We start from the raw sequence: 110,244 nt of genomic DNA, 5'->3' as shown, positions 1-110,244 counted from the left end.
ATTGGTCCGCAAGGCGCGGATGCGCGCATTTTGTCGATTGGGGCTGCATATCATGCTTCTACAAGGTGGCCACAAAAACGACCGGCCTGACGGCAGCGCCGGGTAAGAGAGGAGAGACGTCATGGATAAGCAATTTGGCGTTCCGGAGATGGGGCCGGTAGATGTCGGAATGCTGCGCGAAGCCTTGCGGCGGGCGTGGCGTGATTTTCGCAAAGCACCGATTTACGGACTATTGATCGCTGGCTTTTTTGTCTTGTCCGGTTGGGCCATGGCCTGGGTGACGGTGCAGACCGGCACGACGTTTTGGCTGGTCCTTGCAGCCATCGGCTTTCCGCTGCTTGGGCCCTTCGCAGTTGTAGAGTTGTATGAGGTTTCTCACCGGTTGGAGCTTGGGGAGCCGCTTGGCCTCAGGTCAATTTTTGGGGTCATGGTGCAGCAAGGCCGCCGTCAGCTTCCCTCGATCTGTGCGATCATCGTGGTGATGTTTTTATTCTGGTTCTTTCTAGGGCACATGATCTTTGCCCTGTTCATGGGGCTGTCAACGATGACCAATGTGTCATCGTCTCTTGATGTATTTTTGACGGCGAACGGGTTGACGATGCTGGTCGTAGGTACAGCCGTAGGGGCAGTGTTTGCGACGGTCCTGTATATGATTACCGTTCTGTCGATCCCGATGTTGCTGGATCGCGAACTGGATTTCGTGACAGCCATGATCGCCAGTTTTGGCTATGTCAAAGAAAACCCGATGATCATGCTGGGGTGGGGCGCGTTTATCGCGGTCATAACCTTTGTGGCCATGATCCCGTGGTTTTTAGGACTGTTCATCGTATTACCGCTGCTGGGCCATGCCAGCTGGCATTTGTATCGGCTGATTACACAGGCCAGCGACCAGACCCAGGCATAGCATTACCCAACGGGCTGCGGTGCTGGGCGTTCCGAATGCCGGGCTGTGCGCGCGGCCGCAAGGACTGCGCCTGGGTCCTCGCCAAGATGGCGCAGAAGAATGCGCCGCATCGTTGTCGCACTGGCCGTTGTTTTGGACAGGCAGATGGCGACGCCACGCCAGCGATCAGCGTTTTCATCCGTCCCGCGTGTCACCAGGTAGATACGGCTGTTTTGTGAAGCTCGGCAGGACATCAGGATATAGATCTGCCGACCGGCACAGGCGGCGATGCCCTGTATTTCGCGCTCGGCGGGGGGAAGGCCGGGCATGACCGGGTGGGGTTCATATCCCCGAACGATCGTGCACTGCGGCAACCGGCGGGCCTGAAACAGCCTGTGTCTAGAGGGCTGAGGCTCGTCCAGCTCGGTTTCGGTGGCGTAATAGAATCCAGCCGGAAAAAGGTTTTCGGTCAGCGTGGTCGGGCCGGAGCCCAGAAAATCACTCAGAGCCGCAGCCGCCGGGTGCGCCGGGGCACGGTCGATCTCATCCAAAGGGCGCAGCAGAATGCGGGCGTCGACCTCGAAAAAACGGCAGATGCGATCCAGCACATCGGGCCGCGGAAAGCTCTCGCCGCCAAGATACCTGTTGAATTGAGTCCGATTGATCCCAAGCTGCCGGCAGAGTTCTGAAACTGACGAATACTGCTGTGCAAGACGCCTGAGATTGGCGCCGAACATCCTGCGGAGTTCAGCAGGGTTGCGGATGTCTCTAGTCATGTTCGTCCCAGGTTCTTGATACTCGTTTTTTATGAAAAACGCAGCAAAACCGACCGGAAGGCCGAGTATGCGTCAAAAATCGTACTGCTGACACTGACGGGCGCATCCCATCGCCTCGTCACACCCAAAGGCTAACGACCAGTGCAACAAAGGCAATAGGCTTTATCTTGTTTTGCGTGATCTTTTTCGGCTGAATTGTACAATAAGCACTCAAGGTGGGCAATTTCAGACGCTGTCCTGCGTAAGACAGGGCGTGTGTCCCCACCCTTGTTACAGGGTGGGGAGGTTCTTATTCACCGCGCAACAGGGCGGCAACACCGGTCCGGGCGATCTCGACCAGCCCCAGAGGGCGCATTAGGTCAGCAAAGGCGTCGATCTTGTCGGGCGCACCGGTGATTTCAAAGATGAATGAGTTCAGCGTGCTATCGACCACATTGGCGCGAAAGATGTCGGCCAGCCGCAGCGCTTCGACCCGCTTGTCGCCTTCGCCAACAACCTTGATGATCGCCAGTTCTCGCTCAACCGAGTCCCCTTCAACGGTTAGATCATGCACATCGCGCACTGATACGATCCGGCCCAGCTGCGCCTTGATCTGTTCGATCACCTGCGGGGTGCCGGTGGTAACTATGGTAATGCGGCTGAGGTGACCGGTATGGTCTACCTCGGCGACGGTCAGGCTTTCGATGTTATAGCCACGGCCCGAGAACAGACCGATGACACGGGCCAGAACACCCGGCTCGTTCTCGACCAGAACCGCGATTGTATGGCGTTCCTGCACGTCCGAGAATGTGGGGCGTAGGTTATAGGCCGAATGGCGGGTGGAGCCTTTTTTGATGTGTAGGGCAGACATTTATGTCCCTTTCGTCAACTTGAAGTGCCAGGCGCGTCAGCGCCCGACAAAATTCGTCGAATATTGTTAGACCAGAACCGATCCTTTAGAGTCGATCACGCCCTGCGTTTCGGCTTCGCCCAGCAACATCTCGTTATGCGCCTTACCTGACGGGATCATGGGGAAGCAGTTCTCGTGCTTTTCGACCAGGCAGTCAAAGATCACCGGACCGTCATAATTGATCATCTCCATGATCGCATCGTCCAGATCAGCCGGGTCGGAACACAGGATGCCCTTTGCGCCAAATGCCTCGGCGAGTTTGACGAAATCGGGCAGGGCCTCGGACCAGGAATGCGAATAGCGCTCGCCATGCAGCAGTTCCTGCCACTGGCGCACCATGCCCAGCCGTTCATTGTTCAGGATGAACTGTTTGACCGGCAAGCGATACTGCGCGGCGGTGCCCATTTCCTGCATGTTCATCAGCCACGAGGCCTCACCCGCCACATTGATCACCAGTGCGTCCGGGTGCGCCATCTGAACGCCGATGGAGGCCGGGAAACCATAGCCCATCGTGCCCAGCCCGCCGGACGTCATCCAGCGGTTCGGATCTTCGAAGTCAAGATACTGCGCGGCCCACATCTGGTGTTGCCCCACTTCAGTGCAGATATAGCGATCATGCTTTTTGGTGAGTTCCTCAAGCCGCTCCAGCGCGTATTGCGGTTTGATGGTCTTTTCGCTGTTGGTGTAGGCCAGGCAGTTCACCTTGCGCCATTCAGAAATTTGACCCTGCCACTGCTTGACGTTCGCCACGTCAGTCTTGCGTCCGCGCGCTTTCCAGACCTTCAGGATGTCTTCCAGCACATGGGCCACGTCGCCGACAATCGGGATGTCCACGCGGATCACCTTGTTGATCGAGGATGGGTCGATGTCGATATGGGCCTTTTTCGAATTGGGCGAGAAAGCATCGATCCGTCCAGTGATCCGGTCATCGAAACGCGCACCGATATTGATCATAAGGTCGCAATCATGCATCGCCAGATTGGCCTCATAAAGACCGTGCATGCCCAGCATACCCAACCAGTTCTCGCCCGATGCCGGATAGGCCCCAAGGCCCATCAGGGTCGAGGTGATGGGAAAGCCGGTCGCATCGACCAACTCGCGCAGCAATTGACTGGCAGCAGGTCCGGAATTGATGACGCCGCCACCCGTATAGAAGACAGGTTTCTTGGTGGTCTCAATCGCGGCAACCAATTCAGTGATTTCTTCCAGATCGCCTTTCAGCACCGGCTGATAATGCGAGGTCGATGGCTTGGGCGAAGTATATTCACCCGAGGCGAACTGCACGTCCTTGGGAATGTCGACCAGCACCGGACCAGGGCGGCCCGAAGTGGCGACATGAAAAGCCTCATGCATCGTTCCGGCCAGCGAATCCGTGTCCTTCACCAGCCAGTTATGCTTGGTGCAGGGGCGGGTGATGCCGACGGTATCGGCCTCTTGAAACGCGTCCGAGCCGATCATGAAGGTGGGCACCTGGCCGGTCAGAACCACAATCGGGATCGAATCCAACAGCGCATCTGTCAGGCCGGTCACCGCGTTGGTGGCACCAGGGCCCGAGGTCACAAGCGCCACACCAGGTTTGCCGGTCGAGCGGGCATAGCCTTCGGCGGCATGGACCGCGCCCTGTTCGTGACGCACCAGAATATGGCGAATGTCATTTTGCAGAAAGATCTCATCATAGATCGGTAGGACGGCGCCACCGGGGTATCCGAATACCGTGTCCACGCCCTGATCCTTGAGGGCCTGAACTACCATTTTTGCGCCGGTCATCTCACGTGTCATCTGCTTTGCTCCGTTCGCGACATGTGTCTTGCATTTCGCATAAAAAAAGCCCCCGAGATTTTCGGAGGCGCATGGGTTCGATTATGGTTTACCGTCACCGGCCCATGCGCGTGGTTCCTACGATTACGACTAGCGTTCTCATCGCCAGAGGCTCCTTTTTAGCTTGAAGGCGACATTATGGTCGGGAAAAGGGGGCGTCAACAGCCAATTGCACCAATTTTCTAACCTGAGGGATGAATTTTGCGACATTTTATTGCGCAGATTGACGCATGTTGGGAATTTCCGCGAATTTGATGGGGTTTTAGGCGCATCAGCTCCAGTTGCGGAGTGGTCCGAATGCGTCAGCGCAATGTCCAAAACTGACAAGAGAAGCATGTAGGCCTGAGTCACGCTGATCCTGAACGCACAGGTGACGGAGGTGGATTATGCTGACGGATTTGGTAGATCTGGGTCGCTATCCGATCGATCGACCGGGCTCGCGGGCTTATGGTCAGATGATTGCGGATGTGCGACGGGACCTGGATCAGGATGGGTGCGCGGTCTTGCAGGGTTTTGTGCATGAGGCCGGGTTAGAGGTTCTGGTGCGCGAGGCCGATGCTGTCGCACCGCGGGCGCACCGGTCGTTCAACCAAACAAACGCCTATTTCACCAAGGACGATCCCCGGTACGGGGTGGGTCATCCGATCCGCCGCTTCTATGACCGCTCTAATGCCTTTGTACCGGCGGATAACTTCCCAAAATCCAGCCCGTTGCGCCGTATCTATGAGTATGAGGGCTTTATGCCTTTTGTGCGCGCGGCCCTGAACGAGCCCGAGGATCGGTTCTTTCGATACGATGATCCGCTTGCCGATGTCATCATCAACGTGGTCGAAGAAGGGCAGGGGTTTCCATGGCACTTTGACACCAACAATTACACCGTAACGCTCGCCATTCAGAACGGAGAGGCGGGCGGTATGTTTGAATATGTGCCGAACCTGCGCAGCGCTGAGGATGAGAACTTCAATAACGTAGCCTCGGTTCTGGATGGCAACCGGGCCGGGGTGTGGGAACTGGAACTACAGCCGGGCGATCTGCAGATATTCAAAGGCAGGTATGCTCTGCATCGGGTGGCGCCGGTGGAAGGTCGGCGCAAACGCTATGTCGGCATATTCTCATTTGTTGAGGCCGAGGGGATGTGCGGCGGGGTTGAGCGCACACGTCAGCTTTATGGGCGGGTGTTGCCGCACCATCACGACCGCGAGGGGCTGAGAAAAGATCAACTGCTGGATTGAAATCTGCTAGGCTGAAGCGCGACGACACTTCTAAAAGCCGGAGGGTCCAGTGCCTCGTATTTTGCAGCTTACGCCTTTTGTTTTGTGTTCTTCCCTGCAGAAGCAGATTGAATTCTATTGCGACCGCCTGGGATTTTCCTGCGGCTTTACGCAGGACAATTACGCGTTCTTGTCAAAGGGCCCGGCGGCCATAAGGCTGCTGGAATGCCCGCCCCGAGATGACGGACGGCCCTTGGGGGACGACCAGTCATTCTACATAGATGTCGAGGGGCTCGACGATTTGTACGAGACTTTGCGGCCCGGTTTGGCCGATCTGCCCGAGGGCCGCGTGCGTCCGCCGTTTGATCAGCCCTATCAACAGCGCGAATTTCACCTCATCGACGAAGATGGTGCTTTGGTGTTCTTTGGCGAGGGTATCAGCCCGCGAGGATAGGTTCTCCCGCCCGGTGCCGATGCGCCTGCGGCGCAACTCCTCCGGTTGGGCCGGGCAGCGCTGCGCGCTGCGGATCGGGTTCAGAAGCTGTGTCCGGTGCCCTGTAGCACCCCGTGTTCCAACGCATAGCGAGTCAAGCCCGCCGTTGAGGAAATCCCCAGTTTGCGCTTGATGTTCTTGCGGTGGGTTTCCACCGTTCGGACCGAGATTTCGAGAGCCAGCGCGACCTCTTTGTTGGATTTTCCCTGTGCCAATTCCAGCAGGATCGTCTGTTCGCGCCCGGTCAGCGCTTCGCGCGTGTTGCCGCCTTTGGGCTGCAGAGACCCGCTGGCCCCGGTGCAGAGATATTGCTCACCCCGCATCACAGCGTCGATCGCTTGTCTGATCTCGTCGGTTTGGACGTCCTTGAGTACATATCCCTTGGCGCCGTGGCTTAGCGCGGTCGAGATGTATTCGGGGCTGTCATGCATGGACAGGATCAGCACGCGGGTGTCGGGCAGGCGTTCCAGAATGATCTCGGTCGCGCTGAGCCCGCCAAGGCCCGGCATGTTCAAATCCATCAGGATGACATCCGGGGACAGATTGGCCACCTGATCCACGGCGTCCTGCCCGCTGCTAAGCGTCCCGACAATTTCGATGTCGTCATAGCTTTCAAGGATCGATTGAATCCCTTCGGCCACCATCGGGTGGTCGTCTACGATAAGGACCCGGATCGTCTTCGCGCTCATGTTCCGGCCTTTCGGTTTGGCGTTGAATCTTCGTGTGGCGACAGCAAATGACTGAGAGGCAGGCTGGCCTCGATCACTGTGCCGCTGCGTGGGCCGCGTGATGACAGAATGCGCAGCGATCCGTCAAGTTGTTCGATGCGTTCTTCCATGTTGCGCAGTCCGATCCCGGTTGCGACCTGATCCGGACCGCTGGGCAGTCCCTGACCGTTGTCGGTGATACGCATGGTTGCACCTTTCTTGTGACCGCGCAGGTCAATTGTGACACGGGTCGCGCCGGAATGGCGTTCAATATTGGTCAGCGCCTCTTGTGCGATCCGGTAAAGGGCGATCTTGCTGTCTTGATCCAGCCGGTTGCGAAACACAACGGTCGAGAACTCGGTCTCTATCCCGGTGCGTTCCCGGAAATCGTCGGTCAGAGCCTTCAGAGCAGGGCCGAGGCCCAAATCGTCCAGCACACCAGGACGCAGGTCTCGGCTGATGCGACGCACCTCGGTGATGGCGGTAGCAAGGTGGTCGATCCCCTTGCCCAGCGGATCGCGTGCACCATCCTCCTCTCCACGTTCAAGTTTGCGTCGCGCATTGTCCAGCGCGTAGCGCACCCCGACAAGGATCTGGCTGATCCCATCATGCAGCTCACGCGCAACGCGACCGCGCTCTTCCTCTTGCGCGTCGAACACGCGCTGGGTCAGCTCCTTGAGCTTGGCATCCGCCAGCCTGCGCTCGCGAAAGTTCAGCAGCATTCCCGAGGCAAAGACGATCAGGACCGCCGCAAGAACAATGCCGCCGATATACATGAATGTGCGTTGCACGCGGGCTTCAACCTCGGCGCGGGCATTGGCGACGGTGGCCACGATATCGTCAATGAAGACGCCGGTGCCGACGGCCCATCTCCAGTCCTGAAGGCCCACGACATAGGCGATCATCTGTGCCTCTTCCCCGGTCGAGGGTTTTTGCCACATGAAGCTGTGCCAACCCGCCCCTTGCCGGGCAAGGGCGATGAATTCATCCACAATCGGCGTGCCGTCACTGTCGGTCAGACCTTCCCAGTTGCGGTTGATAAATTCGGTCTGACGCGGGCTGACCAGATTGTTACCGTCATAATCATAGACAAAAAAGAACCCATCTTTTCCGTAAATCATGGCCGACAGGATCTGGGTCACCAGGTTTTGGGCAACCTTATCATCCGGAGAGGCGCGCCCATAGATATAGGCAAACCCGTTCCGGGCCTGCGTGACGTAGTTGCGAAGTTCGTCTTTCTTGGCTTCGATCAACCGGCGTTCCAGCGCCTGAATCTCACGCTCGGCCGTGGCGCGGGATTGATAGGCCACCAGCAGTGCAATGGCAGCCACCGCAACAACCAGCGGAATCGCCGCAACCAGCGACAATTTCTGGCCGTAGGTCAGCGAAATCAGATTTCGGAATCCCCTCATGGTCGAATCGATACGCAAGCCCGCAGGAAATTGCAAAATTTTTGGACGTTTCGGACTGAATAGGGGCCGATGTTCATTGAAATTCCGGCATTTCCTTCTGTTTTTGCGCTTGGGGCCAGCAAAAAACGCGATCCACTACGCAGTAGTAGGTATTCACATTCAAGACCCGCTCTTTAAGGTGACGCGCACTGAAAGCGACTATGCCCGGTACCAAACCGGGTTTTGAATATGTAGGGGAGGAACACTCATATGGATCGTCGTTCATTTCTAAAAACATCTGCCCTGGGCGGCTCGGCAGCTGCTGCCACCACGCTGGCGGCACCAGCATACGCGCAGGGCAAGCGCACGCTGACCATGGTGACCTCGTGGGGTCGTGGTTTGGCGGGTGTTTTTGACAGCGCGCAGCGCTGCGCCGACAGCATCACCGCAATGTCGGATGGCAACCTGACGGTTGAAATCAAGGCCGCCGGTGAACTGGTTGGCGCGTTCGAAGTATTTGACGCGGTATCGTCCGGTCAGGCGGACATGTACCACGCGGCTGACTATTACTTCGTTGGTCAGCACCCGGGTTATGCCTTCTTTACGGCTGTTCCGTTCGGCATGACCGCACAGGAAATGGTCAACTGGTACTACCAGGATGGCGGCATGGAGCTGCATGACGAGCTGGGTTCGATCTTTGGCTTGAAATCATTCCTGGCCGGTAACACCGGTGCGCAGGCGGGTGGCTGGTACTCGAAAGAGATCAACAGCCCCGATGATTTCAACGGCCTTAAGTTCCGGATGCCGGGTCTGGGCGGCAAAGCTCTGGGTAAACTGGGCGCATCCGTACAGAACATTCCGGGTTCGGAAGTGTACCAGGCACTGTCCTCGGGTGCGATCGACGGCACCGAATGGATCGGTCCGTGGGCGGATGAAAAAGCCGGTTTCCAGGAAATCACCAAGGTCTACTACACCGCTGGTTTCCACGAGCCGAATGCCGGCCTGTCACTGGCAACCAACCGTGACGTGTTCGACAGCCTGACGCCTGCTCAGCAGAAGATCATCGAGATCGCTGCGGGCGAGTGCCACCAGTGGAACCTGTCGCAATTCCTCGCCAATAACGGTGCCGCACTGCAGCGTCTGCAGTCGGGTGGCGTCAAGGTCATGGAATTCCCGGACAGCGTTTGGGACGCGTTTGGCGCGGCCAGCCAGGAAGTGCTGGACGAGAACATGGGCGACGAACTGTTCAAGAAAATCCACGACAGCGCAATGGCATCGTCAGCGTCGTCCGCTGGTTGGTTGGACCTGTCGTCAGGCGTCTATACCACGCAGCGTAACCGCGTTCGCGGCTAAACGTTCAGACGAAAACAAAACGGTTTCCCCACCTTGCGTGGGGAAACCTCTCTCGTTGCACATATGCGGTTCGGACAAACCAGATATAATCTGCAGTGCAACTGACGCGACCTGGGGACAACATGCAGGACGAAAACGGTATCTCGTTCTTCGGCGCTTTGTGGAATGGACTGGTCTGGTTCATTCAGAACATTGCCGAAGCCTTCTATAATTTCGGATATGCCATCACGCATCCGCAGCTCTGGCTGGACTGGTCGGACAAAGAATCCATCATGCGGTTTGTCTACTATGGCGGATCGGTCGAGTTCTTCTTTGTCGTCTTCACCCTGTTTTTGGTTCTGACGGCGATCGGTCTGTACTATCGGAATTTTATGTGGGGGATTGTGCGCGGCCTGGAAGGGTTCGCCAACACCACAGGTCGGTTCTTTGCCTGGGCAGGTCTGTTGATGGTGGTCCAACAGATCATCATCGTCTTTATGCAACGTGTGTTTGCACGCCCCGATATGTCTTTTGGTCTGGGTATTCCGCTTCAGATGGATATCAGCTGGTATGCCGAGGAACTGAAACTCTACAACGCCATGGTCGTCTGCCTGTGCTGCACCTACACATTTGTGCAAGGTGGGCATGTGCGCGTTGACTTGATCTATGCGGGCATCAGCCACCGGGCGAAACGCGTCGTCGACATGCTGGGTGCGATGCTGTTCATGATGCCGTTGGCGGTGATCACATGGATGTATGGCTGGTACTTCATGTGGCGGCACTTGATCGTGCCGAAACCATCGGCCAGTGACACGCTGGACAAGCTGGTGCTGAAATCCCGTGCGCTGCGCTGGAATATCGAAACCATCGGGTTCAGCCCGAACGGGTTCAACGGCTATTTCCTGTTCAAGATTCTGCTGATCGGGTTTGCCGCCATGGTGTTCCTGCACGCCATCGCCTTCCTGTACCGCTCGTATCTGGAATATGTCGAAGGCCCCGAAAGCGTTGGAAAATACCTCGACAAGGACAGCCTTGGCGAGGGTGAAGAAGCCTATGAAGGCGCACATTAGGGACGGAGACCCAGACTATGTTATTCGGACTTGATGGCGTCGAGATAGGCCTCATTATCGTATTTTTCTGCCTGTTCGGAGGTATCCTGAGCGGCTTTCCCGTGGCCTTTGCCATTGGCGGAGCCGGGATCATCTCTTTCGGGATCATTGCCGCACTGGACAGTTCCGGGTTGTTGATCCATCAGGCAATTGACACCAGTTCACAGGCCTATAGGGACATTGTGAACACGGGGGTCAAACCCGATGTGATATCGGTGTTCCGATACCCGGAGTTACCCAGGATCGCCGAGCCGGTCTTTGTGCAGGGCTGGGAAACCGCGCTGGATCGCAACGTATCTTTCATCGTGAACCGTATGAATGAACGGGTTCTAGCGGGGCAATCCATTGAGACGCTGCTGGCGGTTCTGATGTTTGTTCTGATGGGCATCACGCTGGAACGGTCCAAGATCGCCAACGACCTGCTGACCACCATGGCCCGCGTTTTTGGCCCGCTGCCGGGCGGTCTGGCCGTGTCGATTGTGGTTGTGGGCGCGTTTCTGGCGGCCTCGACCGGGATTGTGGGTGCGACCGTTGTAACGATGGGCCTTTTGGCGCTGCCGACCATGTTGCGGAACAACTATTCGCCAGAATTGGCGACGGGTGTGATTGCGGCCTCGGGCACGCTTGGGCAGATCATTCCTCCCTCAATTGTGATCGTTCTGCTGGGAACGCTGGCCGGGGATCTGTATTCGACCGCGCAGGAAACCCGTGCGGTCGAGGCAGGCTGTACCGACGCGCTGACCTATCTGGGGGAACCTGCAGTGGTCTCTGTCGGCACGCTGTTCCAGGCGGCATTGCTGCCTGGGATCATGCTGGCGCTGCTCTATGCGCTCTATGCCTTTGGCTATGCCCTTCTGAATCCTGATAAAGCGCCAGCGGTCCCGATGTCGGGCGGCACAGGAGAGCCGATCACTCGGTCCGAAGGTCTGACCTGGTTGTTAGGCGCGCCTGTTGCGCTGATCGTCGGTGTTGTTCTTCTGGGTAATGTCGGTTTGATCGGTAGCCAGAACATCGCCGTTTCGGCGTTTTCCGATGTGGGTGCATCCGCATCACTTCGCACCAACGTATCCGAAGACTGCAAGCTGTCCATGATTGAGCTGCATGGTCAATCCGCATGGGACGAGGCCGTTTCCGAGCAGGAGGCGATTGATGCCGCCGGAGGTACCGCAGCTGCGCAGCGTCTGAGCGAAGAAGAACTAGCCGCCGCGTTGGAGGCCAAGATCGCCTCTGCTGCACCGATCGGAACCGGGGTTGCCGTGATCGTCGTTCTGCTGGGACTGACACTGGTTATGGGTCGGGGCATCGCGCCGTCGCGTCCAGCGCAGCCACTGATCGTAGGGGCAATAGGTCTGTTGCTGATGCTGTTGGTTGATGTGTTGTTCATCTCGCCAACAACGTCTCCTGGCTGGACCTTTGTAGGATTGGCGATCCCGTTTGCCCTTGCCATTTATGGCTGCAAAGAAGCCGCTGCGCGCTGCGCGACCAATGACCTGATCCGCGTGGTGTTTCCGCCACTGGTTTTGATCATCGCGGTATTGGGCTCGATCCTTGGGGGGGTAACCAACCCAACACCGGCGGCTGCGCTGGGCGCGGGTGGGGCAGTCATGCTGGCAGCTTATCGCAAGCTGAAGGATCAGGGACAGTCTGGAAACGTGATCATCTGGTCGACCTTTGCGGTTATCATCTGTTTGCTGCTGGGTGTGAACTTCGATTTGCGCATCAATCAGGGCGGGGCGTCGGTTGAGACATGGATCGCCTTTTTCTTCGCCTATGCCGCCTATATCTATGCGTTGTTCGGTCTGCTGTTTGGTTGCTGGGTGCTGTTTACCAGCGGCGTGCTGACACCAGTGGTGCGCGAGACGGCCAAGGTGACCTCGATGGTCTTTACCATCCTGATCGGGTCGCAACTGTTGAACCTTGTGGTGATCTCATTCGGAGGTGAGCATTACATCCAGCAATTCCTGAAGAGCTTTGACAATGAATTCACGGTCTTCCTGATCGTGATGCTGGTGCTGTTCATTCTTGGCTTTGTGCTGGATTTCCTCGAGATCATTTATATCGTGATCCCCATCGTGGGCCCGGTGATCTATGGCGGGTCGTTTGATCCGAAGTGGGTGACGATCATGGTGGCCGTGAACCTGCAGACCTCGTTTCTGACGCCGCCTTTTGGGTTCGCTTTGTTCTATCTGCGTGGGGTTGCACCAAAAGAGGTTACGACCGGCCATATCTATCGTGGGATCATTCCGTTTGTGCTGATCCAAGTGGTGGGGATTGGGATATTGTGGTTCTTCCCAACGATTGTGACCATCGTTCCGGATCTGATCCCAAACTGATGCATTCGTAGTATAATCAAATGGAAAAGGGGGCCTGCGGGCCCCCTTTGCTTTTGGGTATTGGCCAGGGGCCAGCCCCTCTTTGGCCCCTGGCCAAATTCACCCCGGGATATTTATTGCCAGATGAAGGGATGGATTAGGAGAATTCTATTAAGTCCCAGCGGTTCCCGAACGGGTCGCGCCAGACGGCGACGGTTCCGTAAGGCTCTTGGCGCGGTAATTCCTCAAATTCCACGCCAGCGGTTTGCATGGCTGCGTGATCACGTTTGAAATTGTCGGTTTGCAGAAAGAACCCCACGCGGCCGCCAGTTTGATTGCCGATGGCTGCGGTTTGGTCCGGACCGTTGGCTTTGGCCAGCAGCAGGGATCCGTCGCTTGATCCCGGAGGCGCCACCCGCACCCAGCGTTTGCCGCCACCCAGGTCGATATCCTGCAGCAAGGTGAAGTTTAGCGTTTGGGTGTAGAACGAGATCGCCTCGTCGTAGTCGGGCACCACAAGGGTGACCGCGTGCAAGCTTTGCCGCATGGACGATTAGCCCTTCTTGGTGGGGTGGCGGTCGGGCAGTTGGATGCTTGCGACCTGCTCGGCAATCGGGGCCGTTGACAGGGGGTGGTGCGTGGAATCGGTCAGGTCTGATGGATTGCCGACACGGGTCCAAGCGCCCTGAATGTAAGCCTCAAGCCCCGAAAACCGCGCTTTATAGCCCATCTTTGGGCTGCCGGGCACCCAATAGCCTAGGTAGACATAAGGCAATCCGGCTTCACGTGCGATGTCGATATGATCGAGGATCATATATGTCCCCAACGAGCTTTGTGGCAGTTCGGGATTAAAGAAGGAATACACCATGCTGAGCCCGTCATCCAGAACGTCGGTCAGGCTGACGGCAATCAGGGTATCCGTTTCCGGATCGGCATATTCCACAACCCGGCTGCGGATCGGCGTTTCCTCGATCATCGCAGCAAATTCAAACACGTCCATATCGGCCATCCCGCCATCGGCGTGGCGGGTGTCCAGATAGTGACGGAACAGGTCGTATTGCTCGTCCGTTGCCCAGGGCGAATTGGCGCGGCGCTTTAGATAGTCGTTTTTCCTGGCGGCGCGCTTTTGACTCTTGCTGGGACGAAAGGCTGACACGTCGATGCGCGCGGACAAGCAGGCGGCGCAATCGGTGCAAGAGGGGCGGTACAGTACGTTTTGTGATCGGCGGAACCCCTGTTGGGACAAGGAGTTGTTTAGTTGATCAGCCCCTTCACCCTGAAGGGCGGTAAACAGCTTACGCTCCATCCTGCCTTCAAGGTAAGGGCAGGGCTGTGGTGCCGTCACATAGAATTGTGGCGCGATTGGCAGCGTGTGTCGCATGAAGGTCCCGTGTTTCCTAAAGACCGATGATAACAACGGTTTCCTGAACCGCCAAGTGATTCACGTTGCTGTTTTTTCACGCCCGCTGGTTGATCATAACCGTCCCAAGGAAGGTGTCCGTCAGGCCCTGACACCGGGCGCTGGTCAACATCATGATGACCGAAATAATCTGCAGGACGGGAAAAGCCATGCTGACAAAGTACCCGGCCGTATGCGCCACCGCCTTGCCGGTATCCATGCGGGCTCCGAATGAGTCGCGCAGCTCGATCCCCATGAACCGCATGCCCAGCGTGGCCGACCCGTTTGAGATCGTAACCACGCGGTAGACAAAGCTGATCACCGCGTAAATCAAGGCCAGGATGAAAAAGCCCATGCCGAAGGTCAGCAGGATCGCCACGGTACACAGCAGTGAGACAAAGGCGATGTCAAAAAGCCAGGCAAAGAACCGTTTCATCGATACGGATTGATAGAATTCAGGCTGGTTTTCTGGATCGGGCAGATGGGTCATGTGGTGAAATCCGGGTATTGTGCAGGGGCACCCTGTCCCGACAGGCGGGACAGGGCAAGGCTGGATCAGGCGCGGTCGCTGTTTTCAGCTTCGTCGCGGTTCTCGCTGGCGCGTTCGTCCATGAACTGATCAAATTCGGCCTTGTCCTTAGCGTCGCGCAGGCGGCGCAGGAAGGATTCGAAATCCTGCTGCTCGCGCTCAAGCCGGGCCAGCGTGTCGGATTTATAGGCGTCAAAGGCACTGTTGCCCGAAGGCTTCATCGCACTCATGTGGCTTTGCCAGGATTTGCGGCGGCTGCAGGATTTGCTGAACATACGTTTGCTCCAGATCATATAAGCCAGAAGGGCCAGGCCGACGGGCCAGAAGAAGATGAAACCAAGAACCATTGCGGCAATCCAGGCCCCTTTGCCCTTGTCGTCAAGCCAGGATTCGGCGCGGTAAAGCCATCCCGGATTTGCGGGGACGGCGTGGTCGGATAGTGCGGTCATTTGGGTTCTCCGGGTTGATGTAAATTGCGTTCACATTGTCTAGATGGGGTGGTTTTGCCCGGTTGCAAGAGGTCAATGTGAAATTGATTTACATTTCTCATTTGGCAATGGTTGACCTTATCTCGGAACGGGCGCACTTTCCGACTTTGAAACATGGCTAAAATACCCGCCGCAATGGGCCGCTCAGTTGTTTCAATCAGGACACACGCCGCTGGAGGGTACATGACCGGGCCTCTCACCATAAACCGAATGCCACGGGCTTTTGATCCTTCACTGGGTGAGGATGCGCGGGAGATGGTTCCGGATATCCAAGCCGAGTTGGGCGAGTTGATCGCCGGTGCTGCAGGTTCCAGCCCATATCTAAAGAGCTTGGTTGAACGGGAAAAGGACTGGTTGCCGCAGGCTTTGAACGACCCGGATCAGGCGCTGGCCGAGGTGATGACCGCTGCACGGGGTTTGCCGCCGGATCAGTTGAAACCGGGGTTGCGGCAGGCCAAGCGGAGAATGGCGTTACTGACGGCTCTGGCTGATCTGGCCGGGGCATGGCCACTGGAAAAGGTCACCGGGGCACTGACGGATTTCGGTGCATTGGCAGCGGATGTCGCTGCCAAGACCGAGATCGCGGCGCTGATCCGACGGGGCAAGCTGCCGGGGATGGGGCCGGATGACGTGGACTCCGCTGCCGGGATGATCATTCTGGCCATGGGCAAAATGGGTGCGCATGAGCTGAATTACAGCTCGGATATCGACCTGATCGTGTTATTCGACGAGACCCGTTTCGATCCTGATGATTTTTACGACGCGCGTCAGGGGATGGTGCGGGCTACGCGCAATTTCTGTGCCACGCTCAGTGAAAAGACGGCCGATGGGTATGTGTTCCGTACTGACTTGCGGTTGCGCCCCGATCCTGCCGTCACCCCGGTTTGCATGGCGGCAGAAGCGGCGGAACGCTATTATGAAAGCCTTGGCCGCACATGGGAACGCGCGGCTTTTATCAAGGCGCGTGCCTGCGCTGGGGACATCACGGCTGGGCAAGGATTTCTGGACGCGTTGCGCCCCTTTGTCTGGCGCAGGCATCTGGATTTTGCAGCCATACAGGACGCCCATGACATGCGTCTGCGTATTCGTGAGAACAAAGGCACCGGCGGTGCGCTGACCATTCCGGGCCACGACATGAAGCTGGGGCAGGGCGGCATTCGTGAGATTGAGTTTTTCACCCAGACCCGCCAGTTGATCGCCGGGGGGCGCGATCCTGATTTACGGGTGCGCGGTACGGTGCCGGGGCTGGCAGCACTGGCTGAAAAAGGATGGGTCCCTCAGGATGTGACCGACAAGCTGGCCGACCATTACCGGGCCCACCGCGAGGTTGAGCACCGCATTCAAATGGTCCACGACGCGCAAACTCATAAGGTGCCCCAATCGCCTGACGGGATTGAACGGATCGCTTGCCTGATGGGGATCGACAGCGCCGAGCTGACCGCGGATCTGACCCGCCGACTGACCGAAGTGCACGAGCTGACCGAAGGGTTCTTTGCCCCAGGCTCCTCAACCCCAGCTCCGACCCAAGTGGCGCAATTCGACCAGAGCGTTCTGGCCCGATGGATGACCTATCCGGCACTGCGTTCTCAGCGGGGCGCGCGCATTTTCGAACGGCTCAAACCCGAGCTGCTGTCGCGTCTTGCCAAGACCGCGCAACCCGAGGAGGCGTTGCGCGCGCTGGACGGGTTCTTGTTAGGTCTGCCTGCGGGTGTTCAACTGTTTTCGTTGTTCGAAGCGAACCCGCATCTGATCGACCTGCTGGTTGACATTGTGGGCACCTCGCACGCATTGGCGGCGCATTTGTCGCGCAACGCCGTTGTGTTTGATGCGGTGATCGGCGGAAGCTTTTTCAACGACTGGCCAGGGCAGGCAGTTTTACAAGCGGAGCTTTCGGATGCCTTGTCTGAGGAAGGCGACTACGAGACGCAGCTCGATTTCGCCCGCCGCTGGTGCAAGGAATGGCATTTCCGCATTGGCGTACACCATTTGCGCGGGCTGATCGACGGGGCGGAGGCCGGTCAGCAATATGCCGAGCTGGCCAGCGCAGTGATTGCAGCGATCCTGCCCCGCGTGGCCGATCAGTTTGCGCAAAAGCACGGCCCTGCGCCTGGGCGCGGCGCGGCGGTGCTAGGCATGGGATCGCTGGGGGCGGGTCGGATAAACTCACAATCCGATCTCGACATGATCGTCATCTATGACCCGTTGGATCAGGATATGTCCGATGGCCCGCGCCCTTTGGCCACGCGTACCTATTACGCGCGGTTCACACAGGCATTGATCACGGCACTGTCGGTGCCGATGTCGCAGGGCCGGTTGTACGAGGTCGACATGCGTCTGCGCCCGTCGGGCAATCAGGGGCCGGTTGCAACCAGTTGGGCCAGTTTTAAAAGCTATCAGCAAAACGATGCCTGGGTGTGGGAGCATCTGGCCCTGACCCGCGCCCGTGTGGTTGCTGGAGAGGAAAAGCTTGCGAGAGATATTGAGACTTTTCGCGCGGATTTTCTTGGGCAACAAAAGGACATTGGTAAAGTGCTGGGCGAAGTTGCAGAGATGCGCGCCCGTCTGGCGGCGGTTAAAATTCCGGCGGGTATCTGGGATGCCAAGAACGGCCCTGGCCGGATGATGGATATTGAACTGGTCGCCGAAACCGGCGCGCTGCTATCCGGTGTGGCGCAGCGCGATGTTCATGCCGGGCTGGACGGCGCTGTCGCAGCTGGATTACTGGACGTCGCTCAGGCGCAGACCCTCAAGGACTGCTACGATCTATGTTGGTCCGTGCAATGTGCAGCGCGGTTGCTGTCCGGCAAAGTGATTGAGGCCGACAAAATCGGCGAGGGGGGGGCGGCATTCCTGTGCCGTGCCACCGGGTTCGAGCAGGTCGACCAGCTACAGGCTGCCCTGCAAGAGAGTTATGGCACTGCCGCCGATATCATCGGTTGCGTGATAAAGGAGGGGGAAAATGGCGCGCAGTGACGATCCAAACGATCACAAAGGCCTTATCCGCGAAGCTTATCGCATCGACGGCATCACTTTGCCCGAATGCCGTAGCATCTTTCTGGATTGGGCGCTCAGCCTGCCAGCGGACCGAGATCAGGCGCAAGCCCTGACCGATCTGCATCGCGCTTACGCAGCGGCAGACGCGGACCACCCTATGACACAGGTGCTGGCCGAAGGGTTGCAATCGGCGCAGGCCCCGAAACGGCGCGGTGGTTGGCGATCCCGGCCGCGCTAGGGCTTTCCCCCCGGCGTGATCGCCTTTATGAGGGCGGCATGACCCAAACCAATACCCGCCCCCGCATCCGACTAAAGCCCAAAGCCAATGCGCGCGGTATGCGCCATGGGTTCCCGTGGGTCTACGCCAATGACATCGTCGCTGACCGCCGCACCCGTAAGATCGAGGCGGGCGCGCTGGCTGTGCTCGAGGATGAAAACCGCGCGCCCATCGCGCTGGTTGCAGTCAACCCCGAGTCCAAAATCATGTGCCGGGTATTGGATCGCGACCTTGACGCACGGCTGGATGCCGCGTGGTTCGAATCCCGCATTCGCCGCGCGCTTGCGCTGCGAGAACGCCTGTTTAACACACCGTATTACCGGTTGATCCATGCCGAGGCTGACGGCTTTCCTGGCGTCGTCATTGACCGTTTTGGCGATGCCTGCGTGATTCAACCCAACGCCGCCTGGGCCGAAGCGCATCTGGAGACCCTGACCGAGGCTCTGGTCTCGGTCACAGGTGTCACGACAGTGCTGAAAAACGCATCTGGCCGGACGCGCGGGTTGGAGGGGCTGGACGACGTGAACTTCACCCTGCGTGGCACAGCACCTGACGCGCCGCTGCCGGTGCCGATGAATGGCGCGACCTATATGGCAGACCTGACCGGCGGTCAGAAAACCGGCCTGTTTTACGACCAACGACCCAACCACGCCTTTGCCGCCCAATTGGTTCAGCCCGGCGCGCAGGTGCTGGATGTGTTCAGCCATGTGGGCGGGTTCGGGCTGGCCATGCTGGCTGGTGGCGCGGGTCAGGCACTTGCCGTCGATGGCTCTGCCGCTGCGCTGGAGCTGGCCGCACAAGGGGCGCAGACATCTGGTAGCGCGGACAGATTCCAAACCCGACAGGGTGATGCCTTTGACGTCCTGACCCAACTGGCCGACGAGGGCGCGAAATTCGACGTGGTCATCTGCGACCCTCCTGCTTTTGCGCCGTCTAAACAGGCGCTGGACGCAGGCCTGCGCGCCTATGAACGCGTGGCCCGTCTATCTGCGTCACTGGTGAAACCGGACGGTTATCTCGGCTTGTGCTCCTGTTCGCACGCCGTTGATCTCGGACGGTTCCGCGATGCGTCCTCGCGCGGGATTGGCCGGGCCGGACGGCAGGCGCAACTGATCCACACAGGCTTTGCCGGACCCGATCACCCGCAACTGCCTCAATTGGCAGAAAGCGGCTACCTCAAAGCTGTGTTCTACCGGTTGTGAAGGCAGTTCTGGATACCTGCGTCATCTATCCAACGGTAATGCGCGAGATGCTGCTGAGCGCCGCCAGGCTCGGCCACTTCACCCCGCTCTGGTCGGCCCGCATCCTCGAAGAATGGGCCCGCGCCGCCCGCAAACTAGGCCCCGAAGGCGAAGTACAAGCCCGCGCAGAAATCGCGTTGGCGCAAGCCAACTGGCCCATGGCTGAACGCCCGGCGGCACCAGGTGAGGAACGACGCCTATGGCTGCCCGACAGCGCCGATATCCATGTACTGGCCACCGCCGTAACGGCTTCGGCGGATGTGATCGTCACTGTCAACGCCAAGGATTTCCCCAGAAACATCCTGTCCGAAGAGGGGCTGGAACGCCGCGACCCCGATGGGCTGTTACACAGCTTCTGGCAAGCAGACCCGGACGGGATAACCCAGACGGCTACCCGCGTTCTGGCCGAGGCCAACCGCCTGTCCGGCACCCAATGGACGCTGCGTGCGCTGATGAAAAAAGCCCGCCTGCCACGGCTGGGCAAAGCGCTCGCCGCTTAGTCCTGGATCCCTCTTCATCTGGCTAAAAATATCCCGGAGAGCGCGAGAGGCTGGCCTCTCGCTGCCCAAACCTAACCTCCCGCGCCCCACCGCTGTTCCAGCGCCTCTAGCGCCGCAATCCGTTCGTCGGTCTTGGGATGGCTCATCAGCCAGGCCGGGGTCACGCCCGCGCGTTGCTGGGTCAGGTCTTCAAGCTTGTGAAACAGCGACTTCTGCGGCCCGATCCCGATCCCCGCTTTTGTCAGCAGCGCGGCAGCATACTCGTCCGCCTCATACTCATCCCCTCGCGACAGACGCGAGGCCAGAAGGTGGGTCAACATATTTGCAATCCACGCTCCTATAAAGGGAATGAACCGGTTCAGCAGTATCATCAACGCAGCCCGCAGCGCGTTCTGGCCTGAGAAATCGATCATCCGCCGCCGCGCATGTCCCAGCGCCACGTGCCCCAGCTCATGGGCGATGACACTGGTCATTTCCTCAGCCGAAACCTCGCCATTGCGGAATTTGCGATAGAATCCGCGGGTGATGAAAATCCGCCCGTCCGCAGCGGCCAACCCATTCACTGGATCAATCTCATAGATGTAAACCGGCACTCGTTCGATCCCAAGCGCAGCCGCCAGCCGATCGGTCATGCGCTTAAGAGCAGGATCCGCCAGTTCGGTTGATTTCGCGTCCAATTCACGATGCGTGCGCCAGACGGAAATCCGGTACATCACGATGGCATAGGAAATGGCCAGAAGGATTGGGGTAAAACGAAGCATGTCTTAGATATGGGACCGGCGGACAACCGGGACAACCTAAAACCTGATCGCCATAACTCGAGCAGTTCACATTGACACCACGCCAATAGTCAGAAAGGTTTCCCAAAACGAAAGGGCCTGTTGATGACACTAGAGTTTTTGCTCACATCTCTGGTCGTTGTGATATTGCCGGGGACAGGTGTGATTTATACGCTTGCGGTCGGACTTGGACGTGGGTTCAGGGCCAGTATCGCAGCCGCGTTAGGTTGCACGCTTGGAATCGTCCCGGCGGCCGTCGCCAGTATCGTTGGTCTTGCGGCGCTTTTGCACACCAGTGCAGTGGCGTTTCAGGTTATTAAGTTTTTGGGCGTGCTCTACCTGTTCTACATGGCGTGGAGTATTCTCAAAGACCGCGGCGCTATGGAAGTGCGAGAAGAAAAGAGCGCAAAAAGCCTTGGAAAGATTGCTGTGACGGGAACATTGATTAATGTTCTTAACCCCAAGTTATCGCTATTCTTTCTTGCTTTTCTTCCGCAATTTGTGTCGACAGGATTGGCAAATGCTACCGCAGAACTGATCCAACTTGCCCTGATTTTCATGGGCATGACATTTGGAGTGTTCGTTGCGTATGGGGCCTTTGCTGCAGCGGCGCGTGACTATGTCATCAGGCGTCCTGTGACAATGCGCTGGATCAAAAGGACGTTTGCTGGTGTGTTTGGGGTCTTGGGTGCAAAACTGGCAGTCACGGACTAGGCTTTAGCGTTGCGGGTGACGCGGTTGGGGTTTACCGCGTCAGTTCCTTCATCCCCTGTTCCAACCCGGCCAGTGTCATGGGCACCATACGGTCCTCGAAAACCTCGCGGATCATGCTGATGGAGTGGGTGTATTCCCAGTATTTCTCGGGCACCGGGTTGATCCAAAGGTTGGATGCCCATTGGTCGCGTGCGCGTTGCAGCCAGACCTGGCCGGATTCTTTGTTCCAATGCTCGTTCGCACCGCCGGGATAGGCGATTTCATAAGGGCTCATCGAGGCGTCACCGACGAAGATACACTTGTAATCCGGGCCATAGGTACGCAGCACCTCATGGGTGGGGGTTTGCTGATCCCAGCGGCGGTGGTTGTCGCGCCACACGCCTTCATACAGGCAGTTGTGGAAGTAGTAATATTCCAGATGTTTGAATTCGCTTCGCGCGGCTGAAAACAACTCTTCGACCACTTTGATATGGGGGTCCATCGAACCGCCGACGTCCAGGAACAGCAGCACTTTGACCGCATTATGACGCTCGGGGCGAGTTTTGACGTCCAGATAGCCGTGCTCGGCCGTGGCTCGGATGGTTCCATCCAGATCCAGCTCTTCGGCGGCCCCCTCGCGCGCCCAGCGGCGCAGGCGCTTTAACGCCACCTTGACGTTGCGTGTGCCCAGCTCAACGGTGTCGTCCAGGTTCCTGAATTCACGCTTGTCCCAGACCTTGACCGCACGCTGATGGCGGCTTTCTTTCTGGCCGATACGCACGCCTTCGGGGTTATAGCCATAAGCCCCGAACGGAGAAGTCCCGGCAGTGCCGATCCATTTGTTACCACCTTGGTGGCGGCCTTGCTGGTCTTTCAGACGTTCGCGCAGGGTGTCCATCAGCTTGTCGAACCCGCCGAGCGCCTCGATCTCGGCCTTTTCTTCGGCGGACAAGTGTTTTTCGGCCATCTTGGCCAGCCATTCGGCAGGGATGTCCACGGCGTCCAGAACTTGAGCAAAGCTGATCTCGCCCAGCCCTTCAAAACTGGCAGCAAAGGCGCGGTCAAATTTGTCGATGTTGCGCTCGTCCTTCACCATCGACACGCGTGCGAGGAAATAGAACGCCTCGACATCATAGGTGGCCAGGCCCTTTTTCATCCCTTCCAGAAAAGTAAGATATTCGCGCAAGGATACGGGAATTCCAGCTTTGCGGAGGTTGTCAAAAAAGGGCAGGAACATACGCTTACACCACCAGACGTACAAGGATCAGGGACAGGATCAACCCGGCCAGAGCAAAGGCGATGCCGTAGCCTGCCGCGTATTGGGCCATATCAGCCGCGCTGCCATTGCGTTTGCGTGCTGTCAGCGCCCCAAGGATTGCCCCCAGTATCGCCATTCCCCAAACCACTACCATAGGTTAACCGCCTCTGTTTTTGGTGGACGGACCCTCTGCGACATCCTGCATCAGCGAGCGGACCACCATATCCGAGCCAAAGCCGTATCGCGCCCACCCCAGACTGTCCAGCCTGACGGAACGTGCCTGTTCATGCCGGCCCGCTTGATTGAGCGCTTCGGATTTCAGCAGCAATAACGTGGCCAGCTGCGAGGCGTTCTGCGCCCGGGTCATGACGCCGATTGCAGCGTCCAGTTCCGGCAGAATCTGCGGTCCTTGCCCCTGTGCCAGCGCATAGGCTGCGGTCTGGGTCGTCACATAGGCCTGATGCACCTCGGTGCCCGGTGTCGCCTGCAGATACTTAAGTGCGAGCTGATAGTTGCTTAGTGCGTCCTGTGGATTGTCGAACTGCTCCATCCGCCCCATGATGTAATAGGGATAGGCGCGGCGCTGATCGGTCCAGCCCTGTTCCTGCCCAATTCGGGCGGCTTGCTTCGCAGCACTCAGGCGCCGCTTTGTATTCCACTGGGGACGCAGGGATTTCTGTACTGCCTTGATCCAGTCGCGCGGTGTTTCAGAAACCGGTTGCGAGGGCAGGGTGTTTCCGCGCGGGTTCAAGCGGCTGAGCACACCGGGGATGACTTCCTGCACCTGTTCGCGGGTCATGCCGCTGTGCAGTTCGGCGGAATATGCGGCGCGTAGGATCAGCATGTCGAACCCGGTAAGGACCGTGTGAATATTGTCGTCGTTGAACACGGAATCTGGCAGGTGATAAAGGTCGTTCAGTGGCCCCAGCGCCTGCGCGATCTCTTCGTGCAGACAGTCGCGTTTTTCCTGCGGACTGGTGTCGTAGGGGATGAAGATACCCAGACGTTCGCGGCTGCGCAGCCGGGTCCAGCTGCTTTTCTGTTTGCGCCGGTCGCGGCTGTATTCCTCAAAGCTCGACGCGTTCGGAACTACGAAACACGCCGCCTGAGGCAGGATGTCCTGAATCTGTTCCTGCGTGACGGCTTCGATGGTGATGTTGGCCGATCCGTCCGGAATTTGGCGGATGTCGATCCCGGCCTCGTTGCGCAACCGGGTCAGCAACTGGGTCAGGTCCCGTTGCATTGACGGCGTCGGTGACCCGGTCAGCCGCACCGTGATCGGGGTTTCGAACCGGGTAAACAGGGGCAATTGCGCGCCACTTTCCAACGCGAAATGCAGCGAGACAAAATCCTCTTCGATATTCACATTCGAACGTGCCGGACGGGTCGGAGTTGCGCGTGTAAACGCTTTGGGTGGTGGCAGTGCCTTTTGGATGGCCTGAACCTTGGTGGGCACTTCAGGCGGCTTGACAGTTGCGCATCCGGTCAAGGCCAAGCTGGCACAGATTACGGCCCATCGCATCATGGGCGCTGATATCGGATAAAGGGCGTCTTTTTGCCGATGCGGTCATAAAGCTTGCGCGCTGTTTCGTTGAAATCCTGCGTCAGCCAGTACACACTGGCCGCGCCCTGCCGGTCGGCCTCGTTATAGACGGCCTGAATAAGCGCCCGCCCTATGCCGGTTCCGCGCGTCTGTGGCCGGGCATACAGGTCCTGCAAGTAGCACACGGGCTCAACCTTCCATGCGTGGCGGTGAAACAGGTAATGGGTCAGGCCCACCAGTTGCCCACCGCTTTCGGCGACAAAACACGAGAAATCATGTGGGTCATCCCCCAACAAACGCGCAAACGTGCTGTCATAGATGTCGTCCGCAACCGTTGTTTCATAGAAGGCCAGATAGTCGCGCCACATCTCAGCCCATTCCGGGCGGTCGTCGGGCCGCAAGATGCGGATCGTCAAAGTATCAGTCAAACAAGATGCCTCTTCTTTTCACGCCGGAAAGGACCCGCATGAGCGGGGCGACCGTCTGTCAATGCTGACATCCGGCCCCCATCAAGGCAAGCGGGGATCGCCGCGAGCTGAGTATTCTCAGCGTTTGCTGCGCGCCATAAAGGCCAGACGTTCGAACAGGTGCACATCCTGCTCGTTCTTCAACAGCGCACCGTGCAGCTTGGGCAAGGCATTGGCACCGTCGCGCTTGAGGTCCTCGGCCGTCAGATCCTCGGCCAGCAACAGCTTGAGCCAGTCCAGCACTTCCGAGGTAGAGGGCTTTTTCTTTAGCCCCTGAGTTTCGCGGATTTCGTAGAACTGAGTCAGCGCGGTGGTCAGCAGTGCGTCTTTGATCCCGGGGTGGTGGACCTCGACGATCCGGCGCATGGTCGCCTCATCCGGAAAGCGGATATAGTGGAAAAAGCAACGCCGCAGAAACGCGTCCGGCAGTTCCTTTTCGTTGTTCGAGGTAATGATCACGATAGGCCGGTTCGTGGCCCGGATGGTTTCGTTGGTCTCGTAGACGTGGAATTCCATCTTATCGAGTTCCTGCAGCAGGTCGTTGGGAAACTCGATATCGGCCTTGTCGATCTCGTCGATCAGCAAAACAACCTTTTCATCAGCTTCAAAGGCCTGCCACAATTTGCCCTTGCGAATGTAATTCGACACGTCATGCACGCGCTCTTCGCCCAGCTGGCTGTCGCGCAGGCGGCTGACGGCATCATATTCGTACAGACCCTGCTGCGCGCGCGTGGTGGATTTGACGTTCCACTCGATCATCCTCAGACCCAGCGCCCCGGCCACCTGTTTGGCCAGTTCGGTCTTACCAGTGCCGGGTTCACCCTTTACCAGCAGGGGACGTTCCAGCGTCACCGCGGCATTCACCGCAATGGTCAGATCGTCTGTGGCAACGTATTCTGCAGTACCTTGGAAACGTGCGGTCATAAGCCCCTCATGAAGTGTCGCGCGGCATGTTCCCACGGGGTTAGCGCGGGGCAGAAAATTTGACAAGCCGGGTCGCTGCGTCGCTGCGGCGCGAATTTGCCGAGCAACTACAATGCTCTTGGTTGATTCGGGCGCTAACACTGAGCGCGTTGCTTAAGGTTTTGCCCTGAAAAGGCCCGCTGAATTTCACAGAAAAACAAGGATTTTTTGTTTGAAGTCTCATAGTTAAACGCGGCACGCTGACTCGATGCCGGAGCGACGTTTGCATAGTGACATTCTACGCGCCGTCAGATAAACGCTCCGCAGAAGGGGATTGCCGCATGTCAGGTAATGAGAGAGTGACCGGCGTTGCAGGCCACACCGAGGGAGCAAAAATGAAGCAGGAAGTTTTTCTGCCAGAAGACTATCGTCCAGCCGAAGACGAACCTTTTATGAACGACAAGCAGCTAGAGTATTTTCGTCGCAAGCTGCAGGATTGGAAAACCGAACTTTTGGCAGGCAGCCGCGATACGATCGAAGGGCTGCAAGACAACACCCGTAACATTCCGGACGTTGCAGACCGTGCCAGCGAAGAGACTGATCGCGCGCTGGAACTGCGCACCCGTGACCGTCAGCGCAAGCTGGTGGCCAAGATCGACTCGGCCATGCGCCGGATTGACGAGGGTGAGTACGGATATTGCGAAATGACTGGCGACCCGATCTCGCTGAAACGTCTGGATGCGCGCCCGATCGCGACTATGACGCTTGAGGCGCAGGAACGCCACGAGCGTCGCGAGAAGGTCCACCGCGACGAGTAATCGCAGGAAAAACTGGAAAAAATTTGACGCCGGGGCCTGTTGCTCCGGCGTTTTTGCGTTAATCGGGTGTTATGAACATCAGCGGTCTGAAATTCGGCGTCATCGGCGGCGGCATCGGCGGTCTGGCGGCGGCGGTGGCTTTGCGTCAACGCGGTGCGCAGGTGACGGTGTTCGAACAGGCGGCGGAACTTGCAGAGGTCGGCGCAGGGCTGCAAATCAGCGCCAATGGCATGGTTGTATTGCGGGCCTTGGGAGTTGCCGGCGACACGCCCGTGGCTGGGCTTCAGTCCCACGGAACCGAGCTGAGGGATTACCGCGCGGGCCGTTTGATCAGCCAGATACCGCCCCCCGCTGCGGGGCCAACCTATTACTATCACCGTGCGGATCTGTTGGGGTTGCTTCACAAAGCTGCCATCCGTGACGGGGTCGAATTGCGGCTGGGCGCAGAGGTGGCAGAAATGCGCAAGCATCCATCCGAGGCCGAGATTGTCCTGACAGACGGCGCGCGGATCTGTGTCGATTGCGCGATTGCCGCCGATGGCGGCCGCAGCGCGATCCGACCCTTGTTAAACGGGGTCGAGGCCCCGGAGTTCACGCATCAGGTCGCCTGGCGGGCAACGATACCGTGGCAGCGCCGCGATGATTTTCCACGTGCGGTTTTGACCATGGGGCCGGGACGGCACGTGGTCACTTATCCTCTGCGTGACCACGCGTTGATGAACATCGTCGCCGTCGAAGAACGATCCGATTGGCATGAAGAAGGATGGCGACGTCGAGGTGACCCCGAAGACTTGCAGCGGCGCTTCGCCGATTTCGGCGGCGTGGTCGGAGGGATCCTCAATCAGGTGCAAGAGCCGCATCTCTGGGCTTTGTTCCTGCGTCCGGTGGCGGCAACCTGGCAAAATGGGCGCATGGCCCTGTTGGGGGACGCCGCCCATCCAACTTTGCCCTTCATGGCGCAAGGGGCTTGCCTGGCGCTGGAAGATACTTGGGCTCTGATCCGGTCGTTAGAAGAGCAATCCGGTCTTTCACAAGCCTTGGTCGAATATGAAGCGCGCCGTCGTCCGCGGGCAGAAAAGGTCGTCGCGGCGGCTGGGTCAAACGCCCGCAACTTCCATTTGCAAGGCCCCAAGCGCCTTGCCGCGCAATTGGCCCTGATGGCAGTCGGGCCAAGGTTGTCAAAAAAATACGACTGGATTTATAGCTACGACGTAACCGCTTGATCCGTCACAGATCCAAATCGACCCAGACCGGTACGTGGTCCGAGGGTTTCTCATGCCCGCGTATTTCAGCGTCTATCCGGCAATCCTTCATGAGGTCGGCAGCTTGCGGGGTCAGCAGGAAATGGTCGATGCGAATGCCGTCGTTTCGGTTCCACGCACCGGCCTGGTAATCCCAGAATGAGTAATGCCCTGGACCTTGGGCGCAAGCGCGAAACGCTTCGGTAAAGCCCAGATTCAGAATCTTGCGAAACGCTGTCCGGCTTTCTGGGCGAAAAAGAGCGTCCTCGCGCCAAGCATCGGGTCGGGCCGCGTCCTCGGCTTGTGGGATGATGTTGTAATCCCCGGCCATAAGCGCTGGTTCCTCTCGGGCCATCAGGTCGCGCGCGCGGTGATAAAGCCGCTCCATCCAGGCCAGCTTATAGTCGTATTTCGGTCCGGGCACCGGGTTTCCATTAGGCAGGTACAGCCCGCAAATCCGCAGAGCCTGCTTACCGATCACCGTGGCCTCGATCCAGCGGGCCTGTTCATCCTCATCATCGCCCGGAAGGCCGAGTGTGACATCCTCAAGAGGTAGTTTCGACAGGATCGCGACACCGTTGAAGCTCTTTTGTCCATGGGTTTCGACGTTGTATCCGCGTTCTTCGAACAGCTCGCGGGGGAAGTTTTCATCAACCGATTTGATTTCCTGCAAAAGAACAACATCAGGCTGTGCTTCGTCCAGCCATCGGGGCAGGGCCTCTGCCCGCGCCTTGATGCCGTTGATGTTAAACGTGGCGATTTTCATGCGCGATCCTCTGAAGCTTCTGGCAACCTATCGCTCAGAAACGCCCCAGCGGCAAGATGGTCGGCTGGATTGCGAGGCTCTGCCTCGCGCTCCGGGATATTTTTGGCCAGATGAAGAAACGGATTTTTAACCCAACTCTGGGAGCATCTATTTGCGGTACAGGCGGGGACGCCGATGACCGCGCCAGGTGAAGCTCTCTGGCTGTGACGTCAGAGAGCGGATCCCGGCTTCATCTGGCGAAAAAATATCCTGGGGGTGTGGGGGCAACGCCCCCGCCGGTAATTACATCGAGAAAGATGTGCCACAGCCGCAGGAAGAGGTGGCATTGGGGTTTTCGATCACAAACCGCGCCCCGATGAGTTCCTGCGTAAAATCAATCACGGCGTTTTCCAGAAACGGCAACGAGATTGAATCGACAATGACCTTCTGGCCTTTGCCTTCCAGGACAAGATCGTCCTCTTTTGGTTCATCCAGCTCGATTTCGTATTGAAAACCGGAACATCCGCCACCTTCAACCGCAACGCGCAGGGCCTGGCCCTGATTTGCGGCGCCAATCTCGGCCAGGCGATCAAAGGCGCGTTCTGTAACTGTGGGGGGCAGATTCATGCCGGTCTCCAAAGGTTTATTTCCTTTACGCCTTACAATATAGAAAGTGCAAGCACAGGCGACAAGGACATGACCTTTGGACAGAGCAGGTTTTGCCTCGGACCCGGGCCGCGCCAGAGGGCGGCTTGTACCTGAGGAAGAAAGCAGTTTCCGGTCATGCTTTCAGCGCGACCGGGACCGGATTATTCACGCCAGCGCGTTTCGGCGGCTTAAACACAAGACGCAGGTGTTTGTCGAACATGAGGGTGACAGCTATCGCACCCGGTTGACCCATTCCATCGAAGTGGCACAGGTGGCGCGAACCATTGCCGGAGCTTTGGGCCTGAACCCCGAACTGACCGAGGCCGTGGCCTTGGCGCATGATCTGGGACACACGCCGTTTGGGCATACGGGTGAGGATGCGCTGCATGCGTTGATGGGGCCATACGGTGGCTTTGATCACAACGCGCAGGCCATTCGGATCGTGACCAAGCTTGAACGGCACTATGCCGAGTTTGATGGCTGCAACCTGACATGGGAATGCCTTGAGGGGATTGCCAAACACAATGGTCCGGTTGTGGGCAACTTGCCGTGGGCATTGGCCGAGTGCAACGGTGCGTTCGATCTGGAACTGCACACCCATGCCAGCGCCGAGGCGCAGGTGGCGGCTTTGTCTGACGATATCGCCTATAACAACCACGATCTTCTCGACGGGCTCCGGGCCAATCTGTTCACGGATGAGGAAATCCGGCAGTTGCCCATTGTTGGCACCTGCTATGCGGATGTGGACAAAAAGTACCCGGATTTGGATCCGTACCGCCGCAGGCATGAGGCATTGCGGCGTGTTTTTGGTGTCATGGTGTCGGATGTGATCGACACCTCGCATGCAAGAATTGCCGCGTCAGATGCGCAATCGGTTGAGGATATCCGGCATCTTGGCCATCCAGTGATCCAGTTTTCCGACCAGCTTTGGGCGCAGCTCAAGGAAATCCGTTCTTTCCTGTTTACGCAAATGTACCGTGCGCCCAGTGTGATGCAGGTGCGTGCCGAAGTCTCAGCGGTGGTGCGGGACTTGTTTCCGATTTATCTGAATGATCCCAAGCAGATGCCCGCACATTGGCACAGCGATATCGAGGCGGCCAACACTGAAACGGCACTGGCGCGGATCGTGTCGGACTATATTGCCGGAATGACGGACCGGTTTGCCTTGCAAGATCACAAACGACTTGCGGGCGGTTAATCATTCGATCCCAATATAGGCCAGTGCCCAGACCTGCTGCCCGGATTGTTCCTGTGCCAGATCAGTATCATCGGTTGGGGGAAACACGATCATCGTCGGGCCGTAACCCCCAATCCCCATAGGGCTGCCATCCGCATGGGTGGCCACAATCGGTTGGTGCGCCTCAATACTGGTCCATGGGATTTCAGACTGGTAGCCATCCATCGCCATCGGTTTCGCGATCTTTCCTTCGGCCCCGACCATGGCCATCACGTCCGACAAGCGTGGGCCGGAAAAGGCGATGTCGCGTTTGTTGTCCTCAGGCCCGTAAGAGATGGTGATTGCAACCTGTTCCAAGCCATCCAACGTCGCGGCATCGAACCCGGCTGCCCCATTGTGCTGCACTTCCAGATACCCCAGCAGTCCGCCGTCATTCTCGCCCCGCGCCGGAAGGTTGGTTTCCGTAACCGCCCCGCCCAGCGTCACAAGAACATGGCCCTGCAGGGCGGGCATCTCGGCCCAGACCGGCGCAGAGGACATCAGAGCAAGGGCAAGGGGCAGGGCATAGCGCATGGGCTGGTCTCCGGTTGAAAATTTTCCCCGACACTAACCCGGTTTACGGCTAATCCAAGCCAAAACTGCTTGCTTCCATTGACCTTGCCGCTTTGCGTGGTAAACCGCCGGGCAAGCAAAAGGACATCCGAAATGAACCTGTTTTCCGAGATCCGCGGCCTTGTACTGGACGCGCTGGCACAGATGCAGTCCGAAGGTGCTCTGCCCGAGGGGCTGAGTTTTGACAACGTGGCGGTTGAGCCTCCTCGCGATGCGGCGCATGGCGACATGGCGACCAACGCGGCGATGGTGCTGGCGAAACCGGCAAAGATGAAGCCGCGCGATATTGCCGACGTGCTGGCCGGAAAGCTGGCAGAAGATGACCGTATCACCAGTGCCGAGGTCGCGGGTCCTGGATTTCTGAACCTGCGGTTGGCACCCTCTGTCTGGCAGGGTGTTCTGGCAGCGGTGCTGAAACAGGGCACCAACTTTGGCCGCTCATCCATGGGGCAGGGGCAGAAGGTCAACGTTGAGTATGTCTCGGCCAACCCAACCGGCCCGCTGCATGTGGGTCATACGCGGGGGGCAGTGTTCGGCGATGCTCTGGCAAGTCTGTTGGCCTATTCGGGCCATGAGGTAACCCGCGAATACTACATCAACGACGGTGGCGCACAGGTCGATGTGCTGGCGCGGTCGGCCTATGAACGCTATCGCGAAGCCAACGGTCTAAGCCCCGAGATTGCCGAAGGGCTCTATCCCGGTGACTATCTGATCCCGATCGGTGAGGCACTAAAAGAAAAATACGGCGGCAGCCTGATCGACAAGCCCGAAAGCGACTGGCTGGACGAACTGCGCGAGTTTTCTACCGATGCGATGATGAATCTGATCCGGGCCGACTTAAAGGCGCTGGGCGTCGAGATGGACGTGTTCTTCTCGGAAAAGTCGCTCTATGGTACGGGCCGGATCGAGGCTGCGCTGGACTCGCTGACAAGCAAAGGCCTGATCTACGAAGGTGTGCTTGAGCCGCCCAAGGGTAAAAAACCCGAGGATTGGGAGCCGCGCGAACAGACCCTGTTCAAGTCGACTGAACATGGTGATGACGTTGACCGTCCGGTCAAGAAGTCGGATGGCAGCTGGACTTACTTCGCGCCCGATATCGCCTATCACTATGACAAGGTGAGCCGTGGTTTTGACGCGCTGATCGACGTGTTCGGCGCCGATCACGGCGGCTATGTCAAACGGATGAAAGCGGCTGTGTCGGCCCTGTCTGACGGCCAGGTCTCGCTGGATATCAAGCTGACCCAGCTGGTGAAGCTGTGGAAGAACGGTGAGCCGTTTAAAATGTCCAAGCGGGCAGGGAACTTTGTCACTCTGCGCGATGTGGTTGATCAGGTTGGCCCCGATGTGACCCGTTTTGTGATGCTGACCCGCAAAAACGACGCCTCGTTGGATTTCGATTTCGACAAGGTGCTGGAACAAAGCCGTGAGAACCCTGTGTTCTACGTGCAATATGCCCATGCCCGGATCATGAGCGTGCTGCGCCGTGCGGCCGAAGCCGGGATCGACGCGCAGGACGCGACACTGAAAAGCGCAGATCTGGGCAAGATCGACCACGCCTCTGAGCTGAGTGTTGCCAAGAAACTGGCCGAATGGCCGCGGCTGGTGGAAATCGCTGCACGCACCAATGAACCGCACCGGGTTGCCTTCTATCTGTATGAACTTGCCGGGGATTTCCACGCGCTGTGGAACAAGGGCAACGAGGAAACTCAATTGCGGTTCATTCAGGATGGCGATGTTGCCACAAGCCAGTCAAAAATCGCACTGGCCCGGTCCGTTTCTGTTGTGATTTCAGCGGGCTTGGGTATTCTTGGCGTCACTCCGGCGCAGGAGATGCGGTGAACAACACCGTCCGAACCGCCGGTACGAGGTAGGCAAGAAATGACCCGCGCGCCTTGTTTTACGGCGCGAAACGGGCGGTGAGGCGGACATGGCAAGTTACGATTACTCGGGGCAGATGCGCCCCGAGCAGATGCATTACACGAATCAACCCCATTCTCAGGATGGGTATGATTATTCCGACGACATGCAGGAATATGATCAGGGCGCGCAGGCTGCGGGCCTGGGTCGTATTGTCAACGCGCTGGGTGCCGTTGCTTCTCTGGCGCTGGTCGCAGGGATTGGCGTCTGGGGTTACCAGCTGGTGATGCGCGATGTCAGCGGTGTGCCAGTTGTGCGTGCCATCGAAGGGCCGATGCGCATTCAACCTGAAAATCCCGGCGGAACACCCGCAGATCATCAGGGGCTGGCTGTCAACGCCGTGGCTGCTGTTGGTACGGCCGCACCGCCAGCGGATCGCCTGATCCTGGCGCCGCGCCCGGTATCGCTGACGGATGAGGACACGCCGGTTGAACCTTTGAAACCCACTCCGGCCGTACATTTGGTTGAAGAACAGATCTCGGAGCAGGAGGCTGCGCAGCTGCGTCAGGGCACTGTTGACGCACTGGTCGCTGAACTTGCGGGTGATACGGCAACGCTGGATGACCCCACCGCGCAGGGCGTGCAATTGGCCGCCTTGTCCACGCCCGAGGAAGAGCCTGCCATTGATCCCGCTGATCTGGCGGCGCAGTTGCCCGACCCGGAATTGGCTGCACTGCCAGGTGTCCGGCGCTCTCTGCGCCCTGCCACGCGTCCGGCCCGGGTCACGCGCAGCAGTGCTGGCACCAACAGCAGCACCGAAGACGCCATTAACGCTGCCGTCAAAGCGGCCGTTGGGGTCGATATCGATCCAAACACGTTGGCAAAAGGCACACGCATGGCGCAGCTTGGGGCTTATGAAAGTTCTGATGTGGCGCGCGCTGAATGGAGCCGTCTGAATGGCCGATTTGGTGAATATATGGATGGAAAACAGCGTGTTATCCAGAAAACCTCAAGCGGTGGCCGCACCTTCTATCGGTTGCGCGTTCTGGGGTTTGATAACGTAAGCGACTCGCGTCAGTTCTGTGCTGCATTGCAGGCGCAGGGTGCTGATTGTATCCCGGTTGCCGTTCGGTGACATTTGGCGCTGTCATCACCGATGCCGAAGGCTTGCGCCTGACGTCTGAGGAAAAGAACCTGTTCCGCCAGATGAACCCGTTTGGGTTCATTCTGTTTGCCCGCAACATCGACACTGCGGATCAGGTCCGCGCCCTGTGCGATGACTTCCGCGAGGCGGTGGGCCGCAACTGTCCCATCACGATCGATCAGGAGGGCGGGCGCGTTCAGCGCTTGCGCGCCCCACTGGCGCGCGAATGGATGCCGCCGATGGAGCATACAGGCCGGGCCGGAGATCAGGCGGAACGCGCCATGTACCTACGCTATCGCTTGATCGCAAACGAGCTGTTCGAGATGGGAATAGACAGCAATTGTGCCCCCATGGTCGATTTGGCGCGGGATGACACGCATGCGTTCCTAAGGAACCGCTGCTATGGCACTGATCCTAAAAGAGTTTCAAAGATCGGCAAGGCAGTGGCTAAGGGCCATCTGGACGGCGGTGTCCTGCCGGTAATCAAGCATATGCCGGGGCATGGCTTGTCTACTCTCGACAGCCACCATGATCTGCCGCACGTCGGTCTGACGCAAGAGGCGCTGGAACAGGCGGATTTTGCCCCGTTTCGCGCGTTGAACGATCTGCCGATGGGGATGACTGCCCATCTGGTGTATGACCGGATCGACCCGCAACCAGCCACGATTTCGCCCATGATGATCGGCTTGATCCGCAAAACCATCGGCTTTGACGGGCTGATCATGACCGACGATATCTCGATGAAGGCCCTCAGTGGCACGCCCGAAGAAATTGGCCGTCAGGCGCTGGCGGCCGGATGTGACGTTGTATTGCATTGCAACGGCACGTTTGAGGCCCGCGCAAAGGTTCTGGACGCTGCCGGAGAGATGACCGACCAAGCACAGTCCCGCGCAGAACGGGCATTGGCGATGCGGCAAAAGCCTGCGGAACTTGACATCCAAGCTGCCGAGGCGGAACTATCTCGCCTAATGGGCGGGCAGGTGTATGTCGGATAACCTTTTCAGCGAAGACCCGGTCTCGGTCGCGGATAGACTGGCGGCCGAGGCGTTAATTGTGGATGTCGACGGGTTTGAAGGCCCGTTGGACGTGTTGCTGACCTTGTCGCGCACGCAAAAGGTTGATTTGCGTAAAATCTCGGTTCTGGCGCTGGCGCAGCAATATCTGACCTTTGTCGAAAAAGCCCGCGCGCTGCGGATCGAACTGGCGGCCGACTATCTGGTGATGGCCGCCTGGCTGGCGTTTCTGAAATCCCGGCTGCTGTTGCCACCCGACCCCAATGACGAGGGTCCCTCGGGTGAGGAACTGGCCGCGCATCTGGCCTTCCAGCTTGAGCGTTTGCAGGCCATGCGTGACGCCGCTGCGCGTTTGATGGGCCGCGATCAACTGGGTCGTGACTTTTTCAAACGCGGGCAGGGTGAGGATATCACCCGTATCCGCACGGTGACCTATTCCGCCACGCTGCTGGACCTGATGCAGGGCTATGCGCGCATTCGCACCCGGGACGAGTTTCGCCCCTTTGTGATGGACCGCGATGCCGTGTTCACCATGGAACAGGCGTTGGAGCGGATGCGCCCCCTGATCGGATTCGCGGGAACCTGGACCGATATGGAGACCTATCTGCCCGAAGGGTGGGACGCCGATCCTGTTCGGCGGCGGTCGGCCACGGCGGCCACCTTTGCGGCCTCACTTGAGTTGGTGAAGGAAGGACATATGGAGATCCAGCAAAGCGAGACCTTTGCCCCGATCCATCTGCGAAAGAGGACTGAAAAACGTGACTGACGCCCCCCAGGACGATGGCACCGGCACTCTGTTCGAAGCGCCACCAATGGCCGAACAAGAACGCATGGTCGAGGCCGTGTTGTTTGCCAGCGCCGAGCCTGTGACGATTGCCGATCTTGAAGTGCGAATGCCCCATGGCAGCGACGCAGCACAAGCTGTTGAAATGCTTTGCAAACGGTATGAGGGTCGCGGCATACGTGTGCTCAAAATCGGTGAGGCCTGGGCCATTCGTACCGCCCCCGACCTGGGTTTTCTGATGCAGAAGGAAACGGTCGAGACGCGCAAGCTCAGCCGTGCTGCTATCGAAACCCTGGCCATCGTTGCCTATCATCAGCCCTGTACCCGTGCCGAAATCGAAGAAATCCGAGGTGTCTCGGTTTCACGCGGGACTATTGATCAATTGCTTGAGATGGAATGGATCAGGTTGGGCCGTCGCCGCATGACGCCGGGCCGTCCGGTGACATTTGTCGTCACGCCGCAATTTCTAGATCATTTCGGGCTGGAAAACGCCCGCGACTTGCCGGGACTCAAGGAACTGCGCGCGGCCGGGTTGCTTGAGAACAGGCCCCCCCCAGGCGCGATGCCGTTGGGCGAAGGGCAGGAAGACGGAGAAGACGAGGATCAGACCGAACTGTTCGAGGAAGAGTGATCACACGGCCCTTTTGTTGCCGCAGGAATCACCTATGTTGAGGTTCAGGAAACGGAGTTGAGCAATGAATGCCAATCGGATCATAGACATGATCGTACGTCAGGTCATGCGACGCCTGGTGACGAAAGGCGTAGACAAAGGCTTTGACGTCGCCAGCCGAATGGGTGGTAAGTCCGATGGGACTACGAACCCAGACGCTGGCCAGCCCGCCCCGCGCAATGCGCCACGCCCGTCCCAGAACCTGCGGCAAGCGCAAAAAGTGACCCGCCAGATGCGCAGGTTCATGAAGTTCTGATCAACCGACCGCTTTGAAATGTTTGGACAGCTTCAATCCCTGTCCCTGATAGTTCGATGCGATCCCCGCGCCATATAGCTGGGTGGGCATCTCGGACATCTTCTCATACACCAGCCGCCCCACGACCTGCCCGTGTTCCAGCACGAACGGAGCCTCGTGGCAGCGCACTTCCAACACCCCGCGCGAGCCTGCGCCTCCGGCGGCGACATGGCCGAAACCGGGGTCGAAAAAGCCCGCGTAGTGCACCCTGAACTCACCCACCATGGCCAGATATGGGGCCATTTCCGCTGCAAAGTGTGGCGGTATATGTACCGCCTCGCGGCTGACCAGAATGTAAAACGCGCCAGGGTCGAGGATTATACGCCCGTCATTTGTGCGCACCTCTTCCCAGTATTCCTGCGGGTCGTACTCGCCGATACGGTCCAGATCGATCACACCGGTATGGGGCTTGGCACGGTAACCCACCAAATCGGTTTCCGGCAGCTGCAGATCGACCGAAAAGCCCAGCCCGTCCTGAATCACTGCCGGTCCGTCAACCAGAGGAGATTCTGCGTGCAGTGCTGCCAGTTCCGTATCGCTTAGAACTGCCTGACCCTGCCGGAAGCGGATCTGGTTCAACCGCATCCCCGGGCGAACAAGCACCGAAAAGGAGCGGGGGCAAATCTCGGCATACAAAGGTCCGGTGTAAGCCGCCGGGACCCGGTCGAACTCTGCGCCGCCATCGGTGATGGTGCGGGTCAGTAGATCCAGCCGTCCGGTCGAACTTTTGGCGTTGGCCACCGCGGTGGTGTCTTGCGGCAGGGCCAGCGATTCCATCAGCGGCACCAGATAGACGCAGCCCTTTTCCAGAACTGCCCCGTCCGAGATGTCGATACGGTGCATCTCAAACTCGGCCAGACGGTCCGCGACGGACCGGCCTTCGCCGGCAAGGAAGGACGCGCGAACGCGGTAAGCCACTGTTCCCAGGCGTAAATCAAGGCTGGCGGGTTGGATTTGCGCAGGCAGGACATCGGGGCTGGCGGTGATCTCACCGCGGGCAATCATCGCCTCGATCTGCTGGTTTGGGCATACGCCTGTCATTGCAATCCCCCCTGGTGCCAGAGCGGGATCTGGCCTGTGTGCCATAAACGTCGGTGTGATTTGGTCGGGCTAGCAGGACTCGAACCTGCGACCTTCCGTCCCCCAGACGGACGCGCTACCAGGCTGCGCCATAGCCCGACGTTGAGGTGTTCATAAAGACTTTCCCGGCGGGGGCAAGAGGAAATCATCGCCTTTTTTCTTATCCCGCTGATCGGTTCTCGATCCGGTTTAGAACCGCGCGCAGGTCTTTTGCGACAGGTGCGATTTGCCGCAAGAGCGTATCGTCAAACTCGGTGCGTTTCCATGCCTGCGTGGCGATCCCGCCCAGCAGCGGGGCCTCGTCTAGGAACTCGGGCTCTGGCGCTGGGGGTTGCGCCGAAGGTTTGGCTTCGCCCAGATCCAGATCGATCTGTCCCTGTGGGGCCGGTGGTTTGGCTGCAAAGGGCACAACAACAGTGTCGTCTGCATTGGTGTCCAGATCGGCGGCGTCATCCAGGCCGGGCGACAGAGAGGCAACATGGGCTACGCCCTGTTCACGCAGGATGCGTTGGACGCCCTTGATGGTGATCCCATCCTCGTGCAGCAATTTCTTGATCCCGCCAAGCAGGCGCATGTCGTTGGGCCGGTAATACCGGCGACCGCCTGCGCGTTTGACTGGTTTGACCTGACTGAAACGGCTTTCCCAAAAGCGCAACACATGAGCCTGAACGCCCAGCCAGTCCGCAACTTCACTGATCGTGCGAAAAGCGTCGGGAGACTTGCTCATGATTTTGCCGTCCTGATCTTACTTACGGTTCCCTGCGGCGACGCGATCCTTCATCAGGTGCGACGGGCGGAAGGTCAGAACCCGGCGGGGCTGAATAGGAACCTCTTCGCCGGTCTTGGGGTTGCGACCGATACGGGCGGTCTTGTCCCGAACGCTGAAGGTGCCAAAAGACGATATCTTGACCTGTTCGCCGCGCACCAGGGCGTCAGACATATGGTTCAGAACGCTTTCAACCAGTTGCGCGCTTTCGTTGCGGGACAGGCCCACTTCGCGAAAGACGGCTTCGCTCAGATCCATTCGGGTCAGTGTTTTATCGCTCATGCCAATTCCCCTGTTGATAGCAGAGCATAGGGCCAGGGCAAATTCGCTGTCAATATCAATGAATTGCGCGCGGGTGTGTAAGCCGTTTTGTGCCTGTTACCACCGCAAGAGGACTGAACCCCAAGCCAGACCGCCCCCGATGGCCTCGGTCACCAGCAGATCGCCTTGCTTGAACTGGCCCCGTTGCTTGGCAACCGACATCGCCAGGGGAATCGATGCGGCCGACGTGTTGCCGTGGTCCTGAAGGGTGACCACAACGTGGTCCATCGGGACGCCCAATTTCTTGGCCGTTCCCTGAATAATACGGATATTCGCCTGATGCGGCACGATCCAGTCCACATCTTCGTGACCCAGTCCGACCTTCTCCAGACAGGTTTCTGCGGTCGAGGTCAGGCGCTCGACGGCCTGACGGAACAGTTGATTGCCCTTCATCCGCAGATGCCCGGTGGATTGGGTCGAAACGCCGCCATCAACGTAAAGAAGGTCTTTGTAACGCCCGTCGGAATTCAGGTCTGTCGCCAGAATCCCCCGGTCATCCGGAGTGCCTTCGCCCTCTTGCAGTTCAAGAATCAGGGCACCAGCCCCGTCTCCGAACAACACGCAGGTCGACCGATCCGTCCAATCCATGATTCGAGAGAACGTCTCGGCTCCGATCACCATCACACGTTTTGCCTGACCGGACAGCATCAGTGCGTTTGCATTGGTAAGCGCATAAACGAACCCGGCGCACACGGCCTGAACATCGAAGGCAAAGCCTTTGGTCATGCCCAGGCGCGATTGCACCATTGTGGCGGCGGAAGGAAAGGTCAGGTCAGCAGTTGATGTAGCCAGAATGATGGCGTCAACGTCGTTTGCTGTCAGCCCTGCATCCGTCAGTGCAGCCTCAGCCGCGTTGGTGGCCATATCCGACGTGGTTTCACCTTCGGCAGCAAAGTGGCGGCGTTCGATTCCCGAGCGGGTCCGGATCCATTCATCCGTTGTATCAAGCGTCTTTTCGAATTCAGAATTCGGAACCACACGTTCCGGCAAATAGTGTCCGACGCCTACGACAACTGAACGGCCTGCCATGCTGGGGTACTGCCTTTTTGTTATTCGCCCGCCTTTGGCGGAGCGTGTGCGGCATCTTGTGCAAGCTCGGCGGTCGATGCAACCCGTGCGGCCAATTTTTCGGCAAAGCCGGATTGCGCCAAGGTAAAGGCCAGCTTAACCGCCGCAGAGACCCCGGTTGCATCCGCGCCGCCATGGGATTTGATCACAGTCCCATTGAGGCCCAGAAAGACCCCGCCGTTCACCCGGCGCGGGTCGATGCGCTTTTTCAGACGTTGCAGCGAGGTGATCGCCAGAACCGAAGCCAAACGCGACAGGGGAGAGTATTTGAACGCCTGACGCAGCAGGTCTCCGATCAGGCTGGCGGTGCCTTCACCGGTCTTGATGGCGACGTTGCCGGTAAACCCATCGGTTACAATGACATCCGCCTTGTCACCGGGAATGTCGCTGCCCTCGACAAATCCGACAAAGTCAAAGCTGGCCCGATCCGCGAAATCCGAGATCATGGCATGCGCTTCTTTCAGCTCAGCCCGGCCTTTATGTTCTTCGGTGCCCACGTTCAGCAGGCCGATACGCGGGCGTTCCAGCGCCATGCCGTTGCGGGCATAAGAGGCACCCATCAGTGCATATTGCAGCAAATCCTTGGCGTCGGCGCGCACATCCGCACCCACATCCAGCATCACGTTGAACCCCTGCGGGTTGCGCGAGGGCCACAGAATCGCAATCGCCGGACGGTTCACGCCTGGCAATTTGCGCAATCGCATCATCGACAGCGCCATCAGCGCGCCAGTATTGCCGCAGGAAACTGCGCCATGGGCCTCGCCCTGACGCACTGATTCCAGCGTTGACCACATCGAGGTCTGTTTGCCGTTGCGTACAACCTGGCTGGGCTTGTCCTCCATCGTGACCACATCGGGGCAATCACGAAAAACGACGCGCCCCTGCAGGACACGCCGTTTGGCGACAAGTTTGCTCAGCACTTGTTCAGGTCCATGCAAGACGAACGCGATGTCGGGGTTCTTGCTTGCCGATTGGGCAATGCCCGCCACAACAGCAGCGGGCCCCGAGTCACCACCCATAGCGTCAACGGATATGGTAATCCGTCCGGTGTGCGTGGGCTGTTCTGTCATGCCTGGCCTGCGCTTTAAAGGCTTAGGCCGCGTCTTCGTCCAGGTCGATTTCGTCGGCCTGAGCGACGACTTCGCGATCATCATAGTGGCCGCAGGACGCGCAGACGTGGTGCGGGCGCTTCAGCTCGCCGCAGTTTGCGCATTCGTTCGGGTTTGCAGCAACCAGAGCGTCGTGTGCGCGGCGGTTGTTGCGACGCGACTTGGAAACTTTGTTCTGTTGGACGGCCATGGTCTCAACCTTTGTATACTAAGGGCCAACAGATTTGCTGTCGGCCGGGTTTCATTCTTTGTTTATCTCGTGGTTTGACGCGCGTTTAGGGGACGGGCCCCGCAATGTCCAACCCAAATTCCGATGAGCGCGCGAAAATACTGCGATTCTCGACATGTTCAAGCGATTTTTCTGAGGGCCTGCTATGACAGGAAAACAGACCTATGTCACTCGTCTTTTTTCAGCGCATCGCGCAATCCTGCCAACCCGGCAAAGGGCTTTACATCTTCGTCAGTCATAGCTTGTTTGCCCGGCTCTGTGAAATCGGCCTGCGCCAGTTCAGCACCATCTTTGCGCGGGTATTGGGGCAGGGCCAGCGACAGGGCCTCGATCATGACTTGGGCGGGATCGATCACGGGGCCAAGAGGCTCAGAATCGTCACCCTCAGGGATTTCGAACTCAGGTTCGTCGGGATCATCCAATTCAGCCAGAAACGCCCGCGACACGGGCGTCTCGATCCGCGTAGTGACCGGTTCCAGCGTTACAACGCAGGGCTGGATCACCGTCGCACCCAGTTTGCCCTGCAATACCCAGTCGTGTTTGCCCTGCGCTTGTACGTTGCCGACAAAGCTGAGCTTGCGCAGACCTAACAGGCCCAGCTCCTCTTTGATCGCGTCCAAACGCGGTGCGTCGGGGCGCAATTCGAACGCGGTTGGCGCGTTTTGGGGCAGGTCGGCCACCCGCAGAGATGTAAGCTTGCTCATTCGTGACCCTTTCCTGTGTTGAACCGGGGCTGCGGTTTCTGTATCGGATAGGGGCCGCAAGGGTCCAAGGCAAGAGGGTGTGAATGTTGAAGGTTGTGAACAGGTTGAAACCAGCGTCGAAAACGCTTGTATTTGCGGCCTGCCTGGCAGTGGCCGGGGCGTGTACGCCCATCTTTAAGAATCACGGATACATACCGCCCCCTGAGGATCTGGCCGAAATCAAGGTCGGCGTGGACACCCGCGAAAGCGTCGAAGAGGCGGTTGGCGCCCCAAGTTCTTCGGGTGTGGTGCGCGATTCAGGCTTTTACTACGTCCGATCGCGTGTGCGCCACTATGGGCCAAAGCGCCCCGAGGTGGTCTCGCGCGAGTTGCTCGCGATCAGCTTTGATGACCGGGGTGTGGTACGCAATATCGAACGGTTCGGTCTGGAAGACGGCATTGTCGTGCCGCTGGACCGTCGCATAACCGAATCCACGATCGAGAATCGAGGCTTCTTGCGTCAACTGTTGGGTAACATCGGTAACTTTAACCCAGCCAATATCCCGGGCGCTTCGAATTAATTCGACGTCCGGTCTTGCCTTGGTCACAGGACGGTCACACGTCTTGTGATAAGGACACAGCAAGATGATTCAGGTCGGCAACCTTGGAGGATGCGACCATGGCACTACTGCTTGGCAAAGGCCGGTATCGCGCCTGTCTTGCGCAAACTGCGCAGGACATAGGGGCGGCGCAGCAATTGCGCACGTTGGCCTTTGGGACCGACCACACAGATCAGGACGATTTCGACCTGCTCTGCGCACATATCCTTGTTGAAGATACGCGCGACAACGGGCGATTGGTCTGCTGCTTTCGCATGCTGACAATGGAGAACGGGTCAGAGATTGACCGCAGCTATTCGGCGCAGTTCTACGATCTGTCCGCACTGGAAGGTTTTCAAGGTCGGCTGGTCGAAATGGGTCGGTTCTGCATTCATCCAGACTGGAACGATCCGGATATCCTGCGCGTCGCCTGGGGGGCGATGACCGCTTATGTCGACCAGAACAATGTTGCGATGCTGTTTGGCTGTTCGTCTTTTGCCGGGGTTGAAACTGCGGAGTATCTGGATGCCTTTGCGATGCTGAAACACCGGCATCTGGGCCCCAAGCGCTGGTTGCCGCGGGTTAAGGCACCGGATGTGTTCCGTTTTGCGGCTCGTCTGCGGCGCAGGCCGGATGCGAAAAAGGCGATGCTGCGGATGCCACCCTTGCTGCGCACTTATCTGATGATGGGCGGCTGGGTCAGTGATCACGCGGTGGTCGACCGGAATATGAACACTCTGCACGTCTTCACCGGGCTCGAGATCGGAGCGATTCCACCCGCCCGCAAACGCCTGCTGAGGTCGGTGGCCCAGTAATCGCCGTTGACGCCTTGGCCTTGCCGGTTTAGCTGGCGGGCATGGCGAGAATTCCTTTATTGCAGATGTCCGGCATTTCCCTGACCTTCGGGGGCGATCCGGTTTTTTCGGGGCTGGATCTGGTGATTCAACCGGGCGACCGTGTTGCACTGGTCGGGCGGAACGGGTCCGGCAAGTCGACCCTGATGAAGGTGATGGCAGGTCTGGTCGAACCCGACCGAGGTGACATCGTGATTCCCCCGGGGAAATCCGTAGGTTACATGGAGCAGGACCCCAGCATGGAAGGGTTCGCCACCTTGGGCGATTATGCCTCCAGCGGGTTGGAACCGGGTGAGTTGTATAAGGTCGAGCGTGCCGGTGAGGGGCTGAAATTCGATCCTTCACGCCCGATCGAAACCGCCTCGGGCGGTGAGAGACGACGGGCGGCCTTGGCCAAGCTTATGGCCGAAGCTCCGGATCTGATGTTGCTGGATGAACCGACCAACCATCTGGATATTGAGGCCATCGCATGGCTGGAGCGTGAGCTTGGATCAACACGAGCCGCGTTTGTGCTGATCTCGCATGACCGGGCCTTTCTGCGCGCCTTGACCCGCGCGACATTGTGGATTGATCGCGGTGCCGTGCGACGGCAAGAGCAGGGGTTTGAGGCGTTCGAGACTTGGCGCGACAAAGTTTGGGAAGAAGAAGATCAGCAACGGCACAAGCTGAACCGCCTGATCAAATCCGAGGCCCGATGGGCCGTCGAAGGTATCAGCGCGCGGCGCAAACGCAATCAGGGCCGGGTCCGCGCCTTGCAAGACTTGCGGAGCGAGAAAGCGGCCCAGATCAAACGTCAGGGTTCGGCCGCTATGGCGTTGGAATCCGGACCGAAATCTGGCCGAAAAGTGATTGATGCCAAAGGTTTGACCAAATCGTATGGTGCGCAACAGATCGTCCGGAACTTTGATCTTTTGGCGCAACGCGGTGACCGCGTAGCGTTTGTTGGGCCCAACGGCGTGGGCAAGACAACGCTGTTGAAAATGTTGCTGGGCCAAGAGGAGCCGGATGAGGGTTTGGTAAAATTGGGCACCAATCTTGATATTGCCGTGTTCGACCAGACCCGTGCACAGCTGGACCCAGAGATGAGCCTGTGGGACAGCCTGACCGGTGATCCCGAGATGCGGGTGTCGGGCAAGGCCGATCAGGTGATGGTCGGTGGCCAGCCCAAGCACGTGGTGGGCTACCTCAAAGAGTTTCTGTTTGACGAAAGACAGGCAAGAGCGGCCGTTAAGTCCCTGTCAGGTGGGGAAAAAGCGCGGTTGCTACTGGCCAAGCTGATGGCGAAGCCTTCGAACCTTTTGGCGTTGGACGAACCAACCAACGATCTGGACGTCGAAACCCTGGACCTGTTGCAAGAACTGCTGGACGATTATGACGGCACGGTCCTGCTGGTTAGCCATGACCGAGATTTTCTGGACCGCGTGGCAACCACGACAATCGCGATGGAGGGCAATGGCCGCGCCACGGTTTATGCGGGCGGGTGGTCGGATTACATTGCCCAGCGAGGCGATGAAACTCAGAAGAAGGAAGAAAAAACAAAATCTTCCAAGCCGAAGGTCAAGCTAGAGGAGCAGCCAAAATCTGGCCTGTCCTTCTCGGAAAAACACCGGCTTGAAAAGCTGCCCGCCGAAATCGCGCGGCTTGAAGCCGAGATTGGCAAGCTCGAACAACTGATGTCCGATCCCGAATTGTTCACCCGTGAGCCGGTCAAGTTCCAGAAGGCCACTGAGGCCCTTGTTGAACGGCAGGCCAAACTATCTGTTGCGGAAGAAGAGTGGTTGGTTCTGGAAGAAAAATCCGAAGGCGCGTAATCGCGGCTCAGGAACGTCTCACCGGCCGCGCCGGATTGCCGACAACCGTATCCCCGGCAGCGACATCTTTGGTCACAACACTGCCAGCCCCGATTGTGGCGTTGTCACCGATCGTAACCCCGGGCAGCAAAATGGCTCCGCCACCAACCCAGACGTTTTGGCCGAGGGTGACCGGCAGACCAATCTCCAACCCCTGCGCGCGCTCGGTCGGGTTTTTGGCGTGCCGCGCGCAGTAAATCTGCACATTGGGGCCAAACATCGTGTCATCTCCAACCCGAACCGGGGCGGTGTCCAGTACCACGCAGCCGGCGTTGAAATACACCCGGTCTCCCAATTGCAGGTTCAATCCATAGGCACAGTGAAACGGTGCTTCGACAAAGCAGTCTTGCCCAACTGATTTGAACAGGGCCCGCAATTCGGGCACCATCGCGCCACGTGTATCCGGCGCGCAGGTGTTGTGCGCATGGACCGCGCGCCGGGCCTGCGCGCGCAACGCATCCAGTTCGGGGTCCAGACAGCAATACCACTGCCCGGCCTGCATTTTTTCCCGCTCGGACATCGGCCAGACCTAGCGCATCCGAAGCGCGCCGTCGATGCGGATGACCTCACCGTTCAGGTAGCCCATTTCAACGATGAATCCGGCCAGCCGTCCATATTCATGCGGATCGCCCAGACGGGCAGGGTTGGGAACGTCGGCGGCCAGTTGCTGCTGTACCTCTTCGGGCAGACCCGCCAGCATCGGCGTCATGAAGATGCCCGGTGCAATGGTCATCACCCGGATACCGGTCGAGGCCAGATCGCGCGCCATGGGCAGGGTCAGCCCCACCACGCCACCTTTTGAGGCCGCATAAGCCGCCTGTCCCTTTTGGCCATCAAAAGCAGCGATCGAGGCGGTGTTGATGATCACACCGCGTGCACCGTCGGGCTCGGGCTCATTCCTGGCCATTTCAGCGGCCGCCAGGCGCGAGACGTTGAATGTGCCGACCAGATTGATATCGATGGTGCGCTGGAACGCGTCCAGAGGGTGGGGGCCGTCCTTGCCAACGGTTTTGATGCCATAAGCGATGCCCGCGCAATTCACCGTGGCGGTGATCCGATCCATTTTGTTTCTGGCATGCACAATTGCTGCAGCGACCGAGGTTTCATCCGTTACATCCGTTTCCGCGAAATGCCCGCCGATTTCGTCTGCAACCTGCGCTCCGCGCTCGGCATCTCGGTCTAAAATAGTGACCTGCGCGCCCTGTGCGGCGAAATGGCGGGCGGTGGCTTCGCCCAACCCCGAGGCGCCGCCGGTGATGATCGCGGCTGTAGTGGACAATTGCATGGCAGGTTCCTTCAATCGGGATTTGAACGTATGTTCATTTAATCCGCAGATTTAGCCGCTGTCCACAAGATTTGCGTTGGTTTTCTGGGTTTGAGTCGGTTTCTCAAGGTTTTCTCAGATGGCCTTTAGCTTAGCTTAATGCGCGAGTCTCACATCGAGAGCAGAGATGTAAAGCGTCGAGGGGGCGCTGTGTAAGGAGATGAACGTTATGGGTAAGAGTATGAAACTGGGTATGTCTGCATTGGTGGCCGCGCCCTTCCTGGCCGTGATCGGCGCGACCAGCGCCGCAGCTGCACCGGAAGTATGCAATGCGAAGACGGCGCGTGATGCGGCAAATCGTGGGGACTATCAGGCAATGTGTGATTGTACACATGTTACGCCCAGCTTTTTGCAGCGTCTGCAGACCCGGTCAGATTTCGCAACGACGTTGCGCAATACCACAGCACAATGCCCGGGACTGGCTTCGCTTTTGACCGATCAGCCAACGGGGTCGATTGGTACAGCAGAGATTCCCGGTGAGGCCCGTAGCAATGAGCAGTTTGCCCAGGCCGACCCTGACAACGGCGGTGGTGGCACCGGGTCCGGTGACGGTGGCGGCGATCCCGGTGACGGCGGCGGCGATCCCGGTGACGGAGGTGGCGATCCCGGCGATGGCGGAGGTGACCCCGGTGACGGAGGTGGCGATCCCGGCGGCAACAATGGCGGCGGAAACGGCGGCAACAATGGTGGTGGCGGCCACGGCGGCGGCCACGGTGGTCCCGGGAATGGGAACGGGAACAACGGAAACTCCGGAAACGGCGGCGGCAATAATGGCGGATCGGGACCGGGCACCGGTAACGGCGGTGGCAATAACGGGAACGGCAATGGCGGCGGCGGTCATGGCAACGGTGGTCACAACGGCGGCGACGGAAAAGGCGGTGGTAAAGGTGGCCACGGCGGCGGCAAAGGCGGCGATGGCAAAGGGGGCCACGGCGGCGGCAAAGGCGGTGATGGCAAAGGGGGCCACGGCGGCGGTAAAGGTGGCGACGGCAAAGGTGGCGGTAAGGGAGGCAAAGGTGGAAAGCACTAGCTGGCCTACCCTAAACGGCTGCACAGTCTGAAATAGTAAACGGCCACCCAAAGGGGTGGCCGTTAACCGTTCTTCATAGTGTTTTCCTTAGCCCATCTGAACCAGAGCATGGCGCTTCTTGCCTGCGCTCAGCTTGAGCGGTGAGGACAAGGCGCCAGCGTCAATCACCAGCCCCGCATCGGTCAACGGCGCGTCGTCCAACTTGGCACCATTCTCAGCAATCAGGCGCTTGGCCTCTTTGCCGGACTTGGCGAGCCCGGATTTCACGATCAGTTGCACGATCGAGATCGGCATGTCCTCGGCACTCAGGGTCAGGGTCGGCAGATCGTCCCCAACACCGCCCTTTTCGAACACCTCACGAGCGGTCGCTTCGGCGTTTGCCGCGGCCTCAGTCCCGTGCAACAGGGTGGTGACCTCATTGGCCAAGCGGATCTTGGCCTCGTTGATCTCGGAGCCTTGCAATGCGCCCATGCGGTCGCATTCATCCACCGGCAGTTCGGTATACAGCTTCAAGAACCGGCCCACATCGGCGTCAGTGGTATTGCGCCAGAACTGCCAGAACTCATAGGGCGAGCGCATCTCGGGGTTCAGCCAGACCGCGCCGTCCTGCGATTTGCCCATCTTCTTGCCGTCGCTGGTGGTCAGCAGGGGCGAGGTCAGACCATAAATCTCGTGATCCAGCACGCGGCGGGTCAAGTCGATACCGTTGACGATATTGCCCCACTGATCGCTGCCGCCCATCTGCAGAACACAGCCATAGCGGCGGTTCAGTTCCAGAAAGTCATAGGCCTGCAGGATCATGTAGTTGAATTCGAGGAAGCTCAGCGATTGCTCGCGGTCCAGGCGCGATTTCACCGATTCAAAGGACAGCATCCGGTTGACCGAAAAATGCCGCCCGATGTCGCGTAGGAAATCGAGGTAGTTCAGACCGTCCAGCCATTCTTCGTTGTTCAGCATCAGCGCTGCGTTTTCAGCGTCGGTGTCATAGTCGATATAGGCCGAGAATACCTTTTTGATGCCCGCAATATTGGCGTCGATCTGTTCGGGCCCCAACAGTGGGCGCTCATCCGAGCGGAAAGACGGATCGCCCACCTTGGTGGTGCCGCCGCCCATCAGGGTGATCGGTTTGTGACCGGTTTTCTGAAACCAGCGCAGCATCATGATCTGGATCAGGCTGCCCACATGCAGTGACTGCGCCGTGGCATCAAACCCGATATAAGCCGACTGACACCCGCTGATCAGCGCTTCGTCAAGGCCCTGATAATCGGTGCAGTCGGCGAGAAAGCCGCGCTCGATCATCGTGGCGATGAAATCCGATTTGGGGTGGTAGGTCATATCGTGCCTCGGGATTGATGTTGCGGGGCTTTGTATAGGACCGTGCATTGCTAAGTAAAAGGCACCTTTGCCAATTTAAACCTGCATGTTTCAGCTTTTGGTCGAGGGCAGGCGAAAGGCGTAGAGCATCGCGAGCAGGTTCAATGCGGCCAGCACGATGATTGGTGTAACCGGATCATGCAGATGGGCCACGGCCCCAAGGATCGCAGCAAACACCATACCGACCAACCCGGCGCTGACATCACCAAGTGCGACCAGATAGGGGCGCTCTTTCTCAGAAGTCATGTCGATGATGTAAAGATAGCGCCCATAGATCACCCCATTGCCGCCAAGCGAAAGCAGCAAAATAATCAGCGCGTATAGCCACACATCCTGCGCATAGCCCAAATAGGTGAAGATCAGCGCCATAACGGCGGACAGGGTCGAGATCAGGCAACCCAGCCACATCACCGGCTTGACAGAGATCCGCCCGCTGAGCCACCCCCATAGGATCGATCCGATCACCATCCCTAGGCTGGCGGCGATTACAAAATAGCTGAGCGAGTGTTTGGTGCCGACATGAAGTGTCGCGGCGTGGATCGTATAGAACGGCATGGCCAGTTCAACTGAGACAAAAATCAGTCGCGCGGTCAGGAACTTTCGATACCACGGATAAGCCATGCCGGTCTTGAACCCGGTTGCCAATTCGGCCAGCGGGTGGGGTTTCTTTTTGGGCGCGGGTGCAGGGGCTGCTTCATCCTCAAGCAGGCGCACCCCGGCAAAACTGATGCCGGCGGCAAACATGGCAAAGACACCGCACCACAGAACCACGATATGGCGTTGCATGGGCTGGTCCGAGGCCAGTAAGTCGCGTGTCAACCAAACCACCAGAATAGCCAGAATGCCCGAGACGGTGGCCTGCGCGAACACCATGCGGTTGCGTTTCGTATCGGGAATGGAAATGCCGTAAATCTGGCTGGTGCCAAGGCTGGCGATTCCCTGACATAATCCCATGACGGTCGCTGTGGTCAGGAACAACAGCACAATCAGTACTTTTGGTAAGCCCGTTGCGAGCAGAGCAACAACTGACAGAATGACCGCCGTCATGATATTGGGGACATACACCGCCAGCTTCGCGCGGGTGACCTTGTTGATGAAGGGCGACACGAATATCTCGGCGATCAGGCGAGATCCGGTGACGAAAGGCAGCAACATCCCTGCGAAAAACGTGGGCGCTCCTAAAGCCAGATACAGGAACGGCAGAACCAGATTGGGATTAACCAGTTGTCCGCCAATGGTAGCCAGAGATCCTGACCAAAAAATCAGCTGATAATTCCGACCGTCCGAGGGTGGTTTTGGGCTTTGTGTGTCAACCATGGCTGTTCGCTGCGGAAAAGATGTTCCGCAATCGTTACTCAGGCAGAGATTGTCTGCAACTGTTCAGCTGGCCATCTGTGGTTTAAGGCGCGCATGTGATCCCAAATTGCACATTTGGCGCAGGATGTCGCTTGCTTTGGGGGGCGGTAAAAAGGCAGGTTGAGCGCGTCGCCGCCGTCAATCGGTGCGGTTGAACATAAGAACAATGAGGTGAACGTGAACCGGGCCATCAGGAAAGTCGGGGCCATCAGGGCCCTTGGGGCGATGTCTGGCACGTCGCTGGACGGTGTCGACGCGGCCATTGTTGAAACGGATGGGCACCTGATTCTTGGCTTCGGTCCAAGCGACTATCGCCCCTATTCAGATTCTGAACGCTCCGATTTGCGGAACAGTCTTGGCCAGTGGCACGGGCCTGCGGTGGATAAGGCGGCTGAACTGGTCACCTTTGCCCATGCCGAGATCATGTCCGAGTTTGAAGAGATCGACCTGATCGGTTTTCACGGTCAGACTCTTGCACATGACCCGCGCGGGCTCGGGACGTTGCAGGTGGGCGATGGCAAGGGGCTGGCACAGGCACTGGGCGTACCGGTTGTCTGGGATTTCCGCAGCGACGATGTGGCCATGGGCGGCGAAGGCGCGCCGCTGGCCCCATTTTTTCATTTTGCCTGTGCCAAATGGATCAAAGCAGACGAGCCTCTGTGCTTCCTCAACCTCGGCGGGGTGGGGAACCTGACCTACGTGGACCCCAGCTTTGATGGCCCCGAGGAACCCGGTGCGTTATTGGCGTTTGACACCGGCCCCGCCAATGCGCCGGTGGATGACCTCATGCAGGCCCGCCTTGGTCTGCCCATGGACCGCGATGGCGCAATTGCGCGCGGTGGCACGGTCGAGACCGGCGCGCTGGAGCTGTTTCTGGCCGAGCCGTTCTTTAACCGCATGCCGCCGAAATCGCTGGACCGCAACGACTTTGCCGAGATGATCAGGCTGGTGCAGGAGCTTTCGGATGCGGATGCTGTTGCCACCCTGACCGGCATGTGCGCCGCAGGCGTCGTACAGGGGATGGAGTATTGCCCCAAACCCCCAGCCCGCGTTCTGGTCACCGGCGGCGGCCGGCACAACCCGGTGCTGATGGAAATGCTGCGGGTCGCGCTCGACTGCCCGGTCGAGCCGGTCGAGACCGTCGGCCTGAACGGAGACATGCTTGAGGCGCAGGCCTTCGCCTATCTCGCCGTCCGCGTCGCGCGCGGCTTGCCGACGTCCTGCCCGGGTACGACTGGGGTTAAGGCACTTGTGGGCGGTGGTGTGGTAAGTGGTGTGATGCGATGACGAAGAACCGAATTTGAGAGCAATAATTTTGGCATGATAGTCAAGTATTTATTCGATGATCTAAGGTCAATTTTCGCCGCGTGCATGGCGTTCGGTGCGACCGAAGCCATTGCGCAAAGCCAACCAAGCGACTTGATACTGAGAGTGCGTTTAGCGTCCGCCTCTTTTGAAGCTTTGAAATCGGAAACACGATTTTCTTGCGCTCATCCAGAGAGCCCAGTTGTCGTCGAATTGTCTGTTGATCTGACCCCAAACAGTTACGATTCCGCGCCTTTTCGCCAGACTGAACTGACCCCAAACTCGGTCGTGGTGCGGCGCGATGGAACTTTGGAAAATGACAGACCTAAGGAATCCTGGCAAAAGACAGTTTCGACAGCACGGTTTACCAAAGGTTTTGTCAGTAGATCGCAGCAAGAAGAATTGACCGACCTGACATTTCAGGGGTCATTGTTCTTTTGCGATTACGAAGGTTTTCCCACTTTTGTTGGAGCGGAATATACTGTCTCGGGCACGATTGGTGCGTTCACACTGCTGCATCACCAGGCGTTTGCAACACAACTGAGTTGGACAGTTAGTTACCGAAGCTGGAAACAGGTTTCACATGACGGAAAGCAGATTGTGATTCCCAAGGTCAGGAAACCCTCTGGCCAAAAAGCTAACAAAGTCGGTTTTTTGTCTTTCGAATTGAACGATGTCGCTGTTCCGCTCATCCCTGAGCGTGGCGATCAGCAGTTGCTTGTAAATCTGATTGTACATGGCGAAGTCGCTGTTACCGAAGAGCGCCCGACGCCATGAAGTGGCGCTTGAAAACCACTCTGGCAGTTGTCCGGGTTGCAATGCTTAGCCTGATGTTCCTAACCCTGGCGCAAGTCGCATCGGCCAAAGGATGGGACGTTGATGTGCGGGCTTTCGACAATATTACGGCGGTATTGAACAGATTGGACCCAACCAAAGCTGGGTATAGCTGTCCCGAGCATTTCCACCCAGTGCAGCTTTCCGTCGAAATTGACGAGTTTAAAAAAATGACCGTCAAAGCAATTGGGTCAGAGTTTTTTCATTCGAACGTCGTTGACCAGGCAATTGCGGAAGAAAACCTGACGTTGTCACTCAAAGTCTCTGTCTTGGGATGTGCCTACAAACAGCATCTATTGGTACGAAAAGGCTACGTCGCCGCCAATGGCGATTTGGGTGTTGGGCGAATGGAAAACGTCCGATTCTTGTATGCAGATGATCAAGACGACAATACTCTGTCAGCTGCTTACAGGGCCTACATTGCCAACCCGCCAGCGGAGCCATCGGCCCGCGACGCCGAAGCAGCCGGGTCGTCTGAGAGCATTCAGCCAATCGGGTTCTTTACGCTTGCGTTTGATTGGGAACCAACTTTTCTGGCCGATGCGAAACGGGAAGGGGATTGGGTACACTTGGGGCTGACTTGGTTGCGGATCAAAGTGTTGCCAGAAGATAACTAAACTGCGTTTCAGCGCCCTAACGTCCGCACATAGTCACTAGTAAACGCAGAATACCCCTCAGAGGTCGACTTCAAATGCGCCTGTGTCCAGTGATGCAGCGCCGGTAGCTGGTGGAAGGGGACATTGGGAAATGAGTGGTGCTCGGCGTGGTAGGGCATGTTCCAGGCCAGAAACCGGACGATCCGGTTGGTGAAGGTGGTGCGCGAGTTTTCCAGCATGTTGGCGACCGGGGGGCACAGGCCATGCTCGGCCAGCAAATAGAGCCGCAGAACAGGCTGGCCGATCAACACCGGCAGCAGCCAGAGCCAGAACAGGACGGGCGTGTACAACAGGCTTGCTGCGGCCAGGGCATAGAGCACCAGCAAGACCCGCGCCTCGATCCGCATTGCGCGGTGCCGGCGCGCGGGTAGGTAGGGGGCACCGATCCGGCCAAACGCATTTCGCACCAGAACGTCGGCCATGCTGCGCCAATAGGGCCAGCCGCTGAGATGGATCAACAGGCTGGGCCAGCTGTTGGGCCTGGGTTTTCCATCCAGTTCAGGGTCCTTGTCAGGGTGGTTGGTCCATTTGTGGTGGGCCAGGTGAAAATAGCGAAACCACGTAAAGGGCAGGGCAATCGGAACCGACACCAGATGCCCGATGGCGTCATTCAACCAGGCAGATCGGAACGGCGTCTTGTGGGTGCATTCGTGGCTTAGGGTGAACAGGAACACCAGCAGGATACCTTGTGGCAGGATCAGCAGCGGCCAGAGCGGGACCCGCATCGCGATGGCAATGCTAAGAGCGATCAGCGTCAATAGATAAAGCCCGAGATGCCATAGCCCGGCCCGGTTCGAGCGTCGCTGGAGTCGGTGTTTGACCTCCGGCGAGAGGGATGCGGTGACGGCGTGGTGATCCATGGTACGGGCCTAGCCTGACAAGCCAAATGACAGTTGGCAAGCCTTGTTTCAAATGCCGTTCTGCCGGATAATTTCAGTATTTGATTATTTTGATTGGAGTTGTGACATGATTTCTGAACAGAACGCCCGTGCGCTGGAAGCACATTCAAACAGTGGTCTGCCTTTTCGCATCAGCCTGAGATCTGTAAACAAAGGGGTTGGGGCCGTTGCGCTGGGATTGCCATTTGCGCTTCTTCTGGCAGGGAAACTGGGCCATGCCTGTGCCTCTATCGATTCGATAAGTCATTATTATTACACCCGTGTGGGCGGCGACGTACTGGTCGGAGCGCTCAGCTTTATCGGAGTGCTGCTGCTGTTCTTCTACAGGTTGCCGGGCAACTGGAGCGGCACGACGGGTGATGTTGACGGCTATCTGGGGCACAAACCGGTGGATATGTGGCTGTTGCGGATTGCCGGACTTTGCGCACTTGGCGTGGCCTTCTTCCCCACAAGCGGTACCGGTTGCGAGATGTTCAATGACGCTACCGCGCGGGTCTTCCTGCTGGATGCACAGGGTGGCCATGGGCTGAGCTCTGCCGCAGTGACCGGAAAAATCTCGTTTGATTTCTGGGCACAGACCGGAGTGACAAACAAGATCCTTCTCAATCTGCATTTCATTTCGGCGGCGGGGATGTTTCTGGTGCTGGCCTATTTCTCGATCTTTGTCTTCACCCGGCCGCAATCGAAACGTGCACGCGGGTCCAAGACGGATATCGGCTATGAGGTCTCGACCCTCAAGTGGTGGCGCAACGCTGGGTATTACCTTTTTGGAGGACTGATCCTGCTTGCGATTGCGGCACTTGCCATCAAGGCTATTTTCCTGAGTGACAAGCCCGCTATCATCAAATGGTGGGACATGAATAACCTAACCTTCTGGTTCGAAGCCCTGGCACTGGTTGCCTTTGGCCTGAGCTGGAGCCTGAAAGGCAGGTTGTGGCCGTTCAGCTACCTGTCAGACAGCTGACTTCAGCCGCGCGGAATATCGAACCCGGGATCGGCCAGCGTGAAGCCACCGAATTCGAACCCGGGTGAGACCGTACAGCTGACCAGAGTGTAATCACCGGTTGAGCGCGCAGCTTGCCAGTGGTTTTTCGGCACGATCACCTGTGGAGAGCCCTGTGACAAATCGGGGGTCAGCAGGTGATCGATTGCAGGACCCTGATCGGTATCGCTCAGCGACAGGATCAGAGGGGCACCGGCGTGATACAGCCAGATCTCGGTTGCGTCGACGCGGTGCCAATGGCTGTTTTCCCCCGATTGCAGCAGGAAATAGATACAGGTTCCGGTGGCGCGGCCTGCGTTATCGGCCCGCCATGTTTCACGGAACCAGCCGCCCTCGGGGTGACTTTGCAGGCGCAGGTGGGCGATGATCTGTTGTGCGGTCATGGGGCCTCTCGCGATTTCGGGACGATTATGCACGCGAGGGCGTGATCCGCTATGGTATTCGCGCGCATGAGGAATATGTTTGGCGCATGACCCTGAACATCCCGTTTGACAACAGTTACGTCCGACTGCCGGACAGCTTTTACGCCCGCCAGGGCCCTGTGCCTGTGCGCGCGCCGCAGCTGATCGCGTTCAACAACTCTCTGGCGCAGATACTGCGGGTCACGCCGGGGGATGTGCATGAGATGACCGAGGCCTTTGCAGGGAACAAGGTGCCCGAGGGGGCCGAGCCGATTGCGCAGCTGTATTCAGGCCATCAGTTCGGCAACTATAACCCTCAGCTGGGGGATGGGCGCGCGGTTTTGTTGGGCGAGACGGTCGGCACCGATGGTATTCGCCGCGACATTCAGTTGAAGGGCTCTGGCCCGACGCCGTTTTCACGGCAGGGCGACGGGCGTGCCTGGCTGGGGCCAGTGCTGCGCGAATATGTCGTGTCAGAGGCGATGCACGCGCTGGGCATCCCAACCACCCGGGCGCTTGCTGCCGTGGAAACCGGCGAGACCGTGCGGCGCGAGGGCCCAATGCCCGGTGCCGTTCTGACACGCGTGGCGCAAAGCCATCTGCGCGTGGGGACGTTTCAGGTGTTTGCCGCGCGCGGTCAGTTGGACAGTCTGCGCAGGCTGACAGACTATGCCATCGACCGCCATTACCCTGGCGCCGAAGGGCCAATGGGCCTGTTGCGAGCCGTGGTCGCGGCGCAGGCACGGCTGATTGCCGGATGGATGAACGTTGGTTTTATCCATGGGGTGATGAACACGGATAACAGCTCTATTGCTGGTGAGACGATTGATTACGGCCCCTGCGCCTTCATGGACCGCTATCATCCAAACACGGTCTTCAGCTCGATTGACCGAGCAGGGCGTTATGCCTATTCCAACCAGCCTGACATTGCGGTGTGGAATGCGGCTCAGCTGGCCACATCGCTGATCCAGCAAGCCGAAGATAAAGACGCCGCCGTGGAAGAGGCAACCGAGATTGTTCACGCCATGCCCGATCTGTTGCAGACGGAATGGCAGGCACGGTTCCGGGCAAAGATAGGTCTGACGACCAAGGAAGACGGTGATCAGCAATTGATCTCGGACCTGCTGACCCGCATGGCGCAAAACCAGGCCGATTTCACCAACACCTTCCGCGCGCTGGGCGATAGCGCGGCGCGCGATCAGTTCACCGACCCGCAGGCTTTTGACCAATGGGCTGAGGGTTGGCAGGCGCGGTTGGCACGGGAAGAAGACCCCTCGGCGGTCATGGCCAAGGCAAACCCGGCCTTCATCCCGCGCAATCACCGCATCGAGCAGATGATTCAGTCGGCAGTGCAGGGCGACTATACACCCTTCCACCGGCTGAACACGGTGCTGGCTCGTCCTTTTGAGGATCAGCTGGATGCGCTGGACCTGACGCGCCCACCGACCGAAGGCGAGGTTGTGCACGCGACCTTCTGCGGGACTTAAAGAAATTGCAACTTTAACTGCCCTAGCCGAGGTGCTGCATGAAAGGTCGCCCCATGAAAACATCAAGGGTGTCGCTGATTTCTCTATTGGCATGTGCGTGCTGTGTTGGACCTGTTCCCGACCTAACTCGAGTGGAGGCGATTGATTTGTTGAATTCTGGACAAGTTGAAAGCATTGGTGTCACGCAAGCCGGATGGACCGTTTTGACCCTGACCGATGGTGCACAAAGACATAATCGTAGCGACGTCATCGGGTACCCTAGGCAGTTGCTCGCAAAATGTGACAACTGTTCAGATGTTTCCTTTTGGTTAGAGTAACGCGGTTTGACCTTCGAAGAGAGTTAGTTGCGATATGTTTCACTCGTTGGGGCAGAAACTTAGGAAGATGAAACTGTTTTCACGATGACTACAACTCCGACTCTGCGACTTACCATCAACACAGAATGCTGCATAATAGGCGCATCGGGGGAAACTGCAGACAAAAATCGGTTTTGTTTTAGGGAGCATAAAATGCGCTACTCCATTTTGTTGGAAGACGCGGACGGCATTTCTTATTTCGAAGATCGCGAGGTTGATTTCGAACTCAAGACCTTTGCCCCACCAGCGTCACCGTTTCTGGTCTCCAAAGAGGTCGAGGCCGCGCGAATTGCGTTTCTGTCATTGCCCGCGGGCTGGAAAGGGGTTCAGCACCGATCCCCGAAACCCCAGCTTGCGACAGTTCTGTTCGGTACGTTTCGTGTTCAAGCGGGCTCGGGCGAAATACGTGATTTCAAAACGGGTGACTTGTTTTGGGCCGAAGATGTCTCGGGATCGGGTCATGCTTCGTCAGCCGAAGGCGGTGAGCCCGTCAATTTGATGATTGCGCAGTTTCAATAGTGGCCTGACTGTCGAAAAAGGTTTGATGCCAAACACGGAATATCCATGACCCAACTCTCAACCCTGCGCATAGCGAGCTATAACATTCAGAAATGCGTGGGCTTGGATTTTCGGCGGCAGCCGCAGCGTATCATGCAGGTCATCGACAGCATGAAGGCTGATATCGTCGTGCTGCAAGAGGCCGACAAGCGCCTGCCTCCACGACCCGCCGCCTTGCCGCATTTTATGCTGGATGAAGCGGGCTGGCAGATTGTCGATCTGGGGGGTGCAGGCAGTCTGGGCTGGCATGGCAACGCGATCATTTGGCGGGGTGATGACATCCGGGTTCGACAGACCGGGCATCATGAACTGCCTGGGTTAGAACCTCGGGGGGCTGTGCGGGTCGAGTTTGACACGCAGATTGGTCCTCTGCGGGTTTTGGGGATGCATCTGGGGCTTCTGCCAGCCTCGCGCCGCAGGCAGATCACACATATTCGACGATGCGACGCGGGTTTGGATCTGATGCCGACTGTGTGGGCCGGGGATTTCAACGAATGGTCGCGTCAGCCTGTGCTGGATCACCTAGCTCCGGATATGCGGTTCCTGCCGCCGGTTCCCAGCTTTCCGGCGGCTCAGCCACTTGGGGCACTCGACCGGATCGCGCTGGGCGATGGGCTTGAGGCGATCACCCATGGCGTACACGACGCGCGGCCGGCGCATATTGCGTCGGACCATCTGCCGATCTGGGCTGATCTTCAGCGGGTTGCGTGAAGGTCAAATCCGCTGTGGCGCCAGCCGCGCAGACGGTTTAAGACAGAAACCCGAACTACTCTGAGGGTCACAATGTCCGACACGATCATCTCTCGTTGCGAAGCCAAAGGTCTGCGCATGACGGGCCAGCGTCGCACCATCGCGCAGGTGTTGCAGCAAAGCGCGGATCATCCGGATGTGGAAGAGCTGTATGCCCGCGCCTCAAAGGTGGATTCGGGGATCTCGATCGCGACCGTCTATCGCACGGTGAAATTGTTCGAAGAGGCGGGGATACTTGAACGGCTGGAGTTCGGCGACGGGCGCGCCCGCTATGAAGATGCCGAGCGAGATCACCACGATCATCTGATCGACATGCACTCGGGTGAGGTGATCGAATTCGTCGATCCCGAAATCGAGGCGCTACAGGAAAAAATTGCAGCAAAGCTGGGGTATAAACTCAAAGGCCACCGGCTGGAATTGTATGGCGTTCCGCTAAAGCAGGACTGACCCATCACGAAACGCGAACGGTCGCTCCACGGGAATTCATGATTCCTGTGCTTAAAATGCTTGCCAGAAACGGATACTTGCGTTTTTGGTGAACGTAGCAGCGGCCGAGTTGAGCCGCCTATCCCTACGGACAAGACAATGAACAACGTAAACGGCATTTTGCTGGTCGTCGGCGCGATGGCTGCTTTTGCGCTTGAGGACATGTTTATCAAACACCTGTCGGTCAGTGTGCCGACCGGACAGATCATGGTGGTCTTGGGTATCATGTGCGGGCTGGTGTTTGCCCTGATGGCCGTGACCACGCGCAAACGGATATTTGAGGCCGCGGCGTGGCGGGGTCTGCCGCTGATCCGCGCCGTGACCGAAGGTGTCGGAGCCGTTGCTTTTGTCACCGCCCTGTCTCTGGTTGATCTGTCCACGGTGGCGGCGGTATTTCAGGCCATGCCGCTGGTTGTGACAATGGGCGCGGCCCTGTTTCTGGGCGAACAGGTCGGCTGGCGCCGTTGGAGCGCGATTGGCGTCGGCTTTGTTGGTGTTCTGATGATCATTCGCCCCGGATTGGACGGGTTCCAGCCGGAGACCCTGTTTGTGGTTGCTAGCGTCATTGCCATCGCCGCCCGGGATCTGATCACCCGGCGTCTGGATGTGCGTGTAGCCTCGGCCGTTGTTGCGATGCAGGCCTATCTGGCCGTGGCCATTGCCGGCGTTGCGTTGATTGTCTTGAACGGTCAGCCGGTTGTGGCCTTGGGGGCCGGGCAGTTTGGTCCGTTCCTGGGCGCGATCACGTTTGGCGTTCTGGGATATTACGGCATCGTTACGGCGATGCGGGTGGGGGATGCCTCGGCGCTTACGCCATTTCGCTATACCCGGCTGGTGTTTTCCATCGCGGCGGGCATGCTGATGTTTGGCGAACGCCCTGATCAGATGACACTGGCCGGGGCAACGCTGATCATCGGATCGGGCTTGTATACCTTCCTGCGCGAACGGCGTCTGGCCCAGCAGGTGGTGGTCGCCGCGACCTGACGGATCGTCGCAGGTTGGCGCAAACAACCCACTTGAGTCGTGTTAGCGATAACGGGGATGGTTTACTTTTTGTCCCGTGCTGCTATGAGGCATGCAACCAAATGCAGCCACAGGGACGGGCCTTATGAGCACCATCATCGACATCCACGCACGCGAAATTCTGGACAGCCGGGGTAATCCGACGGTCGAAGTGGACGTGATCCTGGAAGACGGCACCATGGGCCGCGCCGCTGTACCTTCGGGCGCATCGACCGGCGCTTATGAGGCGGTAGAAAAGCGCGACGGTGACACATCGCGGTATATGGGCAAGGGCGTGCTCGAAGCCGTCGCCGCCGTCAACGGTGAGATCGCCGAGGAACTGGTGGGCTTTGACGCGACCGAGCAGGTGGCCATCGACGGGGCCATGATCGAGCTGGACGGCACAGAAAACAAAGGCCGTCTGGGGGCGAACGCCATCCTTGGTGTTTCGCTGGCTACGGCCAAAGCGGCGGCCGATTTCACCACGCAACCTTTGTTCCGTTATGTCGGTGGCACGTCGGCACGTGTTCTTCCGGTGCCAATGATGAACATCATCAATGGTGGCGAGCATGCGGATAACCCCATCGACATTCAGGAATTCATGATCATGCCGACCTCGGCCAGCAACATCCGCGAGGCGGTGCGCATGGGGTCTGAGGTGTTTCACACCCTGAAAAAAGAGCTGTCAGCAGCAGGTCTGAGCACCGGCATCGGGGATGAGGGCGGCTTTGCCCCCAACATCGCATCTACCCGCGAAGCGCTGGATTTCATTCTGAAGTCCATTGAAAAAGCAGGCTACAAGCCGGGTGATGAAATTCATCTGGCCTTGGATTGCGCGGCGACGGAATATTACAAAGACGGCAAATACGTCTTGTCGGGTGAGGGCAAAAGCCTGACCTCGGATGAAAACGCGGCCTACCTGGCGGCGCTGGTCAACGACTATCCAATCATCTCAATCGAAGACGGCATGTCCGAGGATGACTGGGATGGCTGGAAAGCCCTGACCGACGCCATCGGCGAAAAAGTGCAGCTTGTGGGCGACGACCTGTTCGTGACCAATCCCGAACGTCTGGCCGAAGGGATCGAACGGGGGTGCGCGAACTCAATGCTGGTCAAGGTGAACCAGATCGGGTCTCTGACCGAGACCCTCAAGGCCGTCGATATGGCGCACCGTGCAGGGTACACCAATGTGATGTCGCACCGTTCCGGTGAGACCGAGGATGCCACGATTGCCGATCTGGCAGTGGCGACCAATTGCGGGCAGATCAAAACCGGCTCATTGGCACGGTCGGATCGGTTGGCCAAGTACAACCAGCTGATCCGTATCGAAGAAGCGCTGGGTGAGGTTGCCGAATATGCCGGAGCGTCGATCCTGCGCCGCTGATCGTTAAAGCGCCAGTCCGGTCCTTGGCTTTTTGCCGAGAATCAATCTCAGATCGGCCATTTGATCAAAACAAACGCCGAGTCCCTTTGGTGGGATTCGGCGTTTGATTTTGGCTGAAGAACGCGCGCGTTGAAAGTATGTCAGAGGTTGATCTGGATCATTCAGACCATCCGCTCAGGGTGATAGTACACCTGCATCAGGGGCCGCGAATTGCGCCGGGTTTCCCAGGGGTTAGAGTGTTTCCTGTTGTTTTCAAATGGAAAAATGAAAACTCACTAGTTTACTCCACGTTATATATTCTTATGTGTGAAGAAATCCCTATATGAGACTCGTGGTTCTCTCGTAACCTATCCCCATTACAAAAAAGGAGCATACCATGACTGGTTCCAAATCCCTTCTCGTCGCATCGGTGATCAGCGTTTTATTTCTGGCAGCCTGTGCAGGGCCCGGAACCTACCCCATTTCGGGTCAGAAAGCGTCACCTGATGATCCGGTTATCGAACAGTATAATCCGAGCGTGATTTTCCGCGGTGAGTCCCGGTAACTCTGTCGCTCTGGTCATGGGCCATTGGGCCTGTGACCGGAGTTCTGCTCAGAGCGTTTTGCTCATCAGCATATAGCGATCACGTGGTTTGAAGCCGGTGCGCAAGTACAGCTTCTGCGCCGCTTCGTTGGTGCGATCAACTTCCAGATGCAAGGCGGTCAGACCTGCCCCGGCCAGGGCTTTGGGCAAGTCCATCAGCACTTCGGTTGCAATGCCGCGTCCGCGTACAGCGGGGCGGATGTAAATCTCGTCTACAAAACCATCCATCCCACCAAATTCGACCGACCATCCGAAGGTCAGAATGATATAACCCAGCGGCGCGCGACCGGGACCGATCAAGTAGATGCAGCCGTGGGGAATGCCATCCAGCAGGGGGGCCAGCGCGTTGCGGGTTTGGTCCGCGTCCTGAGGGATACCGGCTTCTGTGTGGAAGGCTGTCACAAGGCCCATCAGGCGGTCCAGGTCTTCAGGGCGGGCCAATCTCAGTGCAGCACTCATAGCCGAGCCAGCCGTTCGGTGAGCAGATCGAAAAAGCCGTCTGCATCCACGTCGCCCATGAACATTGCATTGGGGGGGTGGTCCGTGACGCGCCACCAATCGGCGACGGTCATGCCCAGTGTCAGTTCGGATCCAGTTTCGATCTGAACGTTGATATGACGACCCGAGAACAGCTGAGGCCGGATCAAATAAGCGGTCACGCAGGGGTCATGCAGCGGCGCCCCTTCGGAACCGTATTTCTCCTTGTCGTACCGTTCAAAGAAATCCGTCATCTCGGCGACCGCATGGCCGACCCTGGAATCCAACGCGCGGAACGCGTCGTTCCGGTGTTTCGTGACCAGCGCATCATGGGTTACATCCAGCGGCATGACCACGATATGAACTCCGGATTCAAACACGATTTCAGCAGCTTCTGGGTCGACGTAAATGTTGAACTCGGCCGTGGGGGTGATGTTCCCCACCTCGAAATACGCCCCACCCATCAGCACGATTTCCTGAACCCTGTCGATGATGTCGGGCGCTTTCAGAAAGGCGGTGGCGATGTTGGTCAACGGCCCCAGCGGGCACAGTGTTACGGTGCCGGGGTCCTGCATGCGCAGCGTGTCGATGATGAAATCGACGGCGTGACCTTCGGCCAATGGCATTTGGGGGTCCGGCAGAACCGGGCCGTCCAGACCGGTTTTGCCATGCACATGTTCAGCCGTGATCAGCGGTCGTTTCAGCGGGCGGTCACACCCTGCAAAAACAGGCACATCCGTGTGGACCGCCAGTTCACAGACGATGCGGGCGTTTTTGGCCGTTAGCTCCAACGGTACATTCCCGGCGACCGCAGTGATGCCCAGCACGTCGATCTCTTCGGGGCTGGCCAGCGCAAGCAGGATGGCGACGGCGTCGTCCTGTCCGGGATCGGTGTCGATGATGATTTTGCGGGGGGTCATGCTGTGCCTCCGGGGTATTGAAGCGCGGACACTCGCAACTGTCGCGGCGCTTGTCCACCTGTTTTAGAGATCGGTCGAAGCATCCACAGGCGGGAGTTTGCCGTTGGCGCGATGCTCTTCGGTTTTGACCTCATCCCAGAGTGCATCCATCTCGTCCAGCGTACTGTCGGATGGGGTTTTGCCCCGCTGTGCCAGCCGTGCCTCGACCTGAGCAAAGCGTCGGGTGAACTTGGCATTGGTGCGGCGCAGGGCGGCTTCGGGTTCGATGCCAAGATGGCGACCTAGGTTGACCATCACAAACAGCAGATCGCCAAATTCATCCTCAAGCGCGTCTGCGTCCTTGGCATCGCGGGCCTCTTCCAACTCGGCGGCCTCTTCGGTGATCTTGGCCAGCACGTGGCTGGCATCGGGCCAGTCAAAGCCCACGCGGGCGGCGCGTTTCTGCAGCTTATGCGCGCGCAGCAAGGCCGGCAGGTTGGCGGCCACCCCGTCCAGCGCGCCTTTCTGTTCCTTGCCCGCGCGTTCAGCCGCCTTGATGGTCTCCCAGTCGCGGGTTTGTTGATCAGCGGATTTATCGCGGGATTCGTCGCCAAACACATGCGGGTGCCGGTCGACCATCTTGTTGGACATGGTGCGCACAACGTCCTGAAAGGTGAAATGCCCGGCCTCTTGCGCCATTTGCGCGTGAAAGACGGATTGGAACAGCAGATCGCCCAATTCACCCTTCAACTCGTCCCAGGCCTGCCGTTCGATGGCGTCTGCGACCTCGTAAGCCTCTTCTATAGTGTAGGGGGCGATGGTGCTGAAATCCTGCTCGATGTCCCACGGGCACCCCGATTGCGGATCACGCAAGCGGCGCATGATTTCAAGCAAACGCTCAATGCCTGCATCCGGGTCATTGATCAGTGGATTTTCAGCCATTGCGAACCCTTTCGTTCCGGTGTCAGATGCATCCATTCCGCAGTCAGGATCAGGAGTCCACCCCATATGCCCGTCGTGAACCGTATCGCCGACTTCTCTGCCGACATGGCCGTATGGCGCCAGCATCTGCATTCGATCCCTGAGCTGGAGTTTGAATGCTTTGAAACTGCAGCATTTGTTGCAGACCGGTTGCGAGAGTTCGGCGTTGATGAACTGCACGAAGGCATCGCAAAGACAGGAATTGTGGCGATCATCAAAGGGCAGGGCGACGGGCCGACCATTGGCCTGCGTGCCGACATGGATGCGCTGCCGATCCCCGAGGCGACGGGTGTGGATTACGTCTCGAAAAACCCGGGTATAATGCACGCCTGTGGACATGACGGGCATACGACCATGCTGTTGGGCGCGGCACGGTATCTGGCCGAGACGCGCAATTTCCGTGGTCGCGTGGCGTTGATTTTTCAGCCGGCCGAGGAAGAGGGCGGTGGCGCTGGCGTGATGGTCGAAGAGGGGATTATGGACCGGTTCGATATCTCTCAGGTCTTTGCGCTGCACAACGCACCGGGCTTTGCCGAGGGCGCGTTCTTTACAACGCCCGGACCGATTATGGCCGCAGTGGATACGTTCGAAGTCCATATTCAGGGTGTTGGCGGTCATGGCGCCATGCCGCACGAGACCAAAGATCCGGTGATGGCGGCGTGCGGCATCGCTCAAGCCATTCAGACCATCGTCAGCCGCAACCACTATGCGCTGGACGATCTGGTGGTTTCAGTGACGCAGATCCATACCGGAACGGTCAACAACGTGATCCCAGACACCGCCTATATCAATGGCACGGTGCGCACCTTTGATCCGACTGTACAGCAAATGGTCATCGACCGGATGGAACAGATTGTGCAAGGGCAGGCGACCTCGTACGGGGTTGAGGCGCGGCTGGACTACGAAAAGAACTATCCCGCCACGATAAATGACGCCGAAAAGGCCGGTTTCGCGGCGGATGTCGCCCGCGACGTGTCGGGGGCCGAGCGTGTGGTCGGTGATATGGGGCGCGAGATGGGGGCCGAGGATTTCTCGTATATGCTGCAGTCGCGCCCCGGCGCCTATCTGTTTCTGGGGCAGGGCGACAGCGCCGGGCTGCACCATCCAAAATACAACTTCAACGACGATATCGCACCGATCGGCGCGTCCTTCTTTGCGCGGATCGTTGAAAAAGCACAGCCACTGGGCTGATGGGGGACAGACATGGCACTGGAAGACGCAAAGAACCAGGTGGATGAGGCGTTCACCAATCCCGACCTCAAAGGCCTGTCGCATGAGAACACTTTCGGAGGTGCGACGTCGTTTCTGCGGCGGCTCTATACCAAGGACCTGAAAGGCGTCGATATCGCGGTGACTGGTGTGCCCTTTGACCAAGCGGTCACCAACCGCCCCGGCACACGGCTAGGCCCGCGCGCGATCCGCGAGGCCAGCACCCTGCAATCGCCTGACGAGCCGTACGGCTGGCCGTTCAAAGCGCTGACGGAACTGGCCATCGTCGACTATGGAGATATGGCGTTTGATTATGCCAACATCCCGGCCTTTCCCGACACGCTGACCGACCATATCCGTACCATTCTGGCGGCAGATGTGGCCTCGGTCACGCTGGGCGGGGATCACTATATCAGCTTCCCGATCCTCAAGGCCTATGCCGAGAAATACGGGCCGATCTCTCTGCTGCAATTTGATGCGCATACGGACACCTGGGCAGATGATGACATGTCGCGGGTGGATCACGGGACGATGTTTTACAAGGCGGTGAAATCGGGGATCGTGGACCCCAAGCGCTCGGTCCAGGTGGGGATACGAACCACCAACGAAGACACGCTGGGTGTCAACATTATCGACGCGCGCGAGGTTTACGAATCTGGCCCTGCCGCCGTGGCGCATAAGATCAAAGGTATCCTGGGCGACACCCCGGTTTACCTGAGTTTTGACATCGACGGTCTGGACCCGGCTTTTGCCCCCGGCACCGGGACACCGGTCTGGGGCGGGTTAAGCTCGATCCAGGCGCAGATCATTTTGCGCGACATCGCCGGGATCAATATCAAGGGTGGCGACGTGGTCGAGGTGTCTCCGCCCTATGACACGTCAGGCGCAACGGCCATCGCGGGGGCGCATGTGGCAACGCAAATCATTTGTCTGTTGGGGTGGAACAAGCTGGCTCCGGCTTAACCTTTGGTTAGCCATCTTTCCGCTATCAGGTTAACCAACAGGCTGGACGGGAGAAACACGGGCATGACAGACTTGAACCAACCCATCAGCGGCAATGATCTGGCACGGTTTTCAGGGCCGAACACGTTCATGCGGCTGCCGCCGGTGGACACGCTGGCCGGACTGGATGTGGCGGTTCTGGGGATTCCGATGGATATCGGCACTTCGTGGCGCTCGGGCACACGGTTCGGGCCCAAGCAGATCCGTAGCGAAAGCGCAATGATCCGGCCCTATAACATGGCCACGAAAGCGGCACCGTTCGACAGCCTGCAGATCGCCGATATTGGCGATCTTGCGATCAATACGTTTTCTCTGGCCGACAGTTTGAGGATCATCAAGGAAAGCTATGACGCTATTCTGGCGCAAGGCGTGACACCGGTTGCGATGGGGGGTGATCACTCGATTACCTTGCCGATCCTGCGCGCGGTGGCTGCGAAACACGGGCCTGTGGCTTTGGTCCATGTCGATGCCCATGCGGATGTGAATGATGAGATGTTCGGCGAAAAAGAAACCCACGGCACTGTCTTTCGCCGGGCCTACGAAGAGGGGCTGATTGTACCCGATAAAACGTTTCAGATTGGCATCCGCGGCTCGGGCTATGCGGCGTCAGATTTCACCGAGGCTGCGGGCTGGGGCTTTCGCCAGTTCCCTGCGTGGGAGTTGTGGCAGCAGAACCTGACAGAGATCGGCTCACAAATTCGCAAAACGATCGGGGATCACCCGGTTTACATCACCTATGATATCGACAGCCTGGACCCGGCCTATGCGCCCGGAACCGGTACGCCCGAGATCGGTGGGCTTACCCCCCCGCAGGCACTGCAGTTGATCCATGCTCTGGGTGGGGTGAATGTGGTTGGCTGCGATCTGGTTGAGGTGTCGCCGCCCTACGATCCAACCGGCAACACGGCGTTGACCGCCGCAAACCTGTTGTTCGAGCTGCTTTGCATCCTGCCGGGTGTGACGTCACGGTAGGATTTCGGGTACGGCCTTGCTCCACCGGCGCTTCCGGCTAGGGTGCTTGAAAACATCGGGATTGGCGTCATGAAAATTGCTCTCTGGCTGGTACTTGGTCTGGTTTTTGCGATCGGGGCTTACATCCGGTTGGCCCCGTCTGACCCCGCGCGCTGGCATATCGCACCGCAAGTTGAGGCGGACAAGGATCTGAAAGGCGGCGTGATGCGCGTGGTTGAAACCGGTCCTGACGGTCTGGCGAGGCTTGATGCCCTTGCTCAGGTTACGCCGCGCACCAGTGTTCTGGCAGGGTCGGTGGATGACGGGATGATCACCTATGTCACCCGCACCAAGGTGATTGGCTTTCCGGACTACACGACGGCACAACAGGACGGAGACACGCTGCGTATCTATGGCCGCTTGCGCTTTGGCGGGTCAGATTTTGGGGTGAACAAGGCGCAGATTGATGCCTGGCTTGGACAAATGTAAGCGCCAGACAGTGAATGTCTGACTAACCCAAGAACAGCGACATCAGCGAGTACGAACGAAGGTTGCATCGAGCGTGCGCCGAGATGGACAATGCCGGTCTAACCCAGCACATCCTTTTAGATTCTAACTTGCACTACCAAAAGCGTTTGGTTTCAAATCAAGGCTGTTTTTCGACTGGGAAACGGCTTTGACTCTTTTTATTACATCTCTCTTTTTTGTTCGCTGTTTTTGCGCCCCTAAACGCTGCGGTTACGTTTTTTCCGGGCGGTAAAAAATTTGTGCCAGACCTTGTCGGGTCGACTGCTATATCCGCAGTAAGCGCGAGAACGTTGTTTTTTCGTGACGAAAGCGTATCAGTGAAAGAAACACAAACTCAGAATATGGGCTGACTTATGGCGGTTCACATCGTGCTGTGTAAACTGGGAGAAATTTCGAGATCTGGCCAGTCGGACTGCAGCCCTGACGACAAGCATCCTTCCTGAACCTCGCGCCACATCGGCACGTTCAAAGACATCTGGCACTGAGCCATGAACATACGGCCGTCAACTTGCAGGCAGGTCATTTCGCCCAATTCGACCCGGCTGCCGGATTTGTCTGTGCAATAACAATCGCGCACCTTTCCATCAGGGCCGACGTAGTCAGCCATGACAGGTGCGGCAAGCAGCGAAAATACAAGTACCAACCCCTTCATGGATTTTAGCATAGCACAGGGCTGGCCCTTGACCATAGCCCTCGGATGAGAGACACCGCCGGGATGATCCCCGAAGAACGCCTTGAACAGATAACTCAGCGATTCCAGTACCTCGAAGCAGCCATGGCGGATGGCGCCTCGGGTGGGGAAATTGCGGCTTTGGCGAAAGAGTATTCCGACCTCAAGCCGGTGGTCGATCAGATCATGGCGTGGCGTCAACTGGTGGGCGATCTGGCCGAGGCGCAGGCAATGCTGACCGATCCGGACATGAAGGAACTGGCCGAAGAGGAAATTCCTGACCTACAATCCCGCATCCCACAGGCCGAACATGCGCTGCAACTGGCGCTGTTGCCCCGGGATGCCGCTGATGCGCGCCCGGCGATGCTGGAAATCCGGCCGGGCACCGGCGGGGACGAGGCCGCGTTGTTTGCCGGTGATCTGTTGCGCATGTATCAACGCTATTCCGAGGCGCGCGGCTGGCAGTTTGAGATTATCGAAGAACAAGCCTCAGACCTGGGCGGCATCAAAGAGGTCGTGGCCCATATCAAAGGTGACAACGTGTTTGCCCGGATGAAATACGAATCCGGTGTGCACCGGGTGCAGCGCGTGCCCGAAACCGAAAGCGGCGGGCGCATTCACACGTCGGCTGCCACCGTGGCGGTCTTGCCCGAGGCCGTAGATGTGGACATTCAGGTTGATGCCAATGACATCCGCATCGACACGATGCGTAGCTCGGGCGCAGGCGGGCAGCATGTGAACACCACCGATTCGGCAGTGCGGATCACCCACCTGCCGACGGGTCTTGTGGTGACAAGCTCAGAGAAATCTCAGCACCGTAACCGTGAGATTGCGATGCAGGTGCTGAAAACGCGGCTATATGATCTGGAGCGGCAGCGGATTGACAGCGAACGCTCGGCTGATCGTGCCAGTCAGGTGGGCTCGGGTGATCGATCTGAACGCATCCGGACCTATAATTTTCCGCAGGGTCGGATGACGGATCACCGCATTAACATGACACTTTACAAGCTGGATCAGGTCATGCAGGGCGATCTGGACGAGGTGATCGACGCGCTGACCGCCGATGATCAGGCGCGGCTTTTGGCGGAGATGGCGCAATGATCGGGGCCCTCACAGCAGCGCAGGCCATGGTCGCTGCAACTGCGCGTCTGCGGGCCGCAGGTGTGCCTGATCCGGCGCGTGACGCGCGTGTATTGCTGGCTCATGCCGCGCGGATCGAGGCCAGCCGTGTCACGCTGATCGCGCCCGAAGAGTTGTCGCCCGAGATTGCCGAACGATATGATCAGCTGATTGCCTTGCGCGCCATACGTATACCGGTCTCGCACTTGCTGGGTGAACGCGAATTCTATGGCCGCCGGTTCCGTGTCAGCCGCGATGTGCTGGACCCTCGCCCCGAAACCGAAATATTGATCGAAGCCGCGCTGAGCGAGCCGTTCGATCATCTGCTGGATCTGGGCGTCGGGTCCGGCTGCATTCTGATCACCCTGTTGGCCGAGCGGACCAGCGCCTCGGGTGTGGGTACGGACCTCAGCGAAGCGGCCTGTCTGCAAGCCAGTGCCAACGCGGTTCAGCATCAGGTGCAAAGTCGTGCAGAGATTCTGCAATCTGACTGGTTTGGAAACATTGATGGGCAATATGACCTAATTGTTTCAAACCCGCCCTATATTTCTTTGTCCGAGATGGAGGAATTGTCCCCCGAAGTGCGCGAACACGAACCGCGCATGGCGCTGACGGATGAAGGCGACGGGCTGGGCGCGTATCGTCGTATTGCCGCCGGGGTTCCTGATTTCCTGATGCCCGGTGGTCGTTTACTGGTCGAAATCGGGCCAACGCAGGGACCGGATGTAGCGGCACTTTTTCAGGCAGCCGGTTTGGCACATACGCGGATTATCCCGGATTTGGATGGCCGGGATCGTGTTGTGTTTGCCAGAATGCCGCAGTGATGGCCTGTTCTGAGGCTGAAATGCGCCGATTGATGTAAAAAAGCTGCGATATTTTGGACAAACCCCTTGTCTGCACGCGCAGGACATGTTTACTCAGGATTAGTCGGAGAGGTTGACGCTGCTACAGCGGGCCCCTGACGCCAAGCCCAAAAAAGTCGACATCGCGTCACAGCAAAAGCTTTTGAGCAGTGCAGGACGCGAGGTGATCGGCAGCGAACGACAAGGCTGACTAAAGTAGATGAGATCTTCCAAATCCCGCTCGCGGGCCAAGAACAACCGCAATCGTCCCTCCGGCGGCAACGTCGTAAACCGGGTTTTTGACAGCTCGGGTCCCGAAGGCAAAGTGCGTGGCACGCCACAGCAGATCATTGACAAATACAATCAGCTGGCGCGCGATGCCCAGCTGTCGAATGACCGTGTGGCCGCCGAAAACTTTCAGCAGCATGCCGAACATTACCTTCGCTTGCTCAGTGATGCGCAGCGTGAAATGGACGCGCGCCGCGAAGAGCAGGAGCGCCAGAACCGCGAACGCCAGGCCGAGCGTGACCGTGAACGGGCCGAGCGTCAGGAACGCGATGCCGCACGCCAGGCTGATCCGGCCGAGGTCCCTCAACCCGATGTGATGGATTTCCCGCCCGGAACCGCGACCCCTGAATCTGGCTTGGTCGAGACACCCGAAAGCAAAGGGGCCGAGGCCGAAACGCCCGAGAAAAAGGAAAAGCCTGCGCGCCGTCCGCGTGCACGTAAACCCAAGGCTGCACCCGCATCTGCCGAAGAGACACCTGGTGGTGACGGTGATGCGCCGGAAGCGGCTGAGTAGCAACAGTCGCGGCGAAACGATAATAGATATGAAAAGCCCCGTGGTTTCTGACCCGGGGCTTTTTCTGTTCAGCCTTTTTGAATGTTTCTTGCCAGCGCGCAGAACGCCTCAAGCGGGATTTGTTCAGCGCGGTCGGTGGGTTTGATGCCTGCAGCCAGCAGGCGATCTTCGATATCAGGTGCCACGCCTTTCAGTGAGGCGCGCAGCATTTTGCGGCGTTGGTTGAAGGCAGCGGCAACGACACGCGACAGGGTTGCGGCATCCGCCGGGTAGCGCGGCTTGGTCAGGGCCGTCAGGTGAACCACAGCGCTGGAAACCTTGGGCGGCGGAGTAAACGCCCCGGGTGGCAAGGACATGGCGATGCGTACCTCGGCCCGCCATTGGGCAAGGATGGCAAGGCGGCCATAGGCCTTGCCACCGGGTTGCGCCACGATGCGCTCGGCCACTTCGCGCTGAAACATCAGGGTCAGGCTTTGCCAGAACGGTGGCCATTCGGGTGGGGTCAACCAGCGCACCAAAAGTTCAGTCCCGACATTATAGGGCAGGTTCGCCGCGATACGGATCGGGGGTGTCAGATATGCCAGCGGATCGATTTCAAGCGCGTCGCCATTGATCACCTGCAGCCGGTCAGGATAGGCGGCGGCGATCTCGTTCAAGGCAGCGATACAGCGCGTGTCTTTTTCGACCGCCACAACCTTGCGCGCGCCTTCGGATAACAACCCACGCGTCAGACCACCGGGGCCGGGGCCGATTTCCAAAACATCGCAGGTGGTTAGATCTCCGGCCTGTCGCGCGATCTTGGCGGTCAGGTTCAGATCCAGCAAAAAGTTCTGGCCCAGCGACTTGCGCGCTGAAAGCTGGTGTGCCGCGATGACCTCACGCAGAGGAGGGAGGGTGTCGATTGCGCTCATGATCCGATTACCGTGGCGCGGAAAGAGGGCAGTGCGCCAGAGATTTATTGCCTCCGGCGGGGATTTTTTCAGCCAGGTGAAGGTTCACGAGCTCTGTGCCATCTTTTGCGCAAGTTTCAGGGCCTCGATCAGGCTTGTGGGGGTGGCGATGCCTTTGCCCGCGATATCCAAGGCAGTGCCGTGGTCGGGTGAGGTTCGGATGAAGGGCAGGCCCAGCGTAACGTTCACGCCACGGTCGAAATCCAGTGTCTTAATCGGGATCAGCGCCTGATCGTGGTACATGGCAATTGCCGCGTCATAGCGGGCGCGCGCGGCGGCGTGAAACATGGTATCTGCGGGGTGCGGGCCGGTCACAGTGTACGTATCGTCGGAAATCGCGGCGATCAAGGGCGCGATCCAGTCCAGCTCTTCTTGACCCATTTTCCCGCCTTCGCCGGCGTGGGGGTTCAGACCTGCTACTGCGATGCGAGGGGTTGTGACTCCGAACTGTTGGCGCAGACCATCGGCGGTGATGGTGATGGTTTCGCGCAGCAACTCTGGTGTCAGGGCCGCTGGCACGTCGGACAAGGCGATGTGGATCGTGGCCGGGACCACGCGCAGTTGGTCGCTGGCCAGCATCATCACCACGCGGTCACGACCGGCCAGGGCGGCCAGAAACTCGGTATGGCCGGGATAAGCAAATCCAGCCCCGTCGATCAGAGCCTTTTTATGGATCGGTGCCGTACACAGAGCTGAGGCCGCGCCGGATTGAACCAGCGAGACGCCTCGCTCAATGGAGGCTATGACAGAAGGTGCGTTGGCAGGTTCCGGTTGCCCTGGGACATTAGGGGCCGGAAACCCCATCTGCAGCACGGGCAGGGCGGTGGCGCAGATCTCCTGCGCCTGGGCCGGTGAAGTGACATGTGCGACGGGCGTGCCCTGCGGCAGGTGGCTTGCATCCCCGATATAGAGGAACGGACAGCTGTCGCGCAGGTTAGACCACGCTTTGGCGGCGATTTCCGGGCCTATTCCGGCTGGGTCTCCGCAGCTTAGCGCGATGGGCGGGGTCATTGTTCGACGATGGTGGCGTCGGCCCGAAGCTGTTCAACGAGGCTTTCGGCAAAGGCTTGCAAACGCTGTTGTGTCAGCGCGTTGGCCACATCTGCGCGCGATGTCTCTTCTCCCCGATCCACGGTGCGTGTGCACAGCATCAGGAACACAAGTGTCTGACCATTGTTGCGCGTCAGCGATGTGGAGACCTCGTTCAGGTCAAGCTTGGCAAGCTCCAGCGCGATATCGCGGGGAATCTCGGATGGGCTGGCATCGACACGATCCAGAACTTCGGGTGGTTGATCCTTGGCGATCCCGTAGAGATCGTCACAGGTGTCGACCTCTTCTTTCAGCTTGGCGGCCCGGGCCAGTGTGTCGGCGCTACGTCCGCCCGCCATGTAATATGCGGCGTAGTCAATCTTGGAGTAGCGGGGCGCGCCGGTGGAAACTTCGCGCAGACCTCGCATCTGAAACAGGGCGATTGCGTTGGGCAGCGAGATCGGTTGCGTTATGTCCCCGTTCTTGAGGCCCAGAATTACCGGCTGCAGTGCCGGAGGCAGGTTGGTGAGGTTCAGCCAGTCCAGTCGGCCGCCATTGTCGCGGGTGCCCGCAGCCGAGTATTGAGTAGCGGCTGCAGAAAACGCGTCGAGCCCCTGAACCTGGGCAATCTCCTGTGCCAGAAGATCGGCCTGAGCAACGGTTTGCTGGTTCACTGGGATGATGATCTCGGACAAAAGCACCTGAAGACCTCCGCCGCCGCTCTGGCCAAGGGCGCGGTTGATCTCGTCGTCGGACGGGCGGGCCTGTGACAGAAAACGGGCGCTGACGTAGTCGCGCCAAGACATTTGGTTGGACACGAAATCCCGCACGGTTTCCCGATCCACGCCTTGTTCAGCAAGCAATTGAAAGAACTGGTCGGTCGACAATTGACCGCGGGCGGCGAATTCGTCGATGCCCACCTGAATGTCTTCGGGAGCTGCCTCGATTCCGGCTTCGCGCATGGCCTGTTTGCGCAGGCGGTCTTCGATCAGCGCATCGCGCACCTCAGATTCGGTGGCACCGGGCGCCCCCAATACGGTCAGAAATTGTTGCCGTTGGTCCAGCTCATACCAGGTGATGATGTCCTGATTGACCTTGATCGCTGGCGAAAACAGGCTTTGCGCGCTGACCTGTGGACTTGCCACAGCCAGTATTACTGCAGCCAGGGCCGGGGCGACGGGATTAAGCCAACTGGCACGAACGAAACTGGAGAAACCTGAAATCAACTGCATCTTCTCTTGTACTGTTTGCCGCCACTTTCGACAGAGTATCCTGTCAAGGCAACGGTAAACCCGAATTCTGTCGAAGGCTCAATACTTGATGATGATGTAAAGCGCCTGCTGACGTTCATGTTAACTTGCACGCATTCATTCTGATACGTGACGCCCAACCCGTAGCGGATCGGCTCGGACTCACTGAGATCATACCGTGCGGTGGCCCATGTAAACCAATTTTGATCCACAGTATAGCGTCCGACCAGGCGGGTTTCGGAAATCTCGTCATCCACGTTTTCAGCTGGATCCGGTTCTTGCCAAACATAGCTGCCTGAAATTCCCACGATCGGTTTCTGCCAGGCCGCACGTAGCTCGGCCTTGGCAAAACTGAAATCGCCGTTCAGCAAACCACGCCCGGCCAGCGACCATCCATTGTCCGTTTGAAGCTGACCCGCAATCAACAAATCCGAGGCTGTACCCTGCAAGCCGGATGTCAGGTTGAAATCGGAATCGGCGTCTGCACGGAACACCTGGCCAATTGTCGCCAGCGCCCGCCATCCCTTTGGCCCAAAGCGCGACCAGTTGACGCCAACCACACCCGTCACACCGTCTTCGCGACGATCCGGCGCGGGAAAGCGCGATAGGGCCAAAAGGTTGCCTTGGTCGAATTCCTGAAAGGTGCTTTCGTCATTTGGGACATCCGTGTCCGTCACATGGGTCCAACCGACCTGCGCAATCGGCTCAAGTATCTGCGTTGCCCCGGATGCTTCGCGTCGCCGCACGGGATATCGCAGCGTCAGCGCCGCGCGCGGCGTGGATCGGGTAACTTGATCCGGGAATGCGCTGTCATGGCGGATGTTGAACGTGTCGATAGATGCGCCTACGCGGGCGTCGGCCCTCAGGCCGGACGCAAAGGTCCAGCTGCGCAGCCATTCCGCATCGAATGTTGCCCGCGCAATATCCCTGCCGACGACATCAGCGTCGCTGGTACGTTCATGTGCATGGGCAATAAAACCCAACCGCACCTCTCCTCCCACGGCCTGTGGGAACAGACGCTTCTGGTAGTAGAGGTCGAATACACGCGACGGTATTTCATCCTGATTTTCGCTGTCACGCAAGGTTTTGTAGTGAATAAAGCTGGTGCGAAAGGCCGTGTCACGTTTGATCCGTTCCAGCGCGGCCTCGCTGCGCAGTCGGTCAAAATCGGGCAAGCCGTAATCGGCCAGATAGGCGTCGTCGGAGGTCGTCTTGATGTCAAAGGTGAACCGGTAGCCGTCGTTGAGGTTGAAAAAACCATCGGCAAAGAAATACCCGCGATCCTCGCCTTCTTCCAAATCATCCCTGGTGTACGCGCCCTGCAGCTGAATGCGGCCGCGTTTGAACGCCTGCCGGTACCGTGCGCCCAGGGTCCTCGTTTTCGCCGATAGATAAGGGGTAAGCGTCAGGTCCTTGTGATCACCCAGCTTTATGAAATAGGGCACCCTTACACCGGTCCCAAGCTGCGACGTGGTGCGAACGGATGGCACCAGAAACCCGGTTGCCCGATCCAAGGTCGGATCCGGCAGGCGCAGGTATGGAAAGTAAAAGACAGGCACGTCCAGAACACGAAACTGCGCCCCTTCGAAGTAAAGCTGACGCTCCAGTTGATCATGCGTGACCTTGCGGGCGCGAATCTGCCAGATAGGTGGCTTGCCATTGGCGCAGACATGACACGACGTCGCCGATACCTTGCTGAACTGTGTGTACCGGCCCGCCGCGCGGGTGGCCTGTACTGATCCGATCTGGAGCTGTTGGTCAAAGACCATACGCGCGCCGATCAGCAGCCCGTTCTGGATGCCGTCATCCAGTTCAGCCGAATCTGCCAGAATCGTTGTCGCGCCGCCCTGATCAATCCGGATTGGCCCTTCCAGCGTCAAAGCACCGGTATCCCTGTCATAGGTTATCCGGTCAGCTGTTATCTTTATATCGCCCTGAAATGCCTCGACATTGCCCTCGGCGACAAGGACACGTTCGGGTGTGATAAACACCTGATCCGCCACCAGCAACGCAGGCAGATCCTCTTGATCGGCGGTCTGTGCGGGGGCCGCTGCAGGCTGATTCTGGGCCACGACACCGACTGGCATGGCCAGTGCCACTGAGCTGGATAACAGCAGGAAGGCGAGTTTCCGCATCAGCCGTCCTCCGCATGCAGCAACAGGCCAAGAGATAGAAGTATGGCTGCGAAGGGTGGGGCCCAGGCCGCGACTAAGATTGGCAATTGACCGTTTTCTCCCAGAATTTGGGCAAAGTTACGCACGAAATAGATGAGAAATCCCAAAAGTACGGCCGTCAGGACGGCGATACCTGTACCCCCGAACCGGACATGGCGCATGGTGAAGGCGGCACCGATCATGACCATGGCCACAAGAAAGAAGGGCCGTGCCAGCTGCACCTGCAACCAGACCTCATACTGTTTGGTTGAAAACCCGGCCTCGCGCAGATCGCGGATCAACTGCGGCAGGTCATACACAGATACCGAGTCCTGCTGACCCAGCGTGTCGATAATACGTTGACGCGTCAGGGTTGTCGGAACTTCCAATTGCTGGTGCTCCGAGGCGTTGGCCTCGGGGTTCACGTTCTCTTCCAGCGGCCAGATCTTTGCGTTGTACAGAATCCAGTTCCCATCTGTAAGCGCTGCGCGACTGGCCAGGATTTGCTGCGTCGGGGTCCCATCCTGAGCAAACGTAATGATTGTTACGCCATACAATTCCAACATCTCGTCATTTGACGTGCCACGCGCATGGATAACCGATTGCCCGTTGGCTGAACCTTGCCGTAGCCAAAGACCTTCTCTGGTGATCGACAGGGTCGAACTGCCGTTGTTTTTGTAACTGTCCGATAGGCGTTTGTATTCTTCGGACGTCGCGGCAGCGATGGGGTTCAGCAAGACAACTGCCAGCGTTCCAATCATCACTGCCAGCGTCACAGGTGCCAGCAGCGACCGGATGCCAGAGCGCCCGATGGATCGCGTGACCACCAGTTCTGAACTGCGCGCCAGACCGACGAACAGAGCAATCGTGGACAGGATCACCAATAGGGGCAACATCTCGCTGATGGCCGCTGGGGTGTTGAGCAGGGTCAGATGAACAACCCGACCAAAGGATAGCCCGACCGAGTCAAAGCGGCGCGACTGTTCGATCAGATCAATCAGAATCAGCAGGGTCAAAAAGATGCCGCCGATGACCAGAAAGCTCTGGAGGAACCGGCGGGCAAAGTATCGGTCGAGGATCACGGATGCGTCCTCGCAATAACACATCGGCGAAAACAGATTGGGGTTTGGCCAGAATCACTGTGGCCTGCGCGCATGCGCAACGGCGTATGCCTGCCCTGTCTCGCCAACTCGTTCTCCCCCGATCCTGCCGGAATTTTTTCGGCACTCTACTGCAATTAGCGGGCGGGGAAAACTGCTATCTGGTCAACCCGCGCAGCGCGGGCTAGGTCTTGGGGAACAGTTTTTGAGGAGTTTGCAATGAGCAGTCTTGTACCGATCGAATTTCAGGCCTTTGACATGGACGCCATGGCGCTGGCCGAAGGGCGCGTGGTCATCATCCTTACGTCCGAAGGTAAGATGAGCCCCGCCGTGCGTCGCGCAAATCGTCTGACCCGCGGTGCCGTGGCGCGGCTGGTGGAAAGCGAACGCTTTGCAAAAGTGAAATCGGGTAACGTGATCTCGCTGGCGTGGCCTGCCGGTATGGCGGCTGAAGCGCTGGATATCCTGATCCTGCCACGCCGTCCCGATCACGATGAGGCACGCAAAGCCGGGGCTGCGCTGGCCAAGCTGGCCGGGGGCAAGCCTATGCTGGTGATGGCTGGCAATCAGGTCCGCTCTGATGAACTGGCCCTGGGCATCGCGTTGCGCAGCTATGATTTTGTTGCGCACAAGACCAAAGAATCGGATGCGGCCGGAACAATCACTATCAGCCACCAGAAAGCTGACGAGGTTGCAGCTGATTTCGCGCCGAAATATGCCGTCGCCGATGGCGTGAGAATGACCCGCGATCTGACCAACGAACCTGCCAACGTCTTGACCACTACGGAATTTGCTGACCGTCTGGCCGAGATGCAAGAATTGGGGCTCGAGGTTGAAGTATTGGAAGAGGGCAAGCTGGCCGAACTGGGCATGCGCACGCTGCTGAGCGTCGGGCAGGGCTCGGTCAGCCCTTCCAAGGTGGTGGTGATGCAATGGAACGGCGGCGACAAGGATGACGCGCCGCTGGCTCTGGTTGGTAAGGGGGTTGTGTTTGATACTGGGGGTATCTCGCTCAAGCCTGCTGGCGGCATGGAAGACATGACCATGGATATGGGCGGCGCAGGCGTGGTCGCGGGCACGATGCGCGCCCTGGCCAAACGCAAGGCTAAGGCCAACGTCGTTGGCCTGGTTGGTCTGGTCGAGAACATGCCCTCGGGCAACGCGACCCGACCGGGCGATGTGGTGACCTCAATGAAGGGAGACACGGTCGAGATCATAAACACCGATGCCGAAGGTCGATTGGTTCTGTGCGACGTGATGTGGTACACGCAAGAGCGGTTCAAACCAGTAGGCATGATCGATCTGGCGACCCTGACCGGAGCGGTCATTATCGGGCTGGGCCATGAAAATGCCGGTGTGTTTTCGAACAATGACACCTTTTGCGATGCGTTCCTGAAATCCGCCAAGGCCGAGGATGAAGGCGCGTGGCGGCTGCCGCTGGGCGAAGCTTACGACAAACAGCTGAAATCGCGCATTGCTGATATGAAGAACGTGGGCGGACGGCCAGCGGGCTCGATCACCGCCGCGCAGTTCCTGCAACGATTCGTTAAAGAGGAAACGCCGTGGATTCATCTGGATATCGCGGGTGTCGCTTCGGTGTCTTCGGAAACTTCATATGCGCCCAAAGGGGCCACCGGCTGGGGCGTACGCGCGTTGAACCGTCTGGTGCAGGACAATTTCGAGTAAGCAGATGGGGGCCGTCTATTTCTATCACCTGACCCGTCAGCCGTTAGAGCAGACCCTGCCGGTTTTGCTGGACAAGGCGCGGAAGGCCGGGTGGGAGATCGCCGTGCGAGGCACAGATCCCGCACGGATGGACTGGCTGGACGAAAAACTGTGGCTGAGCCCCGAGGACGGGTTCCTGCCGCATGGCCGAGCAGGCGGGCCGCATGATGCGGCCCAGCCGATCCTGCTGACGACCGAGGCGCATTCCGCCAATGATCCGGCCTGTGTCATGGGTGTGGATGGTGCTGCGATCGACCCTGACGAGGTGGCAGCGCTGGAACGGGTGTGTATCTTGTTTGACGGCAATGACAGCGAGGCTGTTCAATATGCGCGAGGGCAGTGGAAAACGCTGACCGACGCAGGATGCACAGCGCAATATTGGTCCGAGGAATCGGGCCGTTGGGAAAAGAAGGCCGAGGCATAGGCCCAGGACCTTCAAAGACACTACCGGGAGAGCGACAGATGGAGATGAAGCCTTTGGGCCGCACGGGCATCATGGTGACGGATCTGTGCCTTGGCACGATGACCTTTGGCACCCAGACATCAGAGATGGACGCGCACCAGCAGATGGATATGGCGCTGGAGGCCGGGATCAACTTTGTCGACGCTGCCGAGATGTATCCGGTGAACCCGATCTCTAAGGAAACTGTCGGGCGGACCGAAGAAATTTTAGGCAACTGGAATGCTGCCAACCCAGCGCGCCGGGGCGATTACATTCTGGCCACCAAGCATTCGGGCGCGGGATTTGCCCATGCTCGTGACGGCGCGCCGATTTCGGCGCAGACGATCCCTGTGGCCATCGAGGGATCGTTGCGGCGACTGCAGACGGACTGCATCGACCTGTATCAATTCCACTGGCCAAACCGGGGCAGTTACATGTTCCGGCAGAACTGGAACTATGCGCCGTCCGGCCACAACACGAGTGACGTGCTGGACAATATGCAAGAGTGCCTGAGCGCGCTGCAGCAACAGGTCGACAAAGGCAACATTCGCACCTTTGGTCTGTCCAACGAGAGCGCCTGGGGCACTGCGCAATGGCTACGGATAGCCGAGCAGATGGGCGCGGCGCGGGTGGCCTCGGTGCAGAACGAATATTCACTGATGTGTCGCCATTTCGATACGGATATGGCCGAATTGAGTGTGCATGAGGATGTTGGGCTGATGGCTTTTTCGCCTCTGGCCTCCGGGTTGTTGACCGGCAAGTATCAGGGAGGTGCAGTGCCCGAGGGATCGCGGATGTCACTGGTGCCCGAGATGGGCGGCAGACATCGCAGCAGGGCTTTTGAGGCAGTGGCGGCCTATCTGGAGGTTGCTGACAAGCACGGGCTGGACCCTGTTCATATGGCGCTGGCCTGGTGCCGGGCCCGACCGTTCATGATGTCGGCTATTTTTGGTGCCACAACCGTGGCGCAGCTTGCCCATATTCTTGAGGGTAAGGACTTGCAGCTGTCCGATGAGGTTTTCAGCGCGATCAGTGAAGCGCACCGCGCGCATCCGATGCCGTTTTAGGGGGCTCTGCCCCCGTCTCCGCTCGCGGAGTCTCCCCCGGGATATTTTTGGCCAGATGAAGCGGATCCGGTCAGTGATGGGTAGGTAGCGTGCGGTCCTGGCGCAGGTCGCGGGCAGAAAGTCCATGTGCTGTGCGGAAGGCGCGTGCAAAGCTGGATTGTGATCCGAACCCTGTGGCCAGGGCCACATCCATCAGAGAAATGTCGGTGTCGGTGACCAGCCGTCGGGCCTCGGCCAGACGCAGTTGCAAATAGTGATCCTGCGGCGTGGTATTCAGGCGAAGGCGGAATTGCTGCTGTAGGGTGCGCGGGCTGGTGCCCAATGTGTCGGCGATATCGGCAAGCGGCAGCGGGTCATCCAGTGAGGATTGCATCAGCGTGTTTGCCTTGGCAGTCAAGGCGGTGTGACGATGCGGGACGCCCGTGCGGCTTTGTGGTTTTGTGGGTTCCGGGGCGCCGTCGTACAGGAACAAGCCCGAAACACGGGCAGCGAACCCTGCGCCGTGGCGCGCGGCAATGATGTGTAGCATCATCTCAACCGCTGGGATCGCGCCTCCGGATGTCAGGCGGTTTTCTGAGACGGTGAATCGGTCGGGGCGCACATCGACATCGGGAAAGCGGGTGGCGAAATTGTCGAGGTCTTCCCAATGGGTAGTTGCGGCGTGACCGTTCAGAAGCCCGGCCTCGGCCAGCAGCCAGGGACCACCATCAATGCCAGCCATTGTTGCACCGGTACCGGCAATGCGGCGCAAGCCCGCCAGAAGGCTGGGCGTGGCATGGCGGGCCAGTTGAAACCCGGCCACTACAATCATCAAATCGCAGCTCTGTAGGCGGGCCAGCGGGATGCCCGGTACAGTCAGAGCGCTGGTCAGCGATGCTGGATTTGCGGTGGCGGTGACGTAATCCCAATCAAAGGCCGGCCGATCCGCCAACCGATTGGCTGCGCGCATTGGATCAACGGCGGACGCAAAGCTAAGCGTGTTGCATTCGTCCAGCACAAGAACGGCCGTTTTCAGGGCGCGATGTTCGGGTTGCAGTATGTTTTTTGCGGATTTCATCAAGTTCGATTCGCATTCTGACAAGAGTTTCCCCAAAGCTGCGTCAGACTCGGGAGTGAAAGCAAATCGGAATCCGTGGAGAAGCCTGGGGAAAACTTGGGCGTAACCGGGTATATCTTGGGGAGAACATCATGCCGCTGGAAATGAACCGTGAGGTCTTTATCACCTGCGCCGTCACAGGCTCGGGCGGAACGCAGGATCGCAGCCCGCATGTGCCGCGCTCACCGCAGCAAATTGCCGACAGTGCGATCGCTGCGGCCAAGGCCGGGGCAGCGGTGGTGCACTGCCACGTGCGCGACCCCGAGACAGGTGCGCCATCGCGCGATCTGGCGCTGTATCGCGAAGTGACCGACCGTATTCGCGACGCCGAAGTCGATGCTGTGCTGAACCTGACAGCCGGGATGGGCGGCGACATGGTGTTTGGCAGCATTGAAAACCCGCTTCCCCTGGCTCAGGCGGGGACCGATTTGGTGGGCGCAAGCGAGCGGGTCGCGCATATCGCCGAATGCCTGCCTGAGATATGCACGCTGGACTGTGGCACGATGAATTTTGCCGAGGCGGACTATGTCATGACCAACACCCCCGGCGCGCTGCGGGCGATGGGGCAAATGATGACCGATCTGGGCGTGAAGCCCGAAATTGAGGCCTTTGACACCGGCCATCTGTGGTTCGCCAAGCAATTGGTGAAAGAGGGGATTCTGGAACCCAACGCCTTGGTCCAGCTTTGCATGGGTGTGCCGTGGGGCGCGCCGGACGATCTGAATACCTTCATGGCGATGGTGAACAACGTACCCGACGATTGGACATTCAGCGCGTTCTCGCTGGGCCGGAACGAGATGGCTTATGTGGCAGCGTCGGTTTTGGCGGGCGGCAACGTGCGGGTTGGTCTTGAAGACAACCTCTGGCTGGATAAAGGCGTGCTGGCCGAGAACTGGCAACTGGTCGAACGGGCAGGAAGCATTATTGAGAATATGGGCGCACGGGTGATTGGACCGGCAGAAGTGCGTGAGAAGCTGGGGCTGGTGAAGCGGGCGCCAATGGCGAAGTAGTGCATCGAGGAAATCGAGGTGACAAAACAATCGCTGAGGTTTAACGACGCGGCCATGACTGTATTGTTCTTCCTATCGTTTTTTGTCGCATCGATGCTTGCCGCGACCGCGTATCTGCAATCCGATTCCTCTTGGTGGACAGGGTTGACCGGGGCTTTGGTATTGATCGTTTTGGGTTTTCTAGGCGTTTTTCTGGTGCCTGAAATTGAGGTGACCGGATATACCTCTCCGGTTGTTTTCTTAGTGATCGGTGTTTGGTGGTGTGCGGGGATTATCGGACTCGGGAGCGCCTCGGCGCTTGTTTTGCGCCGTTTCCGAAGCGCGGGTCAGGTTGCTGGAATCGTCTTTCTGGGCGGTTGGATTCTGACATTCCTTTGGTTCCTGACCTGAGGATCAAAACGAATGGAAAAACGACATGTTAAAAACAGCTGCAATCATCGGCGGTGGCGTAATCGGCGGCGGATGGGCCGCGCGATTCCTGCTGAACGGGTGGGATGTTCGGGTGTTCGACCCGGACCCCGAGGCCGCGCGTAAGATTGGTGAGGTTCTGGACAATGCGCGCCGGTCGCTGCCAGGGCTGAGTGATATGCCTTTGCCGCCCGAGGGGGGCTTGAGTTTTCACGATGACATCTCGGACGCTGTGCACGGCGCGACCTGGATTCAAGAAAGCGTGCCGGAACGGCGGGACCTGAAGATTAAGGTTTACAAAGGCTTGCAAGAGGCCTGTTCGCCGGATGCGATCATCGGGTCTTCGACCAGCGGGTTCAAGCCCTCTGAGTTGCAAGAGGGCGCGCTGCGCCCGGAACAGATCGTGGTGACGCACCCGTTCAACCCGGTCTACCTGCTGCCGTTGATCGAACTGGTGCCAACTCCAGCCAACCCGCCCCAGCTGGTCGAGCGGGCCAAGGCCCTGTTGACCTCGGTCGGGTTCTTCCCGTTGCATGTGAAGAAAGAGATCGACGCGCATATTGCCGACCGGTTTCTGGAGGCCGTCTGGCGCGAGGCGCTGTGGCTGGTCAAGGACGGCGTCGCCACAACCGAAGAGATCGACGAGGCCATCCGCATGGGCTTTGGCATCCGCTGGGCGCAGATGGGTCTTTTTGAGACCTACCGCGTGGCAGGGGGCGAGGCCGGGATGCGGCATTTCATGGCGCAGTTTGGCCCGGCTTTGAAATGGCCATGGACCAAGCTGATGGATGTGCCAGAGTTCACCGATGAGTTGGTGGACATGATTGCGGATCAGTCGGACGCGCAATCGGGCATGCATTCGATCCGGGATCTGGAACGCATCCGAGACAACAACCTTGTGGGCATGATGCGCGCGCTCAAGGCGCGGGACTGGGGCGCAGGCGCCGTGCTGAACCAGCATGACGCGGCGCTGAAACCCGGGGCTTTGCCGACAATGGAGCAGGCCGATCTGAGCCAGCCTATTCTGACCGTTGCACGTGCGGTGCCGCTCGATTGGACCGACTATAACGGCCACATGAACGAGGCACGATATCTTGAGGCCTTCGCCGCTGCGACTGACAGGTTCATGGAAATCATGGGCTGTGACGCAGACTATATCGCTTCGGGCGGCAGCTATTTCACCGCGGAAAATCACATCCGTTACATCGACGAGGTGAAAGCAGGCGCGAAGATCGAAATCCGCACACAGATGCTGTTGGGGCAGGGCAAGAAATTGCACGTGTTCCACAGCATGTACGAGGGGGACAAGCTACTGGCCACCGGTGAGAGCTTTTTGCTGCATGTCAGTCTTGAGACGCGACGCCCCAGCGCACCTTCGGCAGACATCGAGGCCGCGATGGCTCGAATTGCAGAGGCGCAAGCAAACTTGCCCTATCCCCAAGGTGCCGGTGCGGCCATTCGGAAACCAGCATGAGCGCCCGCGTTCTGATCACGGCAGGCGCGTCGGGTGTTGGTCGTGCGATGGCCGAGGCGTTCGACGCGGCCGGGGCGCAGGTTTGGGTGGCGGATGTCGACCACGCCGCGCTGGCCAATTGTCCGGCGCATTGGAACCGATCCCAGGTCAACGTGGCGGACGAAGCAGCCGTAGCAGGCTTGTTTGCCGACATCGAAGCCGCGTGGGGCGGCTTGGACACGCTCTGCGCAAATGCAGGCGTTGCGGGGCCAACGGCTCTGATCGAAGACGTGGCGCTGGGGGATTGGCGTGCGTGTCTGTCGGTCAATCTGGAAGGAGCATTTTTATGCGCAAAACATGCCGCGCCGATCCTGAAACGCCAACGCAGCGGCGCGGTGGTGATCACATCGTCAACAGCCGGGCAATACGGCTACCCGAACCGCGCGCCGTATGCGGCGGCTAAATGGGGCATGGTCGGGCTGGGCAAGACCCTCGCGATGGAACTGGGTCCACACGGCGTGCGCTGCAATGTCATCTGCCCCGGTGCGGTCGAAGGCCCTCGGATGGAAGGTGTTTTGGAACGCGAGGCGTCGGCCAAGGGCATGACCCGCGATCAGGTCTATGCGGGCTATGCCGCGGGTACCTCGATGGGGCGGTTTGTCGAAGGCCATGACATCGCAAACATGGCTGTGTTCCTTGCCTCGGATGCGGCAAGGCTGGTGTCGGGGCAGGTGATTGCTGTTGACGGGCACACGGTGAACCCCGACCCAAAAATTTAAGCGGCCTCAGCCCTGGTTTGGCCCACGGATTTGGCGGATAGTTTGGCGAACAGACTGCCAGTCTTTTGCCTGCCGCGTGTTTCCTGCGGCCTCGCATTCGCGCATTTTCTGAGCGGCTTCCGCCTCGGCCCGGTCACCATGAGCGGAATAAAGGGCCCGTGCATATTGAGCGGTTTGTATTGCGTCCATTCCAGTCGTCCTCCGTCTGTGATCGGAATACCCGAAGGTTCGCGCTGGATGACGATAGCACAGGATTTGTCTCGGCGCATCACCCGGTGCGGGAAATCGCCGCCCGCAAACGTTCGAGGTGGTTGGGAAAGTCGCGGGCAGTTACATCAGCTTCGCGCACTAACGTGTCAAAATGACGGGTAAAAGTTTCTATGCGATCGCGGTCACGAAAGGCCATGTAGTGGCTGCCAGCATAGAAAACACAAAGTAAGGGGCCAAAGATCGTAACAGGCGCAGAATACAGCCGTTTTGCGTCAAACAGATAGACGCGCATGCGAGGATACAACTGATCGGACAGCGACAGCAGGTGGTCGATCTGGTCCAGCCGGGTCTGCAGCTTTAGCCCCTCATAATACCCGGTGCCGTAAGCAAAGCTGTAAATCTCATATAGCGGCATGGCGATTTCATAATCGGATTGCGCGCTGCGCATCCATGTCAGGCGGTCGGCCGAGGCACCGATAGCCTGATCCGCTGTCCGCCCAAGATGCGGGGCGTATTCCCATTCCAGCACGGCGCGGGTTTTCAGCATGTCCGGTAAAGTCGCCGGAACGTAACGGATTTTATAGCCCGCGGCCTCTTGGTGCCATTCGAAAATGCGCTCATCCACCAACGCACGAGGGGCCTCTGTCACAGTCAGAGACCCTGCCAGCAATTCGGCGGCGCTTTCTGGCCGGTCCGAGAGGCTGAGCAACCAATCGGCAGACACGCCGAGCGCCGCAGCGCAGCTGCCAACCACATGCGCATTCGGCAAGCGCGCGCCTGCATCGGTCAGCAGTTGCGACACGGTCGAACGGTCCACGCCGATACGACGGGCCAGCGCGCTTTGGCTGATGTGCTGGTCCTCCATGGCCCGTGCAAGGCGCAGGCGAAACTGGGCCGCGCGGTCCCGTTTGTCGATTTTATTCTCCATGTGTTTTGAAATATCACAGATGATGAGTTTTGTTAATCATATTCAGAATTTTCAACAGATGCTGCGGCCCGTAATTTGAAAGACATAACAATAATATGGGTGACGGAATGGAAACACGGCGCAGATCAGTCGTGAAAGCTGTGGTGTGGAATGTCATGGGCCTGATGGTCATGACCCTGATTGGGGTGCTGGCCACCGGATCGGCTGCGATTGGTGGAACACTGGCTGTTGTGAACGCGGCCATCGGACTGACCCTCTACGTGATTTACGAACGCATTTGGGCCGGTATCACATGGGGTCGCAATGTCTGAGCGTGCGACACCAGAATGGGGCACCTTCGCTCTGATCCTAGCCTGCTATGGTGTGTGGTTGGCGGTTATCTTCTTTCTGCCGCTCTGGCTGGCTATTCCGGCGATGGGGGTCGTTGCGGCAATGCATTCGTCGCTTACGCATGAAGCCCTGCACGGGCATCCGTTCCGTGCGACATGGCTGAACGAGGCGCTAATGGCGCTGCCTCTGACCTTGTTTATCCCCTATGAACGGTTCCGGGACCTGCATCTGGCTCATCACCGGGATGCCACCTTGACCGATCCCTATGACGACCCGGAATCGAACTATCTGGACCCACAGGTCTGGGGCAGGCTAGGCGCGTGGCAAAAGTGGATGTTGGGTCTTAACAACACGTTGCTGGGGCGGATTGTACTGGGCCCGGCCATTGGACAGTTTCTGTTCCTGCGGGACGAGTTGCGCGGTGCCCGACGCGGAGATCGTGCAATCCTGCGGGCCTGGGCTTTGCACGTGCCGGGCGTCGCTGCTGTGTGTTGGATCGTTTCCATGTCCGCGATGCCAATATGGGCCTATGTATTGGCTGCTTATCTCGGATTGGGGTTGGTCAAAATCCGCACCTTTCTAGAGCACCGGGCGCATGATAAATCCCGTGCTCGGACGGTGATTGTCGAAGATCGCGGTCCGCTGGCTTTTTTGTTTTTAAACAACAACCTGCACGTCGTTCACCATATGAACCCCAGCGCACCGTGGTACAGGCTGCCAGCGCTGTACCGGCAGGGCAAGGATCGGTATCTGGCCAGCAATGAGGCCTATGTCTATCGCTCTTACGGTCAGATTTTCCGCGCCTATTTCTGGCGCGCCAAGGACCCGGTGGTGCATCCACTCTGGCCAAAGGGTTGATTTAGCCACACAAAGGGCGGCATGAGTTTATGGATTCCCGTCACCCTAGCTGCCGCCGCATTTCAAACCGTGCGGTTCATGCTGCAAAAATCGCTCAGCTCGGTAAAGCTGAGCGCGGCAGGTGCTACTTTTGCGCGCTTTGCCTATTCGATGCCACTGGCGGTTCTTGGGCTTGGGGTCGCGGTGCAGATGAACGGGTTCAGCCTGCCGCCTCTGACAGGGTTGTTTTGGCTTTATGCAATCATTGGCGGCAGTTCCCAGATTTTGGCGACGATCTGCGTGGTCGCCCTGTTTAAACAGCGCAACTTTGCCGTCGGGATCACCTTTAAGAAAACCGAAGTGATTCAGACCGCCATCGTAGGCTTTCTGGTTCTGGGGGATCAGGTGTCGTCTGGCGCGTTGGTGGCGATCTTTCTGGGGTTGACTGCCGTGCTGCTGCTGTCCAAATCCCCCGGAGGCGACGGTGTCTGGTGGCAACACCTGACCAATCCTGCCTCGCGTCTTGGGCTGGGCTCGGGGGTGCTGTTCGCGTTTTCCTCGGTCAGCTATCGTGGCGCCACGTTGGAGCTGGGTGATATCGACGCCTGGTTCCGCGCCTTGGTCACACTGGCCGTGGTGGTGTCGTTCCAATTTCTGAGCATGGGGATTTGGTTGCTGTGGCGCGACCGGGTCGAGCTGCGCGCGGTGTGGGACACACGCAAAACCGGCATCTTTGTAGGGCTGACCAGCCTGTGCGGATCATTCTGCTGGTTCTTGGCCTTCACTTTACAGAACGCGGCTTATGTCAAGGCGTTGGGGCAGGTCGAGCTGATCTTCAGCCTGTTCGCCTCAATCTTGTTTTTCCGCGAAACCATCACCCGGCGAGAGATCGCCGGGATGGCATTGCTTGGCACTTCGATACTGGCGTTGGTGCTGTCGATTTAGCCGGTGCGGCGTTCATCAAAGCTGAGTGCAATAAAGCTGGGCAGGTGATCACCCATGCCCACAACCGCAGGGCCACGGTCTTCTCTGCGTCCTCGGCCTCTGGGCTCTTTGTCTTTGGTGCGGTCGCTTCTTTTACTGTCGGTCTTCTTGCCTTCAGTCGTCTTCGCTTCCACAGGTTTAGGCTTTTTCTCGGGCTTCGGCGCTTCGGCCTTGGGTTCATCCTTTAGTGGATTCTCCAGACGCGGAATTTCCTTCTGGATCAGCTTTTCAATCGCATCCAGTGCCTTTTCATCGCGACCCGAACAGATCGTAATGGCCTTACCCTCGCGTCCTGCGCGACCGGTGCGGCCGATACGATGGACGTAATCTTCGGGGTGTCCGGGGACGTCGAAATTAATCACATGGCTGACCGACGGCACATCCAATCCGCGCGCGGCCACATCCGAGGCCACCAGCAGGCGCAGCGACCCGTCGCGGAATCCATCCAGCGTCTTCGTGCGCTGCGATTGATCCAGATCGCCATGGATGGCAGCGGCATCATAGCCATATTTCTTAAGTGATTTCGCGCAAATATCTACATCCGTCTTTCGGTTGCAGAAGATGATTGCGTTGGTGCATTTTTCACCCTCAGAATCTATCAGCGCGCGAAGTACATTACGTTTCTGGCTCGCCTCGCGGTCGCGACGGCCACCTTTGAACATGATGACGCCTTGTTCGATGGTCTCGGACGCCGTTGCCTGCCGGGCAACTTCAACCCGGGCAGGGGCAGATAGGAACGTGTCGGTGATCCGTTCAATCTCGGACGCCATGGTGGCCGAGAAAAACAGGGTCTGGCGGGTAAAGGGCGTCAGCGAAAAGATGCGCTCGATATCAGGGATGAATCCCATATCCAACATCCGGTCGGCTTCGTCCACCACCATGATCTGTACACCGGTCAGCAGCAGCTTGCCCCGCTCGAAATGGTCCAGCAAACGGCCCGGAGTAGCGATCAGCACGTCGACGCCCCGGTCGATCAGTGCATCCTGTTCCTTGAAACTGACGCCACCAATCAGCAGTGCTTTGGTCAGTTTCAAGTGCTTGGAATAGGTGTCGAAGTTTTCGGCCACCTGTGCGGCCAGCTCTCGCGTCGGGCACAGCACCAAAGAGCGCGGCATCCGCGCACGAGCGCGGCCACGGGCCAGCATGGTGATCATGGGCAGCGTGAAGCTGGCGGTCTTGCCAGTGCCTGTCTGGGCGATTCCCAGTACATCACGACCTTCCAGCGCAGGTGGAATCGCGCCTTCCTGGATCGGGGTCGGAGTTTCGTATCCGGCTTCCTCAATGGCTTTGAGGACCTTCGGGTTCAGGTTCAGTTCAGTAAATTTTGTCATGTATGTCCGGTTCATGCGGACACTAGACCTGGCCCGCGCGTCAGAGGTGTGCCGGGCCCGGATGGCCATACGCAGAATTGCGCATTTTCAGCTTGGAGCGGGACATAACAAAATCGTAGGGCAGGGTCAAATGAAGAGCCTTTAATACTACCCGCCGAATTCACGGTGCAGATTTTACGCAACAATTCATACACTTCCGGGGAAGTGTTTCCCGAGCTTTTGATCCAGACTCAGGGGGCGGTGCTGGATCAGGCCACGCTGTTCAAGTCGTGCGCGTACCGCTGGGTCTGCGCCACTGATTTCGTCGAAAAAGACGCGTAGGCCGGACATGCCTTCTTCGGCCTCAATCCAGCTGAGAAGTTCGTTCTTGTTCATCCCACCCTGGTCGCGGGGCACGTTGGGGGACATGCCGGGCTGGTAAGAGCCGCACTCCATCCGGAAACGGTAATGCGCCAGAAAGTGGTCCCAATCAGGCGCATGCCGATGGCAGAGATCAACCTCAGTCAACTCGGTTCTGGTGGGCAGAATCTCTCCGTTTTGGAACAGGTTATGAATGCGAAAGTTGATCTGGGGCAGCCCTGTACGCGCAAATAACTTGCCTTGCACGTGGCTGAAGAACCCGCCCAGAACAAAAGCGCCGTAATTGGGGTATAGCGACTGCACAATGTCTTCGCGATCCGGGCTTTTGGGGATGTAGGCCTTGTAAAGATCATCGACATTGGCAATCGCTTCGATTGGTCGGATACGCACGCCTGGGATGTCTTCGGAGACGTCGGACAACACCTCGGCAATCGGACGTTCTGACCACAAGAACTCGTCCACGTCGATATGAGCCAGCCAGTCGGTATCCGCCTTGCGGTACGTGAAACTGGCATTGGCCGTCTGACGGATCTGGTGTTTGTCGGGGCGTTCGCGCTGACGGTAGGCCCAAAACCCAGCGTCGCAATTGCGCACTTCGATCTTGGGGTGACGGTTGAGCGCGTTGAACGCCTTTGGGTTGGGCTCGTCCAGATAAAGGTACATCTGGTCGACCCCAAGATCGAGGTGATAGGCCGCAAACCGCAGGATGTCCGAGGCCGCCCCCCTGACGGTCGAGACGATGCCCCAGCGCGTCATTTCCGCGCCTTTCGCCGTGTTGCGCGCAGGTTTGCGATCAGCTGGGCGTTCAGGAAGCTCAGGTGGGAAAGGCCGACAAATTCGCGTGCGATTTGGCTTCGTTTACGGGTCCATGAGGTGTTTGACGCACCCTCAATGGTCTGCGTAGCGCTAGCAGAAACAATCTGCTCCGAGAGCGGCAACAGATCCACATCCACCCCTGCTAAAGCCTCAGTCCCGAATTCGACCGGGTCACGCCTCAGCTCGAAACGCTCAGTCAAGGCGGCCAGACCGCCCGGGTAAGTGAGGTCGTCACTCATATGCGTGGTCAAGCCACCGTGTCACGACATCATTTCCTTGGTCGCCGTCAGTTTTAGATCCGGATAGTCGCGCACAACCCGGTCGATGTCCCACTGAAGGCGGGTCAGGTATACGATGTCGCCATCATGGTCGTTTGCGATGTGCTGTTTGTTGGCGTTGACGAATTTGTCGATCTCGGCCTTGTCGCCGCTGACCCAGCGGGCTGAGGTGAATTGCGACGCCTCAAACCGCACGGGCAGGCCGTATTCCATCTCAATCCGACTGGCGAGCACTTCGAATTGCAACTGGCCGACGACGCCGACGATAAATCCTGATCCGATCGACGGCTTGAACACTTTGGCGGCGCCTTCTTCGGCAAATTGCATCAAGGCCTTTTCCAGGTGTTTGGCCTTCATCGGATCGCCCGCGCGCACGGTCTGCAGCAGTTCCGGAGCGAACGAGGGGATGCCAGTCACGCGGATCGCTTCGCCTTCGGTCAGGGTGTCACCAATGCGCAGCTGCCCGTGGTTGGGAATGCCGATGATGTCGCCGGCCCATGCCTCTTCGGCCAGTTCCCGGTCCGAGGCCAGAAACAGCACTGGGTTTGAAATGGCCATCGGTTTTTTCGACCGTACATGGGTCAGTTTCATACCGCGCTTGAAATGGCCCGACGCCATGCGGACAAAGGCCACGCGGTCGCGGTGCTTTGGGTCCATATTTGCCTGAACCTTGAAGACAAAACCGGCGACTTTCTTCTCTTCGGGTGCAATCTGGCGTGGTTCTGCCGATTGTACCTGCGGTTGCGGGCCGTAGGCACCTATGCCTTCCATCAGTTCTTTCACGCCGAAGGAATTGATGGCTGAGCCGAACCAGATCGGAGTCATATGCCCCTCAAGCACCGCCTGCGGGTCAAGCTTCGGCAGCAATTCGCGCGCCATCTCAACCTCTTCCAGCAGCTTGTCCAACAAGTGCTCTGGCACGTGTTCGGCCAGCTTCGGGTCGTCCAGCCCGTTGATTTCGATGCTTTCCGCCACTTTGTTGCGGTCGGCGCGGTCCATCAGCTCCAACCGGTCGCGCAGCATGTCGTAACAGCCGATAAAGTCGCGACCGACACCAATTGGCCAGGCAGCGGGCGTCACATCGATGGCCAGCATCTCTTGAATTTCGTCGATGATCTCGAACGTGTCGCGGCTTTCGCGGTCCATCTTGTTACAGAAGGTCAGGATCGGCAAATCGCGCAGGCGGCAGACTTCGAACAGTTTCTGGGTCTGGCTTTCCACACCCTTTGCGCCGTCGATCACCATTACTGCCGCGTCCACGGCCGTCAGCGTGCGATAGGTGTCTTCGGAAAAATCGCTGTGGCCGGGCGTGTCCACGAGATTGAACCGGAACTGGTCATAGTCGAACGACATGGCCGAGGCCGAGACCGAAATGCCCCGGTCCTTTTCCATCTGCATAAAGTCCGACCGAGTGCGCCGTGCTTCACCCTTGGCACGAACCTGACCAGCCATCTGAATGGCGCCACCATACAGCAGGAACTTTTCGGTCAACGTCGTCTTACCCGCATCCGGGTGCGAGATAATGGCGAAAGTTCTGCGCCGGGCGATCTCGGGCGGCAATACGGGTTGGTTGGTGGCGGTATCTAGCATGAAGGCGCGTATAGGCGGGGAATCTTGCCGAAGCAAGACAAAGGGGCTGGTTCGAATCATGATCCCGTGGCAATAAGAACAAATAGTGAACAAATAATGGAGAAGATCAATGAATTTAAGAGAAATCGCTGATGAACTGGTCGCTGGATGCCGGGAAAACCGATCGAAAGAGAATTTGGAGAAGCTATACGCGGTAGATGCCGTCTCGGTCGAAGCACAGGACTTTATGGATATGGGTCGTGAGACCCGCGGCCGCGACGCCATTCGTGGAAAACACGAGTGGTGGGAAAGTGCGCATGAAGTGTCGGGCGCAAAGGTCAATGGTCCGTTCCCTCATGGCGATGACCGCTTTGCCGTAATTTTTGAAGTTCAGGGCAAAGTAAAAGAAAGCGGTGAGAGCTTTGATATGCGCGAAGTGGGTGTCTATCACGTCGCGGATGGCAAAATTGTGCGGGAAGAGTTCTTTTACTAAACTCTTGCCCCATTTCTGGTCTTCCTTGCCCGGCCAGTGCTAGATGTTTGGCAGGGTTGAGGAGGATCGGAGTGGGATTGGGTCAGTTTTCTGTCTTGTTCTTTGTCGCGGTGTCGATAGTTCCAAGCTTTGCCGCAGCCTCGCCCGGAGACCAACCAAGCCATCAGCGCCCCGCAGTGGACGGTGTGAATGGCAAAATTTCGGGTTTTGGAAATACGAACAGTTTCCGCAGCCTTTACGGCGTTGATGGCAGTGTGTCCCTGCCGCTCGGGCATGGTTTTGGTGATCAATTGGACGGGCTTGTGCCGCAATTGGAAACCGATCGAATGGGAGCTGCAGCGGCTTATGGGGTCGGGGCCCACGTTTTCTGGCGCCACCCTAACAAAGGTTTGCTGGGACTATACGGGCACTATGGATCGACAGACCTGACGGAGAATGCAAATTTTCGTGCGGTTGGCTTTGAAGCTGAGGTGTATTTGGACCGTTTCACGTTGACTGCATTGGTCGGTGCAGAAGACAGTCGGCTTGTAAACTCGGACGTTGATGAATTTGATTTTGGCACAAACGTTTTCTCGTCAGCGTTTTTGATTTATTACCCGTTTGATAATAATGGGTTGAGCATAGGGCATCGATACTTCGTCAAAGACCACTCTGCGACGATCGGAACAGAATGGGCTTTTGGTCAACGGGTTTGCCAAAACACGAGTGGCTACACCAGAATTTCTTATAGCGACAACAACGATACCTCGGCTGCAATTGGGGTTCGGTACTATATTGGCAAGAAAGACAAACCGCTTATTCGGCGGCATCGTGAGGGCGATCCCAGCCAGACCACGATCTTGTGGGTCATTGAGCAAGCGGTGGGGGATCTAGATTACATTGTCGAACAGTACCGTGAAATTCACGGGTCCTGATTTGATGTCAGATGAAAGAGTAACAGAGACCACGAGGTAAGAAGATGGATCTGGGAATTCGAGGAAAACGCGCGCTGATCTGCGCCAGCAGCAAGGGGCTTGGTCTGGGCTGCGCCGAGGCTTTGGCCGCGGCTGGTGTCGATCTGGTGATGAATGCGCGCGGGGCTGAGGCGCTGGAAGCCGAGGCCATGCGGTTGCGATCCGAGCATGGTGTGGGCGTGCAGATCGTGGCTTGCGATGTAACCAGCCCAGGGGGGCAGGCGCAGGTGATCGATGCGGCGCAAGGGGTTGATATTTTGGTGACAAATGCCGGTGGCCCACCACCGGGTCTGTGGTCGGATTGGGATCGTGAGGATTTCATCAAGGCGCTGGATGGCAATATGCTGACACCCATTGCCTTCATGAAGGCGCTGCTGCCTGGCATGATGGACAAGGGCTGGGGCCGGGTGGTCAACATCACCTCGCAATCCGTGCGTGCGCCGATTGCGGTGCTGGGGCTGTCAAACGCGGCGCGCACCGGTTTGACTGGCTATGTTGCAGGCACAGCTCGTCAGGTGGCACCCAGTGGGGTGACGATCAACAATCTGCTGCCCGGCATTCACGCCACGGATCGGGCCGACGCGCTGGACGGCGGTGTTGCGGCGCAAAAGGGTGTCTCGATCGATGAGGCCCGTGCCGAGCGCGCCGCCACGATCCCGGCGCGTCGATATGGAACGCGGGACGAATTCGGTGCAGCCTGTGCGTTTTTGTGCTCGCAGCACGCGGGTTTTATCGTCGGGCAGAACATCCTGCTGGACGGCGGCGCAACAAATTTGACGATGTAGCAATGACACAGAATTTTTCACTTAAAGATCAGCTGTTTAACGCGGAAAAGACCCGCTATCTGGCGGGGCTTTTTGCCGCTGCCGATCCCTCGTTTGATGCAGACATGTTTCAGCAACAAGTCATGTCGCGCTTGCTGGATTTGGAGCTGAAAGAGCGGATGGCCTGGATTGCCGAATGTTTGCAGCAGGCGGTTCCGGGGGCGTTACCAGCAGTTGCGCCTGTACTGCTAAAGGCACTGCCGCCACCGTTGGACCCAAACAAAACGGACGATGATTTTGGCGACTTCATTTTCGCACCTCTGGGCGATTGGGTGGTGGCCGTTGGGCTGGATCATCCCGATCTGGCACTGGATGTGCTGGAAGAGCTGACACAGAGGTTTTCGATGGAATGGGCCATCCGCCCGTTTCTGAACACCTATCCTGAACTGGTTCTGGCCCGGTTAGAGCACTGGTGCACACATGACAGCTATCACGTGCGCCGTCTGGTCAGTGAAGGCACCCGGCCGCGATTACCCTGGGGGCAGGCGGTAGGGCTGGAACTGTCCGATCCGATGCCGTTTCTGGACAGGTTGCATGCCGACAGCACACGCTATGTCACCAGATCGGTGGCGAACCACCTGAACGACATCACGAAAAAAGACCCAGAGCTTGTTCTGGATCGGCTGCAGGTATGGAATGACAAAGGTGCCCAAGATGAGGGCGAGCTGCGCTGGATCACGTCACATACCCTGCGGGGATTGGTGAAGTCGGGCCATCCGCGCGCCATGAAGATGCTGGGATATGACCCGGACGCAGACATCAAGGCAACGTTGCAAGTCAACGGTGACGCGCGGATAGGGGCTGCGCTGGAATTTGAGGTTGAATTGGAAGGGGCCGATGGGCAACCAGTTCTGGTTGATTATATTATTCACTTTCAAAGGCCTAACGGGAAAGCTTCACCCAAGGTGCATAAGTTGAAACAGGCTGCATTGCAGGGTGGCACCTTGAACCTGAACAAGACGCATAAGCTGAAAGGCAACGCTACTACGTTCAAGCTGGTTCCCGGCCCGCATCGGCTGGAGATTCAGGTGAACGGTCGCATTCGTGCGGGTGTGGATTTTGACCTGCTGGGCTAGGCGCATCCTCACGCTTTCGTCAAAACCAGCGCGTCTGGATTGCGCCAAACCCCGCGCTGCATTACCTGCGGTTCAACCACATAAAGAAGGAATGCAGCGATGAAGCATGAATCTGTTCAAAATTATTATGGTGAGGTCCTGCAGGGCAGCGCGGATTTGCAGACCAATGCTTGTTGCACCCCTGATGACATGCCCGATCATGTCAAAAAGATTCTGTCGAAAATTCATGATGATGTGCTGACCCGGTACTATGGTTGCGGTCTGATCGCACCATTGGACCTTGAGGGGATGAGCATCCTGGATCTGGGCTGCGGTGCGGGGCGGGACGTGTACGCCCTGTCAGCAATGGTCGGCGAAACGGGCCGCGTCGTTGGAGTAGACATGACGCCCGAGCAGCTGGATGTTGCGCGCGCGCATCAGGACTATCACGCCAAGGCTTTTGGTCACGGTAAAAGCAATGTGGAGTTCCACCACGGTTTCATCGAAAAGCTGGACGAACTGGATCTGGAACCCGGTTCTTTCGACATCATCGTCTCGAACTGCGTCATCAACCTTGCCACCGACAAAGAGGCCGTTCTGCGCGGTGCCCATCGGCTGCTGAAAGACGGCGGAGAGATGTATTTCTCGGACGTCTACGCAGACCGTCGCATTCCACAAGACATGGCTGAGGATGAGGTGCTGTATGGCGAATGCCTGTCCGGCGCGCTCTATTGGAACGATTTTCTGTCGATCTCGCGCAAATCAGGGTTCGGCGACCCGCGTCGGGTGACCCACCGTCCGCTGGCCATTGAAAACCCGGTGCTGGAAGCGCGTGTCGCGCCCCTGAGTTTCCTGTCGGCGACCTATCGGTTGTTCAAGCTGCCCGAACTGGAGCCAGCCTGCGAGGATTACGGGCAGGCCGTGATCTACAAGGGCACCATCCCAAACGCGCCGCATCTGTTCGAGCTGGACGACCACCACGCAATTGAAACCGGTAAGGTTTTCCCGGTCTGTGGCAACACCTGGATGATGCTGAAAGATACCCGGTTCGCACGACATTTCGAGTTTATCGGCGATTTCGCGACCCATTTTGGTATTTTTGAAGGCTGCGGCGGGGAAAGCCCGTTTGAAGCCACGACCGAGGCCGCATCCGGCGGCTGCTGCTGATCTCTTGCGCCTGAAGGGCGGGGTTGCTATCCCCGCCCAAGCCCGATGGTTTTGATCGGGAAAGGCAACGGGATCCATCGGTGACAGTAGACGCAACTCCTCCTCGTTTGGAAATTCGCAACCTGATCGCCCGATACGAGGGGCGGGTGGTTGTGGATGACGTCTCGTTGACGGTGCAGGCGGGGCAGGTGACTTGCCTGCTGGGGCCGTCGGGTTGCGGCAAGTCGACCACGTTGCGGATGATCGCCGGGGTCGAGATGCAGGAAACCGGCCAGATCTATGTCGACGGTAAACTGATCTGCGACACGGTGTTTCGCGTACCGCCCGAGCGGCGCGAGATTGGCCTGATGTTTCAGGATTTTGCATTGTTCCCGCATCTCAGTGTTGCCGACAACGTTGCCTTTGGCCTGAAGGGTCACAAGGACGAAAAGCGCGCGCGCGTCGAAGAACTGCTGCGCAAGGTTGATCTGATGCGGTTCGTCGACAACTTTCCGCATCACTTGTCGGGAGGTGAACAACAACGTGTGGCGTTAGCCCGTGCCCTGGCACCGCGCCCGCGGATCATGCTGATGGATGAGCCGTTCTCGGGGCTGGACAACCGTCTGCGCGACGGTATCCGCGACGAAACGCTTGCAATCCTCAAGGAAGAGGACGCGGCCGTGTTGCTGGTCACGCATGAGCCGGAAGAGGCGATGCGCATGGCCGATGAGATCGCCCTGATGCGCCGCGGAAAAATCGTCCAGCAGGGCGCGCCGTACAACGTCTACACCCGTCCGGCAGATAAGGCCGCAGTGGCATTTTTTAGCGATGTCAATGTGTTGCAGTCGCAAGTGAATGGGGCGCTGGCCGAAACTCCCTTTGGCCAATTCTTGTCACCCGGTGTGCCGGATGGCACAGATGTTGAGATCGTATTCCGGCCGCAGCACGTGCGGTTGGATTTCGACCGCAACGGCAAGGGACCACTGCCCACAGCCACGGATGGCGTCGCCGCGCGCGGCGTGGTCGAACGGGCACGGTTTTTGGGCAATGAGAGCCTGGTCGAGTTCCGGATGGACTATGATGGCTCGATCCTGAAGGCGACGGTGCCGAATGTCTTTGTGCCTAACCCTGGCCGGGTCATGTGGCTGACCATTCGCCGTGACAAATGCTTTGTTTTCCCGATTTAGGGTCTGAAGTTTCAGTTTAGCGCCAAGTGGTGCGCGAAAGCCTCAGATTGGGTGCGCCCATTGCTTGCCGCCACGCGGGGGCGCGTCTATCAAGGTCAAAACGCTGCGGTGGATGGGCATATGCGTATACTTTTAACCAATGATGACGGCATCAACGCGCCGGGTCTGATCGCGCTGGAGGCTATTGCCGCCGACGTGGCCGGACCAGATGGCGAGGTCTGGGTCGTGGCTCCTGCGTTCGAACAATCAGGTGTTGGCCATTGCATCAGCTACACCCATCCCATGATGGTTGCCAAGTTGGGCGAACGTCGCTTTGCCGCGGAAGGCTCACCCGCAGATTGCGTGTTGGCCGGTTTGCATGACGTGATGAAAGATACTCCGCCCGATCTGGTTCTGTCGGGGGTGAACAGGGGCAATAATTCGGCAGAAAACACGCTGTATTCCGGCACCATAGGTGGCGCGATGGAGGCTGCCCTACAGAATATCCCGGCCATTGCCTTGTCGCAGTATTTCGGCCCCCGCAATCTGGGGCTGGAAGATCCCTTCGAGGCCGCGACCCGTTTCGGCGCTGATCTGGTACGACGTATTCTGGGCGCGACCCCGGCGGAACAAGGCGATTACCGCCTGTTCTACAACGTGAATTTCCCGCCTGTTCCCGCAGATGAGGTGCTGGGTACACGCGTGGCACCGCAAGGGTATCGCCGGGACACGCATTTCTCGGTCGAGCCGCACAGTTCGCCCTCGGGGCGGCGGTTCTTGTGGATCAAGGGCGGCTATCAACATAACCCAACTGCACCGGGCACCGATGCGGCGGTCAATCTGGCTGGCTATATCTCGGTCACACCGATGCGGGCGGATCTGACGGCCTATGACACGCTTGAGGCATTGAAGTCGATCGAATGAGCGGATTGGACCCCGAAACAACAATGCAATTCCTGTTTGCCCTGCGCTCGCGCGGGGTAACCGATGCGCGTGTGCTGGCCGCGATGGAGCAGATCGACCGAGGGCGCTTTGTCAAAGGCTTGTTTGCCGAACGCGCCTATGAGGACACGCCACTGCCGATTGCCTGTGGTCAGACGATCAGCCAGCCCTCGGTTGTGGGGCTTATGACGCAGGCGCTTGAGGTTAGCCCACGCGACACAGTTCTCGAAATTGGGACCGGGTCGGGTTATCAGGCGGCGATCCTGTCCAAGCTGGCGCGCCGGGTCTATACGGTTGAACGTCACAAGCGTCTGGTGCGCGAAACCGGCCAGCTGTTCCGTGACATGGGGCTGACAAATGTGACCGCAATGTTGACGGATGGGTCCTATGGTTTGCCCGAGCAGGCCCCGTTTGATCGTATCATTGTGACAGCTGCGGCAGAAGACCCCCCCGGGCCGCTCTTGGCGCAGCTGAAAATCGGCGGTATCATGGTATTGCCGGTGGGACAGTCGGATGCGGTTCAGACCCTGATCCGGGTCAGGCGCACCGAAACCGGTTTGGACTATGACGAATTGTTGCCCGTCCGTTTCGTGCCCTTGTTAGAAGGACTTGGCAAGGACGGGTCGTAAAGGAATATTCTGCAATATGCGCCGGAACCCCGGAAAACAGGGGCAGGTGTTGAGGACAGTAAAAATGAGAGCAGTTTCCAATTCAGTGATACTTCGCTGCACGACAGTGGCGGCTTTGGCGCTTGTCGCTGGGTGCGGGGATTATGACCTTCGCGGAGAGGTCGGCGGATTTTCGACCGCCGACGCCGTGAAAACCGCAACGACCAACCGGCCAGCGCCGGATGCGCGAGGGGTTATTACTTACCCGAATTACCAGGTGGCTGTGGCCCGACCGGGCGACAAGGTGATTGACGTGGCCACACGTGTTGGCTTGCCAGCGGTAGAATTGGCCCGGTTCAATGGCCTGCAACCCGATGATCCGCTGCGAGATGGCGAAGTGATTGCCTTGCCACGCTCGGTCGGCGGGGGCAGCAATGTCGACATCGCCACCATCGCTGGGACCGCGATTGATGAAGCGCCGGCCGATGGATCGGTGCGTACGGCAACGCTGGAACCTGCGCAGCCTGCCGCGACACCGGCTCCGGTGCCGACAACGGGTCCCGAGCCGGTCCGGCACAAGGTTAAACGTGGCGAGACGGCTTATACAATTTCACGCCTCTATGACGTACCGGTCAGTGCTTTGGCTGAATGGAATGGATTGGGGTCGGAATTTACTGTTCGTGAAGGCCAGTTCCTGTTGATCCCGATCAAGAACCAGCCTGCGCCGCAACAGGCCGCGGTGCCTGCCACCAACGTGACAGAGCCGGGGCAGGGCTCTCCGACGCCGACACCGCCAAGTGCGACGCAACCTTTGCCGGAAGAAGAGGTCGTGGTAGCCACGCCAGCGCCGGATGTAACTGCCGAGGCACCGACAACCCAAAGCAATTCTGCCCTGGGCCTGCCGGTCACCGGGACGATCATTCGAACCTATGATAAGGGCAAGAACGAAGGTATCGACATCGCCGCAAGCCCCGGCACTGCTGTAATCGCGGCCGAGGCCGGAACCGTTGCAGCGATCACGGCGGATGCCGATCAGGTGCCGATCATCGTGGTCAAGCACAACAGCGATCTGCTGACGGTCTATGCCAATGTCGACAAGATCACGGTCAAAAAGGGTGACAAAGTGCGTCGTGGGCAAAAGATTGCTTCGCTGCGCGGCGGGGACAACGCCTATGTTCATTTCGAGGTCCGAAAGGGGTTCGAATCCGTTGACCCGGAACCTTATCTGAAGTGAGGGGGATGGCCCGTTTCGGGCCATGCCTCCGGCGGGAATATTTTTAGCCAGATGAAGCGGGCGGGCTAGGCTGTGGGGTCGTAGTCGCTCAGCCGTTTGCCGGGCTCATCTGCAAATATTTCAGGCAGGGGCGAGACCGTATCGATCAGGTCGATCCGGAAGACGCGGAAGCCTTGGCGGAGCTCGCACCAGGCGGTCAATGTCCAGACGCGGCCCCAATATTCCATGTGCAGGGGGCGGATCGTGCGATCGGTCAGTACGCCGTCGATCCGGCGATAGGACAGGTGCAGTTTCTGTCGGGACTTGATGGCGGCGCGGATAGGGGCCATGTGGGCCAGCCCGCGGGCCGCATCAGCAAAGGGGTAGACGGCGAATTTCCATGTGTCCGCCTCGGCCACCACTTGCGTTGGCAGAACGGCGTCGATTTTTTCGGACAGCGTTTCGGCCGCGGCTTTCAGATCGGGGTCGGCAGCCTCGGCCACGATGGCCATGCCGAGGTTCAGGGCCTCTAGTTCAGCGGGGGTCAGGTTCACAGGGGGCAGGGTGATCTGTTCGCGCACCATATAGCCGACGCCGCGCTCACCTTCGACGGGAACACCCGAGGCCACCAATGTATCCATGTCGCGATAGATCGTGCGAACCGAAACTTCGAGCCGGTCCGCGATGTCCTGCGCGCGGTGCAAGCCACCGTCGCGCAGGATCTGGATAATGTCGAACAGACGATCAGTACGGCGCATGACACGCCGTTCTGACCGGGGTTATGCGGTCATGTTCCATAGCACGTTCTCGTGGCGCATCTGCATGCCTTCGGGGTTGATCGCTGCGATCAGTGCGGGCGCAAAACCCTGCTGCGGGAACTGCGCAGCTGCGTCCTGTGCGGCCTTAATATCGGTCCAGATCACGTAGTCAGTCCAGCGCCCGTCTTCGCCTTGACTGAGTTGACGATGGGCAAACCCCGGAGCTGCGCGTACAAAGGCTTCGGACGCTTGGCTGAGTTTTACGAACTCTTCCGGGGTTGTCCCGTTGGCGAGTTCAAAGGTGACGATTTCTGCAACATGGGTCATGTGAATCTCCGTTGACCAGGTTTCGATACCGTCTACCTAGCCCCTATCAACTGACATAAACCTGTCAGTTGATCAATCCGAGGCCGTAAAAAACATCGGATCGGATCAAATTTGAACGCAGATTTGAACCAACTCACTTTTGCAGGCGGGCCAGCGGGCGTAGACACGGACCCAGATCACATTTCCGGCGTACGGCGCCGACGTTATAGGAGAAGAGAGATGCTCAACAATATTGGCCTTCCCGGCATTCTGCTGATCGCAGTTGTGGTTCTGGTGCTATTCGGCCGTGGCAAAATCAGCTCGTTGATGGGCGAAGTGGGCAAAGGCATTACGTCATTCAAGAAGGGAGTCAAAGAAGGCGCAGAGGAACTGAGTGAAGACGCGTCCGAACTGGCCAAAGACGTCACGCCCGAGACCGACAAAGACAAGGTCTGATCCGCCATGTTTGATCTGGGCATGACCGAGCTTCTGGTCATCGGCGTTGTCGCCCTGATCGTTGTGGGGCCAAAAGACCTGCCGGTGCTGTTCCGCAATGTCGGTCGCTGGGTCGGCAAGGCCCGTGGTATGGCGCGCGAGTTCAGCAGCGCCATGAACGACGCGGCGGATCAGGCGGGCGTGAACGAGATCAAGAAGGGTCTCAACGCTGCGACCAACCCCGTTGGCAGTGCCATGGACGGGGTGAAGGAAGCGGCGCAAGATATGGCCAAAAGTATCGACCCAACCAAGTTTGACCCTGACAGCGAAACAGGAAAACTGGCGGCTGAACGGGCAGAACAGGCCAAAAAAATCCAAGCGTCGACCGCACGCGCTGCGGCTGAACGCAAGGCGAAAGAGGCGGCCGACGCGCTGGCCAAGGCCGAAGAGGCCGAAGCCGCGCTGAACACTGAAAGCAAGACATGACCAACACCGACGAGATCGAAGACAGCTCGGCCCCATTGATCGAGCATCTGGCAGAACTGCGCACGCGGTTGATCCGGTCGGTTATTGCCTTCGTGATAGGCATTGTCGTGGCCTTCACCGTGGCTGAACCGATCCTGCAGTTTCTGGTCCAGCCGATTGAGGCAACGCTGCGCGAGTTGGGGGATCCTTCTCCGACTTTGCAATACACCTCGCCACAGGAATATCTGTTTACGCTGTTCCGGATTTCGATGGTGTTTGGGTTTGCGCTGGCCTTCCCGGTGATTTCCTATCAGCTGTGGCGATTTGTGGCGCCGGGCCTGTATCGGTCCGAGAAGGGCGCTTTTCTACCGTTCCTGATTGCCTCGCCGTTCATGTTTTTGCTGGGGGCGGCGTTTGCTCAATTCGTCGTTACACCACTGGCGATGCAGTTCTTTTTGGGTTTTGCGGATGTCAGTTCGATTTTTGCCAATCTGTTGTCGGCGACTACTGGGGATGTGCCAGAGGAAATCGTGGTTGTCCCTGAAACAACTGAAGGCGTGAAAATTACGTTCTTCGGCAAGGTCAACGAGTCGCTGGACATCACATTGAAATTCATCATCGCCTTTGGCTTGTGTTTCCAGCTGCCGGTGTTGTTGACGCTAATGGGCAAAGCCGGATTGGTCAGCGCCGAAGGTTTGGGCAGCGTTCGCAAATACGCGATGGTTGGTATCCTCGTCTTAGCAGCGCTGGTGACCCCGCCGGATGTGATCACGCAGGTCATTTTGTTTGTTGTGGTCTATGGGCTGTACGAAGTCTCGATCCTGTTGGTTGCCCGGGTCGAGAAAAAGCGCGAGGAAGAGCTGCGCGCTGATGGCTACTATGACGACGAAGAAGAAGCAGATGACGAAATCGTTCAGGAATTCGAAAACGATAAATAACCTGTAAACAGATCCGAAGGGCGCGCCACCTGCTGGCGCGCCTTTTTCGTGTCCCACCCTTGTTGCGGCGGGCGGAACATGGTTTGAACCCCGCCAGACAGACCGGAGGAGAGCGCATGGACAACCAGGCCCTGAACCGAATTGCCGACGCGCTGGACCGCATGGCGCCCGCGCCGTTGGCCGCGCCCGATTTTGGGGCGGCGCATGCTTTTGTCTGGCATGTAGAACCTGACCGCCTGATGCCAGTGGATATGGTCAACCGGGTTGACCTGGATCTTTTGGTCGGGATTGACCGCTCGCGCGATACTTTGCTGGGCAACACAAGGCGGTTTGCCAACGGGTATAAGGCCAACAATGCCTTGCTTTGGGGGGCGCGTGGCATGGGCAAATCCAGCTTGGTCAAAGCTGTGCACGGCACCTTGCAGGCGGATCACCCGAACCTGAAGCTTGTAGAACTGCAGCGCGAAGACATGGGCTCGGTCGCGCGCTTGCTGAACCATCTGCGCGCAGCACCACACCGGTTTATCCTGTTTTGCGACGACTTGTCGTTCAGCCATGATGACCAGCACTATAAATCGCTCAAGGCGGTGCTGGACGGCGGCATCGAAGGCCGCCCCGAGAATGTGGTGTTCTACGCCACCTCAAACCGCCGCCACCTGATGCCACGGGACATGATCGAAAACGAACGCTCCAGCGCCATCAACCCATCTGAGGCCGTCGAAGAGAAAGTCTCACTGTCCGACCGGTTCGGCCTCTGGCTGGGGTTCCATCCCTGTGACCAGGACGAATATCTGGCGATGATCGATCGCTATTGCGCAGCCTACGGGGTCTCTGTCGACGCAGCGACCCTGCGCGCCGAGGCGATCGAATGGCAGGCTACCCGAGGCGCGCGCTCGGGCCGCGTGGCCTGGCAGTTCTTTGTCGATCTGGCCGGGCGCACCGGCGTGCACATCGCGTAACCCGCCCGCTTCATCTGGCCCAAAAATATCCCCGCCTGAGGCATGGTCCACAGGACCATTCCTACAACTGTGCCAACAACCGCGCAGCCTCTTCCGTCGTGCTGGTCAACGCATCGCGATCCTCACCTGGATGGAACCGGGCGCGGACAGCGGTGGGCATTGGCGCGGGTTCGACAATAGATACGCGCGGCCCGGTACGCTCGGCCTCGTGGGCCCAGCTGCGGGCCAGTGCCATCTGAGCGGCCTTGGTCGCGCCATAGATGCCATAGAATTTCTCACCCGCCTTGGGGTCGTCAAAAAACACCGCATGACCCGTTTCACCCAAAAGAGGGGCGATATAGGGGATCAGAACCGATGTGGCAGTGGCGTTGGTGTTGACTGCCTTTGTCCACTCTTTCGGATCAACGAAATGGGCTGGTGTCAGGGCCGAGGTGTGGACGGCCGTGTGCAGCCAAAGGTCCACTTTTCCCCAACGGTCGTGGATACCCCTGCACAGCGTTGCCATGGCATTGGGATCAGCGATGTCCATTGGTGCCAGCGTGGCCGCGCCGCCTTTGGCCTGAATGCGGTCATCCAGTTCTTCCAGTCCGCCAGTGGTGCGGGCGACGGCGACGATGTGGTACTCGGGGGCCAACGCTTCGGCCAGGGCTGCGCCCAATCCGCGAGACGCGCCAGTAACGAGGGCGATTTTGGTCTGATCAGTCATGAAAACGGTTTGAACCCCAGCGCGCAGGGCGTCAAGACAGGATTAACTGCCGGGGATGGCTATCCGCTTGGTCTGGCCGCTTTGTCGCAGCATCACGCCCTCGGCATCGATGGCGACGACAGTGCCCGAGGACACGCGGCTGCCCGGCTTGACCTCTTTAACCCGCCCCGAGGACAGGCGCACAAGCGCGCGCATATCCGCCTTGGGCCCAAAAACGCCAAGGACAGACACAGAGTTCTTCTTTAGCGCGCCCTTTTGTGTGGCCGCGCTTTTGACGGTTGAGTTTGACATAAAACGTGGCCCGGCCGCAGCGGCCTGACCCCTTGTTGCGAGTGGGTGGTTGCCAGTCGCGTATCAAACCAAAGGGATAAGTAAAAGCGCGACCGAGGGTCACCATTCTGCCGCCGTTTTCGCAGCAATGCGAAGCCTTTGCGATTGCAGTTTCTTCGCCAAAGGGTTGTGCGCGAAATTCCACCGCCAAGATGCGGCAATTGAGCAAAAATGGGCCCGCAACGTGGCAGCGAAACGGGCCCAAGTCAAACTTGATTCGGTCAGAGGGTTATCCCGACACCAGTTTTGCGCCGTTCCAGGATCCACCGGGAACCTGCATGTCCTGCTTCTTCTTGCTGACGCGATTGCTATTTTCAAGATGGTCCAGATAATCGTCACTGACGCTGCCAGTGATGTAATTTCCGTCAAAACACGAGCAATCGAAGGCCTCGATCTCGGGGTTGCCTTCCTTGGCGGACCAAATCAGATCGTCGAGGTTCTGGTAGAACAGCGCGTCGGCCCCCAACTCTTGCCTGATTTCCTCGATTTCCTTGCCATGGGCGATCAGCTCATGTTTGGTCGGCATATCGATGCCATAGACATTCGGGAATTTCACCGGTGGTGAGGCGCTTGCAATGTAAACTTTCTTGGCACCAGCCTCGCGGCACATCTGTACGATCTTCTTGATGGTATTGCCGCGCACAATGGAATCGTCGATCAGCAGAACGTTGTGATCCTTGAACTCCAGCGGGACTGCGTTCAGTTTGCGGCGCACAGATTTCTGACGCTCTTCCTGACCGGGCATGATGAATGTGCGGCCAACATAGCGGTTTTTCACAAGACCTTCGCGGTAGGAAATACCAATGGCCTTGGCAACCTCAAGCGCGACGGGGCGGGCGCTGTCGGGCACCGGAATGATGCGGTCGATCTCAAGGTCAGCGGCTTCGATCTGGCGGGCCAGCGTCTGACCCATACGCATCTGGGTTTTATAGACGGACACACCATCCAACAGCGAGTCCGGACGCGCCAGGTAGACATATTCAAAGATACAAGGCGTCAGCTGTCCTTCCACCGCCTGGAACGTGTGCATGTTGCCTTCCAGATCGATCAGGATCGCCTCGCCGGGTTTGACATCACGAAGCTTGTCAAAGCCGTTGATGCCAAAGGCCACGTCTTCCGAGGCAAAGGCATAATCGTCACCCTCTCCGTCGACCTCACGTTTGGCTACCGACAGAGGGCGGATACCATAAGGATCGCGGAAGGCCAGCATGCCGACACCGGCGACCAGACAGATGACAGAATAGGCGCCCTGAACCCGCTCCATCGTCATCTTCACACCAGCAAAGATGTTGCGAATGGGTTCAGCATTGCCGTTGACCTTGATCGCATCGGCGACTTTGTCTGCCAGTACGTTCAGCAGAATCTCGGAATCCGAGGTGGTGCGAAGGTGGCGACTGTATTTGGCGGTAACTTTCTCACGCTGTTCAGCCGTGTTGGTGATGTTGCCGTTATGAACCAGATAGATTCCATAGGGCGCGTTTACAAAAAACGGCTGCGCCTCAGACGCGCTGAGCGACCCTGCGGTCGGGTACCGCACATGCCCCATACCAACCTTGCCCAGCAATGTTTCGGCGTCCTGGGCATTGAACACGTCCTTGACCAGACCGTTGGCTTTCTTCTCGCGGAAGAATTCGCCGTTATAGGTGACGATCCCCGAGGCGTCCTGACCCCGGTGCTGCAGCATCAGCAGCCCGTCATAGATTTCCGCAAAGACATCATGTGTCCTACTTGCGATCCCCAAAATCCCACACATACACGGGCTCCAATTTCTATGACGTTCTAACGGTGAATAGCGTTTCGGTTCGGAAGGTCCGCCGGGTGTACCTGTACGCAAATAAGGCCATCCAGCTGGTGGCACATACGCACCATCGCCCCCAGGGCCAGCGCGAAAGAAAACAGATACAGCAAGATCGGCAGCTCCGATTCCATGTCGGTTCGGGTTTCACATAAGGCCTAACGAGGCCTGTGTCATCAAAGGATCACATTTGCATTTTGCCGCATGTGGATTTTGGGTCAAAACGCATGAAATGGTGACATGGCGAAAAGCTTGTGCTGTCATAGCGCGGCGAATGTTAGCGTTTCGATGGGAAGTCAGCTATGTGGCAACACAAGCAAGGTCAAAAGAAGGAAGAACCGGTCAAGCGTCGGTGCCATCGTTGCCGCGGAATGGGGCGCGCGCCTTGTCAAATCTGTAATGGTGCAGGCGAAGTTGTCAAAAGCCGGGATGTCTTTGGCAAGCCTATTTTCAGCCGTTGTGACGGGTGTGTGGGCCTGAAAAATATCAGATGCACCATATGTGCAGGCGAAGGGTTTATCACACAAAGCTGAAGGAAGCTGGCCCGACAAAAATGCCCGGTCAAAGCCGGGCATCTTCGTTATTCGGTAGTCGCGGGGGCCGATGGCTCTTCGGAGGTCTCGGCGCTTGCGGTGCAGCTGCCCACCAGTTCTTCATATTGTTGCGTGACCCAACCCAGCGCGGCCTCGGGATTTTGCTCTTCTATCCGGTCGCTGAATTGTTCGAACACCTTGGCCGAGCGGCTTTCGTCAACGATGGTGTAAGACTGACCGGTCATCACTGTATCATAGACAAAGAAGGCGATGGCGACCAACAGGATGCCGCGCGCGATTCCAAAGAAGAACCCCAGCGCCTGATCCAGCCCGCCAAGCGCCGAGCGCTGAACGATCGAGGAAAACAGCGGCGTAAATATGCTGACCACGATCAAAGCGATGGCAAAGACGGCGGCAAAGCCGGTGATGACCGACAATTCGCAGCTGTCGCGCAGGAAATCACCGACCACCGGAATTTCTTTTACCAAAGGCACGGCCTGAGGCGCAAAAATGAATGCCAGAACAGCGGCTGCAACCCAGCCGGCAATGGCCAAAACCTCTCGTAATAGCCCGCGTGAATAGGCCAACAAGCCCGACACGACGATGATCAGGGCGACAACCCCGTCAATAATTGTAAAACCTTCCATGGCCCTCGCCTGTACTTTTTTTCAGCCCCTCAAGGCGTTACCTT

Annotated in this window: 121 protein-coding genes and 1 tRNA gene (2 of these 122 only partly in view); 66 read left to right on the top strand and 56 right to left on the bottom strand. The window is 58.3% G+C overall.

Annotated features, from left to right (window positions below):
- Together RUM8411_RS01390 and RUM8411_RS01385 are read left to right on the top strand one after the other, a co-directional pair.
- Positions 1-90 carry the 3' portion of an amidase gene (locus RUM8411_RS01390; protein WP_085820843.1) on the top strand. The gene continues 1,305 nt to the left of window position 1, outside the view, so 90 of the gene's 1,395 nt are visible here — the last part of the coding sequence; its start codon lies off the left edge, out of view; its stop codon occupies positions 88-90.
- A gap of 31 nt (positions 91-121) precedes the next feature.
- Positions 122-904 (top strand): DUF2189 domain-containing protein, encoded by a 783-nt coding sequence (locus tag RUM8411_RS01385; protein ID WP_085820842.1) that lies wholly within the window; start codon positions 122-124, stop codon positions 902-904.
- Positions 905-906: 2 nt separating this feature from the next.
- Here the strand turns inward: RUM8411_RS01385 and RUM8411_RS01380 are convergent, their stop codons facing one another.
- The 3 genes from RUM8411_RS01380 to RUM8411_RS01370 form a co-directional block, all read right to left on the bottom strand.
- A complete protein-coding gene (locus RUM8411_RS01380; protein ID WP_085820841.1) occupies positions 907-1,659 on the bottom strand; it encodes a helix-turn-helix domain-containing protein in 753 nt (250 codons plus the stop codon).
- Between the two features lie 289 nt (positions 1,660-1,948).
- On the bottom strand, positions 1,949-2,509 hold the full coding sequence (gene ilvN, locus RUM8411_RS01375) for an acetolactate synthase small subunit (protein WP_085820840.1): 561 nt from the start codon (positions 2,507-2,509) through the stop codon (positions 1,949-1,951).
- A gap of 66 nt (positions 2,510-2,575) precedes the next feature.
- Positions 2,576-4,327, bottom strand: coding sequence for an acetolactate synthase 3 large subunit (locus tag RUM8411_RS01370; protein WP_085820839.1), 1,752 nt, complete (start codon positions 4,325-4,327; stop codon positions 2,576-2,578).
- A gap of 425 nt (positions 4,328-4,752) precedes the next feature.
- Between RUM8411_RS01370 and RUM8411_RS01365 the strand changes: the two genes are divergently transcribed.
- Together RUM8411_RS01365 and RUM8411_RS01360 are read left to right on the top strand one after the other, a co-directional pair.
- Positions 4,753-5,598: a HalD/BesD family halogenase gene (locus RUM8411_RS01365; protein WP_085820838.1), complete on the top strand. Its 846-nt coding sequence runs from the start codon at positions 4,753-4,755 to the stop codon at positions 5,596-5,598.
- A 49-nt stretch (positions 5,599-5,647) separates the two neighbouring features.
- Entirely contained in the window at positions 5,648-6,031 is a 384-nt protein-coding gene (locus RUM8411_RS01360) for a bleomycin resistance protein (protein WP_085820837.1), read from the top strand.
- Positions 6,032-6,111: 80 nt separating this feature from the next.
- On the opposite strand, the gene RUM8411_RS01355 is transcribed toward RUM8411_RS01360, so the two are convergent.
- Both RUM8411_RS01355 and RUM8411_RS01350 read right to left on the bottom strand, forming a co-directional pair.
- The gene (locus RUM8411_RS01355; protein ID WP_085820836.1) at positions 6,112-6,759 is read right to left on the bottom strand and encodes a response regulator transcription factor; all 648 of its coding nucleotides are present in this window, start codon (positions 6,757-6,759) and stop codon (positions 6,112-6,114) included.
- Positions 6,756-8,189, bottom strand: a complete 1,434-nt coding sequence (locus RUM8411_RS01350) for a cache domain-containing protein (protein WP_085821075.1) — start codon at positions 8,187-8,189, stop codon at positions 6,756-6,758. The genes RUM8411_RS01355 and RUM8411_RS01350 overlap by 4 nt, the downstream gene beginning before the upstream one ends.
- A 249-nt stretch (positions 8,190-8,438) precedes the next feature.
- On the opposite strand from RUM8411_RS01350, the gene RUM8411_RS01345 reads away from it, so the two are divergent.
- The 3 genes from RUM8411_RS01345 to RUM8411_RS01335 all read left to right on the top strand — a co-directional run bounded on the left by RUM8411_RS01345 (position 8,439) and on the right by RUM8411_RS01335 (position 12,942).
- Positions 8,439-9,521 carry a TRAP transporter substrate-binding protein gene (locus RUM8411_RS01345; RefSeq protein ID WP_085820835.1) on the top strand — a complete coding sequence of 361 codons (1,083 nt, stop codon included), beginning with the start codon at positions 8,439-8,441 and terminating at the stop codon, positions 9,519-9,521.
- 122 nt (positions 9,522-9,643) lie between these two features.
- Positions 9,644-10,570 (top strand): TRAP transporter small permease subunit, encoded by a 927-nt coding sequence (locus RUM8411_RS01340; protein ID WP_085820834.1) that lies wholly within the window; start codon positions 9,644-9,646, stop codon positions 10,568-10,570.
- Between the two features lie 17 nt (positions 10,571-10,587).
- Entirely contained in the window at positions 10,588-12,942 is a 2,355-nt protein-coding gene (locus RUM8411_RS01335; protein ID WP_085820833.1) for a TRAP transporter large permease, read from the top strand.
- 136 nt (positions 12,943-13,078) lie between these two features.
- On the opposite strand, the gene RUM8411_RS01330 is transcribed toward RUM8411_RS01335, so the two are convergent.
- The 4 genes from RUM8411_RS01330 to RUM8411_RS01315 form a co-directional block, all read right to left on the bottom strand.
- The gene (locus RUM8411_RS01330; protein ID WP_085820832.1) at positions 13,079-13,468 is read right to left on the bottom strand and encodes a VOC family protein; all 390 of its coding nucleotides are present in this window, start codon (positions 13,466-13,468) and stop codon (positions 13,079-13,081) included.
- Positions 13,469-13,474: 6 nt separating this feature from the next.
- Complete coding sequence (locus RUM8411_RS01325; RefSeq protein WP_085820831.1) at positions 13,475-14,302, bottom strand: arginyltransferase; 828 nt, start codon at positions 14,300-14,302, stop codon at positions 13,475-13,477.
- 76 nt (positions 14,303-14,378) lie between these two features.
- Positions 14,379-14,810, bottom strand: a complete 432-nt coding sequence (locus tag RUM8411_RS01320) for an RDD family protein (RefSeq protein ID WP_085820830.1) — start codon at positions 14,808-14,810, stop codon at positions 14,379-14,381.
- Positions 14,811-14,875: 65 nt separating this feature from the next.
- On the bottom strand, positions 14,876-15,298 hold the full coding sequence (locus RUM8411_RS01315) for a DUF2852 domain-containing protein (protein ID WP_085820829.1): 423 nt from the start codon (positions 15,296-15,298) through the stop codon (positions 14,876-14,878).
- A gap of 222 nt (positions 15,299-15,520) precedes the next feature.
- On the opposite strand from RUM8411_RS01315, the gene RUM8411_RS01310 reads away from it, so the two are divergent.
- From RUM8411_RS01310 to RUM8411_RS01295, 4 genes are read left to right on the top strand one after another with little or no spacing between them, the layout of a single operon-like run.
- Positions 15,521-18,310: a [protein-PII] uridylyltransferase family protein gene (locus RUM8411_RS01310; protein ID WP_085820828.1), complete on the top strand. Its 2,790-nt coding sequence runs from the start codon at positions 15,521-15,523 to the stop codon at positions 18,308-18,310.
- Positions 18,297-18,569 carry a hypothetical protein gene (locus RUM8411_RS01305; RefSeq protein ID WP_085820827.1) on the top strand — a complete coding sequence of 91 codons (273 nt, stop codon included), beginning with the start codon at positions 18,297-18,299 and terminating at the stop codon, positions 18,567-18,569. The genes RUM8411_RS01310 and RUM8411_RS01305 overlap by 14 nt, the downstream gene beginning before the upstream one ends.
- 38 nt (positions 18,570-18,607) lie before the next feature.
- Complete coding sequence (locus tag RUM8411_RS01300; RefSeq protein WP_085820826.1) at positions 18,608-19,810, top strand: RSP_2647 family RNA methyltransferase; 1,203 nt, start codon at positions 18,608-18,610, stop codon at positions 19,808-19,810.
- Complete coding sequence (locus RUM8411_RS01295; protein ID WP_085820825.1) at positions 19,807-20,349, top strand: RSP_2648 family PIN domain-containing protein; 543 nt, start codon at positions 19,807-19,809, stop codon at positions 20,347-20,349. The genes RUM8411_RS01300 and RUM8411_RS01295 overlap by 4 nt, the downstream gene beginning before the upstream one ends.
- Positions 20,350-20,420: 71 nt before the next feature.
- On the opposite strand, the gene RUM8411_RS01290 is transcribed toward RUM8411_RS01295, so the two are convergent.
- Complete coding sequence (locus tag RUM8411_RS01290; protein WP_085820824.1) at positions 20,421-21,110, bottom strand: M48 family metallopeptidase; 690 nt, start codon at positions 21,108-21,110, stop codon at positions 20,421-20,423.
- A 123-nt stretch (positions 21,111-21,233) separates the two neighbouring features.
- On the opposite strand from RUM8411_RS01290, the gene RUM8411_RS01285 reads away from it, so the two are divergent.
- A complete protein-coding gene (locus tag RUM8411_RS01285; RefSeq protein WP_085820823.1) occupies positions 21,234-21,842 on the top strand; it encodes a LysE family translocator in 609 nt (202 codons plus the stop codon).
- A gap of 31 nt (positions 21,843-21,873) precedes the next feature.
- Here the strand turns inward: RUM8411_RS01285 and RUM8411_RS01280 are convergent, their stop codons facing one another.
- The 5 genes from RUM8411_RS01280 to RUM8411_RS01265 all read right to left on the bottom strand — a co-directional run bounded on the left by RUM8411_RS01280 (position 21,874) and on the right by RUM8411_RS01265 (position 26,013).
- Complete coding sequence (locus tag RUM8411_RS01280; protein WP_085820822.1) at positions 21,874-23,058, bottom strand: vWA domain-containing protein; 1,185 nt, start codon at positions 23,056-23,058, stop codon at positions 21,874-21,876.
- Positions 23,059-23,062: 4 nt separating this feature from the next.
- Positions 23,063-23,233, bottom strand: coding sequence for a hypothetical protein (locus RUM8411_RS22795; protein WP_200818520.1), 171 nt, complete (start codon positions 23,231-23,233; stop codon positions 23,063-23,065).
- A gap of 3 nt (positions 23,234-23,236) precedes the next feature.
- On the bottom strand, positions 23,237-24,604 hold the full coding sequence (locus tag RUM8411_RS01275) for a DUF2927 domain-containing protein (protein WP_085820821.1): 1,368 nt from the start codon (positions 24,602-24,604) through the stop codon (positions 23,237-23,239).
- Positions 24,601-24,990 (bottom strand): GNAT family N-acetyltransferase, encoded by a 390-nt coding sequence (locus tag RUM8411_RS01270; protein WP_085821074.1) that lies wholly within the window; start codon positions 24,988-24,990, stop codon positions 24,601-24,603. The genes RUM8411_RS01275 and RUM8411_RS01270 overlap by 4 nt, the downstream gene beginning before the upstream one ends.
- 177 nt (positions 24,991-25,167) lie before the next feature.
- Positions 25,168-26,013 carry an AAA family ATPase gene (locus RUM8411_RS01265; RefSeq protein ID WP_085820820.1) on the bottom strand — a complete coding sequence of 282 codons (846 nt, stop codon included), beginning with the start codon at positions 26,011-26,013 and terminating at the stop codon, positions 25,168-25,170.
- A gap of 374 nt (positions 26,014-26,387) precedes the next feature.
- On the opposite strand from RUM8411_RS01265, the gene dksA reads away from it, so the two are divergent.
- Both dksA and RUM8411_RS01255 read left to right on the top strand, forming a co-directional pair.
- Positions 26,388-26,810, top strand: coding sequence for an RNA polymerase-binding protein DksA (gene dksA, locus RUM8411_RS01260; protein ID WP_085820819.1), 423 nt, complete (start codon positions 26,388-26,390; stop codon positions 26,808-26,810).
- A gap of 71 nt (positions 26,811-26,881) precedes the next feature.
- Complete coding sequence (locus tag RUM8411_RS01255) at positions 26,882-28,033, top strand: FAD-dependent monooxygenase (RefSeq protein WP_085820818.1); 1,152 nt, start codon at positions 26,882-26,884, stop codon at positions 28,031-28,033.
- 4 nt (positions 28,034-28,037) lie between these two features.
- Here the strand turns inward: RUM8411_RS01255 and xth are convergent, their stop codons facing one another.
- Both xth and RUM8411_RS01245 read right to left on the bottom strand, forming a co-directional pair.
- Positions 28,038-28,817 (bottom strand): exodeoxyribonuclease III, encoded by a 780-nt coding sequence (gene xth, locus RUM8411_RS01250; protein ID WP_085820817.1) that lies wholly within the window; start codon positions 28,815-28,817, stop codon positions 28,038-28,040.
- Between the two features lie 282 nt (positions 28,818-29,099).
- Positions 29,100-29,423: a HesB/IscA family protein gene (locus tag RUM8411_RS01245; RefSeq protein ID WP_085820816.1), complete on the bottom strand. Its 324-nt coding sequence runs from the start codon at positions 29,421-29,423 to the stop codon at positions 29,100-29,102.
- A gap of 76 nt (positions 29,424-29,499) precedes the next feature.
- On the opposite strand from RUM8411_RS01245, the gene RUM8411_RS01240 reads away from it, so the two are divergent.
- Positions 29,500-30,642 carry a deoxyguanosinetriphosphate triphosphohydrolase gene (locus tag RUM8411_RS01240; protein ID WP_085820815.1) on the top strand — a complete coding sequence of 381 codons (1,143 nt, stop codon included), beginning with the start codon at positions 29,500-29,502 and terminating at the stop codon, positions 30,640-30,642.
- On the opposite strand, the gene RUM8411_RS01235 is transcribed toward RUM8411_RS01240, so the two are convergent.
- Entirely contained in the window at positions 30,643-31,194 is a 552-nt protein-coding gene (locus tag RUM8411_RS01235; RefSeq protein ID WP_085820814.1) for a putative pterin-binding protein, read from the bottom strand.
- Between the two features lie 132 nt (positions 31,195-31,326).
- Between RUM8411_RS01235 and argS the strand changes: the two genes are divergently transcribed.
- The 6 genes from argS (at position 31,327) to RUM8411_RS01205 (ending at position 36,957) form a co-directional block, all read left to right on the top strand.
- Entirely contained in the window at positions 31,327-33,072 is a 1,746-nt protein-coding gene (gene argS / locus RUM8411_RS01230) for an arginine--tRNA ligase (RefSeq protein WP_085820813.1), read from the top strand.
- Positions 33,073-33,160: 88 nt separating this feature from the next.
- Entirely contained in the window at positions 33,161-34,225 is a 1,065-nt protein-coding gene (locus RUM8411_RS01225) for an SPOR domain-containing protein (protein ID WP_085820812.1), read from the top strand.
- Entirely contained in the window at positions 34,222-35,229 is a 1,008-nt protein-coding gene (nagZ, locus tag RUM8411_RS01220; protein ID WP_085820811.1) for a beta-N-acetylhexosaminidase, read from the top strand. Before RUM8411_RS01225 ends, nagZ begins: the two co-directional genes overlap by 4 nt.
- Positions 35,219-36,013, top strand: coding sequence for a segregation and condensation protein A (locus RUM8411_RS01215; RefSeq protein ID WP_085820810.1), 795 nt, complete (start codon positions 35,219-35,221; stop codon positions 36,011-36,013). The genes nagZ and RUM8411_RS01215 overlap by 11 nt, the downstream gene beginning before the upstream one ends.
- Positions 36,006-36,662 (top strand): SMC-Scp complex subunit ScpB, encoded by a 657-nt coding sequence (gene scpB / locus RUM8411_RS01210; RefSeq protein WP_085820809.1) that lies wholly within the window; start codon positions 36,006-36,008, stop codon positions 36,660-36,662. The genes RUM8411_RS01215 and scpB overlap by 8 nt, the downstream gene beginning before the upstream one ends.
- 64 nt (positions 36,663-36,726) lie before the next feature.
- A complete protein-coding gene (locus RUM8411_RS01205) occupies positions 36,727-36,957 on the top strand; it encodes a hypothetical protein (protein ID WP_085820808.1) in 231 nt (76 codons plus the stop codon).
- Here RUM8411_RS01205 and RUM8411_RS01200 read toward each other — a convergent pair whose 3' ends face one another.
- The 8 genes from RUM8411_RS01200 to RUM8411_RS01165 all read right to left on the bottom strand — a co-directional run bounded on the left by RUM8411_RS01200 (position 36,958) and on the right by RUM8411_RS01165 (position 42,273).
- A complete protein-coding gene (locus RUM8411_RS01200; protein ID WP_085820807.1) occupies positions 36,958-38,037 on the bottom strand; it encodes a 2'-deoxycytidine 5'-triphosphate deaminase in 1,080 nt (359 codons plus the stop codon).
- Positions 38,038-38,098: 61 nt separating this feature from the next.
- A tRNA-Pro gene (locus RUM8411_RS01195) sits at positions 38,099-38,175 on the bottom strand.
- 61 nt (positions 38,176-38,236) lie between these two features.
- Positions 38,237-38,803, bottom strand: coding sequence for a MerR family transcriptional regulator (locus tag RUM8411_RS01190; RefSeq protein WP_085820806.1), 567 nt, complete (start codon positions 38,801-38,803; stop codon positions 38,237-38,239).
- Between the two features lie 18 nt (positions 38,804-38,821).
- Positions 38,822-39,124, bottom strand: a complete 303-nt coding sequence (gene ihfA / locus RUM8411_RS01185; protein WP_037316145.1) for an integration host factor subunit alpha — start codon at positions 39,122-39,124, stop codon at positions 38,822-38,824.
- Between the two features lie 96 nt (positions 39,125-39,220).
- Positions 39,221-40,192, bottom strand: a complete 972-nt coding sequence (locus RUM8411_RS01180) for a beta-ketoacyl-ACP synthase III (protein WP_085820805.1) — start codon at positions 40,190-40,192, stop codon at positions 39,221-39,223.
- Between the two features lie 20 nt (positions 40,193-40,212).
- Positions 40,213-41,301 carry a phosphate acyltransferase PlsX gene (gene plsX, locus RUM8411_RS01175; RefSeq protein ID WP_085820804.1) on the bottom strand — a complete coding sequence of 363 codons (1,089 nt, stop codon included), beginning with the start codon at positions 41,299-41,301 and terminating at the stop codon, positions 40,213-40,215.
- 22 nt (positions 41,302-41,323) lie between these two features.
- Complete coding sequence (rpmF, locus tag RUM8411_RS01170; protein ID WP_037316137.1) at positions 41,324-41,530, bottom strand: 50S ribosomal protein L32; 207 nt, start codon at positions 41,528-41,530, stop codon at positions 41,324-41,326.
- 206 nt (positions 41,531-41,736) lie between these two features.
- The gene (locus RUM8411_RS01165) at positions 41,737-42,273 is read right to left on the bottom strand and encodes a YceD family protein (protein ID WP_085820803.1); all 537 of its coding nucleotides are present in this window, start codon (positions 42,271-42,273) and stop codon (positions 41,737-41,739) included.
- 83 nt (positions 42,274-42,356) lie between these two features.
- On the opposite strand from RUM8411_RS01165, the gene RUM8411_RS01160 reads away from it, so the two are divergent.
- The 3 genes from RUM8411_RS01160 to RUM8411_RS01150 all read left to right on the top strand — a co-directional run bounded on the left by RUM8411_RS01160 (position 42,357) and on the right by RUM8411_RS01150 (position 45,516).
- A complete protein-coding gene (locus RUM8411_RS01160; RefSeq protein WP_085820802.1) occupies positions 42,357-42,833 on the top strand; it encodes an outer membrane protein assembly factor BamE in 477 nt (158 codons plus the stop codon).
- 98 nt (positions 42,834-42,931) lie between these two features.
- Positions 42,932-43,666 (top strand): GNAT family N-acetyltransferase, encoded by a 735-nt coding sequence (locus tag RUM8411_RS01155; RefSeq protein ID WP_085820801.1) that lies wholly within the window; start codon positions 42,932-42,934, stop codon positions 43,664-43,666.
- Positions 43,667-43,707: 41 nt separating this feature from the next.
- Positions 43,708-45,516 carry an ABC-F family ATP-binding cassette domain-containing protein gene (locus tag RUM8411_RS01150; RefSeq protein WP_085820800.1) on the top strand — a complete coding sequence of 603 codons (1,809 nt, stop codon included), beginning with the start codon at positions 43,708-43,710 and terminating at the stop codon, positions 45,514-45,516.
- A 7-nt stretch (positions 45,517-45,523) separates the two neighbouring features.
- Here the strand turns inward: RUM8411_RS01150 and RUM8411_RS01145 are convergent, their stop codons facing one another.
- Together RUM8411_RS01145 and RUM8411_RS01140 are read right to left on the bottom strand one after the other, a co-directional pair.
- Positions 45,524-46,075 (bottom strand): sugar O-acetyltransferase, encoded by a 552-nt coding sequence (locus RUM8411_RS01145; RefSeq protein WP_085820799.1) that lies wholly within the window; start codon positions 46,073-46,075, stop codon positions 45,524-45,526.
- Positions 46,076-46,084: 9 nt separating this feature from the next.
- On the bottom strand, positions 46,085-46,840 hold the full coding sequence (locus tag RUM8411_RS01140) for a 3-hydroxyacyl-CoA dehydrogenase (protein ID WP_085820798.1): 756 nt from the start codon (positions 46,838-46,840) through the stop codon (positions 46,085-46,087).
- A gap of 208 nt (positions 46,841-47,048) precedes the next feature.
- Between RUM8411_RS01140 and RUM8411_RS22665 the strand changes: the two genes are divergently transcribed.
- Positions 47,049-47,909: a hypothetical protein gene (locus tag RUM8411_RS22665; protein ID WP_159453845.1), complete on the top strand. Its 861-nt coding sequence runs from the start codon at positions 47,049-47,051 to the stop codon at positions 47,907-47,909.
- Between the two features lie 87 nt (positions 47,910-47,996).
- Here RUM8411_RS22665 and tyrS read toward each other — a convergent pair whose 3' ends face one another.
- Both tyrS and RUM8411_RS01125 read right to left on the bottom strand, forming a co-directional pair.
- Positions 47,997-49,244, bottom strand: coding sequence for a tyrosine--tRNA ligase (gene tyrS / locus RUM8411_RS01130; protein ID WP_085820797.1), 1,248 nt, complete (start codon positions 49,242-49,244; stop codon positions 47,997-47,999).
- A 90-nt stretch (positions 49,245-49,334) separates the two neighbouring features.
- Positions 49,335-50,600, bottom strand: coding sequence for an MFS transporter (locus tag RUM8411_RS01125; RefSeq protein WP_085820796.1), 1,266 nt, complete (start codon positions 50,598-50,600; stop codon positions 49,335-49,337).
- Positions 50,601-50,864: 264 nt separating this feature from the next.
- On the opposite strand from RUM8411_RS01125, the gene RUM8411_RS01120 reads away from it, so the two are divergent.
- Genes RUM8411_RS01120 through RUM8411_RS01110 form a run of 3 tightly spaced genes read left to right on the top strand, consistent with a single transcriptional unit; the run spans position 50,865 to position 53,395 of the window.
- Positions 50,865-51,926 carry an anhydro-N-acetylmuramic acid kinase gene (locus RUM8411_RS01120; RefSeq protein WP_442475983.1) on the top strand — a complete coding sequence of 354 codons (1,062 nt, stop codon included), beginning with the start codon at positions 50,865-50,867 and terminating at the stop codon, positions 51,924-51,926.
- A 33-nt stretch (positions 51,927-51,959) separates the two neighbouring features.
- Positions 51,960-52,721, top strand: coding sequence for a hypothetical protein (locus RUM8411_RS01115; RefSeq protein ID WP_085820795.1), 762 nt, complete (start codon positions 51,960-51,962; stop codon positions 52,719-52,721).
- A 41-nt stretch (positions 52,722-52,762) separates the two neighbouring features.
- Positions 52,763-53,395, top strand: a complete 633-nt coding sequence (locus tag RUM8411_RS01110; RefSeq protein ID WP_143534800.1) for a hypothetical protein — start codon at positions 52,763-52,765, stop codon at positions 53,393-53,395.
- An 8-nt stretch (positions 53,396-53,403) separates the two neighbouring features.
- On the opposite strand, the gene RUM8411_RS01105 is transcribed toward RUM8411_RS01110, so the two are convergent.
- Complete coding sequence (locus tag RUM8411_RS01105) at positions 53,404-54,294, bottom strand: fatty acid desaturase (RefSeq protein WP_085820793.1); 891 nt, start codon at positions 54,292-54,294, stop codon at positions 53,404-53,406.
- A 106-nt stretch (positions 54,295-54,400) separates the two neighbouring features.
- Here RUM8411_RS01105 and RUM8411_RS01100 point away from each other — a divergent pair, with 106 nt between their 5' ends.
- Positions 54,401-55,297, top strand: a complete 897-nt coding sequence (locus RUM8411_RS01100) for a hypothetical protein (protein ID WP_085821072.1) — start codon at positions 54,401-54,403, stop codon at positions 55,295-55,297.
- A 2-nt stretch (positions 55,298-55,299) separates the two neighbouring features.
- Here RUM8411_RS01100 and RUM8411_RS01095 read toward each other — a convergent pair whose 3' ends face one another.
- Positions 55,300-55,719, bottom strand: coding sequence for a cupin domain-containing protein (locus tag RUM8411_RS01095; protein WP_085820792.1), 420 nt, complete (start codon positions 55,717-55,719; stop codon positions 55,300-55,302).
- An 86-nt stretch (positions 55,720-55,805) separates the two neighbouring features.
- Between RUM8411_RS01095 and RUM8411_RS01090 the strand changes: the two genes are divergently transcribed.
- The 7 genes from RUM8411_RS01090 (at position 55,806) to RUM8411_RS22790 (ending at position 62,304) form a co-directional block, all read left to right on the top strand.
- On the top strand, positions 55,806-57,224 hold the full coding sequence (locus RUM8411_RS01090; RefSeq protein WP_085821071.1) for a protein adenylyltransferase SelO: 1,419 nt from the start codon (positions 55,806-55,808) through the stop codon (positions 57,222-57,224).
- A 509-nt stretch (positions 57,225-57,733) separates the two neighbouring features.
- Positions 57,734-58,099: a cupin domain-containing protein gene (locus tag RUM8411_RS01085; RefSeq protein WP_085820791.1), complete on the top strand. Its 366-nt coding sequence runs from the start codon at positions 57,734-57,736 to the stop codon at positions 58,097-58,099.
- A gap of 45 nt (positions 58,100-58,144) precedes the next feature.
- A complete protein-coding gene (locus RUM8411_RS01080) occupies positions 58,145-58,849 on the top strand; it encodes an endonuclease/exonuclease/phosphatase family protein (RefSeq protein ID WP_085820790.1) in 705 nt (234 codons plus the stop codon).
- 72 nt (positions 58,850-58,921) lie between these two features.
- The gene (locus tag RUM8411_RS01075) at positions 58,922-59,335 is read left to right on the top strand and encodes a Fur family transcriptional regulator (RefSeq protein WP_085820789.1); all 414 of its coding nucleotides are present in this window, start codon (positions 58,922-58,924) and stop codon (positions 59,333-59,335) included.
- Positions 59,336-59,473: 138 nt separating this feature from the next.
- Positions 59,474-60,358 (top strand): DMT family transporter, encoded by an 885-nt coding sequence (locus RUM8411_RS01070; protein ID WP_085820788.1) that lies wholly within the window; start codon positions 59,474-59,476, stop codon positions 60,356-60,358.
- Between the two features lie 124 nt (positions 60,359-60,482).
- Positions 60,483-61,760, top strand: coding sequence for a phosphopyruvate hydratase (eno, locus tag RUM8411_RS01065; protein WP_085820787.1), 1,278 nt, complete (start codon positions 60,483-60,485; stop codon positions 61,758-61,760).
- Between the two features lie 376 nt (positions 61,761-62,136).
- Positions 62,137-62,304, top strand: coding sequence for a hypothetical protein (locus RUM8411_RS22790; protein WP_200818519.1), 168 nt, complete (start codon positions 62,137-62,139; stop codon positions 62,302-62,304).
- Positions 62,305-62,352: 48 nt separating this feature from the next.
- On the opposite strand, the gene RUM8411_RS01060 is transcribed toward RUM8411_RS22790, so the two are convergent.
- The 3 genes from RUM8411_RS01060 to mazG form a co-directional block, all read right to left on the bottom strand.
- Positions 62,353-62,802: a GNAT family N-acetyltransferase gene (locus tag RUM8411_RS01060; RefSeq protein ID WP_085820786.1), complete on the bottom strand. Its 450-nt coding sequence runs from the start codon at positions 62,800-62,802 to the stop codon at positions 62,353-62,355.
- On the bottom strand, positions 62,799-63,740 hold the full coding sequence (locus tag RUM8411_RS01055) for a nucleoside hydrolase (RefSeq protein WP_085820785.1): 942 nt from the start codon (positions 63,738-63,740) through the stop codon (positions 62,799-62,801). Before RUM8411_RS01055 ends, RUM8411_RS01060 begins: the two co-directional genes overlap by 4 nt.
- Positions 63,741-63,803: 63 nt before the next feature.
- Positions 63,804-64,661 (bottom strand): nucleoside triphosphate pyrophosphohydrolase, encoded by an 858-nt coding sequence (gene mazG, locus RUM8411_RS01050; protein ID WP_085821070.1) that lies wholly within the window; start codon positions 64,659-64,661, stop codon positions 63,804-63,806.
- A 66-nt stretch (positions 64,662-64,727) separates the two neighbouring features.
- On the opposite strand from mazG, the gene RUM8411_RS01045 reads away from it, so the two are divergent.
- From RUM8411_RS01045 to RUM8411_RS01030, 4 genes are all read left to right on the top strand, one after another.
- Positions 64,728-65,891 carry a M20 aminoacylase family protein gene (locus tag RUM8411_RS01045; RefSeq protein WP_085820784.1) on the top strand — a complete coding sequence of 388 codons (1,164 nt, stop codon included), beginning with the start codon at positions 64,728-64,730 and terminating at the stop codon, positions 65,889-65,891.
- 12 nt (positions 65,892-65,903) lie between these two features.
- On the top strand, positions 65,904-66,872 hold the full coding sequence (gene speB / locus RUM8411_RS01040) for an agmatinase (protein WP_085820783.1): 969 nt from the start codon (positions 65,904-65,906) through the stop codon (positions 66,870-66,872).
- 63 nt (positions 66,873-66,935) lie between these two features.
- Positions 66,936-67,883, top strand: coding sequence for an agmatinase (gene speB / locus RUM8411_RS01035; protein WP_085820782.1), 948 nt, complete (start codon positions 66,936-66,938; stop codon positions 67,881-67,883).
- 69 nt (positions 67,884-67,952) lie between these two features.
- A complete protein-coding gene (locus RUM8411_RS01030) occupies positions 67,953-68,351 on the top strand; it encodes a DUF1499 domain-containing protein (RefSeq protein WP_200818518.1) in 399 nt (132 codons plus the stop codon).
- Positions 68,352-68,751: 400 nt separating this feature from the next.
- Here the strand turns inward: RUM8411_RS01030 and RUM8411_RS01025 are convergent, their stop codons facing one another.
- Positions 68,752-69,042: a hypothetical protein gene (locus RUM8411_RS01025; protein WP_085821068.1), complete on the bottom strand. Its 291-nt coding sequence runs from the start codon at positions 69,040-69,042 to the stop codon at positions 68,752-68,754.
- Positions 69,043-69,105: 63 nt separating this feature from the next.
- Here RUM8411_RS01025 and prfA point away from each other — a divergent pair, with 63 nt between their 5' ends.
- The 3 genes from prfA (at position 69,106) to RUM8411_RS01010 (ending at position 71,823) form a co-directional block, all read left to right on the top strand.
- Entirely contained in the window at positions 69,106-70,161 is a 1,056-nt protein-coding gene (prfA, locus tag RUM8411_RS01020; protein ID WP_085820781.1) for a peptide chain release factor 1, read from the top strand.
- Positions 70,158-71,003: a peptide chain release factor N(5)-glutamine methyltransferase gene (gene prmC / locus RUM8411_RS01015; RefSeq protein WP_085820780.1), complete on the top strand. Its 846-nt coding sequence runs from the start codon at positions 70,158-70,160 to the stop codon at positions 71,001-71,003. The genes prfA and prmC overlap by 4 nt, the downstream gene beginning before the upstream one ends.
- Before the next feature lie 238 nt (positions 71,004-71,241).
- Complete coding sequence (locus tag RUM8411_RS01010) at positions 71,242-71,823, top strand: DUF4167 domain-containing protein (RefSeq protein ID WP_085820779.1); 582 nt, start codon at positions 71,242-71,244, stop codon at positions 71,821-71,823.
- 68 nt (positions 71,824-71,891) lie between these two features.
- Here the strand turns inward: RUM8411_RS01010 and rsmA are convergent, their stop codons facing one another.
- The 5 genes from rsmA to lptG form a co-directional block, all read right to left on the bottom strand.
- A complete protein-coding gene (gene rsmA / locus RUM8411_RS01005; RefSeq protein WP_085820778.1) occupies positions 71,892-72,734 on the bottom strand; it encodes a 16S rRNA (adenine(1518)-N(6)/adenine(1519)-N(6))-dimethyltransferase RsmA in 843 nt (280 codons plus the stop codon).
- 84 nt (positions 72,735-72,818) lie between these two features.
- The gene (gene pdxA / locus RUM8411_RS01000; RefSeq protein WP_085820777.1) at positions 72,819-73,784 is read right to left on the bottom strand and encodes a 4-hydroxythreonine-4-phosphate dehydrogenase PdxA; all 966 of its coding nucleotides are present in this window, start codon (positions 73,782-73,784) and stop codon (positions 72,819-72,821) included.
- Positions 73,781-75,034 carry a peptidylprolyl isomerase gene (locus RUM8411_RS00995; RefSeq protein ID WP_085820776.1) on the bottom strand — a complete coding sequence of 418 codons (1,254 nt, stop codon included), beginning with the start codon at positions 75,032-75,034 and terminating at the stop codon, positions 73,781-73,783. The genes pdxA and RUM8411_RS00995 overlap by 4 nt, the downstream gene beginning before the upstream one ends.
- The gene (locus tag RUM8411_RS00990) at positions 75,025-77,187 is read right to left on the bottom strand and encodes an LPS-assembly protein LptD (protein WP_085820775.1); all 2,163 of its coding nucleotides are present in this window, start codon (positions 77,185-77,187) and stop codon (positions 75,025-75,027) included. Before RUM8411_RS00990 ends, RUM8411_RS00995 begins: the two co-directional genes overlap by 10 nt.
- On the bottom strand, positions 77,187-78,287 hold the full coding sequence (gene lptG, locus RUM8411_RS00985) for an LPS export ABC transporter permease LptG (protein WP_085821067.1): 1,101 nt from the start codon (positions 78,285-78,287) through the stop codon (positions 77,187-77,189). The genes RUM8411_RS00990 and lptG overlap by 1 nt, the downstream gene beginning before the upstream one ends.
- A 237-nt stretch (positions 78,288-78,524) precedes the next feature.
- Between lptG and RUM8411_RS00980 the strand changes: the two genes are divergently transcribed.
- The 3 genes from RUM8411_RS00980 to RUM8411_RS00970 are packed head-to-tail and all read left to right on the top strand — an operon-like array spanning position 78,525 to position 81,539.
- Positions 78,525-79,991, top strand: a complete 1,467-nt coding sequence (locus tag RUM8411_RS00980; protein ID WP_085820774.1) for a leucyl aminopeptidase — start codon at positions 78,525-78,527, stop codon at positions 79,989-79,991.
- Between the two features lie 4 nt (positions 79,992-79,995).
- Positions 79,996-80,454 carry a DNA polymerase III subunit chi gene (locus RUM8411_RS00975; protein ID WP_085820773.1) on the top strand — a complete coding sequence of 153 codons (459 nt, stop codon included), beginning with the start codon at positions 79,996-79,998 and terminating at the stop codon, positions 80,452-80,454.
- 38 nt (positions 80,455-80,492) lie between these two features.
- Positions 80,493-81,539 carry an aldo/keto reductase gene (locus RUM8411_RS00970; RefSeq protein ID WP_085820772.1) on the top strand — a complete coding sequence of 349 codons (1,047 nt, stop codon included), beginning with the start codon at positions 80,493-80,495 and terminating at the stop codon, positions 81,537-81,539.
- Positions 81,540-81,609: 70 nt separating this feature from the next.
- On the opposite strand, the gene RUM8411_RS00965 is transcribed toward RUM8411_RS00970, so the two are convergent.
- Entirely contained in the window at positions 81,610-82,596 is a 987-nt protein-coding gene (locus tag RUM8411_RS00965; protein WP_085820771.1) for a GlxA family transcriptional regulator, read from the bottom strand.
- 131 nt (positions 82,597-82,727) lie between these two features.
- On the opposite strand from RUM8411_RS00965, the gene bcoG reads away from it, so the two are divergent.
- The 4 genes from bcoG to RUM8411_RS00945 are packed head-to-tail and all read left to right on the top strand — an operon-like array spanning position 82,728 to position 86,285.
- Positions 82,728-83,645: a 3-dehydrocarnitine:acetyl-CoA trimethylamine transferase BcoG gene (gene bcoG, locus RUM8411_RS00960; protein ID WP_085820770.1), complete on the top strand. Its 918-nt coding sequence runs from the start codon at positions 82,728-82,730 to the stop codon at positions 83,643-83,645.
- Positions 83,646-83,663: 18 nt separating this feature from the next.
- Positions 83,664-84,035 (top strand): hypothetical protein, encoded by a 372-nt coding sequence (locus RUM8411_RS00955; protein ID WP_085820769.1) that lies wholly within the window; start codon positions 83,664-83,666, stop codon positions 84,033-84,035.
- A gap of 25 nt (positions 84,036-84,060) precedes the next feature.
- Positions 84,061-85,527, top strand: coding sequence for a carnitine 3-dehydrogenase (locus RUM8411_RS00950; RefSeq protein ID WP_085820768.1), 1,467 nt, complete (start codon positions 84,061-84,063; stop codon positions 85,525-85,527).
- Positions 85,524-86,285: an SDR family oxidoreductase gene (locus RUM8411_RS00945; RefSeq protein WP_085820767.1), complete on the top strand. Its 762-nt coding sequence runs from the start codon at positions 85,524-85,526 to the stop codon at positions 86,283-86,285. The genes RUM8411_RS00950 and RUM8411_RS00945 overlap by 4 nt, the downstream gene beginning before the upstream one ends.
- Positions 86,286-86,291: 6 nt before the next feature.
- On the opposite strand, the gene RUM8411_RS00940 is transcribed toward RUM8411_RS00945, so the two are convergent.
- Both RUM8411_RS00940 and RUM8411_RS00935 read right to left on the bottom strand, forming a co-directional pair.
- Positions 86,292-86,474, bottom strand: coding sequence for a hypothetical protein (locus RUM8411_RS00940; protein WP_085820766.1), 183 nt, complete (start codon positions 86,472-86,474; stop codon positions 86,292-86,294).
- Between the two features lie 79 nt (positions 86,475-86,553).
- Entirely contained in the window at positions 86,554-87,423 is an 870-nt protein-coding gene (locus RUM8411_RS00935) for a helix-turn-helix domain-containing protein (protein ID WP_085820765.1), read from the bottom strand.
- A gap of 107 nt (positions 87,424-87,530) precedes the next feature.
- Here RUM8411_RS00935 and RUM8411_RS00930 point away from each other — a divergent pair, with 107 nt between their 5' ends.
- Genes RUM8411_RS00930 through RUM8411_RS00920 form a run of 3 tightly spaced genes read left to right on the top strand, consistent with a single transcriptional unit; the run spans position 87,531 to position 89,535 of the window.
- Entirely contained in the window at positions 87,531-87,734 is a 204-nt protein-coding gene (locus tag RUM8411_RS00930) for a DUF2061 domain-containing protein (protein ID WP_085821066.1), read from the top strand.
- Positions 87,727-88,611 (top strand): fatty acid desaturase, encoded by an 885-nt coding sequence (locus RUM8411_RS00925; protein ID WP_085820764.1) that lies wholly within the window; start codon positions 87,727-87,729, stop codon positions 88,609-88,611. The genes RUM8411_RS00930 and RUM8411_RS00925 overlap by 8 nt, the downstream gene beginning before the upstream one ends.
- 21 nt (positions 88,612-88,632) lie before the next feature.
- Positions 88,633-89,535 (top strand): EamA family transporter, encoded by a 903-nt coding sequence (locus RUM8411_RS00920; RefSeq protein ID WP_085820763.1) that lies wholly within the window; start codon positions 88,633-88,635, stop codon positions 89,533-89,535.
- On the opposite strand, the gene RUM8411_RS00915 is transcribed toward RUM8411_RS00920, so the two are convergent.
- The 4 genes from RUM8411_RS00915 to RUM8411_RS00900 form a co-directional block, all read right to left on the bottom strand.
- Positions 89,532-90,905 carry a DEAD/DEAH box helicase gene (locus RUM8411_RS00915; RefSeq protein WP_200818517.1) on the bottom strand — a complete coding sequence of 458 codons (1,374 nt, stop codon included), beginning with the start codon at positions 90,903-90,905 and terminating at the stop codon, positions 89,532-89,534. The two genes, RUM8411_RS00920 and RUM8411_RS00915, sit on opposite strands and share 4 nt — an antisense overlap.
- Before the next feature lie 186 nt (positions 90,906-91,091).
- Positions 91,092-92,021, bottom strand: a complete 930-nt coding sequence (locus RUM8411_RS00910; protein ID WP_085820762.1) for a glycosyltransferase family 2 protein — start codon at positions 92,019-92,021, stop codon at positions 91,092-91,094.
- Complete coding sequence (locus tag RUM8411_RS00905; RefSeq protein ID WP_085820761.1) at positions 92,018-92,320, bottom strand: hypothetical protein; 303 nt, start codon at positions 92,318-92,320, stop codon at positions 92,018-92,020. The genes RUM8411_RS00910 and RUM8411_RS00905 overlap by 4 nt, the downstream gene beginning before the upstream one ends.
- A gap of 21 nt (positions 92,321-92,341) precedes the next feature.
- Positions 92,342-93,949 carry a peptide chain release factor 3 gene (locus RUM8411_RS00900; RefSeq protein WP_085820760.1) on the bottom strand — a complete coding sequence of 536 codons (1,608 nt, stop codon included), beginning with the start codon at positions 93,947-93,949 and terminating at the stop codon, positions 92,342-92,344.
- 109 nt (positions 93,950-94,058) lie between these two features.
- On the opposite strand from RUM8411_RS00900, the gene RUM8411_RS00895 reads away from it, so the two are divergent.
- The 9 genes from RUM8411_RS00895 to RUM8411_RS00855 all read left to right on the top strand — a co-directional run bounded on the left by RUM8411_RS00895 (position 94,059) and on the right by RUM8411_RS00855 (position 102,349).
- A complete protein-coding gene (locus RUM8411_RS00895) occupies positions 94,059-94,421 on the top strand; it encodes a nuclear transport factor 2 family protein (RefSeq protein ID WP_085820759.1) in 363 nt (120 codons plus the stop codon).
- Positions 94,422-94,516: 95 nt separating this feature from the next.
- Positions 94,517-95,335, top strand: a complete 819-nt coding sequence (locus RUM8411_RS00890) for a hypothetical protein (protein ID WP_143534799.1) — start codon at positions 94,517-94,519, stop codon at positions 95,333-95,335.
- 44 nt (positions 95,336-95,379) lie between these two features.
- Entirely contained in the window at positions 95,380-96,159 is a 780-nt protein-coding gene (locus RUM8411_RS00885) for an SDR family oxidoreductase (RefSeq protein WP_085820757.1), read from the top strand.
- Positions 96,160-96,161: 2 nt separating this feature from the next.
- Positions 96,162-97,274 carry a YhaZ family DNA alkylation repair protein gene (locus RUM8411_RS00880; RefSeq protein WP_085820756.1) on the top strand — a complete coding sequence of 371 codons (1,113 nt, stop codon included), beginning with the start codon at positions 96,162-96,164 and terminating at the stop codon, positions 97,272-97,274.
- 99 nt (positions 97,275-97,373) lie between these two features.
- On the top strand, positions 97,374-98,420 hold the full coding sequence (locus tag RUM8411_RS00875) for a methyltransferase domain-containing protein (protein ID WP_085820755.1): 1,047 nt from the start codon (positions 97,374-97,376) through the stop codon (positions 98,418-98,420).
- A gap of 80 nt (positions 98,421-98,500) precedes the next feature.
- Complete coding sequence (locus RUM8411_RS00870) at positions 98,501-99,586, top strand: ABC transporter ATP-binding protein (RefSeq protein ID WP_200818516.1); 1,086 nt, start codon at positions 98,501-98,503, stop codon at positions 99,584-99,586.
- A 120-nt stretch (positions 99,587-99,706) separates the two neighbouring features.
- Positions 99,707-100,489, top strand: a complete 783-nt coding sequence (surE, locus tag RUM8411_RS00865) for a 5'/3'-nucleotidase SurE (protein WP_085821064.1) — start codon at positions 99,707-99,709, stop codon at positions 100,487-100,489.
- A complete protein-coding gene (locus RUM8411_RS00860; RefSeq protein WP_085820753.1) occupies positions 100,486-101,136 on the top strand; it encodes a protein-L-isoaspartate(D-aspartate) O-methyltransferase in 651 nt (216 codons plus the stop codon). Before surE ends, RUM8411_RS00860 begins: the two co-directional genes overlap by 4 nt.
- Positions 101,137-101,200: 64 nt before the next feature.
- On the top strand, positions 101,201-102,349 hold the full coding sequence (locus RUM8411_RS00855; protein WP_085820752.1) for a M23 family metallopeptidase: 1,149 nt from the start codon (positions 101,201-101,203) through the stop codon (positions 102,347-102,349).
- A gap of 65 nt (positions 102,350-102,414) precedes the next feature.
- Here RUM8411_RS00855 and RUM8411_RS00850 read toward each other — a convergent pair whose 3' ends face one another.
- Both RUM8411_RS00850 and RUM8411_RS00845 read right to left on the bottom strand, forming a co-directional pair.
- Complete coding sequence (locus RUM8411_RS00850) at positions 102,415-103,086, bottom strand: helix-turn-helix transcriptional regulator (protein WP_085820751.1); 672 nt, start codon at positions 103,084-103,086, stop codon at positions 102,415-102,417.
- Between the two features lie 21 nt (positions 103,087-103,107).
- The gene (locus RUM8411_RS00845) at positions 103,108-103,413 is read right to left on the bottom strand and encodes a hypothetical protein (protein ID WP_085820750.1); all 306 of its coding nucleotides are present in this window, start codon (positions 103,411-103,413) and stop codon (positions 103,108-103,110) included.
- 219 nt (positions 103,414-103,632) lie between these two features.
- Between RUM8411_RS00845 and RUM8411_RS00840 the strand changes: the two genes are divergently transcribed.
- From RUM8411_RS00840 to RUM8411_RS00825, 4 genes are all read left to right on the top strand, one after another.
- Complete coding sequence (locus RUM8411_RS00840) at positions 103,633-103,848, top strand: twin-arginine translocase TatA/TatE family subunit (RefSeq protein WP_085820749.1); 216 nt, start codon at positions 103,633-103,635, stop codon at positions 103,846-103,848.
- Between the two features lie 6 nt (positions 103,849-103,854).
- Positions 103,855-104,313: a Sec-independent protein translocase protein TatB gene (tatB, locus tag RUM8411_RS00835; protein WP_085820748.1), complete on the top strand. Its 459-nt coding sequence runs from the start codon at positions 103,855-103,857 to the stop codon at positions 104,311-104,313.
- The gene (tatC, locus tag RUM8411_RS00830) at positions 104,310-105,230 is read left to right on the top strand and encodes a twin-arginine translocase subunit TatC (protein ID WP_085820747.1); all 921 of its coding nucleotides are present in this window, start codon (positions 104,310-104,312) and stop codon (positions 105,228-105,230) included. The genes tatB and tatC overlap by 4 nt, the downstream gene beginning before the upstream one ends.
- Positions 105,231-105,346: 116 nt before the next feature.
- Entirely contained in the window at positions 105,347-106,189 is an 843-nt protein-coding gene (locus RUM8411_RS00825; RefSeq protein WP_085820746.1) for an ATP-binding protein, read from the top strand.
- Between the two features lie 61 nt (positions 106,190-106,250).
- On the opposite strand, the gene RUM8411_RS00820 is transcribed toward RUM8411_RS00825, so the two are convergent.
- From RUM8411_RS00820 to radA, 6 genes are all read right to left on the bottom strand, one after another.
- Positions 106,251-106,895, bottom strand: coding sequence for an SDR family NAD(P)-dependent oxidoreductase (locus RUM8411_RS00820; RefSeq protein WP_085820745.1), 645 nt, complete (start codon positions 106,893-106,895; stop codon positions 106,251-106,253).
- Between the two features lie 42 nt (positions 106,896-106,937).
- On the bottom strand, positions 106,938-107,186 hold the full coding sequence (locus tag RUM8411_RS00815; protein ID WP_085820744.1) for a hypothetical protein: 249 nt from the start codon (positions 107,184-107,186) through the stop codon (positions 106,938-106,940).
- A 268-nt stretch (positions 107,187-107,454) separates the two neighbouring features.
- Positions 107,455-108,978 carry an amidophosphoribosyltransferase gene (gene purF / locus RUM8411_RS00810; protein ID WP_085820743.1) on the bottom strand — a complete coding sequence of 508 codons (1,524 nt, stop codon included), beginning with the start codon at positions 108,976-108,978 and terminating at the stop codon, positions 107,455-107,457.
- A gap of 338 nt (positions 108,979-109,316) precedes the next feature.
- Positions 109,317-109,595 carry a hypothetical protein gene (locus RUM8411_RS22410; RefSeq protein WP_143534798.1) on the bottom strand — a complete coding sequence of 93 codons (279 nt, stop codon included), beginning with the start codon at positions 109,593-109,595 and terminating at the stop codon, positions 109,317-109,319.
- Between the two features lie 5 nt (positions 109,596-109,600).
- On the bottom strand, positions 109,601-110,200 hold the full coding sequence (locus tag RUM8411_RS00800) for a CvpA family protein (RefSeq protein WP_085820741.1): 600 nt from the start codon (positions 110,198-110,200) through the stop codon (positions 109,601-109,603).
- Positions 110,201-110,242: 42 nt separating this feature from the next.
- Positions 110,243-110,244: a 2-nt sliver of a DNA repair protein RadA gene (gene radA / locus RUM8411_RS00795; RefSeq protein WP_085820740.1), read on the bottom strand. Its footprint extends 1,360 nt past the window's final position; a 2-nt sliver of its 1,362-nt coding sequence is all that appears in the window; the start codon falls outside the window, past its right edge — the gene reads right to left on this strand; only part of the stop codon is in view: it crosses the right edge, with 2 bases visible at positions 110,243-110,244.

It is taken from the genome of Ruegeria meonggei (assembly GCF_900172215.1).
Taxonomy (GTDB): Bacteria; Pseudomonadota; Alphaproteobacteria; order Rhodobacterales; family Rhodobacteraceae; genus Ruegeria; species Ruegeria meonggei.
This window is presented reverse-complemented; position numbering and strand designations above follow the sequence as displayed.

Coding starts and splice junctions, on each gene's coding strand:
- RUM8411_RS01385 (WP_085820842.1), top strand. CDS start 122: ATGGATAAGCAATTTGGCGTTCCGGAGATGGGGCCGGTAGATGTCGGA.
- RUM8411_RS01380 (WP_085820841.1), bottom strand. CDS start 1,659: ATGACTAGAGACATCCGCAACCCTGCTGAACTCCGCAGGATGTTCGGC.
- ilvN (WP_085820840.1), bottom strand. CDS start 2,509: ATGTCTGCCCTACACATCAAAAAAGGCTCCACCCGCCATTCGGCCTAT.
- RUM8411_RS01370 (WP_085820839.1), bottom strand. CDS start 4,327: ATGACACGTGAGATGACCGGCGCAAAAATGGTAGTTCAGGCCCTCAAG.
- RUM8411_RS01365 (WP_085820838.1), top strand. CDS start 4,753: ATGCTGACGGATTTGGTAGATCTGGGTCGCTATCCGATCGATCGACCG.
- RUM8411_RS01355 (WP_085820836.1), bottom strand. CDS start 6,759: ATGAGCGCGAAGACGATCCGGGTCCTTATCGTAGACGACCACCCGATG.
- RUM8411_RS01350 (WP_085821075.1), bottom strand. CDS start 8,189: ATGAGGGGATTCCGAAATCTGATTTCGCTGACCTACGGCCAGAAATTG.
- RUM8411_RS01345 (WP_085820835.1), top strand. CDS start 8,439: ATGGATCGTCGTTCATTTCTAAAAACATCTGCCCTGGGCGGCTCGGCA.
- RUM8411_RS01340 (WP_085820834.1), top strand. CDS start 9,644: ATGCAGGACGAAAACGGTATCTCGTTCTTCGGCGCTTTGTGGAATGGA.
- RUM8411_RS01335 (WP_085820833.1), top strand. CDS start 10,588: ATGTTATTCGGACTTGATGGCGTCGAGATAGGCCTCATTATCGTATTT.
- RUM8411_RS01330 (WP_085820832.1), bottom strand. CDS start 13,468: ATGCGGCAAAGCTTGCACGCGGTCACCCTTGTGGTGCCCGACTACGAC.
- RUM8411_RS01325 (WP_085820831.1), bottom strand. CDS start 14,302: ATGCGACACACGCTGCCAATCGCGCCACAATTCTATGTGACGGCACCA.
- RUM8411_RS01320 (WP_085820830.1), bottom strand. CDS start 14,810: ATGACCCATCTGCCCGATCCAGAAAACCAGCCTGAATTCTATCAATCC.
- RUM8411_RS01315 (WP_085820829.1), bottom strand. CDS start 15,298: ATGACCGCACTATCCGACCACGCCGTCCCCGCAAATCCGGGATGGCTT.
- RUM8411_RS01310 (WP_085820828.1), top strand. CDS start 15,521: ATGACCGGGCCTCTCACCATAAACCGAATGCCACGGGCTTTTGATCCT.
- RUM8411_RS01305 (WP_085820827.1), top strand. CDS start 18,297: ATGGCGCGCAGTGACGATCCAAACGATCACAAAGGCCTTATCCGCGAA.
- RUM8411_RS01300 (WP_085820826.1), top strand. CDS start 18,608: ATGACCCAAACCAATACCCGCCCCCGCATCCGACTAAAGCCCAAAGCC.
- RUM8411_RS01290 (WP_085820824.1), bottom strand. CDS start 21,110: ATGCTTCGTTTTACCCCAATCCTTCTGGCCATTTCCTATGCCATCGTG.
- RUM8411_RS01285 (WP_085820823.1), top strand. CDS start 21,234: ATGACACTAGAGTTTTTGCTCACATCTCTGGTCGTTGTGATATTGCCG.
- RUM8411_RS01280 (WP_085820822.1), bottom strand. CDS start 23,058: ATGTTCCTGCCCTTTTTTGACAACCTCCGCAAAGCTGGAATTCCCGTA.
- RUM8411_RS22795 (WP_200818520.1), bottom strand. CDS start 23,233: ATGGTAGTGGTTTGGGGAATGGCGATACTGGGGGCAATCCTTGGGGCG.
- RUM8411_RS01275 (WP_085820821.1), bottom strand. CDS start 24,604: ATGATGCGATGGGCCGTAATCTGTGCCAGCTTGGCCTTGACCGGATGC.
- RUM8411_RS01270 (WP_085821074.1), bottom strand. CDS start 24,990: ATGTGGCGCGACTATCTGGCCTTCTATGAAACAACGGTTGCGGACGAC.
- RUM8411_RS01265 (WP_085820820.1), bottom strand. CDS start 26,013: ATGACCGCACGTTTCCAAGGTACTGCAGAATACGTTGCCACAGACGAT.
- dksA (WP_085820819.1), top strand. CDS start 26,388: ATGAAGCAGGAAGTTTTTCTGCCAGAAGACTATCGTCCAGCCGAAGAC.
- RUM8411_RS01255 (WP_085820818.1), top strand. CDS start 26,882: ATGAACATCAGCGGTCTGAAATTCGGCGTCATCGGCGGCGGCATCGGC.
- xth (WP_085820817.1), bottom strand. CDS start 28,817: ATGAAAATCGCCACGTTTAACATCAACGGCATCAAGGCGCGGGCAGAG.
- RUM8411_RS01245 (WP_085820816.1), bottom strand. CDS start 29,423: ATGAATCTGCCCCCCACAGTTACAGAACGCGCCTTTGATCGCCTGGCC.
- RUM8411_RS01235 (WP_085820814.1), bottom strand. CDS start 31,194: ATGCGCTATGCCCTGCCCCTTGCCCTTGCTCTGATGTCCTCTGCGCCG.
- argS (WP_085820813.1), top strand. CDS start 31,327: ATGAACCTGTTTTCCGAGATCCGCGGCCTTGTACTGGACGCGCTGGCA.
- RUM8411_RS01225 (WP_085820812.1), top strand. CDS start 33,161: ATGGCAAGTTACGATTACTCGGGGCAGATGCGCCCCGAGCAGATGCAT.
- RUM8411_RS01215 (WP_085820810.1), top strand. CDS start 35,219: ATGTCGGATAACCTTTTCAGCGAAGACCCGGTCTCGGTCGCGGATAGA.
- RUM8411_RS01205 (WP_085820808.1), top strand. CDS start 36,727: ATGAATGCCAATCGGATCATAGACATGATCGTACGTCAGGTCATGCGA.
- RUM8411_RS01200 (WP_085820807.1), bottom strand. CDS start 38,037: ATGACAGGCGTATGCCCAAACCAGCAGATCGAGGCGATGATTGCCCGC.
- RUM8411_RS01190 (WP_085820806.1), bottom strand. CDS start 38,803: ATGAGCAAGTCTCCCGACGCTTTTCGCACGATCAGTGAAGTTGCGGAC.
- ihfA (WP_037316145.1), bottom strand. CDS start 39,124: ATGAGCGATAAAACACTGACCCGAATGGATCTGAGCGAAGCCGTCTTT.
- RUM8411_RS01180 (WP_085820805.1), bottom strand. CDS start 40,192: ATGGCAGGCCGTTCAGTTGTCGTAGGCGTCGGACACTATTTGCCGGAA.
- plsX (WP_085820804.1), bottom strand. CDS start 41,301: ATGACAGAACAGCCCACGCACACCGGACGGATTACCATATCCGTTGAC.
- rpmF (WP_037316137.1), bottom strand. CDS start 41,530: ATGGCCGTCCAACAGAACAAAGTTTCCAAGTCGCGTCGCAACAACCGC.
- RUM8411_RS01165 (WP_085820803.1), bottom strand. CDS start 42,273: ATGAGCAAGCTTACATCTCTGCGGGTGGCCGACCTGCCCCAAAACGCG.
- RUM8411_RS01160 (WP_085820802.1), top strand. CDS start 42,357: ATGTTGAAGGTTGTGAACAGGTTGAAACCAGCGTCGAAAACGCTTGTA.
- RUM8411_RS01155 (WP_085820801.1), top strand. CDS start 42,932: ATGGCACTACTGCTTGGCAAAGGCCGGTATCGCGCCTGTCTTGCGCAA.
- RUM8411_RS01150 (WP_085820800.1), top strand. CDS start 43,708: ATGGCGAGAATTCCTTTATTGCAGATGTCCGGCATTTCCCTGACCTTC.
- RUM8411_RS01145 (WP_085820799.1), bottom strand. CDS start 46,075: ATGTCCGAGCGGGAAAAAATGCAGGCCGGGCAGTGGTATTGCTGTCTG.
- RUM8411_RS01140 (WP_085820798.1), bottom strand. CDS start 46,840: ATGCAATTGTCCACTACAGCCGCGATCATCACCGGCGGCGCCTCGGGG.
- RUM8411_RS22665 (WP_159453845.1), top strand. CDS start 47,049: ATGGGTAAGAGTATGAAACTGGGTATGTCTGCATTGGTGGCCGCGCCC.
- tyrS (WP_085820797.1), bottom strand. CDS start 49,244: ATGACCTACCACCCCAAATCGGATTTCATCGCCACGATGATCGAGCGC.
- RUM8411_RS01125 (WP_085820796.1), bottom strand. CDS start 50,600: ATGGTTGACACACAAAGCCCAAAACCACCCTCGGACGGTCGGAATTAT.
- RUM8411_RS01120 (WP_442475983.1), top strand. CDS start 50,865: ATGTCTGGCACGTCGCTGGACGGTGTCGACGCGGCCATTGTTGAAACG.
- RUM8411_RS01115 (WP_085820795.1), top strand. CDS start 51,960: ATGATAGTCAAGTATTTATTCGATGATCTAAGGTCAATTTTCGCCGCG.
- RUM8411_RS01110 (WP_143534800.1), top strand. CDS start 52,763: ATGCTTAGCCTGATGTTCCTAACCCTGGCGCAAGTCGCATCGGCCAAA.
- RUM8411_RS01105 (WP_085820793.1), bottom strand. CDS start 54,294: ATGGATCACCACGCCGTCACCGCATCCCTCTCGCCGGAGGTCAAACAC.
- RUM8411_RS01100 (WP_085821072.1), top strand. CDS start 54,401: ATGATTTCTGAACAGAACGCCCGTGCGCTGGAAGCACATTCAAACAGT.
- RUM8411_RS01095 (WP_085820792.1), bottom strand. CDS start 55,719: ATGACCGCACAACAGATCATCGCCCACCTGCGCCTGCAAAGTCACCCC.
- RUM8411_RS01090 (WP_085821071.1), top strand. CDS start 55,806: ATGACCCTGAACATCCCGTTTGACAACAGTTACGTCCGACTGCCGGAC.
- RUM8411_RS01085 (WP_085820791.1), top strand. CDS start 57,734: ATGCGCTACTCCATTTTGTTGGAAGACGCGGACGGCATTTCTTATTTC.
- RUM8411_RS01080 (WP_085820790.1), top strand. CDS start 58,145: ATGACCCAACTCTCAACCCTGCGCATAGCGAGCTATAACATTCAGAAA.
- RUM8411_RS01075 (WP_085820789.1), top strand. CDS start 58,922: ATGTCCGACACGATCATCTCTCGTTGCGAAGCCAAAGGTCTGCGCATG.
- RUM8411_RS01070 (WP_085820788.1), top strand. CDS start 59,474: ATGAACAACGTAAACGGCATTTTGCTGGTCGTCGGCGCGATGGCTGCT.
- eno (WP_085820787.1), top strand. CDS start 60,483: ATGAGCACCATCATCGACATCCACGCACGCGAAATTCTGGACAGCCGG.
- RUM8411_RS22790 (WP_200818519.1), top strand. CDS start 62,137: ATGACTGGTTCCAAATCCCTTCTCGTCGCATCGGTGATCAGCGTTTTA.
- RUM8411_RS01060 (WP_085820786.1), bottom strand. CDS start 62,802: ATGAGTGCTGCACTGAGATTGGCCCGCCCTGAAGACCTGGACCGCCTG.
- RUM8411_RS01055 (WP_085820785.1), bottom strand. CDS start 63,740: ATGACCCCCCGCAAAATCATCATCGACACCGATCCCGGACAGGACGAC.
- mazG (WP_085821070.1), bottom strand. CDS start 64,661: ATGGCTGAAAATCCACTGATCAATGACCCGGATGCAGGCATTGAGCGT.
- RUM8411_RS01045 (WP_085820784.1), top strand. CDS start 64,728: ATGCCCGTCGTGAACCGTATCGCCGACTTCTCTGCCGACATGGCCGTA.
- speB (WP_085820783.1), top strand. CDS start 65,904: ATGGCACTGGAAGACGCAAAGAACCAGGTGGATGAGGCGTTCACCAAT.
- speB (WP_085820782.1), top strand. CDS start 66,936: ATGACAGACTTGAACCAACCCATCAGCGGCAATGATCTGGCACGGTTT.
- RUM8411_RS01030 (WP_200818518.1), top strand. CDS start 67,953: ATGAAAATTGCTCTCTGGCTGGTACTTGGTCTGGTTTTTGCGATCGGG.
- RUM8411_RS01025 (WP_085821068.1), bottom strand. CDS start 69,042: ATGAAGGGGTTGGTACTTGTATTTTCGCTGCTTGCCGCACCTGTCATG.
- prfA (WP_085820781.1), top strand. CDS start 69,106: ATGATCCCCGAAGAACGCCTTGAACAGATAACTCAGCGATTCCAGTAC.
- prmC (WP_085820780.1), top strand. CDS start 70,158: ATGATCGGGGCCCTCACAGCAGCGCAGGCCATGGTCGCTGCAACTGCG.
- RUM8411_RS01010 (WP_085820779.1), top strand. CDS start 71,242: ATGAGATCTTCCAAATCCCGCTCGCGGGCCAAGAACAACCGCAATCGT.
- rsmA (WP_085820778.1), bottom strand. CDS start 72,734: ATGAGCGCAATCGACACCCTCCCTCCTCTGCGTGAGGTCATCGCGGCA.
- pdxA (WP_085820777.1), bottom strand. CDS start 73,784: ATGACCCCGCCCATCGCGCTAAGCTGCGGAGACCCAGCCGGAATAGGC.
- RUM8411_RS00995 (WP_085820776.1), bottom strand. CDS start 75,034: ATGCAGTTGATTTCAGGTTTCTCCAGTTTCGTTCGTGCCAGTTGGCTT.
- RUM8411_RS00990 (WP_085820775.1), bottom strand. CDS start 77,187: ATGCGGAAACTCGCCTTCCTGCTGTTATCCAGCTCAGTGGCACTGGCC.
- RUM8411_RS00980 (WP_085820774.1), top strand. CDS start 78,525: ATGAGCAGTCTTGTACCGATCGAATTTCAGGCCTTTGACATGGACGCC.
- RUM8411_RS00975 (WP_085820773.1), top strand. CDS start 79,996: ATGGGGGCCGTCTATTTCTATCACCTGACCCGTCAGCCGTTAGAGCAG.
- RUM8411_RS00970 (WP_085820772.1), top strand. CDS start 80,493: ATGGAGATGAAGCCTTTGGGCCGCACGGGCATCATGGTGACGGATCTG.
- RUM8411_RS00965 (WP_085820771.1), bottom strand. CDS start 82,596: ATGAAATCCGCAAAAAACATACTGCAACCCGAACATCGCGCCCTGAAA.
- bcoG (WP_085820770.1), top strand. CDS start 82,728: ATGCCGCTGGAAATGAACCGTGAGGTCTTTATCACCTGCGCCGTCACA.
- RUM8411_RS00950 (WP_085820768.1), top strand. CDS start 84,061: ATGTTAAAAACAGCTGCAATCATCGGCGGTGGCGTAATCGGCGGCGGA.
- RUM8411_RS00945 (WP_085820767.1), top strand. CDS start 85,524: ATGAGCGCCCGCGTTCTGATCACGGCAGGCGCGTCGGGTGTTGGTCGT.
- RUM8411_RS00940 (WP_085820766.1), bottom strand. CDS start 86,474: ATGGACGCAATACAAACCGCTCAATATGCACGGGCCCTTTATTCCGCT.
- RUM8411_RS00935 (WP_085820765.1), bottom strand. CDS start 87,423: ATGGAGAATAAAATCGACAAACGGGACCGCGCGGCCCAGTTTCGCCTG.
- RUM8411_RS00930 (WP_085821066.1), top strand. CDS start 87,531: ATGGAAACACGGCGCAGATCAGTCGTGAAAGCTGTGGTGTGGAATGTC.
- RUM8411_RS00925 (WP_085820764.1), top strand. CDS start 87,727: ATGTCTGAGCGTGCGACACCAGAATGGGGCACCTTCGCTCTGATCCTA.
- RUM8411_RS00920 (WP_085820763.1), top strand. CDS start 88,633: ATGAGTTTATGGATTCCCGTCACCCTAGCTGCCGCCGCATTTCAAACC.
- RUM8411_RS00915 (WP_200818517.1), bottom strand. CDS start 90,905: ATGACAAAATTTACTGAACTGAACCTGAACCCGAAGGTCCTCAAAGCC.
- RUM8411_RS00910 (WP_085820762.1), bottom strand. CDS start 92,021: ATGACGCGCTGGGGCATCGTCTCGACCGTCAGGGGGGCGGCCTCGGAC.
- RUM8411_RS00905 (WP_085820761.1), bottom strand. CDS start 92,320: ATGAGTGACGACCTCACTTACCCGGGCGGTCTGGCCGCCTTGACTGAG.
- RUM8411_RS00900 (WP_085820760.1), bottom strand. CDS start 93,949: ATGCTAGATACCGCCACCAACCAACCCGTATTGCCGCCCGAGATCGCC.
- RUM8411_RS00895 (WP_085820759.1), top strand. CDS start 94,059: ATGAATTTAAGAGAAATCGCTGATGAACTGGTCGCTGGATGCCGGGAA.
- RUM8411_RS00885 (WP_085820757.1), top strand. CDS start 95,380: ATGGATCTGGGAATTCGAGGAAAACGCGCGCTGATCTGCGCCAGCAGC.
- RUM8411_RS00880 (WP_085820756.1), top strand. CDS start 96,162: ATGACACAGAATTTTTCACTTAAAGATCAGCTGTTTAACGCGGAAAAG.
- RUM8411_RS00875 (WP_085820755.1), top strand. CDS start 97,374: ATGAAGCATGAATCTGTTCAAAATTATTATGGTGAGGTCCTGCAGGGC.
- surE (WP_085821064.1), top strand. CDS start 99,707: ATGCGTATACTTTTAACCAATGATGACGGCATCAACGCGCCGGGTCTG.
- RUM8411_RS00860 (WP_085820753.1), top strand. CDS start 100,486: ATGAGCGGATTGGACCCCGAAACAACAATGCAATTCCTGTTTGCCCTG.
- RUM8411_RS00855 (WP_085820752.1), top strand. CDS start 101,201: ATGAGAGCAGTTTCCAATTCAGTGATACTTCGCTGCACGACAGTGGCG.
- RUM8411_RS00850 (WP_085820751.1), bottom strand. CDS start 103,086: ATGCGCCGTACTGATCGTCTGTTCGACATTATCCAGATCCTGCGCGAC.
- RUM8411_RS00845 (WP_085820750.1), bottom strand. CDS start 103,413: ATGACCCATGTTGCAGAAATCGTCACCTTTGAACTCGCCAACGGGACA.
- RUM8411_RS00840 (WP_085820749.1), top strand. CDS start 103,633: ATGCTCAACAATATTGGCCTTCCCGGCATTCTGCTGATCGCAGTTGTG.
- tatB (WP_085820748.1), top strand. CDS start 103,855: ATGTTTGATCTGGGCATGACCGAGCTTCTGGTCATCGGCGTTGTCGCC.
- tatC (WP_085820747.1), top strand. CDS start 104,310: ATGACCAACACCGACGAGATCGAAGACAGCTCGGCCCCATTGATCGAG.
- RUM8411_RS00825 (WP_085820746.1), top strand. CDS start 105,347: ATGGACAACCAGGCCCTGAACCGAATTGCCGACGCGCTGGACCGCATG.
- RUM8411_RS00820 (WP_085820745.1), bottom strand. CDS start 106,895: ATGACTGATCAGACCAAAATCGCCCTCGTTACTGGCGCGTCTCGCGGA.
- RUM8411_RS00815 (WP_085820744.1), bottom strand. CDS start 107,186: ATGTCAAACTCAACCGTCAAAAGCGCGGCCACACAAAAGGGCGCGCTA.
- purF (WP_085820743.1), bottom strand. CDS start 108,978: ATGTGTGGGATTTTGGGGATCGCAAGTAGGACACATGATGTCTTTGCG.
- RUM8411_RS22410 (WP_143534798.1), bottom strand. CDS start 109,595: ATGCCCGGCTTTGACCGGGCATTTTTGTCGGGCCAGCTTCCTTCAGCT.
- RUM8411_RS00800 (WP_085820741.1), bottom strand. CDS start 110,200: ATGGAAGGTTTTACAATTATTGACGGGGTTGTCGCCCTGATCATCGTC.